Annotated in this window: 112 protein-coding genes and 2 tRNA genes (2 of these 114 only partly in view); 70 read left to right on the top strand and 44 right to left on the bottom strand. The window is 67.7% G+C overall.

Annotated features, from left to right (window positions below):
* The 8 genes in view from AC1DMS_RS23120 to fabG are tightly spaced (each overlapping or abutting the next) and all read left to right on the top strand, a layout consistent with a single transcriptional unit that may run on beyond the window.
* Positions 1-1,026: the 3' portion of an ApeI family dehydratase gene (locus AC1DMS_RS23120; RefSeq protein WP_012747778.1), read on the top strand. The gene continues 684 nt to the left of window position 1, outside the view; 1,026 of the gene's 1,710 nt are visible here — the last part of the coding sequence; its start codon lies off the left edge, out of view; it ends in the stop codon at positions 1,024-1,026.
* Positions 1,026-2,024: an acyl-CoA synthetase gene (locus AC1DMS_RS23115; protein WP_012747779.1), complete on the top strand. Its 999-nt coding sequence runs from the start codon at positions 1,026-1,028 to the stop codon at positions 2,022-2,024. The genes AC1DMS_RS23120 and AC1DMS_RS23115 overlap by 1 nt, the downstream gene beginning before the upstream one ends.
* A complete protein-coding gene (locus AC1DMS_RS23110; RefSeq protein WP_012747780.1) occupies positions 1,996-2,610 on the top strand; it encodes a LolA-related protein in 615 nt (204 codons plus the stop codon). The genes AC1DMS_RS23115 and AC1DMS_RS23110 overlap by 29 nt, the downstream gene beginning before the upstream one ends.
* Positions 2,607-5,015, top strand: a complete 2,409-nt coding sequence (locus AC1DMS_RS23105; RefSeq protein WP_012747781.1) for an MMPL family transporter — start codon at positions 2,607-2,609, stop codon at positions 5,013-5,015. Before AC1DMS_RS23110 ends, AC1DMS_RS23105 begins: the two co-directional genes overlap by 4 nt.
* Positions 5,015-5,857: a polysaccharide deacetylase family protein gene (locus AC1DMS_RS23100; protein ID WP_012747782.1), complete on the top strand. Its 843-nt coding sequence runs from the start codon at positions 5,015-5,017 to the stop codon at positions 5,855-5,857. Before AC1DMS_RS23105 ends, AC1DMS_RS23100 begins: the two co-directional genes overlap by 1 nt.
* Positions 5,854-6,636, top strand: a complete 783-nt coding sequence (locus AC1DMS_RS23095; RefSeq protein WP_012747783.1) for a class I SAM-dependent methyltransferase — start codon at positions 5,854-5,856, stop codon at positions 6,634-6,636. Before AC1DMS_RS23100 ends, AC1DMS_RS23095 begins: the two co-directional genes overlap by 4 nt.
* Positions 6,633-7,106 carry a hotdog family protein gene (locus tag AC1DMS_RS23090; protein WP_012747784.1) on the top strand — a complete coding sequence of 158 codons (474 nt, stop codon included), beginning with the start codon at positions 6,633-6,635 and terminating at the stop codon, positions 7,104-7,106. The genes AC1DMS_RS23095 and AC1DMS_RS23090 overlap by 4 nt, the downstream gene beginning before the upstream one ends.
* Positions 7,103-7,834, top strand: a complete 732-nt coding sequence (gene fabG, locus AC1DMS_RS23085; RefSeq protein ID WP_012747785.1) for a 3-oxoacyl-ACP reductase FabG — start codon at positions 7,103-7,105, stop codon at positions 7,832-7,834. The genes AC1DMS_RS23090 and fabG overlap by 4 nt, the downstream gene beginning before the upstream one ends.
* A gap of 465 nt (positions 7,835-8,299) precedes the next feature.
* Here the strand turns inward: fabG and AC1DMS_RS23080 are convergent, their stop codons facing one another.
* From AC1DMS_RS23080 to AC1DMS_RS23065, 4 genes are read right to left on the bottom strand one after another with little or no spacing between them, the layout of a single operon-like run.
* Positions 8,300-9,076, bottom strand: a complete 777-nt coding sequence (locus AC1DMS_RS23080) for a glycosyltransferase family 2 protein (protein ID WP_012747786.1) — start codon at positions 9,074-9,076, stop codon at positions 8,300-8,302.
* Positions 9,043-9,846, bottom strand: a complete 804-nt coding sequence (locus AC1DMS_RS23075; RefSeq protein WP_012747787.1) for a lysophospholipid acyltransferase family protein — start codon at positions 9,844-9,846, stop codon at positions 9,043-9,045. The genes AC1DMS_RS23080 and AC1DMS_RS23075 overlap by 34 nt, the downstream gene beginning before the upstream one ends.
* 30 nt (positions 9,847-9,876) lie before the next feature.
* Positions 9,877-10,908: a chorismate transformation FkbO/Hyg5 family protein gene (locus tag AC1DMS_RS23070; protein WP_012747788.1), complete on the bottom strand. Its 1,032-nt coding sequence runs from the start codon at positions 10,906-10,908 to the stop codon at positions 9,877-9,879.
* 2 nt (positions 10,909-10,910) lie between these two features.
* Positions 10,911-11,699, bottom strand: coding sequence for a class I SAM-dependent methyltransferase (locus tag AC1DMS_RS23065; RefSeq protein ID WP_012747789.1), 789 nt, complete (start codon positions 11,697-11,699; stop codon positions 10,911-10,913).
* A gap of 118 nt (positions 11,700-11,817) precedes the next feature.
* On the opposite strand from AC1DMS_RS23065, the gene AC1DMS_RS23060 reads away from it, so the two are divergent.
* Genes AC1DMS_RS23060 through rng form a run of 8 tightly spaced genes read left to right on the top strand, consistent with a single transcriptional unit; the run spans position 11,818 to position 18,687 of the window.
* A complete protein-coding gene (locus AC1DMS_RS23060; protein WP_012747790.1) occupies positions 11,818-12,543 on the top strand; it encodes a YebC/PmpR family DNA-binding transcriptional regulator in 726 nt (241 codons plus the stop codon).
* Between the two features lie 38 nt (positions 12,544-12,581).
* Complete coding sequence (gene purD / locus AC1DMS_RS23055) at positions 12,582-13,880, top strand: phosphoribosylamine--glycine ligase (RefSeq protein WP_012747791.1); 1,299 nt, start codon at positions 12,582-12,584, stop codon at positions 13,878-13,880.
* Positions 13,880-14,797 carry an oxygen-dependent coproporphyrinogen oxidase gene (hemF, locus tag AC1DMS_RS23050; protein WP_012747792.1) on the top strand — a complete coding sequence of 306 codons (918 nt, stop codon included), beginning with the start codon at positions 13,880-13,882 and terminating at the stop codon, positions 14,795-14,797. Before purD ends, hemF begins: the two co-directional genes overlap by 1 nt.
* Complete coding sequence (gene nadD, locus AC1DMS_RS23045; protein WP_012747793.1) at positions 14,794-15,423, top strand: nicotinate (nicotinamide) nucleotide adenylyltransferase; 630 nt, start codon at positions 14,794-14,796, stop codon at positions 15,421-15,423. Before hemF ends, nadD begins: the two co-directional genes overlap by 4 nt.
* The gene (gene rsfS, locus AC1DMS_RS23040; protein ID WP_012747794.1) at positions 15,423-16,088 is read left to right on the top strand and encodes a ribosome silencing factor; all 666 of its coding nucleotides are present in this window, start codon (positions 15,423-15,425) and stop codon (positions 16,086-16,088) included. Before nadD ends, rsfS begins: the two co-directional genes overlap by 1 nt.
* Entirely contained in the window at positions 16,085-16,552 is a 468-nt protein-coding gene (rlmH, locus tag AC1DMS_RS23035) for a 23S rRNA (pseudouridine(1915)-N(3))-methyltransferase RlmH (RefSeq protein WP_012747795.1), read from the top strand. The genes rsfS and rlmH overlap by 4 nt, the downstream gene beginning before the upstream one ends.
* A complete protein-coding gene (locus tag AC1DMS_RS23030) occupies positions 16,549-17,154 on the top strand; it encodes a Maf family protein (protein ID WP_012747796.1) in 606 nt (201 codons plus the stop codon). Before rlmH ends, AC1DMS_RS23030 begins: the two co-directional genes overlap by 4 nt.
* A gap of 6 nt (positions 17,155-17,160) precedes the next feature.
* Positions 17,161-18,687: a ribonuclease G gene (gene rng / locus AC1DMS_RS23025; RefSeq protein ID WP_012747797.1), complete on the top strand. Its 1,527-nt coding sequence runs from the start codon at positions 17,161-17,163 to the stop codon at positions 18,685-18,687.
* Between the two features lie 7 nt (positions 18,688-18,694).
* On the opposite strand, the gene msbA is transcribed toward rng, so the two are convergent.
* A complete protein-coding gene (gene msbA, locus AC1DMS_RS23020; protein WP_026284061.1) occupies positions 18,695-20,479 on the bottom strand; it encodes a lipid A export permease/ATP-binding protein MsbA in 1,785 nt (594 codons plus the stop codon).
* A 251-nt stretch (positions 20,480-20,730) separates the two neighbouring features.
* On the opposite strand from msbA, the gene tolB reads away from it, so the two are divergent.
* The 5 genes from tolB (at position 20,731) to AC1DMS_RS22995 (ending at position 24,249) form a co-directional block, all read left to right on the top strand.
* A complete protein-coding gene (gene tolB, locus AC1DMS_RS23015; RefSeq protein ID WP_012747799.1) occupies positions 20,731-21,957 on the top strand; it encodes a Tol-Pal system beta propeller repeat protein TolB in 1,227 nt (408 codons plus the stop codon).
* A 25-nt stretch (positions 21,958-21,982) separates the two neighbouring features.
* Positions 21,983-22,501, top strand: a complete 519-nt coding sequence (pal, locus tag AC1DMS_RS23010; RefSeq protein ID WP_012747800.1) for a peptidoglycan-associated lipoprotein Pal — start codon at positions 21,983-21,985, stop codon at positions 22,499-22,501.
* Positions 22,501-23,250 (top strand): tol-pal system protein YbgF, encoded by a 750-nt coding sequence (gene ybgF / locus AC1DMS_RS23005; RefSeq protein ID WP_012747801.1) that lies wholly within the window; start codon positions 22,501-22,503, stop codon positions 23,248-23,250. Before pal ends, ybgF begins: the two co-directional genes overlap by 1 nt.
* A gap of 67 nt (positions 23,251-23,317) precedes the next feature.
* Positions 23,318-24,112, top strand: a complete 795-nt coding sequence (locus AC1DMS_RS23000) for a tRNA threonylcarbamoyladenosine dehydratase (protein WP_012747802.1) — start codon at positions 23,318-23,320, stop codon at positions 24,110-24,112.
* A gap of 61 nt (positions 24,113-24,173) precedes the next feature.
* A tRNA-Lys gene (locus AC1DMS_RS22995) sits at positions 24,174-24,249 on the top strand.
* Positions 24,250-24,477: 228 nt separating this feature from the next.
* Here AC1DMS_RS22995 and AC1DMS_RS22990 read toward each other — a convergent pair.
* The 10 genes from AC1DMS_RS22990 to argA form a co-directional block, all read right to left on the bottom strand.
* Entirely contained in the window at positions 24,478-25,194 is a 717-nt protein-coding gene (locus AC1DMS_RS22990; RefSeq protein ID WP_026284060.1) for a helix-turn-helix domain-containing protein, read from the bottom strand.
* A 390-nt stretch (positions 25,195-25,584) separates the two neighbouring features.
* On the bottom strand, positions 25,585-26,088 hold the full coding sequence (locus AC1DMS_RS22985; protein ID WP_012747818.1) for a hypothetical protein: 504 nt from the start codon (positions 26,086-26,088) through the stop codon (positions 25,585-25,587).
* A 25-nt stretch (positions 26,089-26,113) separates the two neighbouring features.
* Positions 26,114-28,066, bottom strand: a complete 1,953-nt coding sequence (locus AC1DMS_RS22980; RefSeq protein WP_012747819.1) for an ABC-F family ATP-binding cassette domain-containing protein — start codon at positions 28,064-28,066, stop codon at positions 26,114-26,116.
* Between the two features lie 142 nt (positions 28,067-28,208).
* On the bottom strand, positions 28,209-29,090 hold the full coding sequence (prmB, locus tag AC1DMS_RS22975; RefSeq protein ID WP_012747820.1) for a 50S ribosomal protein L3 N(5)-glutamine methyltransferase: 882 nt from the start codon (positions 29,088-29,090) through the stop codon (positions 28,209-28,211).
* A 61-nt stretch (positions 29,091-29,151) separates the two neighbouring features.
* Positions 29,152-30,327, bottom strand: coding sequence for a succinyl-diaminopimelate desuccinylase (dapE, locus tag AC1DMS_RS22970; RefSeq protein ID WP_478181867.1), 1,176 nt, complete (start codon positions 30,325-30,327; stop codon positions 29,152-29,154).
* Between the two features lie 16 nt (positions 30,328-30,343).
* A complete protein-coding gene (locus AC1DMS_RS22965; protein WP_012747822.1) occupies positions 30,344-31,492 on the bottom strand; it encodes a PilT/PilU family type 4a pilus ATPase in 1,149 nt (382 codons plus the stop codon).
* Positions 31,493-31,526: 34 nt separating this feature from the next.
* Positions 31,527-32,360: a 2,3,4,5-tetrahydropyridine-2,6-dicarboxylate N-succinyltransferase gene (dapD, locus tag AC1DMS_RS22960; protein ID WP_012747823.1), complete on the bottom strand. Its 834-nt coding sequence runs from the start codon at positions 32,358-32,360 to the stop codon at positions 31,527-31,529.
* A 44-nt stretch (positions 32,361-32,404) separates the two neighbouring features.
* Positions 32,405-33,616, bottom strand: a complete 1,212-nt coding sequence (dapC, locus tag AC1DMS_RS22955; protein ID WP_478181866.1) for a succinyldiaminopimelate transaminase — start codon at positions 33,614-33,616, stop codon at positions 32,405-32,407.
* A gap of 74 nt (positions 33,617-33,690) precedes the next feature.
* Complete coding sequence (locus tag AC1DMS_RS22950; RefSeq protein ID WP_012747825.1) at positions 33,691-34,329, bottom strand: LysE family translocator; 639 nt, start codon at positions 34,327-34,329, stop codon at positions 33,691-33,693.
* 25 nt (positions 34,330-34,354) lie between these two features.
* Positions 34,355-35,701: an amino-acid N-acetyltransferase gene (gene argA, locus AC1DMS_RS22945; protein ID WP_012747826.1), complete on the bottom strand. Its 1,347-nt coding sequence runs from the start codon at positions 35,699-35,701 to the stop codon at positions 34,355-34,357.
* Positions 35,702-35,932: 231 nt separating this feature from the next.
* Between argA and hrpA the strand changes: the two genes are divergently transcribed.
* Complete coding sequence (gene hrpA, locus AC1DMS_RS22940; protein WP_230537837.1) at positions 35,933-39,721, top strand: ATP-dependent RNA helicase HrpA; 3,789 nt, start codon at positions 35,933-35,935, stop codon at positions 39,719-39,721.
* 69 nt (positions 39,722-39,790) lie between these two features.
* Here the strand turns inward: hrpA and AC1DMS_RS22935 are convergent, their stop codons facing one another.
* From AC1DMS_RS22935 to lptF, 6 genes are all read right to left on the bottom strand, one after another.
* On the bottom strand, positions 39,791-39,949 hold the full coding sequence (locus AC1DMS_RS22935) for a DUF3309 family protein (RefSeq protein WP_012747828.1): 159 nt from the start codon (positions 39,947-39,949) through the stop codon (positions 39,791-39,793).
* A 135-nt stretch (positions 39,950-40,084) separates the two neighbouring features.
* Positions 40,085-41,260, bottom strand: coding sequence for a pyridoxal phosphate-dependent aminotransferase (locus tag AC1DMS_RS22930; protein WP_012747829.1), 1,176 nt, complete (start codon positions 41,258-41,260; stop codon positions 40,085-40,087).
* Between the two features lie 38 nt (positions 41,261-41,298).
* Positions 41,299-42,240, bottom strand: a complete 942-nt coding sequence (locus tag AC1DMS_RS22925; RefSeq protein ID WP_012747830.1) for a CysB family HTH-type transcriptional regulator — start codon at positions 42,238-42,240, stop codon at positions 41,299-41,301.
* 63 nt (positions 42,241-42,303) lie between these two features.
* The gene (locus AC1DMS_RS22920; protein WP_012747831.1) at positions 42,304-42,678 is read right to left on the bottom strand and encodes a sirohydrochlorin chelatase; all 375 of its coding nucleotides are present in this window, start codon (positions 42,676-42,678) and stop codon (positions 42,304-42,306) included.
* 6 nt (positions 42,679-42,684) lie between these two features.
* Entirely contained in the window at positions 42,685-43,794 is a 1,110-nt protein-coding gene (gene lptG / locus AC1DMS_RS22915) for an LPS export ABC transporter permease LptG (RefSeq protein ID WP_012747832.1), read from the bottom strand.
* Positions 43,791-44,930 carry an LPS export ABC transporter permease LptF gene (lptF, locus tag AC1DMS_RS22910; protein ID WP_012747833.1) on the bottom strand — a complete coding sequence of 380 codons (1,140 nt, stop codon included), beginning with the start codon at positions 44,928-44,930 and terminating at the stop codon, positions 43,791-43,793. Before lptF ends, lptG begins: the two co-directional genes overlap by 4 nt.
* 21 nt (positions 44,931-44,951) lie before the next feature.
* Here lptF and AC1DMS_RS22905 point away from each other — a divergent pair, with 21 nt between their 5' ends.
* The 4 genes from AC1DMS_RS22905 (at position 44,952) to AC1DMS_RS22890 (ending at position 48,675) form a co-directional block, all read left to right on the top strand.
* Positions 44,952-46,487, top strand: coding sequence for a leucyl aminopeptidase (locus tag AC1DMS_RS22905; RefSeq protein WP_012747834.1), 1,536 nt, complete (start codon positions 44,952-44,954; stop codon positions 46,485-46,487).
* Positions 46,484-46,927: a DNA polymerase III subunit chi gene (locus AC1DMS_RS22900; RefSeq protein ID WP_012747835.1), complete on the top strand. Its 444-nt coding sequence runs from the start codon at positions 46,484-46,486 to the stop codon at positions 46,925-46,927. The genes AC1DMS_RS22905 and AC1DMS_RS22900 overlap by 4 nt, the downstream gene beginning before the upstream one ends.
* Positions 46,927-47,334 (top strand): hypothetical protein, encoded by a 408-nt coding sequence (locus AC1DMS_RS22895; protein ID WP_012747836.1) that lies wholly within the window; start codon positions 46,927-46,929, stop codon positions 47,332-47,334. Before AC1DMS_RS22900 ends, AC1DMS_RS22895 begins: the two co-directional genes overlap by 1 nt.
* A gap of 135 nt (positions 47,335-47,469) precedes the next feature.
* On the top strand, positions 47,470-48,675 hold the full coding sequence (locus AC1DMS_RS22890; protein WP_012747837.1) for a branched-chain amino acid ABC transporter substrate-binding protein: 1,206 nt from the start codon (positions 47,470-47,472) through the stop codon (positions 48,673-48,675).
* A 63-nt stretch (positions 48,676-48,738) separates the two neighbouring features.
* Here the strand turns inward: AC1DMS_RS22890 and AC1DMS_RS22885 are convergent, their stop codons facing one another.
* The 5 genes from AC1DMS_RS22885 to AC1DMS_RS22865 form a co-directional block, all read right to left on the bottom strand.
* Positions 48,739-49,131, bottom strand: coding sequence for a response regulator (locus tag AC1DMS_RS22885; protein ID WP_012747838.1), 393 nt, complete (start codon positions 49,129-49,131; stop codon positions 48,739-48,741).
* A gap of 99 nt (positions 49,132-49,230) precedes the next feature.
* The gene (locus AC1DMS_RS22880) at positions 49,231-49,587 is read right to left on the bottom strand and encodes a hypothetical protein (protein ID WP_012747839.1); all 357 of its coding nucleotides are present in this window, start codon (positions 49,585-49,587) and stop codon (positions 49,231-49,233) included.
* Positions 49,588-49,787: 200 nt separating this feature from the next.
* Positions 49,788-49,878 (bottom strand) — tRNA-Ser (locus AC1DMS_RS22875).
* Positions 49,879-49,902: 24 nt separating this feature from the next.
* Positions 49,903-50,832 carry an SPFH domain-containing protein gene (locus AC1DMS_RS22870; protein ID WP_012747840.1) on the bottom strand — a complete coding sequence of 310 codons (930 nt, stop codon included), beginning with the start codon at positions 50,830-50,832 and terminating at the stop codon, positions 49,903-49,905.
* Positions 50,833-50,860: 28 nt separating this feature from the next.
* Entirely contained in the window at positions 50,861-51,286 is a 426-nt protein-coding gene (locus AC1DMS_RS22865) for an NfeD family protein (RefSeq protein WP_012747841.1), read from the bottom strand.
* Between the two features lie 108 nt (positions 51,287-51,394).
* Between AC1DMS_RS22865 and AC1DMS_RS22860 the strand changes: the two genes are divergently transcribed.
* Entirely contained in the window at positions 51,395-53,698 is a 2,304-nt protein-coding gene (locus AC1DMS_RS22860; protein ID WP_012747842.1) for an arginine/lysine/ornithine decarboxylase, read from the top strand.
* 33 nt (positions 53,699-53,731) lie between these two features.
* Here AC1DMS_RS22860 and AC1DMS_RS22855 read toward each other — a convergent pair whose 3' ends face one another.
* Together AC1DMS_RS22855 and fabI are read right to left on the bottom strand one after the other, a co-directional pair.
* A complete protein-coding gene (locus AC1DMS_RS22855; protein ID WP_012747843.1) occupies positions 53,732-54,583 on the bottom strand; it encodes a DNA ligase in 852 nt (283 codons plus the stop codon).
* 33 nt (positions 54,584-54,616) lie between these two features.
* Positions 54,617-55,399: an enoyl-ACP reductase FabI gene (gene fabI / locus AC1DMS_RS22850; RefSeq protein ID WP_012747844.1), complete on the bottom strand. Its 783-nt coding sequence runs from the start codon at positions 55,397-55,399 to the stop codon at positions 54,617-54,619.
* A 37-nt stretch (positions 55,400-55,436) separates the two neighbouring features.
* Here fabI and AC1DMS_RS22845 point away from each other — a divergent pair, with 37 nt between their 5' ends.
* From AC1DMS_RS22845 to AC1DMS_RS22790, 12 genes are all read left to right on the top strand, one after another.
* Entirely contained in the window at positions 55,437-57,233 is a 1,797-nt protein-coding gene (locus AC1DMS_RS22845) for an extracellular solute-binding protein (protein WP_478181865.1), read from the top strand.
* A gap of 27 nt (positions 57,234-57,260) precedes the next feature.
* A complete protein-coding gene (locus AC1DMS_RS22840; protein ID WP_369662947.1) occupies positions 57,261-58,295 on the top strand; it encodes a microcin C ABC transporter permease YejB in 1,035 nt (344 codons plus the stop codon).
* Entirely contained in the window at positions 58,288-59,334 is a 1,047-nt protein-coding gene (locus tag AC1DMS_RS22835) for an ABC transporter permease (protein WP_062366987.1), read from the top strand. Before AC1DMS_RS22840 ends, AC1DMS_RS22835 begins: the two co-directional genes overlap by 8 nt.
* Positions 59,331-60,965, top strand: coding sequence for an ABC transporter ATP-binding protein (locus AC1DMS_RS22830; protein ID WP_478181864.1), 1,635 nt, complete (start codon positions 59,331-59,333; stop codon positions 60,963-60,965). Before AC1DMS_RS22835 ends, AC1DMS_RS22830 begins: the two co-directional genes overlap by 4 nt.
* 19 nt (positions 60,966-60,984) lie before the next feature.
* The gene (locus AC1DMS_RS22825) at positions 60,985-62,184 is read left to right on the top strand and encodes a YbfB/YjiJ family MFS transporter (RefSeq protein WP_478181863.1); all 1,200 of its coding nucleotides are present in this window, start codon (positions 60,985-60,987) and stop codon (positions 62,182-62,184) included.
* A 169-nt stretch (positions 62,185-62,353) separates the two neighbouring features.
* The gene (gene rimP / locus AC1DMS_RS22820) at positions 62,354-62,992 is read left to right on the top strand and encodes a ribosome maturation factor RimP (RefSeq protein ID WP_012747850.1); all 639 of its coding nucleotides are present in this window, start codon (positions 62,354-62,356) and stop codon (positions 62,990-62,992) included.
* A gap of 17 nt (positions 62,993-63,009) precedes the next feature.
* A complete protein-coding gene (gene nusA, locus AC1DMS_RS22815; RefSeq protein ID WP_012747851.1) occupies positions 63,010-64,494 on the top strand; it encodes a transcription termination factor NusA in 1,485 nt (494 codons plus the stop codon).
* 24 nt (positions 64,495-64,518) lie between these two features.
* Entirely contained in the window at positions 64,519-67,473 is a 2,955-nt protein-coding gene (gene infB, locus AC1DMS_RS22810) for a translation initiation factor IF-2 (protein ID WP_278876539.1), read from the top strand.
* A gap of 24 nt (positions 67,474-67,497) precedes the next feature.
* Positions 67,498-67,869, top strand: a complete 372-nt coding sequence (gene rbfA / locus AC1DMS_RS22805; RefSeq protein ID WP_012747853.1) for a 30S ribosome-binding factor RbfA — start codon at positions 67,498-67,500, stop codon at positions 67,867-67,869.
* A gap of 2 nt (positions 67,870-67,871) precedes the next feature.
* Complete coding sequence (gene truB, locus AC1DMS_RS22800) at positions 67,872-68,828, top strand: tRNA pseudouridine(55) synthase TruB (protein ID WP_478181862.1); 957 nt, start codon at positions 67,872-67,874, stop codon at positions 68,826-68,828.
* Positions 68,825-70,660, top strand: a complete 1,836-nt coding sequence (gene typA, locus AC1DMS_RS22795; RefSeq protein ID WP_012747855.1) for a translational GTPase TypA — start codon at positions 68,825-68,827, stop codon at positions 70,658-70,660. The genes truB and typA overlap by 4 nt, the downstream gene beginning before the upstream one ends.
* 19 nt (positions 70,661-70,679) lie before the next feature.
* Positions 70,680-71,603: a DMT family transporter gene (locus tag AC1DMS_RS22790; protein ID WP_478181868.1), complete on the top strand. Its 924-nt coding sequence runs from the start codon at positions 70,680-70,682 to the stop codon at positions 71,601-71,603.
* 82 nt (positions 71,604-71,685) lie between these two features.
* Here the strand turns inward: AC1DMS_RS22790 and AC1DMS_RS22785 are convergent, their stop codons facing one another.
* The 5 genes from AC1DMS_RS22785 to smpB form a co-directional block, all read right to left on the bottom strand.
* Entirely contained in the window at positions 71,686-72,081 is a 396-nt protein-coding gene (locus tag AC1DMS_RS22785) for a COG4315 family predicted lipoprotein (RefSeq protein ID WP_012747857.1), read from the bottom strand.
* A 72-nt stretch (positions 72,082-72,153) separates the two neighbouring features.
* On the bottom strand, positions 72,154-72,969 hold the full coding sequence (locus AC1DMS_RS22780) for an anti-sigma factor family protein (RefSeq protein WP_478181861.1): 816 nt from the start codon (positions 72,967-72,969) through the stop codon (positions 72,154-72,156).
* Positions 72,970-72,985: 16 nt separating this feature from the next.
* Positions 72,986-73,501: a sigma-70 family RNA polymerase sigma factor gene (locus tag AC1DMS_RS22775; protein WP_478181860.1), complete on the bottom strand. Its 516-nt coding sequence runs from the start codon at positions 73,499-73,501 to the stop codon at positions 72,986-72,988.
* Positions 73,502-73,525: 24 nt separating this feature from the next.
* Entirely contained in the window at positions 73,526-73,906 is a 381-nt protein-coding gene (locus AC1DMS_RS22770; protein ID WP_012747860.1) for a COG4315 family predicted lipoprotein, read from the bottom strand.
* A gap of 94 nt (positions 73,907-74,000) precedes the next feature.
* On the bottom strand, positions 74,001-74,477 hold the full coding sequence (smpB, locus tag AC1DMS_RS22765) for an SsrA-binding protein SmpB (protein ID WP_012747861.1): 477 nt from the start codon (positions 74,475-74,477) through the stop codon (positions 74,001-74,003).
* Positions 74,478-74,539: 62 nt separating this feature from the next.
* On the opposite strand from smpB, the gene AC1DMS_RS22760 reads away from it, so the two are divergent.
* Both AC1DMS_RS22760 and AC1DMS_RS22755 read left to right on the top strand, forming a co-directional pair.
* Positions 74,540-74,986 carry a type II toxin-antitoxin system RatA family toxin gene (locus AC1DMS_RS22760; RefSeq protein WP_012747862.1) on the top strand — a complete coding sequence of 149 codons (447 nt, stop codon included), beginning with the start codon at positions 74,540-74,542 and terminating at the stop codon, positions 74,984-74,986.
* Positions 74,986-75,321: an RnfH family protein gene (locus tag AC1DMS_RS22755; RefSeq protein WP_478181859.1), complete on the top strand. Its 336-nt coding sequence runs from the start codon at positions 74,986-74,988 to the stop codon at positions 75,319-75,321. Before AC1DMS_RS22760 ends, AC1DMS_RS22755 begins: the two co-directional genes overlap by 1 nt.
* Before the next feature lie 15 nt (positions 75,322-75,336).
* On the opposite strand, the gene AC1DMS_RS22750 is transcribed toward AC1DMS_RS22755, so the two are convergent.
* The gene (locus AC1DMS_RS22750; RefSeq protein ID WP_012747864.1) at positions 75,337-75,849 is read right to left on the bottom strand and encodes a DUF4124 domain-containing protein; all 513 of its coding nucleotides are present in this window, start codon (positions 75,847-75,849) and stop codon (positions 75,337-75,339) included.
* Between the two features lie 179 nt (positions 75,850-76,028).
* Here AC1DMS_RS22750 and guaB point away from each other — a divergent pair, with 179 nt between their 5' ends.
* From guaB to guaA, 4 genes are all read left to right on the top strand, one after another.
* Complete coding sequence (gene guaB / locus AC1DMS_RS22745) at positions 76,029-77,498, top strand: IMP dehydrogenase (RefSeq protein ID WP_012747865.1); 1,470 nt, start codon at positions 76,029-76,031, stop codon at positions 77,496-77,498.
* A gap of 88 nt (positions 77,499-77,586) precedes the next feature.
* Positions 77,587-77,835: a type II toxin-antitoxin system Phd/YefM family antitoxin gene (locus tag AC1DMS_RS22740; RefSeq protein WP_012747866.1), complete on the top strand. Its 249-nt coding sequence runs from the start codon at positions 77,587-77,589 to the stop codon at positions 77,833-77,835.
* Positions 77,836-77,846: 11 nt separating this feature from the next.
* Complete coding sequence (locus AC1DMS_RS22735; RefSeq protein WP_012747867.1) at positions 77,847-78,266, top strand: type II toxin-antitoxin system VapC family toxin; 420 nt, start codon at positions 77,847-77,849, stop codon at positions 78,264-78,266.
* 11 nt (positions 78,267-78,277) lie between these two features.
* Positions 78,278-79,897 (top strand): glutamine-hydrolyzing GMP synthase, encoded by a 1,620-nt coding sequence (gene guaA / locus AC1DMS_RS22730; RefSeq protein WP_012747868.1) that lies wholly within the window; start codon positions 78,278-78,280, stop codon positions 79,895-79,897.
* 119 nt (positions 79,898-80,016) lie between these two features.
* On the opposite strand, the gene AC1DMS_RS22725 is transcribed toward guaA, so the two are convergent.
* Positions 80,017-80,394 carry a winged helix-turn-helix transcriptional regulator gene (locus AC1DMS_RS22725; RefSeq protein ID WP_012747869.1) on the bottom strand — a complete coding sequence of 126 codons (378 nt, stop codon included), beginning with the start codon at positions 80,392-80,394 and terminating at the stop codon, positions 80,017-80,019.
* A gap of 110 nt (positions 80,395-80,504) precedes the next feature.
* On the opposite strand from AC1DMS_RS22725, the gene AC1DMS_RS22720 reads away from it, so the two are divergent.
* Both AC1DMS_RS22720 and AC1DMS_RS22715 read left to right on the top strand, forming a co-directional pair.
* Positions 80,505-81,239 (top strand): SDR family NAD(P)-dependent oxidoreductase, encoded by a 735-nt coding sequence (locus AC1DMS_RS22720; protein ID WP_478181858.1) that lies wholly within the window; start codon positions 80,505-80,507, stop codon positions 81,237-81,239.
* A gap of 23 nt (positions 81,240-81,262) precedes the next feature.
* On the top strand, positions 81,263-81,862 hold the full coding sequence (locus AC1DMS_RS22715; protein ID WP_478181857.1) for an NADPH-dependent F420 reductase: 600 nt from the start codon (positions 81,263-81,265) through the stop codon (positions 81,860-81,862).
* Positions 81,863-81,945: 83 nt separating this feature from the next.
* On the opposite strand, the gene AC1DMS_RS22710 is transcribed toward AC1DMS_RS22715, so the two are convergent.
* The 4 genes from AC1DMS_RS22710 to AC1DMS_RS22695 all read right to left on the bottom strand — a co-directional run bounded on the left by AC1DMS_RS22710 (position 81,946) and on the right by AC1DMS_RS22695 (position 84,889).
* Positions 81,946-82,842 (bottom strand): arginase family protein, encoded by an 897-nt coding sequence (locus AC1DMS_RS22710; protein WP_478181856.1) that lies wholly within the window; start codon positions 82,840-82,842, stop codon positions 81,946-81,948.
* A 28-nt stretch (positions 82,843-82,870) separates the two neighbouring features.
* On the bottom strand, positions 82,871-83,788 hold the full coding sequence (locus AC1DMS_RS22705) for an alpha/beta fold hydrolase (protein ID WP_478181855.1): 918 nt from the start codon (positions 83,786-83,788) through the stop codon (positions 82,871-82,873).
* A gap of 69 nt (positions 83,789-83,857) precedes the next feature.
* Entirely contained in the window at positions 83,858-84,409 is a 552-nt protein-coding gene (locus tag AC1DMS_RS22700; RefSeq protein ID WP_478181854.1) for an autotransporter, read from the bottom strand.
* Between the two features lie 90 nt (positions 84,410-84,499).
* Positions 84,500-84,889 carry a YybH family protein gene (locus tag AC1DMS_RS22695; RefSeq protein ID WP_478181853.1) on the bottom strand — a complete coding sequence of 130 codons (390 nt, stop codon included), beginning with the start codon at positions 84,887-84,889 and terminating at the stop codon, positions 84,500-84,502.
* A 26-nt stretch (positions 84,890-84,915) separates the two neighbouring features.
* Between AC1DMS_RS22695 and AC1DMS_RS22690 the strand changes: the two genes are divergently transcribed.
* Entirely contained in the window at positions 84,916-85,332 is a 417-nt protein-coding gene (locus tag AC1DMS_RS22690) for a winged helix-turn-helix transcriptional regulator (protein ID WP_478181852.1), read from the top strand.
* A gap of 33 nt (positions 85,333-85,365) precedes the next feature.
* Here the strand turns inward: AC1DMS_RS22690 and prpR are convergent, their stop codons facing one another.
* The gene (gene prpR, locus AC1DMS_RS22685) at positions 85,366-87,330 is read right to left on the bottom strand and encodes a propionate catabolism operon regulatory protein PrpR (protein WP_478181851.1); all 1,965 of its coding nucleotides are present in this window, start codon (positions 87,328-87,330) and stop codon (positions 85,366-85,368) included.
* A gap of 164 nt (positions 87,331-87,494) precedes the next feature.
* On the opposite strand from prpR, the gene AC1DMS_RS22680 reads away from it, so the two are divergent.
* The 5 genes from AC1DMS_RS22680 to AC1DMS_RS22660 are packed head-to-tail and all read left to right on the top strand — an operon-like array spanning position 87,495 to position 92,525.
* A complete protein-coding gene (locus AC1DMS_RS22680; protein WP_478181850.1) occupies positions 87,495-88,694 on the top strand; it encodes a CaiB/BaiF CoA transferase family protein in 1,200 nt (399 codons plus the stop codon).
* On the top strand, positions 88,691-89,599 hold the full coding sequence (locus AC1DMS_RS22675; protein ID WP_478181849.1) for a hydroxymethylglutaryl-CoA lyase: 909 nt from the start codon (positions 88,691-88,693) through the stop codon (positions 89,597-89,599). Before AC1DMS_RS22680 ends, AC1DMS_RS22675 begins: the two co-directional genes overlap by 4 nt.
* A gap of 29 nt (positions 89,600-89,628) precedes the next feature.
* Positions 89,629-90,621, top strand: a complete 993-nt coding sequence (locus AC1DMS_RS22670; RefSeq protein ID WP_478181848.1) for a tripartite tricarboxylate transporter substrate binding protein — start codon at positions 89,629-89,631, stop codon at positions 90,619-90,621.
* 6 nt (positions 90,622-90,627) lie between these two features.
* Positions 90,628-91,491 (top strand): isocitrate lyase/PEP mutase family protein, encoded by an 864-nt coding sequence (locus tag AC1DMS_RS22665; protein WP_478181847.1) that lies wholly within the window; start codon positions 90,628-90,630, stop codon positions 91,489-91,491.
* 35 nt (positions 91,492-91,526) lie between these two features.
* A complete protein-coding gene (locus AC1DMS_RS22660) occupies positions 91,527-92,525 on the top strand; it encodes a Bug family tripartite tricarboxylate transporter substrate binding protein (RefSeq protein WP_478181846.1) in 999 nt (332 codons plus the stop codon).
* Between the two features lie 43 nt (positions 92,526-92,568).
* Here AC1DMS_RS22660 and AC1DMS_RS22655 read toward each other — a convergent pair whose 3' ends face one another.
* Positions 92,569-93,537 carry a Bug family tripartite tricarboxylate transporter substrate binding protein gene (locus AC1DMS_RS22655; RefSeq protein ID WP_478181845.1) on the bottom strand — a complete coding sequence of 323 codons (969 nt, stop codon included), beginning with the start codon at positions 93,535-93,537 and terminating at the stop codon, positions 92,569-92,571.
* 158 nt (positions 93,538-93,695) lie between these two features.
* Positions 93,696-94,604, bottom strand: a complete 909-nt coding sequence (locus tag AC1DMS_RS22650; RefSeq protein ID WP_478181844.1) for a LysR family transcriptional regulator — start codon at positions 94,602-94,604, stop codon at positions 93,696-93,698.
* Between the two features lie 134 nt (positions 94,605-94,738).
* Between AC1DMS_RS22650 and AC1DMS_RS22645 the strand changes: the two genes are divergently transcribed.
* The 8 genes from AC1DMS_RS22645 (at position 94,739) to AC1DMS_RS22610 (ending at position 100,904) form a co-directional block, all read left to right on the top strand.
* Positions 94,739-95,647 carry a ferritin family protein gene (locus AC1DMS_RS22645; RefSeq protein WP_012747883.1) on the top strand — a complete coding sequence of 303 codons (909 nt, stop codon included), beginning with the start codon at positions 94,739-94,741 and terminating at the stop codon, positions 95,645-95,647.
* 7 nt (positions 95,648-95,654) lie between these two features.
* The gene (locus AC1DMS_RS22640; protein WP_012747884.1) at positions 95,655-96,044 is read left to right on the top strand and encodes a RidA family protein; all 390 of its coding nucleotides are present in this window, start codon (positions 95,655-95,657) and stop codon (positions 96,042-96,044) included.
* 6 nt (positions 96,045-96,050) lie between these two features.
* Positions 96,051-96,956 carry an alpha/beta hydrolase gene (locus tag AC1DMS_RS22635; protein ID WP_478181843.1) on the top strand — a complete coding sequence of 302 codons (906 nt, stop codon included), beginning with the start codon at positions 96,051-96,053 and terminating at the stop codon, positions 96,954-96,956.
* 153 nt (positions 96,957-97,109) lie between these two features.
* Positions 97,110-97,262, top strand: coding sequence for a hypothetical protein (locus AC1DMS_RS22630; protein WP_478181842.1), 153 nt, complete (start codon positions 97,110-97,112; stop codon positions 97,260-97,262).
* 11 nt (positions 97,263-97,273) lie between these two features.
* The gene (locus tag AC1DMS_RS22625; RefSeq protein ID WP_478181841.1) at positions 97,274-98,017 is read left to right on the top strand and encodes a metal ABC transporter ATP-binding protein; all 744 of its coding nucleotides are present in this window, start codon (positions 97,274-97,276) and stop codon (positions 98,015-98,017) included.
* Entirely contained in the window at positions 98,014-98,889 is an 876-nt protein-coding gene (locus tag AC1DMS_RS22620; RefSeq protein ID WP_478181840.1) for a metal ABC transporter permease, read from the top strand. Before AC1DMS_RS22625 ends, AC1DMS_RS22620 begins: the two co-directional genes overlap by 4 nt.
* A gap of 89 nt (positions 98,890-98,978) precedes the next feature.
* On the top strand, positions 98,979-99,884 hold the full coding sequence (locus AC1DMS_RS22615) for a metal ABC transporter substrate-binding protein (RefSeq protein WP_478181839.1): 906 nt from the start codon (positions 98,979-98,981) through the stop codon (positions 99,882-99,884).
* Positions 99,885-99,923: 39 nt separating this feature from the next.
* Positions 99,924-100,904 carry a CobW family GTP-binding protein gene (locus AC1DMS_RS22610; RefSeq protein ID WP_478181838.1) on the top strand — a complete coding sequence of 327 codons (981 nt, stop codon included), beginning with the start codon at positions 99,924-99,926 and terminating at the stop codon, positions 100,902-100,904.
* Between the two features lie 52 nt (positions 100,905-100,956).
* Here the strand turns inward: AC1DMS_RS22610 and AC1DMS_RS22605 are convergent, their stop codons facing one another.
* Positions 100,957-101,589 carry a dioxygenase family protein gene (locus tag AC1DMS_RS22605; RefSeq protein ID WP_461552098.1) on the bottom strand — a complete coding sequence of 211 codons (633 nt, stop codon included), beginning with the start codon at positions 101,587-101,589 and terminating at the stop codon, positions 100,957-100,959.
* A gap of 98 nt (positions 101,590-101,687) precedes the next feature.
* Between AC1DMS_RS22605 and thpR the strand changes: the two genes are divergently transcribed.
* Both thpR and AC1DMS_RS22595 read left to right on the top strand, forming a co-directional pair.
* Positions 101,688-102,308, top strand: coding sequence for an RNA 2',3'-cyclic phosphodiesterase (thpR, locus tag AC1DMS_RS22600; protein WP_012747890.1), 621 nt, complete (start codon positions 101,688-101,690; stop codon positions 102,306-102,308).
* 99 nt (positions 102,309-102,407) lie between these two features.
* Entirely contained in the window at positions 102,408-102,899 is a 492-nt protein-coding gene (locus AC1DMS_RS22595; protein ID WP_012747891.1) for a RidA family protein, read from the top strand.
* Here AC1DMS_RS22595 and AC1DMS_RS22590 read toward each other — a convergent pair.
* Positions 102,896-103,975: a DUF72 domain-containing protein gene (locus AC1DMS_RS22590; protein ID WP_012747892.1), complete on the bottom strand. Its 1,080-nt coding sequence runs from the start codon at positions 103,973-103,975 to the stop codon at positions 102,896-102,898. The two genes, AC1DMS_RS22595 and AC1DMS_RS22590, sit on opposite strands and share 4 nt — an antisense overlap.
* Positions 103,976-104,036: 61 nt before the next feature.
* On the opposite strand from AC1DMS_RS22590, the gene AC1DMS_RS22585 reads away from it, so the two are divergent.
* The 7 genes from AC1DMS_RS22585 to tadA form a co-directional block, all read left to right on the top strand.
* Complete coding sequence (locus AC1DMS_RS22585) at positions 104,037-105,536, top strand: sensor histidine kinase (protein WP_012747893.1); 1,500 nt, start codon at positions 104,037-104,039, stop codon at positions 105,534-105,536.
* Positions 105,533-106,174 (top strand): response regulator transcription factor, encoded by a 642-nt coding sequence (locus tag AC1DMS_RS22580; RefSeq protein WP_012747894.1) that lies wholly within the window; start codon positions 105,533-105,535, stop codon positions 106,172-106,174. Before AC1DMS_RS22585 ends, AC1DMS_RS22580 begins: the two co-directional genes overlap by 4 nt.
* Positions 106,175-106,311: 137 nt before the next feature.
* Positions 106,312-106,815, top strand: a complete 504-nt coding sequence (locus tag AC1DMS_RS22575) for a GlcG/HbpS family heme-binding protein (protein ID WP_012747895.1) — start codon at positions 106,312-106,314, stop codon at positions 106,813-106,815.
* Positions 106,815-107,513, top strand: coding sequence for an ankyrin repeat domain-containing protein (locus AC1DMS_RS22570; RefSeq protein WP_012747896.1), 699 nt, complete (start codon positions 106,815-106,817; stop codon positions 107,511-107,513). The genes AC1DMS_RS22575 and AC1DMS_RS22570 overlap by 1 nt, the downstream gene beginning before the upstream one ends.
* Before the next feature lie 45 nt (positions 107,514-107,558).
* Positions 107,559-108,203: an FMN-binding negative transcriptional regulator gene (locus tag AC1DMS_RS22565; RefSeq protein ID WP_012747897.1), complete on the top strand. Its 645-nt coding sequence runs from the start codon at positions 107,559-107,561 to the stop codon at positions 108,201-108,203.
* Between the two features lies 1 nt (position 108,204).
* A complete protein-coding gene (locus AC1DMS_RS22560; protein WP_012747898.1) occupies positions 108,205-108,408 on the top strand; it encodes a hypothetical protein in 204 nt (67 codons plus the stop codon).
* Positions 108,398-108,978, top strand: the 5' portion of a protein-coding gene (tadA, locus tag AC1DMS_RS22555; protein ID WP_012747899.1) for a tRNA adenosine(34) deaminase TadA. It continues 529 nt past the right edge of the window; only the first 581 of its 1,110 coding nucleotides appear in the window; the start codon lies at positions 108,398-108,400; its stop codon lies beyond the right edge, outside the window. Before AC1DMS_RS22560 ends, tadA begins: the two co-directional genes overlap by 11 nt.

Here is a 108,978-nt window from a genome sequence, read left to right as displayed (position 1 = left end):
GTGCCACGCCCCCGCGCACTGGTCACCACGCCTTTCCACCTGAAGACGCTGCTGCTCTCGGGCATCGAGCTGCCGCCGGTCGACCTGGTGCTTTCCGCCACCGCGCCGCTCTCGCCGCAGCTCGCGGCCCAGGCCGAGCAGGCGCTCGGCGGCGTGCTGATCGAGATCTACGGCAGCACCGAGTCCGGCCAGGTCGCCACCCGCCGCACCACGCAGAGCGAAGTCTGGGAGACCTTCGGAGATATCCGCGTGCACGCCCAGCCAGGGGAGGGCGACGGGGCCGAGCGCTTCATCTTCAGCGGCGACTTCCTGCCCGAGCCCACGCCCATGGCCGACGTGCTCGAACTGCTCGACGCACGGCGCTTCCGGCTGCTGGGCCGCGCCAACGACCTGATCCATGTCGCGGGCCGGCGCAGCTCGCTCGCGCACTTGAACTACCACCTCAACAGCATCGCGGGCGTCGAGGACGGCGCGTTCTGGCTGCCCGACGAAGTGGCCGACGGCGTGGTGCGTCCGGTGGCCTTCGTGGTCGCGCCCACGCTCTCGGCCGGCCAGATCATTGCCGCGCTGCGCCAGCGGCTGGAGCCGGTGTTCGTGCCGCGCCGCGTGGTGCAGGTGAAGGCCTTTCCGCGCGAAGGCACCGGCAAGCTCACGGCGCGCGCGCTGCGCGAATTCGCGCTCGCGCAGCTGGCAGAAGACGACACACCGGTGCAGCTGGCCCATGCGGTGCCGGTCGACCATCCGGCATTCGCGGGCCACTTCCCCGGCCAGCCGCTGCTGCCGGGAGCGCTGATACTGGCCGAGGTCATGGAAGCCGTGCAGCGCGTGCCCGCGCTGGCCGCCCGGCTGGGTGCCCATCCCACGCTCGCGGCCGCCAAGTTCCTGGCACCCGTGCGGCCGGGCAGCATGCTCTCCATCGAGCTGCAGCCCGAGTCCGGCGCCGCGCGCGGCGTGCGCTTCGACGTGCGCTGCGACGGCGTGCTGGCTGTCACCGGCCGCTGGGCCGCCGTGCCAGAGTCTGCGTGATGGATCACACCGACGCCGAGACGCGCGCCGTGAAAGACGCGGCGCAGGCAGGCCAGCGCGGCGACTGGGCGCACACCCCCGAGCGCAGCAACATGCTGGCGCTGCGCTTCATCTGCCTGATGGCACTGGTGTGCGGGCGCCGCATCACGCGCCTGCTGCTGCCGCCGATCAGCCTGTACTTCCTGCTGTTCGCACCCGCGCCGCGGCGCCACATCAAGCGCTACCTGTTCAGGGCCATCGGTCCGCATGCCGGCTGGCTCGACGGCTACCGCCTGCTGCATGCCTTTGCCTCGACGGTGCTCGACCGCGTGTACTTCCTGCGCGGGCGCATGGACCTGTTCGACGTGAGGGTCGAGGGCAACCAGGCGCTCGAAGCCGAGGCGCTGAAGGGGCGCGGCGCCTTCCTGCTCGGCGCGCACGTCGGCAGCTTCGAGGCCATGGGTGCCTGCAAGCACAACAGCCTGCACAAGCACGAGCTGCGGTTGGCGATGCTGATGTACCCCGACAACGCGCAGCGCATCACGGCCATCCTCAACGCCATCAGCCTGCCCGGGCTGCGGCCGCACGTGATTGCGCTGGGCCGCCCGCATTCGATGCTCGCGCTGCGCGACTGGCTCGACGGCGGCGGCCTGGGCGGCATGCTGGTCGACCGCACCCTGCCTGGCAGCGAGAACCAGCCCGCGCAGCAGCGCGGCAACAACATCGTGCTGCCGTTCCTCGGCCATCCGGCCAGCTTCGACGACGGCCCGTTCCGCCTGGCCGCGCTGCTGCGGCGCAAGGTGTTCTTCATGGCCGGCCTCTACGGCGGCGGGGCGCGCTACGATGTCCGGTTCGACCTGCTGGCCGACTTCAGCGAGCGGGCGCCCGACCCCGCCGAGCGGGAACGCCGCATCCGCGCGGCGGTCGAAGCCTACGTGGCGCGCCTGGATGCCCTGTGCCGCGCCTATCCCTACAACTGGTTCAACTTTCATGATTTCTGGCTCGAAGATTCGGTTTGACTGGCTTTGCAGGAGCCTGCTGCTGGCACTGGCCTTCTGCGCCGCGCCGGCGTGGGCCTTCGACCTGCCCGACCTGATGGTGCTGCTTGCCAAGCAGAAGAGCGGCGAGGCCCGCTTCACCGAGCAGCGTTTCGTGCACGGCCTCGAAGGCCCGCTCGATGCGCGCGGCACGCTGAGCTTCGATGCGCCCGACAAGCTGGTGCGGCGCACCTTGTCGCCGCGCGTGGAAACCATGGCGGTCGAAGGCAACACGCTGACGCTCTCGCGCGGCGGCCGCAATCGCACGCTGACGCTCGACAGCATGCCCGAGCTGCTCGGCCTGGTCGAAGCCATGCGCGGCACGCTGACCGGCGATGGCGCCACGCTGCAGCGCTATTTCCGCAGCACGGTGAGCGGTTCGGCCGCCAACTGGACGCTCGACCTCCTGCCGGCCGACAGCCGGCTCGCGGCGCAGGTGCGCAGCATCCGCATCAGCGGCCGTGCCGGCGAGGTGCTGGGCCTTGAAATGGAGTTCGTCGGCGGCGACCGCTCGGTGATGAGCATCACGCCCGAGCGCCCGGGTGCCGCTGGACGCACCACGCCGTGAAGGAGCGCGAGACCGGGGAGCGCGGCCCGCCGGGCTGGCAGCGCCGGGCGCTGGTGCTGCTGGTCTGGGCGCTGGTGCTGCTCGGCGGCGCGCTGCAGATCGCGCGCACGCAGTTCAGCGCCGACCTTTCCGCCTTCCTGCCCAAGAGCCCCGACGCGCGGCAGCAGGTGCTCATCGAGCAGCTGCAAAGCGGCGTGGCCTCGCGCACGCTGATGCTCGGCATCGAGGGCGGCGCGAGTGCCGAGCAGCGCGCGGCCGTATCGCGCGCCGTGGCCAAGTCCATGCGCGAGAGCCGGCTCTTCGACCTGATCCAGAACGGCGACACCGGCGACTGGAGCGAGGCCGGCACCTGGGTCTTCGCGCACCGCTACCAGCTTTCGCCGGGCGTCCGGCCCGAGCATTTCACCGCCGAAGGCCTGCGCGACGCGATCTACGAAACGCTGTCGATGCTCGGCACGCCGGCCGGCAACGCGATCAAGCCCTTGCTCGACCGCGATCCCACCGGCGAGACCCAGCGCATTGCCGTCGAGCTGACGCCGGCCAGCGCGCCGCGCAGCGAAGACGGCGTCTGGATGTCGCGCAGCGCGCCGCGGGCGCTCATGATCGTCACCACGCGCGCGGCGGGCAGCGATCTCGACGCCCAGGCGCAAACCATTGCAAGCGTGCACGCGGCCTTCGATGCCGCCACGCGCGGCATGGAAGAGGCCACCCGGCCGAAGCTGCTGCTGAGCGGCCCGCCCGTGTTCTCGGTGCTGAGCCGCGACAAGATCAAGACCGAAGCGATCCACCTCGCGATCGTGGGCGGCATCGTGATGGGCGGCCTGCTGCTGCTGGCCTTCGCGTCGCCGCGCGCGCTGGTCATCGCGTTCCTGCCCGTGGCCACCGGCGTGGTGGTGGGGACCGCGGCGGTCAGCGTGGTGTTCGGCTCGGTGCACGGCATGACGCTGGGCTTCGGCAGCACGCTGATCGGCGAGACCGTCGACTACGCCATCTACTACCTGATCCAGGCGCGCGGCGCGGCCGTGGCCGGCACCGGCTGGGCGCGCTGGCGCGATGTGCACTGGCCCACCGTGCGGCTCGGGCTGCTGACCTCGGTGTGCGGCTTCGCGGCGCTGGTGTTCTCGGGATTCCCGGGCCTGGCGCAGCTGGGCGTGTTCTCCATCGCAGGGCTCGTGGCCGCGGCGCTGGCCACGCGCTACGCATTGCCCATGCTCGCGCCCGATGGCGCCACCGGCATGGGCATGCGCCGCTACATGGCGCGCGCGGCCGGCGTGCTCGTGCGCGGCCTGCCGCACCTGCGCTGGATGCTTGCGGGGCTCGGCGTGGCTGCGCTGGTGCTGGTCATCTGGCAGGGCGGCCATCTGTGGCGCGCCGACCTCGGCGCCATGAGCCCGGTGCCCAAGTCGGCCCAGCAGCTCGACGAGATGCTGCGCGCCGACATCGGCACCGGCGACGGCGGCACGCTGGTGGTGGTGTACGGCGCCGATGAAGAAACCGCACTGCGCAACACCGAAGCCGCCACCGCGCGGCTCGAAGCCCTGGTCGACAAGGGCGAGCTCGGCGGCTTCGAGGCCGTGACGCGCGTGCTGCCGAGCATCGCGACGCAGTCGGCCCGGCTCGCGAGCCTGCCCGACGGCGAGACGCTGCGCAGCCGGCTGGCCGAAGCCACCCAAGGCTCGCCGCTGCCGGCCTCGCGCCTCGGCCCTTTCCTGGCCGATGTCGAAGCCGCGCGCAAGCTCGCGCCCGTGCGGCGCGCCGACCTGGCGGGCGGGCCGCTCGGCTCGGTCGTCAACACGCTCATGTACCAGCGCCCGGGCGGCGGCTGGTCGACGCTGGTGGTGCTGCACCCCGGGGCAAAGTTCGACGCGCGCCGGCTCGAAGCGGCGCTGGCGGGCGTGCCCGAGGTGCAGGTGGTCGACGTGGGCCGCGAACTCGCGGGGCTCTATCAGCGCTACCTGCACGAGGCCTTCGTGCAGGTGCTGCTCGGCGCGCTGGCGGTGGTGGTGCTGTTGGGCATCTACCTGCGCTCGGGCCGGCGGCTGCTCGCGGTGTGCCAGCCGCTGCTGTTCGCGGTGGTGCTCACGCTGGGCGGCATGGCCGTGCTCCAGGTGCCGCTGGGCATCCTGCACCTGGTGGGGCTGCTGCTGATCGTGGCGGTGGGCTCCAACTACGCGTTGTTCTTCGACCAGCTGCGCGTGGCCGGGCGGGCCGACGAGGACACGCTGGCGTCGCTGATGCTGGCCAACCTCACCACGGTGGTGTCTTTCGGGCTGATCGCGATCTCGGACATTCCGGCGCTGTCGTCGATCGGCCGCGTGGTGGCGCCGGGCGCCTTGCTGGCGCTGCTGCTGTCGGCCGCGTTTGCGCGCCGCGTGGCGCCCACGCCGCCCGCCGCGCGCGGCTGATGGGAAAATCCCGCGCCATGCCGTCCGCCTCTGCCGCTCCGTCCGAATCCTGGCCCTGGCCGCTTGCCATTCGCGCCAGCGCGGCCTGGCACGTGGCGGCCATTGGCGCCGGCGCGCTGGTGCCGGGCGCCATGCCCTGGGCCATCGGCGCCATCGTGCTGAACCATGCGCTGATCACCGGCGCGGGACTCACGCCGCGCAGCAGCCTGCTGGGCCCCAATGTCACGCGCCTGCCCGCGGCGGCCGCTGCCCGGCGCCAGGTGGCCATCACCATCGACGACGGGCCCGACCCCGAGGTCACGCCCCGCGTGCTCGACCTGCTCGACGCGCACGGCCAGCGCGCCACCTTCTTCTGCATTGCCGAGCGCGTGCTGGCCCACCCGGCGCTGGCGCGCGAGATCGTGGCGCGGGGCCACAGCATCCAGAACCACACGGCGCGGCACCGGCACAATTTTTCGTTCCTCGGGCCGCGCGGCTTTGCGAGCGAGATCGCGCGCGCGCAGGACATCCTGGCCGACACCACCGGCCAGCGCCCGACCTGCTTCCGCGCGCCGGCGGGCCTGCGCAATCCGTTCCTCGAGCCGGTGCTGCACCGGCTCGGCCTGTCGCTCGTGAGCTGGACGCGCCGCGGCTTCGACACGCGCGAAGGCGATCCCGCCAAGGTCATGGCGCGCCTGGACCGCAAGCTGCAGGCGCGCGACATCCTGCTCCTGCACGACGGCAACGCCGCGCGCACCCCTTTGGGAAACCCTGTATTGCTGGAGGTACTGCCCTTGCTTTTCGAACGCCTGCGCGCCGAGCGCCTGCACGCCGTCACCCTGCCGGAAGGCCTTGAACCATGAGCGCGGTGCTGCCTTCTTCGTCGTCGTCGTCTTCTTCCACCGATGCCGCCTGGCGCGAGCTGCATGAGGCCGCCACCGTTCCCTACAAGAAGGGCGGCAGCTTCGCCTGGCATTTCGCGCGCGGCAAGCTGGGGCGCGATCCGGTGTTCCGCGGGCTGCTCGAACGCGGGCTGATCGATGCAGCTCACCGGCGCGTGGTCGACATCGGCTGCGGGCAGGGGCTCTTCGCGAGCCTGCTCGCGTCGATGAGCCGCATGCAGGCGCACGGCCGCTGGCCCTCGTCGTGGAAGCCCACGCCGCCGGCCGCCGACTACACGGGCATCGAGCTGATGCCCAAGGACGTGGCGCGCGCCGAGGCTTCCATCGGGCACCTGCAGCCGGCGCCGCGGCTGGTCTGCGCCGACATGTGCTCGGTGCCGCTGCCCGAATGCGACCTGGTCGTGATCCTCGACGTGCTGCACTACGTGGGCATCGACGCGCAGGACGGCGTCCTGCGGCGGGTGCACGACGCGCTTCGGCGCGGCGGCAGTGCGAACGCCCGGCTGCTGCTGCGCGTGGGCGATGCATCGAGCAAGCGCGGCTTTGCCATCAGCCAGTGGGTCGACCGCACCGTGACGCGCGTCCGAGGCCACAAGGTGTCGCCCACCTGGGGCCGTCCGCTGTCCGACTGGGTGGCGGCGCTGCAGCGGCTGGACTTTCGCGTCCAGAGCATTCCGATGAGCAAGGGAACGCCCTTTGCCAACGTGCTGCTGGTGGCCGACCTGGAGCATCGGGCGTGACCACGGCGCCGCAGACGCTCGACCGCGCCGGCATTGCCAAGCGCATTCCGCACAGCGGCAGCATGTGCCTGCTCGACCGGCTCGAACGCTGGGACGCCGAGTCCATCCACTGCAGCACCCGCACGCATGCGCAGCCCGACAATCCCTTGCGAACGGCGGGCGGCCTGCTTGCACCCAATGCCATCGAATACGCGGCGCAAGCGATGGCGCTGCACGGCGGTTTGCTGGCTGCCGAGGGAAGCTCGCCGTCGGCCGGATTCCTGGCGAGTGCGCGCAGCGTGCGCCTGTCGGTGGCGCGGCTCGACGACATCGACGGTGCGCTGCAGGTGCAGGCGCGGCGCCTGTCGGGCGACACCCACCAGATCCTCTACGAATTCGCGGTGAGCGACAGTGGCGCCCGCGTGCTGGCCGAAGGCCGCGCGGTGGTGGTGCTGAACACGCCGCTGGCAACTGGAGCCCACGCACCATGACGCTCGAAGGAAAACGCGCACTCATCACCGGCGCCAGCGGTGCCCTGGGCGCTGCCATGGCCGAGCGCCTCGCGCGCGACGGCGCCACGGTGCTGCTGCACGCCAACTCGCGGCCCGAAGCGGTGGAGCAATTGGCAGCCACCATCGCGGCCGCGGGCGGCAAGGCCGAGTGCCACCTGTTCGACCTGCGCAGCGACGAGGCCTGCCGCGTGGCCTGCGAGCGCATGCTCGAAGGCGGGCCGGTCCAGATCGTGGTCAACAACGCGGGCGTGCATGACGACGCCGTGCTGCCCGGCATGCGTGCCGACCAGTGGCACAAGGTCATCGACATCTCGCTCAACGGATTCTTCCGCGTGACGCAGCCCTTGCTGCTGCCGATGATGCGCACGCGCTGGGGCCGCGTGCTCAATATCTCGTCGGTCTCGGCGCTGACCGGCAACCGCGGGCAGGTCAACTACGCCGCCGCCAAGGGTGCGCTCAACAGCGCGACCAAGGCGCTGTCGCTCGAAGTGGCCTCGCGCGGCGTGACGGTCAACGCCATTGCGCCCGGCATCATCGCCTCGCCCATGGCCGATGCCGCCTTCGACCCCGCCATGGTCAACCAGATGGTGCCGATGAAGCGCGCCGGAACGCCGCAGGAAGTGGCGGCGCTGGCTTCATTCCTCGCCAGTGACGAAGCGGCCTACATCACGGGGCAGGTGATTTCGATCAATGGCGGAATGATCTGAGTTTGGCTGCCGGGGCGCGGCGATGGGGGTTGAGCCGCTGGGCGGCCGACGTCACCGGCCGCTCCGCGGCTTCCCTGCGCTGCTCGCGTCAGGCGGGGTCTCGCAGAACTCGCTCCACTGCGTTTCGCTCAGACAGCTGCGAGCCCTGATCCGCCTGTCGCTGCGCTGCTCGGCGGTGCCTCAACGGCCACCCAGCGGCTCAACCCCCATCGCCGGGACAGCACCGCCGTTGGTTCTCCTCACTTCGAGGCCGCATTTGCGTCTTGCTCCCTCTCCCTCCGGGAGAGGGCTGGGGTGAGGGCAGCGGCATCAACGTCACGGCAAGTGCCCGGCAGGCGGTGCGGTGTGGACGGCCCCTCTGTGCCGCCGAAACGCGAGCACCGCAGGGCAGCCGCGAAGCGGCCGGCATAGTGGGGCCGACCGCGCCGCACCGCTTGCCGGGCACTCCCCAACAACGAGCAAACTCTATTTCTGAAACGGCGCAATCCCGCGCAGCTTGCGGAAAACCAGCCCCGGCAGCCGCACCACGAACTCGACCATCAACCGCGCGTGCATCCACGTCAGCAGCACGTTGTCGCGCCCATAGCGAAAGTGCGAGACCCCGCCTTCCTCGGCGCTCAGGTACTTCACCGGCGCGTCGATGTTCACGGGCTTGACGCCGCGCCAGGCCAGCCGCACGACGGCCTCGGTGTCGAAGTCGAAGCGCCGCATCCAGGGCTGTCGCGCCATCACAGCGATCAGGTCGGCCACCGGGTACACGCGGAATCCGTAGAGCGAATCGCCGACGCCGGCAAACAGGGTTTCGAGCTGGGTCCAGCCATTGGACACGCGCCGTCCGCGCACGCGCAACAGCGGGGCGGAGGCATCGAACACCGGGCGGCCCAGCACCATGGTCTCGGGCCGTGCCTGCGATGCCTTCATGAAGGCGGGAATCAGGTCGGCCGGATGCTGGCCATCCGAGTCCATGGTCAGCGCATGCGTGAAGCCGGCCTCGCGCGCCGCGCGCAGGCCGTGCAGCACGGCCGCGCCCTTGCCCTGGTTCTGCGGCAGCAGCCAGACCCGAAGGCCCGGGTCGCCGGCAGCCATCTGCTGCAGGCGCTCGCCGGTGCCGTCGGTGCTGCCGTCCACCACCACCCAGACCGGGCTCCACTGCGCGCGTGCCGCTTCGACCGTGGAGAACAGGCGTTCGCCCGTGTTGTAGCTGGGGATCAGGACAAGGTGTGTGCGCGAGGCGTCTGGCATGCGGGGGACGCGTCGGTTGCGCGCTGTTCCATGTGTTGGCGAAAGTATTGTTCGAGCTCCGATTGCAGCACGTGGCTGTCCTGCATGGGCGCGAAGCGCTGGCCCAGCCGGAGCCTGAAGACGATGGGCAGCGGCGGCACGCGCCACAGCGGCCAGCCCTTGCTGAGGTAGGGCGAGTCGGTCTCGATGAACACGGTCTGGATCGGGGCCTGCGCGAGCTTGGCGATCAGCGTCACGCCGGGGCCGAAGGGATTGAGCGGCGGCGTCACGGTGCGCGTGCCTTCCGGAAAGATCACCAGCTGGCCGCCATTGCGCAGGTCGGCCACCGCCAGGCGCACCATGGTGCGGGCCGACTCGTTGCTGATGTAGCGCGCCAGCCGTGCGCCCGCGCCCAGGAAGATGTTGCGCAGCAGGTCGGCCTTCATGATGCAGGCGCTGCGCGGCAGCCGCGCCACCAGCAGCAGCGCGTCGAGCATGGTGGGGTGGTTGGCCACGAAGATCACGCCCGGCTCGTTGCGCATCGGGTCCAGGCAGCTGGCGTCGATTCGCATCATCCCGGTCACCGAGGCCAGGCCCCAGAACATGCGGTAGGCGAAGGCGATGGTCAGGCGGCCCAGCGTGCGCGCGGGCGCCTCGGGCATCACCGGGTAGAGCAGCATCGCGACGAGGTTCCAGGCCAGCGAAATCAGCCCCAGGAACAGCAGCAGCGCGTAGAGCATCAACGCAAGCGGAATGGCCGTGAGAATGCGCAGCACGCGGGTCATCGACATGGGGTCGCCGGTCCGATCGATCGCGCCGGGTCAGGCCCGCAGGCGACCCGGTGCGACGGCGTGGGCTTCGATCTCGACCAGCAGGTCGCTGCGGCAGATGTCCGCTTCCAGGTAGACCGCGTGGCGGATCATCGGCGCGTCGGCGCCGAGCGCGCTCTCGAGCACGCCGCGCACCTTGTCGGTATCCCCCGGATGCCGCACGTAGACCACGCAGTCGAGCATGGAGAGCGCGAAGCTGGCCGTGGCCTGGCCGTTGGCGGCCGCGATCACGGCTTCGAGGTTGCGCAGCGTTTCGCGCGTCTGCTCCAGCACGTCGCCATGGTGCACGGTTTCATGGCCCACGATGCTCGCGGTGCCCGATATGAAAAGCGCCACCTCGCCATTGCCGATCTCGGCCAGCGCGGCGCGCGAGAAGGTGGGCGAGCGCGGGCCGTAGGTTTCGGGGTAGCGGTAGGCCGAGACCTGGCGCGGGTTCTCGACCGGCATGGGCGCGGTCTGGCCGGCCAGGAAGCGGATCGACAGCGCACCCTGGTGGATGCCCAGCGCACATGCCGCGGGCGCGCCCTCGAAGGCGGCGCGGCCAGCCTCGAAAAATGCTTCCTGGCGCCCGAGGTTGAACTGGCGGTAGCGCTCCAGCCCGCCGCCGTCGGCATTGATCTGCGGCAGGTAGTTCCAGATGCGCAGCAGGTGCGGCGTGCCGGCCTGGTCGAGGGTCTTGAACAGGTCGCGGTAGGCGCGGTGCGAGAGCTCGGCAAGATCCTGCTTCTCGACCGATTCGTCGAGGTCGATGGCGCCGAGCAGCCAGTGTCCGTCGCTGCGCCAGCGGGCGATGCCGGTGGTGCTCGATGCCACCCGCCCACCGCTCACGTGCCACACGTCCGCCATGGCGCCTTGCTCGGAAAGAACGCGTGCATTGACGGTCGGCATCCATGCCAGTTCATGCGGCGTGCCGTAGCCGAGCGCCGCGAAAGGCGCGCGGCCGTCGGCGGCCAGCGCAAGGCTGGCGGGCAGCGAAAGGCGCTCGACGCGCAAGGAGGAGGTGTTTTCGCCCTGGACTTGCACGGTCAGCCGGCCTCGACGGTGTTTTCTGGTTTGCGCGCCATGTATTCGGAGAACACGCCGAGGCTCGCGTGGCGGCGCACGTCGGTGAAGCCCGCGGCGCGCAGTGCCTCGAGCACGCGCTCGGGCGGAATGCAGGCCTCGATGGTGTCCCAGTAATAGCGCCACAACTCGGAGGTGTTGCTGCGGCGGCCGACCACGCGCGCGATCAGCGGCACCACGGCGCGCATGTAGGCCTTGAGCAGCGCGGTGGCGATGCGGCCGTTCGGCTTGGTGATCTCGAGCACCACCAGGCGCCCGCCCGGGCGCAGCACGCGGTGGAACTCGCCGAAGGCGGCCGCCACGTCGCTGATGTGGCGCATGGCGTAACCCATGCTCACGAAATCGCAGCTGGCATCCGGGCGGGGCAGCGCTTCCGCCACGCCCTGGACCAGCTCGACGCCGGGCAGGTCGACCTGTTCCATCATGCCCACGCTGGGATCGACGCCCACGAGCCGGCCCGCCGGCCCGATGATCCTGAGCGCCTCGCGGGCGACCAGCCCGGTGCCGATGCCGACGTCGAGCACCTGCGCGCCCGCAGCGAGCCCGGCCTGCGAGAGGGCGGCGCGGCGGTACGACGGGCCGGTGCCGAAGGCCAGCACGCTTTCGATGCGGTCGTAGTCGGCGGCGGTGCTGTCGAAGATGCGCCGCAGGAACGCCTGGTGCTCCGCCTCGTTCCTGTAGTACAGCGGCAATGGGGTGTGCGGCGGCAGGATGGTCGGATTCCCGGGCCCGACGGAAGGCGATGGCGTCATCGAAGGATTATCACCAAAAGACCTTGCCGCTTTGGCGCTGGCGCGCCGGCCGTTGTGCGCGCCGGACAGTAAACTCGGAGCTTGCTTTTGAAAACACAAGACAGCGAGATAGAAAGCCATGGCCGGACACAGCAAATGGGCGAACATTCAGCACCGCAAGGGCCGCCAGGACGAGAAGCGCGGCAAGCTCTGGACCCGCGCCATCCGTGAAATCACCGTGGCTGCCCGCGCCGGCGGGGGCGACCTCAGCGCCAACCCGCGGCTGCGGCTGGCGGTCGAGAAGGCCAAGGCGGTCAACCTGCCGATCGACACCGTCAAGCGCAACATCGACAAGGCCACCGGCAACCTCGAAGGCGTCAATTACGAAGAAATTCGTTACGAAGGGTACGGCATCGGCGGCGCGGCGATCATCGTCGACACCATGACCGACAACCGCGTGCGCACCGTGGCGGAAGTACGCCACGCCTTCTCCAAGCACGGCGGCAACATGGGCACCGAAGGCTCGGTGGCCTTCCAGTTCAAGCACTGCGGCCAGATCATCTTCGCCCCTGGCACCAATGAAGACAAGGTGATGGAAGCCGCGCTCGAAGCCGGCGCCGAGGATGTGGTCACCGATGACGACGGCGCCATCGAGGTGATCACCGCCGTCGCCGACTTCGAAGCCGTCAAGAATGCGCTCGAAGCCGCCGGCCTCAAGCCCGAGGTGGCCGAGGTCACCATGCGCGCCGAAAACACGATCGAACTGACCGGCGAGGACGCAGCCAGGATGCAGAAGCTGCTCGATGTGCTCGAAGACCTGGACGACGTCCAGGAGGTCTATCACAACGCCGCGCTCTCCGAATGAATGAACATTGATCCACAGCGAATGAAGAAGGCCCACGAATGAAGGTACTGGTAATTGGAGGAGGGGGCCGGGAGCACGCACTGGCGTGGCGGCTGGCGCAGGCCAGCCGGGTCAGCCGCGTGTACGTGGCGCCGGGCAACGGCGGCACCGTGAGCGACGAGCGCTACGACTGCATCGACATCACCGAGCCCGCCGCGCTGCGCGAGTGGGCTGCCAAGGAAAAGATCGCGCTCACCGTCGTCGGGCCCGAGGCGCCGCTGGCAGCGGGCGTGGTCGACGAATTCCGCGCGCACGGCCTGCGCATCTTCGGCCCCACGCAGGCCGCCGCGCAGCTCGAGAGCTCCAAGGCCTTCTCCAAGGCCTTCATGAAGCGCCACAAGATTCCCACGGCCGAGTACGAGGCCTTCACCGATGCCGCGGCGGCGCACGCCTACATCGACGCCAAGGGCGCGCCGATCGTCGTCAAGGCCGACGGCCTGGCCGCCGGCAAGGGCGTGGTAGTGGCCATGACCGCGCAGGAGGCGCACGAGGCGGTCGACTTCATGCTGGTCGACAACAAGTTCGGCGTCTCGCACAACGACGGCGGCGCGCGCGTCGTCATCGAGGAATTCCTGCAGGGCGAGGAAGCCAGCTTCATCGTGCTGTGCGACGGCAAGAACGTGACCGCGCTGGCCACCAGCCAGGACCACAAGCGCCTGCTCGACAACGACGAAGGCCCCAACACCGGCGGCATGGGCGCCTACTCGCCCGCGCCCGTGGTCACGGCCGAGGTGCATGCGCGCGCAATGCGCGAAATCATCCTGCCGACCATCCGCGGCATGGAAAAGGACGGCATCCCGTACACCGGCTTCCTCTACGCCGGCCTCATGATCGACGCCACCGGCCATCCCAAGACGCTCGAGTTCAACTGCCGCATGGGCGACCCCGAGACGCAGCCGATCATGATGCGGCTCAAGTCCGACCTGTTCGAGGTGTTCTGGCATGCCACCGACGGCACGCTCGACCAGGTCGAGCTGCAGTGGGACCGGCGCGTGGCGTTGGGCGTGGTGATGGCGGCGCACGGCTATCCGCTCTCGCCGCGCAAGGGCGACCGCATCACCGGCATTCCGCCCGAGGCGCCCGATGCCGTGGTGTTCCACGCGGGCACCACCCAGCAGGACGGCGAGCTCAAGACCAGCGGCGGCCGCGTGCTGTGCGTGACCGTGCTGGCCGACAGCGTGAAGCTCGCGCAGCAGCGGGCCTACGAGGTTGCCGCGCGCATCGGCTTCGACGGCGCGCAATACCGCAAGGACATCGGACACCGCGCGGTCCACGCGCGCAACACCCCGCACGCCTGATGCAACAGACCAACCCGGCAGCGGTCGGCGACTACCTGCGCAAGCTGCAGCAGGAGATCGTCGCGGCCGTCGAGGCGGCCGATGGCGGTACCTGCGTGCGCGATGCCTGGCAAAAGGAGCCTGGCGAGGCGCTGCAGGGCAGCGGCCTCACCTGCATTCTGGAAGGCGGCGCGCTGTTCGAGCGCGCGGGCTGCGGCTTCTCGCAGGTGCGCGGCCCCAGGCTGCCGCCTTCGGCCACGCAGAACCGGCCCGAGCTCGCCGGCGCGCCCTTCGAGGCCATGGGCGTTTCGCTGGTGTTCCATCCGCGCAATCCCTACGTGCCCATCGTCCACATGAACGTGCGCATGCTGGCCGCGCTGCCCGAGGGCAAGGACCCGGTGTGCTGGTTCGGCGGCGGCATGGACCTCACGCCCTGCTATGGCTTCGAGGATGACGCGGTTCACTTCCACACCGTGTGCCGCGATGCGCTGGCCCCTTTCGGCGACGACAAGTACCCGCGCTTCAAGACCTGGTGCGACGAGTATTTCTTCCTCAAGCACCGCAACGAGCAGCGCGGCATCGGCGGCATCTTCTTCGACGACTTCGCCGAGGGCGGATTCGACAACGGCTTTGCCTTGCTGCGCTCGGTGGGCAATGCCTTCCTGCCGGCCTACCTGCCCATCATCGAGCGGCGCCGCGCCATGCCCTGGGGCGAGCGCGAGCGGGCGTTCCAGCTGTACCGGCGCGGGCGCTACGTGGAGTTCAACCTCGTGTGGGACCGCGGCACGCACTTCGGGCTGCAGTCGGGCGGGCGCACCGAATCGATCCTGCTGTCGATGCCGCCGCTGGCCAGCTGGGCCTACCAGCAGCAGCCGGAGCCGGGCAGCCCCGAAGCCGCGCTGTACAGCGACTTCATCGTGCGGCGCGACTGGTTGTGAATCCTTCCGGCACGGCCCCGCGCATCGGCATCTTCGGCGGCGCCTTCGACCCGCCGCACAACGCCCATGTCGCGCTGGCCGAGGCCGCATTGGCGCAGCTCGACCTCGCCGAACTGCACGTTGTTCCCACGGGCCAGGCCTGGCACAAGAGCAGGGCGCTGACGCCGAAGGAAGATCGCCTGGCAATGGCCCGCCTGGCTTTCGGCGGATTGAAGGGCACGGTCGTCATCGACAGCCGCGAAGTGTTGCGCGACGGCCCCACCTACACGCTCGACACCCTGCATGAATTGCAGCGGGAACAGCCCGGCGCCCAGCTGGTTCTCATCATGGGTGCCGACCAGGCCGGCGCATTGCCGACATGGCACGGCTGGCAGGCTATACTCGGCATTGCTATTGTTTCTGTAGCGTATCGCGCATTATCGACGGGCGGCACTGCTCGTTTTGATCCGAAGATGCTGCCCGGCCTGCCGGCTGGCGCGCGTTTCGAGGCGCTCGAATTGCCGGCCATGGACACCAGCGCCACCGACATCCGGCGGCGTGCGGCGCTTGGCGAGGACATTTCCTCGCTGGTTCCGTCCGCCGTTGCACGCTATATTGACCAACACCACCTTTACCGCCCTGCCTGATGACCACTGAAGCCGCCGCCAAGAAAGACACCCAGAAACTCCAGCGAGCCATCATCGATGGTCTCGAAGACGTCAAGGCGCAGGACATCCAGGTTTTCGACACCGAGCATCTCTCGCCGCTGTTCGAGCGCGTGATCGTGGCTTCGGGCACCTCCAACCGGCAGACCAAGGCGCTGGCCGCCAGCGTGCGCGATGCCGTGCGCGAAGCCGGCTTCGGCAAGCCGCGCATCGAGGGCGAGGACAACGGCGAGTGGATCATCGTGGACTGCGGCGCCGCCGTCGCGCACATCATGCAGCCGGCCATCCGCCAGTACTACCACCTCGAGGAGATCTGGGGCGACAAGCCGGTGCGCGCCAAGCTCGGCGGCACCAAGCCGGCCCTTGCCACCGCCTCCAAGGTGATCGAGGAGAAGAAGCCGGTCGCGGCCAAGATGCCCAACCTGCGCCGCGCGAGCGCGGCCAAGACCGCCATCCGCGCGGCCGAGCAGGAAGCCAAGGCCGAGAAGGCCGGCCGAAGCCCGGCAAAGAAGACTGCCGCCAAGAAGGCGCCCGCGCGGAAGACCACCACGGCGCGCGTGCCGGTCAAGGTGGTCGGCAAGCCCGCCGCCAAGAAGCCAGCCGCAAAGAAGGCGCCTGCCAAGAAGGCGCCTGCCCGCCGCGCATGAAGCTGCTGGTGGTCGCCGTCGGGCAGCGCATGCCCGACTGGGCGCAGACTGCCTGGGACGACTACGCCAAGCGCTTCCCGCCCGAGCTCAAGCTCGAACTGCGCGCCGTCAAGACCGAACCCCGCGGCTCCAAGTCGCTCGAGACGCTCTATGCGGCCGAGCGCGAACGCATCGAGGGTGCCATTGCCAAGGGCATGCGCATCGTCGTGCTCGACGAGCGCGGCACCGCACTCACCACCAAGGCGCTGGCCGCGCGCCTGCAGGCCTGGCAAGGCGAGGGCGACGACGTGGCCCTGGTGATCGGCGGCCCCGACGGGCTCGACCCCGCCTTCAAGGCCGCAGCCCACGAACGCATCCGCCTGTCCGACCTGACCCTGCCGCATGCGATGGCGCGCGTGCTGCTCGTGGAGCAGCTGTACCGGGCCTGGTCGGTCAACGCGGGCCATCCGTACCACCGGGAATGAGCACCGGCTTCATCTATCTTGCATCGCAGAGCCCGCGCCGCGCCCAACTGCTCGGCCAGTTCGGCGTCCGTCACGAACTGCTGCTGGCCGGTGCCGACGAAGACGCCGAATCGCTCGAAGCGGTGCTGCCCGGTGAATCGCCGACCGCCTACGTGCAGCGCGTGACGGGCCTGAAGCTCGATGCGGCGGTCGCGCGGCGCCAGCGCCTCGGACTCGCCGATGCACCGGTGCTTTGCGCCGACACCACCGTGGCCCTCGGCCGCACCATCCTCGGCAAGCCCGAGGATGCACGCGATGCCGAGCGCATGCTCGCGCTCTTGTCGGGTGCCACGCACCGCGTGCTGACGGCCGTGGCGCTGCAGCATGGCCGCCGGCGCCATGCGGCGCTCAGCGTGTCACGCGTGCGCTTCGCCGACATGACCCGCAAGCAGATCGCGCGCTATGCCGCCAGCGGCGAGCCGCTCGGCAAGGCCGGCGCCTATGCGATCCAGGGTGCGGCGGCCGCATACATCGAGCACATCAGCGGGTCCTATTCGGGCATCATGGGACTCCCGATGTTCGAGACCGCGCAGCTTCTTCGCCGCGCCGGTTTCATTATTTAAGACCTCATGCAAGACATCCTGATCAACTGGTCCCCGCAGGAGACCCGTGTGGCGCTGGTCGAGCACGGCGCGGTGCAAGAGCTGCACGTCGAACGCACGCTGGAGCGCGGGCTGGTCGGCAACATCTACCTTGGCAAGGTGTCGCGCGTGCTGCCGGGCATGCAGTCGGCCTTCATCGACGTCGGCCTCGAGCGCACGGCCTTCCTGCACGTGGCCGACATCGTGGCGCCGTTCACGCCGGGCTCGCGGCCCAGTGCACCGGCCCCCGAGCGCGACCACCGCAACGGCGGGCCGATGGTGCCCATCGAGAAGCAGGTGTTCGAAGGCCAGTCGCTGCTGGTGCAGGTGATCAAGGACCCGATCGGCACCAAGGGCGCGCGGCTCTCCACGCAGATCAGCATTGCCGGCCGGCTGCTGGTGTTCTTGCCGCAGGACAACCACATCGGCGTTTCGCAGAAGATCCCTTCGGACCAGCGCGAATCCTTGCGCACGCGCATGCTCGCGCTGATCGAGGCCGCAGCCGCGGCCGACAGCGGCGGCGTGGTGCCTGCCAACACCGGTGGCTTCATCCTGCGCACCAACGGCGAAGATTCGTCCGACGCCGAGCTGGCAGAAGACATCGCCTACCTGCGCAAGACCTGGTCGCGCATCCGCGAGGCGTCAAGCAAAATGCCGCCGATGTCGCTGCTGCACCAGGACCTGAGCCTGCTGCAGCGCGTGCTGCGCGACATGACCAGCGAGGACACGCAGACCATCCGCATCGATTCGCGCGAGCAGTTCGAGGCGCTGCTCAAGTTCGGGCTCGAATACATGCCGCAGGCGGCCGGCAAGCTGCAGCACTACAAGGGCGAGCGGCCGATCTTCGACCTGTATTCGGTCGACGAGGAAATCGCCAAGGCGCTGGGCCGGCGCGTCGAACTCAAGTCGGGCGGCTACCTCGTGGTCGACCAGACCGAGGCGCTCACCACGGTGGACGTGAACACCGGCGGCTTCGTGGGCGCGCGCAATTTCGACGACACCATCTTCAAGACCAACCTCGAGGCGGCGCAGGCCATCGCGCGCCAGCTGCGGCTACGCAACCTGGGCGGCATCATCATCGTCGACTTCATCGACATGGGGCGCGACGACCATCGCGAGCAGGTGCTGGCCGAGTTCCGCAAGCAGCTCGCGCGCGACCGCGTCAAGACCACGGCGGGCGGTTTCTCGCAGCTCGGCCTGGTCGAGATGACGCGCAAGCGCACGCGCGAATCGCTGGCCCACATGCTGTGCGAGCCCTGCGCGGCCTGCGGCGGGCAGGGCATCGTGAAGACGGCGCGCAGCGTGGCCTACGACGCCATGCGCGAGATCCTGCGCGAAGCGCGGCAGTTCACGCCGCGCGAGTTCCGCATCGTGTCGTCGCCGCAGGTGATCGAGCTGTTCCTCGACGAGGAAAGCCAGCATCTCGCGGGGCTGAGCGACTTCATCGGCAAGCCGATCTCGCTGCAGTCCGAGCCCGCGATCGGGCAGGGCCAGTACGACATCGTGCTGCTCTGAAGGCTCGTCAGAGCGTCGGGTCCTGGCCCGGCGTCGCGCTGCGCACCGCCAGCGTCTGCAGCCGGGCATAGAGGCCGTCCAGCGCCATCAGCTGCGCGTGGCTGCCTTGCTCGGCGATGCGGCCCTGCTCCATCACGATGATGCGGTCGGCATGCTGGATGGTCGAGAGCCGGTGGGCGACGATCAGCGTGGTGCGGTTCTGCATCAGGCGCTGCAGGGCGTCCTGCACCAGCCGTTCCGATTCGGTGTCGAGGGCCGAGGTGGCCTCGTCGAGCAGCAGGATGGGCGCGTTCTTGTAGAGCGCGCGTGCAATGGCCAGGCGCTGGCGCTGGCCGCCGGAAAGCTGCGTGGCGTTGTGGCCGAGCACCGTGTCGATGCCCTGCGGCAGGCTTTCGACGTGGGAGGCGAGGTTGGCGGCTTCTATGCACTGCTGCACGCGAGCGCGATCGACGGCGGCGCCCAGCGCCACGTTGGCGGCCAGCGTGTCGTTGAGCATCACCACGTCCTGGCTCACCATCGCGAACTGCGCGCGCAGGCTCTTGAGCTCCCATTCGCTGGTGTCGTGCCCGTCGAGCAGCACCTGGCCGCCGCTCGGCAGCACGAAGCGCGGCAGCAGGTTGACCAGCGTGGTCTTGCCGGATCCCGAAGGCCCGACGAAGGCCACCACCTGACCCGGCTCGATCATCAGGTTCACGCCGTCGAGCGCGCGGGCCTCGTCCTCGCCGCGGTAGCTGACCCTGGCCTCGCGCAGTTCGATGCGGCCTTGCGCATGGTCGATGGCGAAGCTGCCCTGCGGCTCTGGCGCCACTTCGTCGATCAGCACCAGGCCGCGTTCGAGCGCTGCAAGGCCGCGCGTGATGGGCGCGGCCATGTCCGCCAGCCGGCGGATCGGCGCGATCAGCATCAGCATGGCCGTGATGTAGGCAACGAAGCCGCCCACGGTCAGGCCCTGTTCGCCGCTCTGCCAGAGCGCGATCATCACCACCACCGACAGTGCAAGCGCGGCCATCATCTGCGTGAGCGGCGTGGTGGCGGCCTGCGCAATGGTCGATTTCACGGCCAGGCGGTTCAGGCGCTGGCTCAGCTGTTCGAAGCGCTCGCCCTGCGCCGCCTCGGCCCCGTGCAGCCGCACCATGCGGTGCGCGAGCACGTTCTCTTCCACCACATAGGCGAGTTCGTCGGTGGCCTGCTGGCCCTGCTGGGTCAGGCGGTACAGGCGCTTGGAGAACACCTTCATGATCCACGAGATGCTCGGCACCAGGAAGGCGACGATGAGCGTGAGCTTCCAGTTCAGATAGACCAGGTAGGCGAGCAGCGCCACCAGCGTGAAGCCGTCGCGCGAGAGCCCGAGCAGGGCCTGCACCAGCAGCATGGAGCCGGTCTGCACCTCGTACACCACGGTGTTGGAAAGCGCGCTGGCCGACTGGCGCGAGAACAGCGCCAGCTCGGCCGCCAGCAGGCGCTGGAACAGCACGCGGCGCAGCCGCTGCATGCCTTCGTTGGCGATGCGCGAGAGCGCATATTGGGAAATGAACTGCGCGATGCCACGCACCGCGAACAGCAGCAGCACGGCCGCCGGCACGATCCACAGCGCGAGCTGGCCGCGGTTGAAGCCGCGGTCGAGCAGCGGCTTCAGCAGGGCCGCCATCAAGGGCTCGGTGACGGCCGCCAGCAGGGCGCCGATGAGCCCGACGGCCCACCAGTGGCGCGAGCCGCCGAACCAGGTCATGAGTCGCGCCAGCCGGCGTGTCAGGGGAGGGCGTGCGGTCTCACTGCCGGGGGATGCTTGCATGGCGGCGGATTCTACGGGGCCCACCGCAGGGCCCTTGGAGGGCCGCGCTGTAGGACCACATCGCCCGATACACGTTTTGTGACGGCACGATCGAACCAGTGTGTAACATGTGGCCCGTCGCACCGGGTAGAACTTTTTGACCCGAAACATCTCCGAACCGCATGAACAAGCCGTTGCCAGTTTCCATTCCAACTCCTTCTTCATCGTTTTTTGCACGCCGCGCCTTGATTGCGGCTCTTGCTGCAACTCCCATGCTGCCCGCGCTCGCCCAGTTCCGGGTCGAGGTGTCGGGCGTCGGACTCACGCAGCTGCCCATTGCGCTGGTTCCCTTCAAGGGGCAGGACGCCTCGCCGCAGAAGATCTCCGAGATCGTGCAGGCCGACCTGGAGCGCAGCGGCCAGTTCCGCGGCGTCGATGCCTCGGGCCAGGCGCTGGACGAAGCCTCGCGCCCCGACCTCGCGCTGTGGCGCCAGCGCACGGCCGATTCGCTCGTGGTGGGCAGCGTCACGCGCCTGGCCGACGGCCGCTTCGACGTGCGCTTCCGCCTGTGGGACGTGGTGCGCGGACAGGACCTCGGCGGCCAGAGCTACACCGTGCCGCAAGGCGATCTTCGGCTCGCCTCGCACCGCATTGCCGACTACGTCTATGAAAAGCTGACCGGCGACAAGGGCATCTTCTCGACCCGCATCGCCTACGTGACCAAGGGCGGCAGCCGCTATTCGCTGTGGGTGGCGGATGCCGACGGCGAGAACGCGCAGGCCGCGCTCGCCAGCCCCGAACCCATCATCTCGCCGGTCTGGTCGTCCAACGGGCAACAGCTGGCGTACGTGTCCTTCGAGTCGCGCAAGCCGGTGGTGTACGTGCACAACGTGGCGAGCGGGCAGCGCCGCCTCTTGGCCAACTTCCGCGGTTCCAACAGCGCGCCGGCATGGGCGCCCGATGGCGGCTCGCTGGCCGTCACGCTCAGCCGCGACGGCGGCTCCCAGCTCTACACGATCCCGGCGAGCGGCGGCGAGCCGCGCCGCCTGACCCAGAGCGCCAGCATCGACACCGAGCCCGTCTACTCGGCCGACGGCAGCACGATCTACTTCGTGAGCGACCGAGGCGGTGCGCCGCAGATCTACAAGATGAGCGCCAGCGGCGGCGCGCCGACGCGCGTCACCTTCAGCGGCACCTACAACATTTCTCCTTCTGTCAGCGGCGATGGCCGGTGGTTGGCCTACATCTCCCGCGTTGGCGGCGCCTTCAAACTCCATGTGATGGAGTTGGCCACCGGCAATGTCTCGGCCATCACCGACACCTCGGCAGACGAGAGCCCGAGTTTTGCCCCCAACAGCAAGCTGATCGTCTACGCAACGCACCTGCAAGGCCGCGAAGCGCTCATGACGACCACGCTGGATGGAAAAATAAAGGCACGTCTGGCGGGACAGGGCGGAGACATAAGAGAACCGGACTGGGGTCCGTTTCAAAAGCAATGACCAAGGTTTATTTGAGGAGTACCCAATGTTGAAACGTACGATTTATTCGCTGGCCATCGTGGCTCTGATTGCCGGCTGCTCGTCGGGCACCAAGCTCAACGACACCCCGGTGACCGACCGCTCCGGCACCGCCGGCGGCCAGCAGGGCAGCGCGAGCGCCGTGGCGCCCGTCACCATCGATCCCAATGCCGGTACCGCTCAAGGGCCGGTCGGTATCGAACGGATCGTCTATTTCGACTACGACAGCTATACGGTCAAGCCCGAGTTCCAGTCCCTGATCGACGGCCACGCCCGTTTCCTCAAGGCCAACCCGCAGCGCCGCGTTTCCATCGAAGGCCACACCGACGACCGTGGCGGCCGCGAGTACAACCTTGCACTCGGCCAGAAGCGCTCCGAGGCCGTCCGCCGCGCGCTGACGCTCTTGGGCGTGAGCGACGCCCAGATCGAAGCCGTGAGCTTCGGCAAGGAAAAGCCCGCGGTCCAGGGCTCGGGCGAAGAAGCCTGGGCACAGAACCGCCGCGCTGAAATCCGCTACACCCGGTGATGCAACACGCCCTGTTGCGAGGCGCGGCGCTGGCTGCCGCCTTGCTTTGCGTTTCGGCCGGCTCGCAGGCCGCGTTGTTCGAGGATGACGAGGCACGCCGCGCCATCCTCGACCTGCGCCAGCGGGTGGAGGCCATGCGCCAGCAGACCGACCAGCGGCTGACCGACGAAAACGGCCAGCTGCGCCGCAGCCTGCTCGACCTGCAGAACCAGATCGAGCAGATGCGGGGCGATCTCGCGCGCATGACCGGCCAGAACGAGCAGCTGCAGCGCACGGTCAGCGAGATGCAGTCGCGCCAGGCCACCATCGACGACCGGCTCAAGCAGAACGAGCCGACGAAGGTTTCGGTCGACGGCCGCGAGTTCACCGCCGATCCCAAGGAAAAGGCCGACTTCGACGCCGCGCTCGGCATCTTCCGTGCGGGCCAGTTCGCGCAGGCGCAAACCGCGTTTGCCGAATTCGTCAAGCGCTACCCGCAAAGCGGCTACAACGCCTCGGCGCTGTTCTGGCTCGGCAATGCGCAGTACGCCACGCGCAACTACAACGAGGCCATCGCGAACTTCCGCTCCATGCTGTCGCTTGCGCCCGACCACGCCAAGGCTCCCGAGGCCGTGCTGTCGATCGCCAACTGCCAGATCGAGCTGAAGGACACGCGCGCCGCGCGCCGCACGCTGGAAGACCTGACCAAGGCCTATCCGCAATCCGAAGCCGCCCAGGCTGGCCGCGAGCGTCTCTCGCGCCTGCGCTAGCAACGGCGAAGCCCTCCGCTTGAGCGCAGCCATCCTTCCCGATGCGTCGATCGCTGCCGCAGGTGTCGTGACCGACACCGCGGCGCCCGACTTCGCGCGCCGCTTCGGCGGCCTCGAGCGGCTGTACGGCGTGGCCGGTGCCGCGCGCATCCGCAACGCCCACGTGCTCGTCGCCGGCATCGGCGGCGTGGGCTCGTGGGCGGTCGAGGCGCTGGCGCGCAGCGGCGTCGGGCGGCTCACGCTGATCGATCTCGACCACGTCTCGGAGTCGAACATCAACCGGCAGATCCACGCGCTCGATGCGACCGTGGGTCAGGCCAAGGTCGAGGCCATGCGCGACCGCATTGCGCAGATCAATCCCGGCTGCCAGGTGCTCGCGCTCGATGAGTTCGTCGAGCCGGGCAACTGGATGGCATTGCTCGATGCGGCGCAGGCGGCCAACGGGCCCGCGACGGCCGTGATAGACGCCTGCGACCAGGTCAAGGCCAAGCTCGCGATGGCCGCGTGGGCGCGCGCGTCGCGCAGCGCTTTCGTGACCGTGGGCGCGGCCGGCGGCAAGCGGCAGGCGCACAAGGTCGACATCGACGATCTCGCGCTCGTCACGCACGACCCGCTGCTGGCCCAGCTTCGCCAGCGCCTTCGCAAGGAGCATGGCGCTCCGCGCGAGGGCCGCAAGATCGGCGTGGCCTGCGTCTTCAGCCGCGAGAGCGTCGCACCGCCCGATGCCTCCTGCGCCATCGAAGAAGGCGACGGTTCGCTCAACTGCCATGGCTATGGTTCGGTGGTGAGCGTGACCGCGACATTCGGCCAATGTGCAGCAGGTTGGGTTCTCGACAAGATTGCGAGCAACGCCACGCTATAATCTTTGGCTTTGCCGGATTCAACACCGGTTAAGAAAAACCGAAAAAGAAGAAATTGGTTCCGGGACGTTAGCTCAGTTGGTAGAGCAGCGGACTTTTAATCCGTTGGTCACTGGTTCGAATCCAGTACGTCCTACCAGACCCCTCCAAGAAGCCGCTCCACCGAGCGGCTTTTTTATTGCCCGCGGATCGCAGATCGCGTCAGCCAAAAAAACAGCCCGCGCGAGGGCGGGCTGGAAGATGGCCTGCTGGAGGAGGGAGGATCAGAGGATTGCAGGCCACAGGAGAGCCTTCACTATGTTCCCCCAACCTGCACGCAACCTGACCTCGGCGCGTGCCTTGAACGCGCGCGCCATGCAAGGCTCGGTCAGTCCTCGTCTTCCCACTTGCCCACCACGGTGCCGAGCACCGTGAAGGCGCTTCGGATCGGCTCGTGCTTCGGATTCAGCGGCAGCAGCCAGCGGCGGCCGTCTTCCTGCTTGAAGACCTTGAAGGTGACTTCGTTGCTCGCGTCGAGCCTGGCGATGATGCGCTCGCCGTCTTCGGGCGTCGTGCGCTGCGTGTCGACGAAGATGATCGACTCCGCGGGATAGCTCTTCAGGTGGCCGCTCGGTGCGGTCATGCTGTCGCCGCGCACGCGCAGCGCGTAGGTGTTGCCGGGGCTGTGATGCGCAACGCAGGGAAGCCAGCGCTCGGCCTGGATCGTTCCTTGCGCGGCGCCCTTCCATGAGGCGACCTGCGTCCACGCGATCAGGGGCACGGTGCCGGGCGTGCCGGGATTGAAGGAGGGGCCCGACGGCGGCGTGCGCGTGACCCGGTAGGCACCCGGAGGTTCGCTGGCGTTGTCGCGCGCCGTGCCTGGCTGGGGTGGGTCCCATGGCGCGGGGCCATCGCCGGTGTCGAGCCAGTTGGGGTCGACGCGGTAGGTGCGTGCCAGCGCGAGCAGGGCCATCGAGCGGCCGGTGTCGCCGCGTTCTATTTTCGAGATGTTGGATTGCTTGACGCCTGAAGCCGCTTCGGCTTGCTTCTGAGTCATTCCGGCGTATTTGCGCGCTGCCAATGCGCGCGCTGCAATAGTCTCCATGGGCGCCGATTTAAGCGCAGGCGAATATTCACTTTGGACTCTAGAATAGTTGAAAGGGAGTATTTGCCATGAAACCACGCAAGTTGGTGCTGGCGCCCAAAGCCGTGAGGCCGAAGCACAAACAAGCCAATCGAAGCGAAGAGCGAAGCCATCGCGCATGCGATGCGGCGCCGCGCTCAGCCCGTATTCACCTGTTGAGCTGAGCTGTGCGCAGGCTCCTGCCGCCGGGCCTGTGGCTGGACCGCGCGCTGTGCGTGCTGTTGGCGCTGCTGTCCGCCGCGGCTCTTTTCCATGGGTTTCGTTCGCAGGACGATGGCCTGGCCGGCCTGGGGATCGCGGGCCTCGTTGCCGCGGGGTGGATCGGGACCGCGCTGTTCGACGACAGCGCCTTCAGGCGGGCGCGTGCGGTCCGGGAGGCGGTAAAGAAAGCGTCGCGCTCACGCGCACGCAATCCTTGATGTGCTGCTCGCCGAGAGCGCGCAAGGCAGCGTAGCCGAGCGCAGCGGAGACGATCTGCCCGGCAATCGGCACGTACTTGGCGGCCTGCTTGGCCGTGAGCTTCACGCCCGCGTGCCGCGCGAGCTTGATCAGCAGGTCGCGCGTGACGAGCCGGCCGACCAGCAGCGCACCAACGGTCGTGGCGGCCTTCTGGATGCGTTCGCGCTGGTGCGGCGCGAGCTTTTCGACCTGGGTGACGGACAGGCCGAACTCGGCGCTGATCTGCGGCACCAGGCGCGAGAGCAGGGCCGCATCGGCCGCCCAGTCGATGCCCGGCAGGGGCACGGCGCTGGCGGCCGCGGCCATCAGCGCCTTGCGGCCGATCAGGCGGCGGCTGCGGTGGATGGCCGCGATCAGCTTTTCGTCACCACGGGCCAGTTCGATGGCGGACGGCATGCAGGGCGTCTCCTTGGCAGAGAGCTCAGGCCGCGAGCGCCTCGAGCTGGTCCGACAGGGCCAGCCAGCGCTCTTCGAGTCGGCCGATTTCGTCGTTGAGGGCTTTCAGCCGCTTGCCCGCCTCGGCAATCTCGGCTGGCGGCAACGGCTGCGCCAGGCGCGCCTCGAGCGCGGTGCGCTCGGTGCCGGCCGCAACCAGCCGTTCGTCGATCTGCGCGATCTCGCGCTTGATCGGCTTGGCTTGGTCGCTGCGCTGCTGGCGGTCCTGGGCGTCCTGCCTGGGCGCCGGGGCGGCCGCGCTGGCGGCTTCGCGCACGGCCACCTTGGCTTCCTCGCGCAGCCGCTTGGCTTCGTCGAGCAGGTAGCGCTGGTAGTCGTCGAGGTCGCCGTCGAAATCGGCGACCACGCCGCGGCCCACGAGCCAGAACTCGTCGCACACCGAGCGCAGCAGCGCGCGGTCGTGGCTCACCAGCATCAGCGTGCCTTCGAACTCGTTGAGCGCCACGGCCAGCGCCTCGCGGGTGGCCAGGTCCAGGTGGTTGGTGGGTTCGTCCAGCAGCAGCAGGTTGGGCCGCTGCCAGACCATCATCGCGAGCACCAGGCGCGCCTTCTCGCCGCCGCTCATGGTGCCCACAGGCTGCTTCACCATGTCGCCGCTGAAGTTGAAGCTGCCAAGAAAGCCGCGCAGCGCCTGCTCGCCGGTGCTTTCCTTGACGGCGCTGCCCAGTTCGCGCGCCATGCGCACCATGTGCTCGAGCGGGTTGTCCTGCGGGCGCAGCACGTCGAGTTCCTGCTGCGCGAAGTAGCCGATGTTGAGGCCCTTGCCTTCGGTGACCTGGCCGGCCAGCGCGCCCATTTCGCGCGCAATGGTCTTCACCAGCGTCGACTTGCCCTGGCCGTTGGCGCCCAGGATGCCGATGCGCTGGCCTGCGAGCACCGAGCGGCTGACGCCGCGCAGGATGGTCTTGGGCTCTTCGCCCTCGATCTCATAGCCGAAGCTCGCGTTGCTGATCGAGAGCATCGGGTTGGGGATGTTGCCCGGCTCCTTGAACTCGAAGGTGAAGTCGGCCTCGGCCAGCAGCGGCGCGACCTTTTCCATGCGCTCCAGCGCCTTGACCCGGCTTTGCGCCTGCTTGGCCTTGCTGGCCTTGGCCTTGAAGCGGTCGATGAACTTCTGCAGGTGGGCGATCTTGTCCTGCTGCTTGGAGAAGGCCACCTGCTGCTGCTCCATCTGCAGCGCGCGCATGTCCTCGAACTTGCTGTAGTTGCCGCCATAGCGCGTGAGCTGGGCGTTGGCGATGTGCAGCGTGACGTCGGTCACGGCGTCGAGGAACTCGCGGTCGTGGCTGATGACGATCATGGTGCCGGCGTACTTCTGCAGCCAGGCTTCGAGCCAGACGAGCGCGTCCAGGTCCAGGTGGTTGGTGGGTTCGTCGAGCAGCAGCAGGTCGCTCGGGCACATCAGCGCGCGGGCCAGCTGCAGGCGCATGCGCCAGCCGCCCGAGAAGCTGTTGACGGGCTCGTCGAGCTCGTGCGACTTGAAGCCCAGCCCGAGCACCAGCGCCTGTGCACGCGGCACGGCGTCGTGCTCGCCGGCGTCGGCCAGGTCGGTGTAGGCGTGGGCCAGTTCCATGCCGATGTCGGCGTCGTCGGGATTGGCTTCGTAGGCGGCCTCGATGGCAGCCAGCGAGGCGCGCAGTTCGGCCAGCCGGGTGTCGCCGCCCACCACGAAGTCGGTGGCCGACTCCTCGGTTTCGGGCATGTCCTGCGCCACCTGCGCCATGCGCCATTGCTTGGGCACGTAGAAGTCGCCGCCGTCCTCGTGCAGCGAGCCGTTGAAGAGCGCGAACAGGGTCGACTTGCCGGCGCCGTTGCGTCCGACGAGGCCGACCTTCTCACCGGGATTGATGGTGACGGTGGCGCCGTCGAGCAGAACCTTGGCGCTGCGGCGAAGAATGACGTTTTTGAGAGTAATCATGAAATAGGAACCGTAGGGGCGATTATCCCGCCCGGCCCGTGGCGGCCTGGCGCGAAGGGGCAAATGGGGAGGACACCACCCAAAAAAGGAGGGCCGCAGCCGTGCTGCGGGAAAGCGGCGGAAAAGGAGCGGGCGGGCGCAGCTAACGCACGCCGGCGCCGGCCAGCAGCGCGGCTCGGGTCGCGAGCAGGACCTGGTCCTCGCCCGCGGAGGTTTCCAGCCACACGACTTCGAGCTGCGGGAAGGCGGCCTCGAAGTATTCGCGCTCGTTGCCGATCTCCAGCACCAGCACGGCCTCTTCGCTCATGCGCGAAGGCGCGTCGGCGAACAGCTGGCGCACGAAGTCCATGCCGTCGGCGCCGCCGGCCAGCGCCAGTTCGGGCTCGGCGCGGTATTCGGCGGGCAGGGCGGCCATGCTCGCGCTGTTCACGTAGGGCGGGTTGCACAGCACCAGGTCGTAGGGACCGGGCAGGCTGGCGAGGCCGTCGGATTCGACCAGCCGGATGCGCGCATCGAGCTGGTGCCGCGTGACGTTGATGGCAGCCACCTCGAGCGCCTCGGCCGACAGGTCGGCGGCATCGACCGTGATGTCCGGATAGGTCATGGCCGCGAGCACTGCCAGGCTGCCGTTGCCCGTGCACAGGTCGAGCACGCGCTGCGTGTGCTCGCCGAGCCAGTAGTCGATGCTGCCGTCGGCGATCAGCTCGGCGACGAAGCTGCGCGGCACGATGGCGCGCTCGTCCACGTAGAAGGGCACGCCCTGCAGCCACGCCTCCTTGGTGAGATAGGCGGCGGGCTTGCGCGTGGCGATGCGTTCGTCGAGCAGCGCCGCGACCTTGCCGGCATCGGCCGGCGAGACGGCCTTGTCGGCCACCGCGTCGATGTCGTCCAGCGGCAGCTTCAGGCGCCACAGCACCAGCCAGGCGGCTTCGTCGAAGGCGTTGGCGGTGCCGTGGCCGAAGGCGACCCCGGCCTCTTCCAGCCGCTTGGCGCCGGCCTCGATCAGCTCGATGACAGTGCTCATTGGATGACCTCCGCGCTTCGCGCTGCGGTGCGAGCTTGCTTGGGGCGGCCCGGCGCGGCGCTCATTGGATGAGCGACGCTTCGAGGCGCTCCAGCGTGCGCTTGTAGATGTTCTTCAGCGTCTCGATCTCGGCCACGTCAATGTGCTCGTCGATCTTGTGGATGCTGGCATTGACCGGGCCGAGCTCGACCACCTGCTTGCAGATCTTGGCGATGAAGCGCGCATCGCTGGTGCCGCCGCTGGTCGAGAGCTCGGTGGCGATGCCGGTTTCGTCGGCAATGGCCGCCTGCACCGCGCTGACGAGTTCGCCCGGCGTCGTGAGAAAAGGCAGGCCGCCGAGGGTCCAGGCCAGCGTGCAGTCCACGCCGTGCGCATCGAGCACCGCATGCACGCGCTTTTGCAGCGACTCGGGCGTCGATTCGGTCGAGAAGCGGAAATTGAAGTCGATGACCGCACTGCCCGGAATCACGTTGCTCGCGCCGGTGCCCGCATGAAAGTTGCTGATCTGCCAGCTGGTGGGCTGGAAGTACGCATTGCCCGCGTCCCAGCCGCCCGCGGCGTTGATGGCCACCAGCTCCGCCAGTGCGGGCGCCACGGCATGCACCGGGTTCTTCGCGAGGTGCGGGTAGGCGATGTGGCCCTGCACGCCATGGACCGTGAGCTTGCCGCTCATGGTGCCGCGGCGGCCGTTCTTGATCATGTCGCCGCAGCGCTCGACGGCCGTGGGTTCGCCGACGATGCAGTAGTCGATGGTTTCGCCACGCGCGGCCAGCGCGTTGCAGACGATGACCGTGCCATCGACGCCCGGGCCTTCCTCGTCGCTGGTGAGCAGGAGCGCGAGCGTGAGCCTGGGATCGGGCGTGGCCGCAAGGAATTCCTCGATGGAGACCACGAAGGCCGCGACCGATGTCTTCATGTCGCATGCGCCGCGGCCATAGAGCTTGCCGCCGCGGTGGGTGGGCGTGAACGGATGGCTGGTCCACTGCTCGACCGGCCCCGTGGGCACCACGTCGGTGTGGCCTGCGAACACCAGCGTCTTCGTCGGCGCGGTGCCGGCCGGACGGCGCACCGCCCACAGGTTGGTCACGCGAAAATCGGCCGGGCCGCTTTCGATGGTTTCGAGCGTGAAGCCCAGCCGTGCCAGCCGTTCGCCGAGGATCTGTTGGCAGCCCGCATCGTCGGGGGTGACCGAGGGGCGCGAGATGAGTTGTTCGGCGAGCTGGAGGGTACGGGACATCGGGGAAAGGCCGGGTTCAGAACTTCACGTCGAGCGTGATGTCAGTGAAGGTGGGTTCGTCGACCTGGTCCGTCAGGTTGCGGTCTTCGGTCTTCTGCTTGGGCGCGGCGCGGTTCTGCAGCCGCCACATTAGGTTGGTGGGCGAGTCGGCCTGGGCCAGGCCTTCCTCTCGCGTCACGCGCTCTTCGGTGACGAGGCGGGCAATGTCTTCCTCGAAGGTCTGCGAGCCTTCGGCCATCGATTGCTCCATGGCTTCCTTGACGGCGGAGAAGTCGCCCTTTTCGATCAGCTCGGCCACCAGGGCCGTGTTGAGCATGACCTCGAGCGCCGGCACGCGGCCGCCGGTGGGCGTGCGCAGCAGCCGCTGCGACACGATGGCGCGCAGCGCCGAGCCCAGGTCGCCCAGCAGCGTGGGGCGCACTTCGACCGGGAAGAAGCTCAGGATGCGGTTGAGCGCGCGGTAGCTGTTGTTGGCATGCAGCGTGGCCACGCACAGGTGGCCCGACTGCGCATAGGCAATGGCGGCCGTCATGGTTTCGCGGTCGCGGATCTCGCCGATCTGGATCACGTCGGGCGCCTGGCGCAGCGCATTCTTGAGCGCAACCTGCAGCGACTCGGTGTCGCTGCCCACGTCGCGCTGGTTCACCAGCGACTTCTTGTTGGTATAGGTGAACTCGATGGGTTCTTCCACCGTGAGGATGTGGCCCGTGGCGTGCTCGTTGCGGTAGTCGAGCATCGAGGCCAGCGTGGTGGTCTTGCCGGCGCCGGTCGCGCCCACCATCAGGATCAGCCCGCGCTTTTCCATGATGAGCGTCTTGAGGATGTCAGGCAGGTTCAGGTCGGCAAAGCTCGGAATGGTCGAGGCGATGTGCCGCACCACCACCGCATAGCTGCCGCGCTGGCGCATGGCGCTGATGCGGTAGTTGCCGGCGCCCTCGAGCATCACGGCCATGTTGAGTTCGCCGGTTCGCTCCAGCTCCTGGATGCGGGCTTCGGGCACCACCTCGGCCAGCAGCGCGAGCGGCGCGGTGGCCGGCAGCACCTGGGCGTTGATCGGCACGCAGGTGCCGTTGAGGCGGATCAGCACCGGGGAGTGCGCCGAGAGGTAGATGTCGGAGGCCTTGCGCTCGGCCATCAAACGAAGAATCCGCTCCATCATGTTCATCGGTCGCTCTCCTCGGGTGCTGTTGTTTTCTCGATCAGTCGCGCAGCAGGTCGTTCAGGCTGGTCTTGGAACGCGTTTGCGCATCGACCGTCTTGACGATGATCGCCGCGTAGGTGCTGTATTCCTGGCCCGACTTGGTCTTCTTGGGCAGGTTGCCGCTGATCACGACGCTGCCGGACGGCACGCGGCCGAAGGACGTCTCTCCGGTGTCGCGGTTGAAGATGGGCGTGCTCTGGCCGATGTACACACCCATGCCGAGCACCGAGTTTTCCTCGATCACCACGCCCTCGACCACTTCGGAGCGCGCACCGATGAAGCAGTTGTCCTCGATGATGGTCGGGCCGGCCTGCAGCGGCTCGAGCACGCCGCCGATGCCGACGCCGCCCGACAGGTGCACGTTGGCACCGATCTGCGCGCAGGAACCCACGGTGGCCCAGGTGTCGACCATGGTGCCTTCGCCCACGTAGGCGCCGATGTTCACGTAGGAAGGCATCAGGATCGCGCCCTTGGCGATGTAGCTGCCGCGGCGGGCCACGGCCGGCGGCACGATGCGAACGCCCGATTCCTTCAGCTCGTTTGCCGACAGGTGCGAGAACTTGGTGGGCACCTTGTCGTAGAAGCCCAGCGAGCCGGCCTGCATCTGCTCGTTGTCCTTCAGGCGGAACGACAGCAGCACGGCCTTCTTGATCCACTGGTGCACGGTCCACTGGCCCACGCTTTCGCGCGTGGCAACGCGCAGCTTGCCGTTGTTGAGCTCGGAAATCACGTGCTCGACGGCATCGCGCACTTCGGCAGGGGCGGCGCTGGACGAGATGTTGGCGCGGTCTTCCCACGCGGCGTCGATGATTTGTTGCAGTTGCTGGGTCATGGAGAAAGTCTCGTGTGAAAAATGGGTGCGGGCGGAAAAGCGGATCAGCGGCGGGCGTCCCTGCAGAAGCGGACGATGCGCTGGGCGGCCTCCACGCATTCGGTTGTTTCGGCGACCAGTGCCATGCGGATGCGGCCGCGGCCAGGGTTGGCGCCGTGGGCGGTCTCTCGCGCCAGATAGCTCCCCGGCAGAACCGTCACATTGTATTGAGCGTAGAGCGCGCGGGCGAAGGCTTCGTCGTCGCCAGCCCACACTTGGGGAATGCCGGCCCAGAGATAGAAACTGGCGTCGGGCAGGCGCACGTCGAGCACGGGTTCGAGCAGCGGTGTGACGGCCGCGAACTTGGCGCGGTACTGGGCGCGGTTGTCCACCACATGGGACTCGTCGCCCCAGGCCGCGATGCTGGCCGCGGCCACGGCGCCGCTCATGGCGCTGCCGTGGTAGGTGCGGTAGAGCAGGAACTTCTTGATGATGGCCGCGTCGCCCGCCACGAAGCCGCTGCGCAGGCCGGGCACGTTGCTGCGCTTGGACAGCGAGGTCAGCGCAATCAGGTTCCGGAAATCGGGCCGCCCGAGCTTCGCCGAGGCCTCGAGTCCGCTGAGCGGCGGCTCGTCGCGGAAATAGATCTCGCTGTAGCACTCGTCGGCGGCAATCACGAAGCCGTGGCGGTCGGACAGGTCGAAGAGCCTTTTCCATTCGTCCAGCGACATCACCGCACCCGTCGGGTTGCCCGGCGAGCAGACGAACACCAACTGCGTGCGGGCCCAGACGGCCTCGGGCACGCTGTCCCAGGCCACGGCGAAATTGCGCGCGGGCACGCTGGCCACGTAGTACGGCTCGGCGCCCGAAAGCAGGGCCGCGCCCTCGTAGATCTGATAGAACGGATTGGGCGACATCACCACCGGCTGTGGCGAGGCGGCGGGGTCGACCACGGTCTGCGCCAGCGAGAACAGGGCTTCCCGCGAACCATTGACAGGCAGCACCTGCGTGGCCGGGTCGAGGGCGAGGCCGTAGCGGGTTTTCAGCCAGTCGGTGAAGGCGGTGCGCAGGGTCAGGTCGCCCGCCGTCGCGGGGTAGGCGGCCAGCGCACCGAGGCTGGCGCTCAAAGCGTCCTTGATGAAGCCTGGCGTGGCATGCTTGGGTTCGCCGATGCCCAGGCTGATGGCCGGGAACTCGGGGTTGGGCGTGACGCCCGCGAACAGTTGCTTCAGCCGCTCGAAGGGATAGGGTTGCAACCGGGAAAGCAGGGGATTCATGCCCGGGATTATCGGTGACAGGTGTTACCGTTCCTGCCGAAGCGGCTACTGGCAGCCATGACGGCCGGCAGGCGTCAGGCCGCGCTGCGCCGGTAGAAGGCGAGCGAGCCCGCCAGTGCCAGCAGCATGCCGCCGCAGGCGCGGTCGATCCAGCGCGTGGCCGATGCCGTCAGCACCCGGATCGCGCGGGCGCCGACGAAGGCGTAGGCCAGCATCACCAGCGTGTCGAGGCCCGCGAAGATCAAGGCAATGATCAGGTACTGCGGCGCCTGCGCAGCCGCCGGATCGATGAACTGCGGCAGGAGCGCCGAGCAGAAGATGTAGCCCTTGGGATTGGTCACCGCCACCAGGAAGGACTTGAAGAAGATGCGCCGGCTCTCGCCCGCCGTCACCGTGGCGGCGGCGTCCGCATCCGGCAGCTTGAAGCCGCCCTTGGAGCGCAGCATGCGCAGCCCGAGCCAGGCCAGGTAGGCGGCGCCCACCCACTTGAGCATCGAGAACCAGAACTCCGACGCCGCGAGCAGCGCACCCAGGCCAAGCGCGACGGCGCCCACCAGCACGAAGTCCGACAGCACCGCGCCGAGCATGCCCGGCAGCGCCCGGCGCACGCCGTGGCGGGAGCCGTTGCTCAGCGCCAGCAGCACCGTGGGGCCGGGCGTGGCAATGGCGGTGAAGGCGACCAGGGTGAACAGCAGGGCGGTGGCGAGCGTCATGGCGGCGGGCGTCCTTCTTCCAGCTTCAGATTTTCTTGACCAGCACCTGGCTCTTGCGGTCCCAGTTGTATTTGCGCTTGCGGGCTTCGGGCAGCCAGTCGGGGTTGACCTGCTGGAAGCCGCGCTTGAGGAACCAGTGCATGGTGCGCGTGGTGAGCACGAAGATGCTTTCCAGGCCCATGGCCTTGGCGCGGTGCTCGATGCGCTTGAGGATGCGTTCGCCGTCGCCCTGCGACTGCGACTGGGGCGAGACGGTCAGCGCGGCCATCTCGGCGGTCTTGGCCTCGGGGTAGGGGTAGAGCGCCGCGCAGCCGAAGATCACGCCGTCGTGTTCGATGACCGTGTAGTGGCCCACGTCGCGCTCGATCTCGGTGCGGTCGCGCTTGACCAGCGTGCCGTCGCGCTCGAAGGGCTCGATCAGCTGCAGGATGCCGCCGATGTCGTCGACCGTGGCTTCGCGCAGGCTCTCGAGCTTCTCGTCGATCACCATGGTGCCGACGCCGTCGTGCACGTACACCTCGAGCAGCAGCGCGCCGTCCAGCGCAAAGGGCAGGATGTGGTTGCGCTCCACGCCGCCCTTGCAGGCCTTCACGCAGTGCTGCAGGTAGAAGGCGGTGTCGGTGGGCTTTTGCGGCGGCGGCAGCGAGGCCAGCAGCTTCTCGGCGGCGGCGAGCGGCAGCTCGGTGTCGATGGGGTTGTCTTCGCTCTCGGGCAATTCGCTGTCGATGCGGATGCCAGGGATCTCGGTCAGGAAGATCAGCTTGTCGGCCTGGATCGAGATGGCCACGCTGGTGGCGACTTCTTCCATCGTCAGGTTGAAGGCCTCGCCCGTGGGCGAGAAGCCGAAGGGCGACATCAGCACCATGGCGCCGAAGTCGAGCGTGCGGCGGATGCCCACGGCGTCGACCTTGCGCACCAGGCCCGAATGCTTGAAGTCCACGCCGTCGACCACCCCGACGGGGCGCGCGGTGATGAAGTTGCCCGAGATCACGCGCACCGTCGATCCGGCCATCGGCGTGTTCGGCAGGCCCTGGCTGAAGGCGGCCTCGATCTCGTAGCGCAGCTGGCCGGCGGCTTCCTGCGCCGAATCCAGCGCCACCTCGTCGGTGATGCGGATGCCGTGCGAGTAGCGCGCCTCGTGCCCCTTGGCCGCGAGCTGCTCGTTGACCTGCGGGCGGAAGCCGTGCACCAGCACGATCTTGACGCCCATGCTCTGGATCAGCGCCAGGTCCTGTGCAATGTTCTGCAGCTTGCCCGCCGCGATCGCCTCGCCTGCCAGCGCGACCACGAAGGTCTTGCCGCGGTGCGTGTGGATGTAGGGCGCGACCGAGCGGAACCAGGGCACGAAGGTGAAGTTGAAAACGGTGGACATGGAGCGTGATTGTGCATTCTTGGAGGGCGGTTCGCGCGGGGCGGCCTATCGCCCGCAGCGCCCGGGCGGCGCCGCAAGGCGTGCAACAGCCTCGGCGCGCGCCGATAATGTGCGGTTTGCCTGCCGCGCCTTCCCGAACAGTTTTTTCCCTTGACGACCACGACACCTTCCGCCCCCTTGCGCATCGACTTTCCCGAATCGCTTCCGGTCTCCGGCCGGCGCGATGAAATCATGGCCGCCATCGCGGCGCACCAGGTGGTGATCGTCTGCGGCGAAACGGGCTCGGGCAAGACCACCCAGTTGCCGAAGATCGCGCTGGCGCTCGGCCGCGGCAAGCTCAATGCGCCGCCGGGCCAGGGCCGGCTCATCGGCCACACGCAGCCGCGGCGCATTGCCGCCAGCTCGGTGGCCAAGCGCATCGCCGAAGAGCTGAAGACGCCGCTGGGCGACGTGGTCGGCTTCAAGGTGCGCTTCCAGGACCGGCTGAGCCGCGACGCGTCGGTCAAGCTCATGACCGACGGCATCCTGCTGGCCGAGACGCAGACCGATCCGCTGCTCAAGGCCTACGACACGCTGATCATCGACGAGGCGCACGAGCGCTCGCTCAACATCGACTTCCTGCTCGGCTACCTGCGCGAGATCCTTCCGCGCCGGCCCGACCTGAAGGTGATCGTGACCTCGGCCACCATCGACGCCGAACGCTTCGCGCAGCATTTCGCCTCGGCAAAAGGCCCGGCGCCGACGATCATGGTGTCCGGGCGCACCTTCCCGGTCGAGCAGCGCTACCGGCCCTTCGAGGAGTCGCGCGAGCACGACCTGAACGACGCCATTGCCGACGGCGTCGACGAGCTCTGGCGCGATCCGCACAACGCCGGCGACATCCTGGTCTTCCTGCCCGGCGAGCGCGAGATCCGCGAGGCCGCCGACCACCTGCGCCGCCACCTGAGCCACCAGCCGCTGCTGCGCAACGCCGAGGTGCTGCCGCTGTTCGCGCGGCTGTCGGGCCCCGAGCAGGACCGCATCTTCGACAGCCATTCGGGCCGGCGCATCGTGCTGGCCACCAACGTGGCGGAAACCTCGCTCACCGTGCCGGGAATCCGCTACGTGATCGACACCGGCACGGCGCGCGTGAAGCGCTACAGCTTCCGCAGCAAGGTCGAGCAGCTGCTGGTCGAGCCGATCAGCCAGGCAGCGGCCAACCAGCGCGCCGGCCGCTGCGGCCGCGTGGCCAACGGCATCTGCATCCGGCTCTACGACGAGAAGGATTTCGAAGGCCGGCCGCGCTTCACCGACCCGGAAATCCTGCGCTCGTCTCTCGCGGGCGTGATCCTGCGCATGAAGTCGCTGCGGCTGGGCGACGTGGCGCGCTTTCCGTTTCTCGAGGCGCCCTCGCCGCGCGCGATTGCCGACGGCTACCAGCTGCTCAACGAGCTCGGCGCGGTCGACGACGCCAACGAACTCACGGCCACGGGCGCCGAGCTCGCCAGGCTGCCGCTCGATCCGCGCGTGGGCCGGATGATTCTTGAAGCCCGCACGCGCGGCGCGCTCGAAGAGGTGCTGGTCATCGCGTCGGCGCTCAGCGTGCAGGACGTGCGCGACCGGCCGATGGACGCGCAGCAGCAGGCCGACCAGGCGCATTCCAAGTTCGACGACGAGAAGAGCGAGTTCAGCGGCTACCTGCGGCTGTGGAAATGGATCGCCGATGCGCGCGGCGGCCATGGAGACACCCACAAGCTCAGCAACAGGCAGTACGAGCAGCTGCTGCGCCAGAACTTCATCAACATCCGCCGCGTGCGCGAATGGCGCGACATCCATTCGCAGCTGCTCACGGTGGTCACCGAGCACAAGTGGCGCATCAACGCCGAGCCGGCCGGCTACGAGCCGCTGCACCTGTCGATGCTCGCGGGCCTGCTTGGCAACGTCGGCTGGAAGCTGGAAGACGACGAGGCCTACCTGGGTGCGCGCGGCATCAAGTTCTACAAGCATCCGGGCGCGCACCTGAAGAAGAAGCCCGGCCGCTGGATCGTCGCGGCCGAGCTGGTCGAGACCACGCGGCTCTTCGGCCGCGGCATTGCCAACATCGAGCCGCAGTGGCTCGAACAGGTGGCCGGCCACCTGCTGAAGAAGCAGCTGCTCGATCCGCATTGGGAGAAGAAGGGCGCGCAGGTTTCGGCGCTGGAGCGCGCAACGCTCTACGGCCTCGTGGTGTACAGCGGGCGCCGCGTCGACTTCACGAAGGTGGACCCGGTGGCGGCGCGCGAGATCTTCATCCGCGAAGCGCTGGTCGGCGGGCAGTGGGAGAGCAAGTTTCCGTTCCTCGCGGCCAACCGCAAGCTGGTGCGCGAGGTCGAAGGGCTGGAGCACAAGGCGCGCCGGCAGGACGTGCTGGTCGACGACGAGCTGATCTTCGCCTTCTACGACGCGCAGCTGCCCGCCGACGTGGCCAGCGGCATCAGCTTCGAGAACTGGTACCGCCATGCCTCCAGGGAGCAGCCGCGCCTGCTCTTCCTCACGCGCGAGGAACTGATGCGCCACCAGGCCGCGGGCATCACCACGCAGTCCTTTCCGCCCACGCTGCGGCTGGGCGGCGTCGACTGCGCGGCAAGCTACCTGCACGCGCCTGGCGACGCCAAGGACGGCCTCACGGTCAGCGTGCCGCTCTTCGTGCTCAACCAGGTGAGCGAAGAGCGCTGCGAATGGTTGGTGACCGGCATGCTCAAGGACAAGATCCAGGCGCTGCTCAAGAGCCTGCCGCAGCGGCCGCGCTCGCGGCTGGTGCCGCTGCCCGAGTCGGCCGCCAGGCTGGCGGAAGAGCTTTCGGCGCCCGAAGTGTTCGGCCACGGCTCGCTGACCGATGTGCTGCTCAAGCGCGTGCGCGACACCACGAGCATCGACGTCAAGCGTGCCGACTTCAAGCTCGACATGCTGCCGCCGCATCTGTTCATGAACCTGCGCATCGTGGACGAGCACGGTCGCCAGCTTGGCATGGGGCGCAACCTGGGTGCGCTCAAGGCGGAGCTGGGCGCGCAGGCGCGCGGCGCTTTTCAGGCGCTGGCCGGCCTCAACGTCAAGGCGTCGGCGGACCGCAAGCCGGCCGACGCAGCCGAGGGACACGGGCAGGCCAAGGGCAACGCCGCTGCGCCGGCACCCGCCGCGCCCAGCCTGCCTGCCGGCCAGCGCTACACCAACTGGAGCTTCGGCGAACTGCCCGAGCTGATGGAAGTGCGGCGCGGATCGCAGTCGCTGATCGGATTTCCGGCGCTGCGCGACGAGGGCGATGCCGTCACCATCGAGGTGTTCGACGAGCCCGCCGTGGCGGCCGCCAAGCACCGCGCCGGGCTGCGCCGCCTGTTCGCGCTGCAGCTGAAGGATGCGCTCAAGTACCTCGAGAAGAACATCCCCGACCTGCAGAAGATGGCCGTGGCCTACATGCCGCTGGGTACCTCGGAGGAGCTGCGCGCGCAGATCATCGACGTGGCGATCGACCGGGCCTTCCTGCAGGAGCCGCTGCCGACCGACGAGTTCGCCTTCAAGCGCCGCCTCGAAGAGGGCCGCGGCCGGCTCACGCTGATCGCCAACGAGGTGGCGCGGCTGGCCTCGGCCATCCTGGCCGAGTACGCGGCCGCCGCGCGCAAGATCAAGGACACCAAGCTCCAGCCCGAGGCCGTGCAGGACGCCGCGCAGCAGCTGCAGCGCCTGGTCGGCAAGCGCTTCATCGCGGACGCGCCGTGGACGCAGCTGCAGCATTTCGCGCGCTATCTCAAGGCCATCGTGCTGCGGCTCGACAAGCTGCGCAGCGACCCCGCGCGCGATGCCGCCAAGCTGGCCGAGCTGCGGCCGCAGGAGCAGCGCTACTGGCGGCTGGTGGCCGAGCGCAAGGGCGTGGTGGACGAGCGCATGCTGGAGTTCCGCTGGCTGCTCGAGGAGCTGCGCGTGAGCTTCTTCGCGCAGGAGCTGCGCACGCCGCAGCCGGTCAGCATCAAGCGGCTGGACAAGGCCTGGGCCCAGCTGCAGGCCTGATCGGCGACCGGCAAAAAAGAAGCCCGCTTCTCGCGGGCTCCTTTCAGGTGCATGAAGGGCCGGGCAGCGTCATATGCGGCCCATGAGCACCAGGATGATGACGATCAGCACGACCAGGCCCAGCCCGCCGCTGGGCCAGTAGCCCCAGCTCCGGCTGTAGCCCCAGCTCGGCAGCGCACCGATCAGAAGCAATATCAGGATGATCAGCAGAATGAACGAGAGGGACATGCGTTTCTCCTGGACCTTGTTGTTACGAGCATTCATGCTCGGTGCCAGGAGACCGGGCCCGCGCCGGATAGCCGCTTCTTCGGCGGTCAGGGCTTTCCTACCGGGGCCGTCGGCATTCAAGCCGCGCGAGCCGGGTCAAAGCCGTGCGAGCCGATCCATGGCCGCGAGCAGCGTCTCGTCCTTCTTGGCGAAGCAGAAGCGGACCACGCGCTGGTCGAAGCCGTTGCCGTAGAAGGCCGACAGCGGAATCGCCGCCACGCCGATCTCGCGCGTGAGCCACAGGCAGAACTCGGCTTCGGACAGGTCGCTCACCGCCGAGATGTCGACGCACTGGAAATAGCTGCCCTCGCTGCGCAGCAGCCTGAAGCGGGTCTTCTGGGCCAGGCCGGCCGCGAACAGGTCGCGCTTGCGCTGGTAGAAGGCGGGCAGCTCGAGGTAGGGCCCGGGCTCGGCCATGTACTGCGCGAGCGCATGCTGCATCGGCGTGTTGACGGTGAACACGTTGAACTGGTGCACCTTGCGGAACTCGGCCATCAGCGGCGCGGGCGCGGCCACGAAGCCGACCTTCCACCCGGTGACGTGGTAGGTCTTGCCGAAGCTGCTCACGATGAAGCTGCGCGCCGCCAGGCCCGGGAAGCGCGCCACGCTTTCATGCTGCGCACCGTCGTAGACCATGTGCTCGTAGACCTCGTCGGCAATCACGAGGACGTCGGTCGGTGCCAGCAGTTCCTCGAGCTTGCGCATCTCGGCGGCGGTCCAGACCGTGGCGCTCGGGTTGTGCGGCGTGTTGACGATGATCGCCCGCGTACGCGGCGTGATCGCCGCGGCGATCTTGTCGAAGTCGGGGCGGAAGGTGCCGGGCACCAGCGGCACGCGCACCACGCGGCCGCCGGCCAGCTCGATGTTGGGCACGTAGCTGTCGTAGCAGGGCTCCAGGACGATCACCTCGTCGCCCGAGCGCACCACCGCAAGGATGGCGGTGATGATCGCCTGCGTGGCGCCGGCGGTGACGGTGATCTCGTCGGCGGCGCTGTAGTCGTGGCCGTAGAGCGCCGAGATCTTGCGCGCGATGGCCTCGCGCAATGCCGGTATGCCGGGCATCGGCGGGTACTGGTTGTGGCCCGCGGCCATGGCGGCCGTGACGTCTTCGAGCAGCTTCGGGTCGCAGTTGAAATCGGGGAAGCCCTGGCCGAGGTTCACCGCGTTCTTCTCTGCCGCGAGCGCGGACATCACGGTGAAGATGGTGGTGCCCACGGCGGGCAGCTTGGTGGCGATCTCCGGGGTGCGGGGGGAGGAGGAAAGGGCGCTCATGGTGGTGCTCGGAATCGGATTCGGAATCGGGGTCTGGATCAAAGTTCGTAGTCTTGCTGGTGGCCGCTCAGGGCCTTGGCAATCAGATTGCGGTCGAGACGGTCGGACAGCAGCTCGGCAAACTTGAAGACGAAGTTGCGCAGGTAGGCGCTGCGCTTGAAGGCCACGCGCGCGATGTTCTGGCCGAACACATGGCCCATGGGGCGCACCACGAGATCGGCGTTCGATTCGTCGCGCACCGCCATCTCGGCCACGATGCCCACGCCAAGGCCCAGGCGCACGTAGGTCTTGATCACGTCGGAGTCGATCGCTTCGAGCGCGATGCGCGGCGTGAGCTTCTTCTGCGCAAAGGCATGGTCGATGCGCGTGCGGCCGGTGAACGACGGGTGGTAGGTGATGATGGGCTCGTGCGCCAGGTCTTCGAGCGAGATGCGCTCCTTGGCCGCCAGCGGATGGTCCTTGGGCAGCACCAGCACGTGCTGCCATTCGTAGCAGGGCAGGGTCACGAGCTCGGTGTAGTCCGAGAGCGACTCGGTGGCAATGCCCACTTCGGCGATCTCGTCGATCACCATGCGCGCCACCTGGTCGGGCGAGCCCTGGTGCAGGCTCACGTTGACCTTGGGGTAGGCCTCGCGCAGCTTGGCCACCGGCACCGGCAGCACGTAGCGCGCCTGGGTGTGGGTGGTGGCGATCGAGAGCGTGCCGCTGTCCTGCGCGCTGAACTGCTCGCCGATGCGCTTGAGGTTGCCGACTTCGCGCATGATCAATTCGATGCTCGCGATCACGTGCTGGCCCGGCTCGGTGACCCGCTTCAGGCGCTTGCCATGGCGCGCGAAGATCTCGACGCCGAGCTCTTCCTCGAGCTCGATGATCGCCTTGGACACGCCCGGCTGCGAGGTGTGCAGCGCCTTCGCCGCCTCCGTCAGGTTCAGGTTGCGCCGCACGGCTTCCTGAACAAACTTGAACTGGTGCAGATTCATATCAAATTCCGTCTTATTGCGGAATTCATTATGCCTTCGGAGTCTATGGAAATTGCTGCAAGTTCAAGATTTGCTTGCAATTCTGGCCAGCAGATCGACCAGCTCGGGCTCTTCGCCAACGATGCCGGCCAGCTGGAAGTCGACCTGCGGCCAGGTCTGGCGCAGCGCATCCACCTGCAGCGGCAGGTCTTCGCGGGCATGCTTGCCCATGCCGAGGAAGAGCGGAACCACCCGAAGTCTCCTGGCGCCGCTGGCAATCAGGGCCGCGGCCGCGGTGCGCAGGTCGGGCGCCGCAAGCTCCATGTAGGCGCAGGCCACGCGGGCCTGCGGGTCGAGCGCCGTCACGCGTGCGGCCACCGCCTCGATGGGCTCGCGCCAGCGTTCGTCGCGCGAACCATGGGCCAGCAGCACGATGCCCCTTGCATTCCCCGTGGCCATCTTTCGCTACCTTCGAAGCACCAGCCAGCTGAAGGCAGCCAGCGACATCACCGAATAGATGAGCCCGGGCGCCGCCGCCGTCAGCCATGGCGACCAGTTGCTCAGGTTGCCGAGATAGCCGAAGACGTTGTTCAGCAGGAAGAAGCTGATGCCGATCATCACGCCGCCGAACACGTAGGTGGTGATGCCGGCCTGGCGGAAGTGCAGGTAGGCGAAGGGCAGGGCGAGCACCACCATCACCAGGCATGAGAGCGGGTAGAAGACCTTGCGCCAGAACTGGATCTCGTAGCGCTGCGCGGTCTGGCCGTTGGCCTCCAGGTGCCGGATGTAGTCGAACAGGTCCAGCGTGCCCATTCGGTCGGGCCGCAGCAGCGCCACCGACACCATTTCGCTGGTCAGCGTGGTCGGCCAGTCGAGCTGCGGCACCTTGGTGGTCACGATGCGGGCCTTTTCTGCCGAGATGCGCGTTTCGTAGTCCTGCAGTTCGACGTCCGACAGCTGCCAGTGGTCGTCGAAGATGCGTGCCGAGGACGCGACGAGCTGCTTGCGCACATAGCCGTTGGCGTCGAACTCGAAGATGCGCGCATTCTTGAGCGAACCGTCGCGCGCGATGGACAGCACGTTGACGGCATAGGACACGTTCTCGCGCTTTTCCTTGAGCCATGCGCCCGTGTTGCCGACCAGCGAGTAGGAGCCCTGGTAGCGCGACTTGAGCAGCTGGCCGGTGCGCTCGGACGCCGGTGCGATGTAGTCGCCGATGGCAAAGGTCAGGAAGACGAAGCCCACGCCCAGCAGCAGCAGGGTGCGCAGCGCGCGCCACGGCCCCAGGCCGCTGGTGCGAAGAATGGTGTATTCCGAGCTTTGCGCAAGGCGCGCCATCACGAAGATGCAGCCGATCAGCACCGTGATCGGAAGCAGTTCGTAAAGGTGGCTCGGAATCAGCAGGGTCACGTAGATCAGTGCCTGCGCAGGGCCGTAGGCAAGGCTTTCGGGCCGGCCGATCGACTGCAGCTCGTCGACGAAGTCGAAGAAGAAGAACAGGCTCAGGAAGCCGAGGGTCACGAAAGCCACGGCCTTCAGTGCCTCGACATAGATCAGGCGTCGGATTGTTTTCACGAGGTCGGGTCGATTTTCGAGGGCGGCGAAGGCGGCAGGCCGCCGGCCATGACGTGCTCGGTCCTGCGCCTGCGGCCCCAGTTGTTGTTGCGCAGGAGCAGCCATGCCACGCCGATCAGCAGGACGCCGCCGTGCAGCAGCAGCATGAACGAGCCCATGCTGAAGCGCCCGGAGCTGATCCAGCTCTGGCCCAGGTTGAGCATGTTGTAGTAGACGACGAAGGCGAACAGCGCGAACAGCAGGTTGCCGCTTCGCCCCACGCGCGGGTTGACGCTCGACACCGTCAGCGCCAGCAGCACGAAATTGATGGCCGCCAGCAGCATGCCGATGCGCCAGGCCAGCTCGCCGTGGCTGGCGTCGCCGGGCTCGCGCAGCAGTTGGAGCGTGGGCTTGGCGCGCGCCGGCGTGTTGTCCGCGGAGAAGTCGGAGGTGCCGCCGGCCCGGGTGCCATAGGTCTCGAATTCGCTGATCTTGAGCCCCGCGGTGGGCAGCAGCGGCCGCTCCAGCCGCTGCCCGTTGCTCAGCATCAGGAAGCGGTTGTTGCCGACGTTCTCGATGCGTCCGCTGCGCGCCGAGGTCGTGATCTGCAGGCCGCGCTCGACCGCCCAGATGAACACGTTGGTGGCCGTGGCGCCATCCGGCGTGTCCTTGTCGATGAAGAAGACCCGCATGCGCCCGGACGATTCGCGGAATTCGCCCGGCGTGACCCGCTCGATGTCGCTGCGCCCTTCATATTGCGCCCGCATGCCGATGGTCTGCGAGTTGGCCCACGGCCAGCCCAGCAGCGCCATCACCGCGATCAGCACCAGCACCGGCCAGGCGAAGCGGAACAGCGGCTCGACGAAATCGGCCAGGCCCCGTCCGCTGGAAAACCAGATCACCATCTCGCTGTCGCGGTACATGCGCGACAAGGTGCCGACAATGGCGATGAACAGGCTCAGGCTCAGGATGGTCGGCATGTAGCCGAGCACCGTGTACGCCATCACGAGGAACACTTCGGACGGGTTCACGCTGCCCTTGGAGGCGAGCCCGAGCGTGCGGATGAGCATCATGGTCATCACGATGGTGACCAGGACCACGAGGGTCGCTCCGAAGCTGCGCGACAGCTCCTTGCGTAGGGAAGAATGGAATAACATCGTTCGAGGAAAAAAAGGATTATGGACTTTCAGCTCAAGACCCTCACCGTCGCCCGCGCCGCGGCCGAAAAATCCGACGTGCTGATCGTGCTCGTCGGCAGCGCCCCCCTCACGGCCAAGGACCCCCTGTCCGCGCTGATCGCCAGCGCCCGCAAGGCGGGCGACCTGCCCGACAAGGCCGGCAAGCTGCTCGCGCTCTACCACCCCGACGAGGTGGTGGCCTCGCGCGTGGTGCTGGCCGCCATCGGCGACGGCAAGCCCGCCTCGGTGCGCAGCGGCGTCATTGCGGCGGTCAATGCGGCCAAGGCCTACGGGCCCAAGCGGGTCGTCATGGCCTTCGCGCAAGAGGCCGACGGCGCTGCCGTGGGCAGCGCGGTGGCCGCCGCCGCCGACGCCAGCTACGTCTACACCACCACCAAGGCCAAGACCTCGAACGGCGAGAACGGGCGCACCATCCGCCACCTGACGCTCGGCGTGGCCGACGCGGCAGCGGTGGGCACGGCCTTCGACGAAGCCCGTGCCACCGTCGCCGGCATCGAGCTCGCCAAGGAGTGGGGCAACCGCCCCGGCAACTACTGCACGCCCACGCTGCTGGCCGAGGCCGCCAAGGAGCTCGGCAAGCTGCCCCGCGTCAAATGCGAGGTGCTGGGTCCCAAGGAAGTGCAAAAACTCGGCATGGGCTCGTTCGCGGCCGTGGCGCAAGGCTCGGCCGAACCGCTGCGTTTCATCGTGCTGCGCTACCAGGGCGGGCCCAAGGACCAGGCGCCCGTGGTGCTGGTCGGCAAGGGCATCACCTTCGACACCGGCGGCGTCTCGCTCAAGCCGGCGGCCGAAATGGACGAAATGAAGTTCGACATGTGCGGCGCGGCCAGCGTGCTGGGCACCTTCCGCGCGCTTGGCGAGATCCAGCCGGCCATCAACGTGGTGGGCCTCGTGCCCTCGTGCGAGAACATGAACGACGGCCGCGCGATCAAGCCCGGCGACGTGGTGACCAGCATGAGCGGCCAGACCATCGAAGTGCTCAACACCGATGCCGAAGGCCGCCTCATCCTGTGCGACGCGCTCACCTATGCCAAGCGCTTCGAGCCCGCGGCCGTGATCGACATCGCCACGCTCACCGGCGCCTGCGTGGTGGCGCTGGGCGGCGTGCGCAGCGGCCTGTTCACCAGCGACGATTCGCTGGCCGAGGCGCTCCAGGCGGCCGGCGAGCAGTCGCAGGACCGCTGCTGGCGGCTGCCGCTGGACGACGAATACGCCGAAGGCCTGAAGAGCAACTTTGCCGACGTCGCCAACGTGGCCGGCCGAGCCGGCGGCGCCATCACCGCGGCCAAGTTCCTGCAGCGCTTTGCCGGCGATTTCACCTGGGCCCACCTGGACATCGCAGGCACGGCCTGGAAGAGCGGGGCGGCCAAGGGCTCGACCGGCCGGCCGGTGGGCCTGCTGGTCTCCTATCTGATGGAACGCGCGCGCAGCGGCGCGGCCCAGGCGGTATCGCCCAAGAAGGCGGCGCGCAAGGAGCCCGGCGCGGCCGCGCGCAAGGCCCGGTCCGCGCAGTGACGGAAATCGGCTTTCATTTCAATCTGCCGGACAAGGCGAACTACGCCTGCCGGCTGGTGCGCAAGGCCGTGAGCGTGCGCGGCTTGCGGGTGGTCGTGGTGGGCGAGCCGCAGATGCTGGAGGCGGTCGATGCGGCGCTCTGGCAGCTCTCGCCCTGCGACTTCATCGCGCATTGCCGCGGCGATGCGCAGCCCCACCTGGTGGCGCGCTCGCCGGTCATTCTTTGCGCCGAGGGCGCGGACGCCGCGGGGCTCGCGCACCGCGAGATGCTGGTCAATCTCGGGCCCACGGTGCCCGTCGGCTTCGAGCGCTTCGAGCGCCTGGTCGACATCGTGAGCAACGAGACCGACGATCGGCAGATCGGCCGCTCGCGCTGGCGCCACTATGCCGACCGGGGCTATTCGATCCAGCCGCACGACTTTGCAAGGAGCGCCTCCTGATGGCCAGCACGCTGCGCACGCCGCCCCGGTTCGTTCCCACGCTGACCACGGTGCTCGACCTCCCCGCCGAGCCGCCTGCCGCCGAGGCGGCAACGCCCGCCAGCGCGCCGCCACCACCGGCGGTCGACCCCGCCGAAGCCGTGGCATTGCCTCCGGCCGAGCAGCGTTCCGAGGCCGAAATCGTCCGCCTCGAAGAGCAGCTTCTGCACCGCGTGCTGCAGCGCGTCGACCTGTCTTTGGAAGAGCGCCTGAGCGACACGGTCTCGGCCGCCGTGCAGCAGCAGCTCGATGCGATGGTGCCCCGGCTGCGGGAGGAAATCGAGGCCGTGCTGCGTGCCTTGGTGATCGAAGCCATGGCCGCCGAGCTCTCTGAAAACACAGGGTCTACGCCAGCTTCCGGCGCATAAAGCTTCAGCTAAACTGCGCGCCAGGTCGATGGGGCGGGAGGGTGCCGCTGGTCTGCGGCGCGAAACTTGCGAGGTCTTCGCGCCCGGATCACACGACCGGTTTTTGGTTTATTCATCAATGTTCTGGAGGTTCTCATGCAATTGAAATGGACTGCGGTCGCACTGGCTGCTCTCACGCTTGTGGCTTGCGGCAAGAAAGAAGAAGCTGCTGCGCCCGCCGCTCCGGCGCCCACGGCAGCGGCCCCCGCACCTGCAGCGCCTCCGGCAGATGCATTGATCGTCAAGATCGGCCACGTCGGCCCCACCAGCGGTGCCATTGCCCACCTGGGCAAGGACAACGAGCTCGGCGCCAAGATGGCCATCGAAGACCTCAATGCCAAGGGCCTGAAGATCGGCGACAAGGTTGCCAAGTTCGAACTGCTGGCAGAAGACGACGCCGGCGATCCGAAGCAAGGCACCGCAGTGGCCCAGAAGCTGGTCGACAGCAAGGTCAACGGCATCGTCGGCCACCTGAACTCGGGCACGACCATTCCTGCTTCCAAGCTCTACAGCGACGCCGGCATTCCGCAGGTCTCGCCGTCGGCAACCAACCCCAAGTACACGCGCCAGGGCTTCAAGACCACGTTCCGCGTGGTGGCCGACGACACCCAGCTCGGCGGCACGCTCGGCAAGTACGCCGTCGAAACGCTCAAGGGCAAGAACATTGCCGTGATCGACGACCGCACGGCCTACGGCCAGGGCGTTGCCGAAGAGTTCGAGAAGGCGGCCAAGGCTGCCGGCGGGACCATCGTGGGCCACGAATTCACCACCGACAAGTCGACCGACTTCAACGCCATCCTGACCAAGCTCAAGTCCGCCAAGCCTGACGTGCTGTTCTTCGGCGGCATGGACGCCGTCGGCGGCCCGATGCTCAAGCAGGTCAAGCAGCTCGGCCTGAACGTCAAGTTCATGGGCGGCGACGGCCTGTGCACCGGCGAACTGCCCAAGCTGGCTGGCGACGCCATCGGCGAAGAGATGGTGGTCTGCGCCGAGGCCGGCGGTGTCGACGGCGACTTCAAGCAGCCGCTGGAAGACTTCAAGGCCAGGTTCAAGACCAAGAACGGCGTGGACGTGCAGATCTACGCACCGTACGTCTACGACGCGGTCAACGTGCTGGCCGAAGCCATGGTCAAGGCCGGTTCCGCCGACCCTGAAAAGTACCTGCCCGAAGTCGGCAAGGTGCAATACAAGGGCGTGACCGGCCCGATCGCCTTCGACGAAAAGGGCGACATCAAGAACGGCGCGCTGACGCTCTTCACCTACAAGGGTGGCGTGCGTACGCAGATCGCCGTGGTTCGCTGATCCAGGCGCGCAAAAGAGAAAAGGGCCTTCGGGCCCTTTTTTTGTGCCTGCCGGCCGTGCTTTTCAGGCCAGGCTTGCGAAGCCCGAGGGCCGGTCGGTGTTGCAGTATTCGATGAAGGCGTCGAGATCGCGCGACTTGTCGAACACCGCATCGGCACCCAGCGCTTCGCAGCGTGCGCGGATGTCGGCGGTGACGTAGTTGCTCAGCACCACGACGCGCTGGCCCGGACCGCGCGCCTTGCAGCCCGAGAGCACGCCCAGGCCGGAGCCTTCCTTCAGGAACAGGTCGACGATGAGCAGTTGCCAGTCATGGGGATGAACGGCGAGCCAGGCGAGCGCATCCGTTTCGGTTTCGGCAAAGCCGACGACCTGGCCGTTGACCAGATCTTCGAGGGCCGGGACCAGGTTGTCCCTGATGGTCTTGTTGTCCTCGACGAGGAACGTGATGAGGGCCATGCCGTGGTTTCGTTCTGAGAACCAATAGCGTAGCGTGCCGGACGCGGCCGCAGCGTAGGAGAAGGGATACGGACAGCGCGTTCTGGCGCGGCGCTGCGCTCAGTGCTGGTTGTCGGAGCGGATCCTTGCCTTGAGCTCTTCGGCCAGCGCCTGGCTTTCATCGCGCTCGGCCGTTACCTCGCGGCGCTTCTCGATTTCTTCGCTCAATGCCGCGTTGACCTCGGCCAGCTTCTCGGCCGACTTGGCGAGCTTCTGCTCGAGCTGGCCCGTCTGCTCGATGGCCTGCGCCACCTCGCCAACCTGCACTTCGTCCGGCAGCTCCTGTTCGAGCACCGTGTTCACGACGGCGAGATTGTCCGAGGCCCGCTGCACATCGGCGGCCACTTCTTCGCTCTTCTTGAGCGTCTTGTCGAGCGACGTCTTGCCACGCGGCACGGTGGGGGGCTGTGCAGCCATCGAGGCTCCTCCTTTTGCAGGCTTGAAAGTAAGACCTTTGGATGGTAGCGCCAGACGAAGCGGGCCGGGCCAATCTCCGAGTTGCGCCAAGGCAACGCGCTTTCCCAACAAAAAACCCATCAAGCGTTTCTGCATTGATGGGTTTGATGCGGGTCAACATGCTGACGGGCTGGAAACCCGCATGAAACCCATGACTTCTCTGGCGGAGCAGGCGGGATTCGAACCCGCGGAGGGCTATTAACCCTCACACGCTTTCCAGGCGTGCGACTTAAACCGCTCATCCACCGCTCCTGAGCCCTCGATTGTAGCAGTCGCTCAGGCCGGATTCTGCGGCTTGCCGGCCTGGACCATGCGCATCGCGGAGGCGATGAGGGCGGCGGTTTCGGTCATGTTGCTGGGCACGATCAGCGTGGTCTTGGAATCGGCCGCGACCTTGCCGTAGGCGTCGACCGCGCGCTCGGCCACCTTGAGCTGCACGGCCTGTTCGCCGCCGGGCTGGCGGATGGCGGCAGCCACGCGTTCGATGGCGTCGGCCGTGGCGGTGGCCACGGCCGTGATGGCGGCGGCCTCGCCCTGGGCATTGTTGATCTGGGCCTGCTTCTCGCCTTCGGAGCGGGCGATGAAGGCCTCGCGCTCGCCGGTGGCGATGTTGATCTGCTCCTGGCGGCGGCCTTCGGAGGCGGCGATGAGGGCGCGCTTGCCGCGCTCGGCGGTGATCTGCGCCTGCATGGCCAGCAGGATTTCCTTGGGCGGGGTCAGGTCCTTGATCTCGTAGCGCAGCACCTTCACGCCCCAGTTGAGCGCCGCCTCGTCGATGGCCGCGACCACCTGCGCGTTGATGACGTCGCGCTCCTCGAAGGTCTTGTCGAGTTCGAGCTTGCCGATCACGCTGCGCAGCGACGTTTGCGCCAGCTGCGTCACGGCCACGATGTAGTTCGACGAGCCGTAGCTCGCGCGCATCGGGTCGGTCACCTGGAAGTACAGGATGCCGTCGACCTGCAGCTGGGTGTTGTCGCGCGTGATGCAGATCTGGCTGGGCACGTCGAGCGGGATTTCCTTCAGGCTGTGCTTGTAGGCGACCCGGTCGATGAACGGGATCAGGAAGTTGGGGCCGGGCGTCATGGTGCCGTGGTACTTGCCCAGGCGCTCGCGCACCCAGGCGTTCTGCTGCGGCACGAACTTGACCGACTGGCTGATGAAGATGATCGCAATGACCAGGATGATGATGGGGACCGAAAATTCCATGGTTTTCTCCTCTAGGGTTCTGTTCTGATCAGGTCTTGTCGACCACGAGGCGGCTGCCGACCACCTCGACCACGCGGTGCTCGCCGGTGGCGGGGGCCTGGCCCGCACGCGGAATCACGGTCCACTGGGCGCCGCGGTAGCGAACGGTGGCGGTGCCGTCGGGGTTCCAGGCCTCGACGTGGATGATCTCGCCGATGTCCAGATTGACATCGCGGTTCGATGCCGTGGGCGCGGCGGCCGGACGCCGGCGCTGGACCGCATACCAGACCAGGACCGCCCCCACGCCGACGACCGCCGCCACGACCAGTTGCGAAACGGTGCCGGCACCCAGGTGCGCCGCAATGGCCGCCGCCGCAAAGCCGGTGGCCAGCAGCAACAGGTAGACCGTGCCGGACAGCAATTCCAGCACGATGGCGGCTCCCGCTATCAGCCACCAGATGGTGGAATTCGCCATGACTTCTCCTCTTTGGTGAATGCACGACATTCTGTGTCAAAACCTGACTCAATCCTTCATCCGAATTCCGTACACTTCGCGCCTCATTGCCTGTCCGGAGCCCTGCTCATGAAATTTCGCTTCCCCATCGTCATCATCGACGAGGACTTCCGCTCCGAAAACACTTCGGGCCTCGGCATTCGCGCGCTCGCGCAGGCCATCGAGACGGAGGGCTTCGAGGTGCTGGGCGTCACGAGCTACGGGGACCTGAGCCAGTTCGCGCAGCAGCAAAGCCGCGCCAGCGCCTTCATCCTGTCGATCGACGACGAGGAATTCACGGTCGGCCCCGACCTCGACCCCGCGGTGCTGAGCCTGCGCAACTTCATCGGCGAGGTGCGGCGCAAGAACGCCGACGTGCCGATCTACATCTACGGCGAAACCAAGACCTCGCGCCACATTCCCAACGACATCCTGCGCGAGCTGCACGGCTTCATCCACATGTTCGAGGACACGCCGGAGTTCGTGGCGCGCCACATCATCCGCGAGGCCAAGAGCTACCTCGAAGGCGTGCAGCCGCCGTTCTTCAAGGCGCTGATCGACTACGCCGAAGACGGCTCGTACTCGTGGCACTGCCCGGGCCATTCGGGCGGCGTGGCGTTCCTGAAGAGCCCCGTGGGCCAGATGTTCCACCAGTTCTTCGGCGAGAACATGCTGCGCGCCGACGTCTGCAACGCGGTGGAAGAACTCGGCCAGCTGCTCGACCACACCGGCCCGGTGGCGGCCAGCGAGCGCAATGCGGCGCGCATCTTCAACGCCGACCATTGCTTCTTCGTGACCAACGGCACCAGCACCAGCAACAAGATGGTCTGGCACCACACGGTGGCGCCCGACGACGTGGTGGTGGTCGACCGCAACTGCCACAAGTCGATCCTGCACGCGATCATCATGACCGGCGCGATCCCGGTGTTCATGAAGCCCACGCGCAACCACTTCGGCATCATCGGACCGATTCCGAAGAGCGAGTTCGAGCAGAGCGCCATCAAGGCCAAGATCAAGGCCAACCCGCTCTTGGCCGACGTGGACCCCAACAAGGTCAAGCCGCGCGTGATGACGCTCACGCAGTCGACCTACGACGGCGTGATCTACAACACCGAGACCATCAAGAACATGCTCGACGGCTACGTCGACACGCTGCACTTCGACGAGGCCTGGCTGCCGCATGCGGCCTTCCACCCGTTCTATGGCGCCTACCACGCGATGGGCAAGCGCCGCGTGCGGCCGAAGGAGTCGCTCGTGTTTGCCACGCAGTCGACCCACAAGCTGCTCGCGGGCATCAGCCAGGCCAGCCACGTGCTGGTGCAGGACTCGCAGAACCGTGCGCTCGACCGCGACCTGTTCAACGAGGCCTACCTGATGCACTCGTCGACCAGCCCGCAGTACGCGATCATCGCGAGCTGCGACGTGGCCGCCGCCATGATGGAGCCGCCCGGCGGCACTGCGCTGGTGGAAGAAAGCATCCTGGAGGCGCTCGACTTCCGCCGCGCCATGCGCAAGGTGGAAGACGAATTCGGCAAGGACGAGTGGTGGTTCAAGGTCTGGGGCCCCGAGAAGCTCGTCGACGAAGGCATCGGCCGCGCCGAAGACTGGATCATGACGGGCGAGAAGAACGGCAAGCAGAGCAAGAGCAAGAAGTCGCCGCGCAACTGGCACGGCTTCGGCGAGCTGGCCGACGGCTTCAACATGCTCGACCCGATCAAGTCGACCATCGTGACCCCGGGCCTCGACCTCGAAGGCAACTTTGCCGACACCGGCATTCCCGCGAGCGTGGTGACCAAGTTCCTGGCCGAGCATGGCGTGATCGTGGAGAAGACCGGCCTGTACAGCTTCTTCATCATGTTCACCATCGGCATCACCAAGGGCCGCTGGAACACGCTGCTCACGGCGCTGCAGCAGTTCAAGGACGACTACGCGCGCAACCAGCCGATGTGGCGCATCCTGCCGGAGTTCTGCCAGCAGCATCCCGGCTACGAGCGCCTGGGCCTGCGCGACCTGTGCCAGCACATCCACCAGCTCTACGCACGCTACGACGTGGCGCGCCTGACGACCGAGATGTACCTGAGCGACCTCACGCCGGCCATGAAGCCGAGCGACGCCTTCGCCCACATTGCGCACCGCAAGACCGAGCGCGTGGAGATCGACGAACTCGAAGGCCGCATCACCACGAGCCTGATCACGCCGTACCCGCCGGGCATTCCGCTCCTGATTCCGGGCGAGGTCTTCAACAAGAAGATCGTCGACTACCTCCGGTTCTCGCGCGAGTTCAACTCGCAGTGCCCGGGCTTCGAGACCGACATCCACGGCCTGGTGGCGCGCATCGACGAAACCGGCAAGAAGCGCTACTACGCGGACTGCGTGGCCGCGCCGAAGAAGTAGGCGGCAAGAAGCGGGGAGGGCGCGCGCCGCGCTTCAGGAGGGCCGGTCGCTGCGCACCCGCATGAAGCGCGCGAACCTGGGCAAGCCGCCCGGGTTGGTGCCGTTGTAGCGGTAGGTCACCCAGCTGCCGATGGCGGGCGGGTTCTCGCGCTCGGCATCGGTCAGGCCGCTGCCGAGCTTGAAGCGCTTGCCCTCGGGAGTTTCGACCAGCAGCGCGCCCAACCGGCCGCTGTGCCGGCCCTTGCCGGGCATGTGGCCGACCACGCGGGCCTCGGCGTCGTCGTGGGTCTTGACCTTGAGCAGGTCGCTGTTGCGCTCGGCGCGGTAGAGCGATCCGCCCCGGTGCAGCATCAGGCCCTCGCCGCCCATCTTCACGGTCTTGGCGAGCAGGGCCTGCAGATCCGCATGGGTGGTTGCGCGCTCCTGCGGCACGGGCACCACCCACGGCGCATCGGTGATCGGCAGCAGCTTGCGCAAGACGGCCAGCCGCGCCGTGAAATCGCCGCCCTGGGCCGGGAGGTCGAACACCATGAAGCGCATGCTGTGCCAGGCGGTGTCGTTGGGCGTCTGGCTGCGCACGGTGGAAACCGCATGCGCGAACTGGCCCCTGCCGGCCCACAGCTCGCCGTCGAGCGGCTGCTTGGGCAACGGCGCGATGAACCAGGCGGGCGCCACCACCGGTTCGCCGCCGCGCGTCCACAGCTGCTTGCCGTCCCAGTAGCCGCGCACGCCGTCGAATTTTTCGCTGACCCAGTAGTCGTCCAGCGACATGCCGGGGCGGTAGACCTCGGCCAGCATCAAGGCCGGCGCGGCCTCGCGCGCGGCGGCCCCGCGGGCCGCCAGCGCGCCGAGGCCGGCGAGCAGGAGGGAACGTCTGTTCAGCAAGAGGCCGCTGCCGATCGATTACTCGGCCGAGGATTACTCGGCCATGCCCGCCACGACGTTGCTGAAGCCGCCGTCCACATAGGTGATCTCGGCGGTGACGCCGCTGGCCAGGTCGCTCAGCAGGAAGGCAGCCACGTTGCCGACTTCCTCGATGGTCACGTTGCGGCGAATGGGCGAGGCGTCGGCCACGGCGGACAGCATCTTGCCGAAGCCCTTGATGCCGCTGGCCGCCAGCGTCTTGATCGGCCCGGCGCTGATGCCGTTGACCCGCATGCCCTTGGGGCCGAGCGAAGCCGCGGTGTAGCGCACCGAGGCCTCGAGCGAGGCCTTGGCCAGGCCCATGGTGTTGTAGTTGGGCAGCGCGCGCTCGGCGCCGAGGTAGGTCAGCGTGAGAAGCGCCGACTTGTCGTTGAGGTAGGGCAGGGCCGCCTTGGCCATGGCCGGGAAGCTATAGGCGCTGATGTCGTGCGCAATCTTGAAGCCTTCGCGCGACAAGCCTTCGAGGAAGTCGCCCGCAATGGCCTCGCGCGGCGCAAAGCCGATGCTGTGCACGAACCCGTCGAACCTGGGCCACGCCTGCGCCAGATCGGCAAAGAGCTTGTCGATCTGCGCGTCGTCGCCCACGTCGCAGTCAAAAATAAGCTTGGAGCCGAAGTCCGCGGCGAATTCGGTGATACGGTCCTTGAATCGCTCGCCGACGTAGCTGAAAGCAAGCTCGGCGCCTTGTTCGTGACAGGCCTTGGCTATGCCGTAGGCAATGGAGCGATTGCTCAACACGCCGGTGATCAACAGTTTTTTGCCGGAAAGAAAGCCCATGAAGTTGCCTCGTGAAAATCTTGGGCAGAATTCTCGCATGCGGGTTTGGCTGCTTCTTTTTCTGGCGCTCTCGGCGGCTCCTTCATGGGCCGCCCATGCCTACGCGCAGTTCGGCGACATCAAGTACCCGCCCGGCTTCACCCACTTCAGCTACGTCAATCCGAACGCGCCCAAGGGCGGCGAGATCCGGATGGTGCCGCCCACGCGGCCCACCAACTTCGACAAGCTCAACCCCTTCACGCTCAAGGGCACGGCGCCTTCGGGCATCGGCTCGCTGATGTTCGAGAGCCTGATGACGGGCAATTCCGAAGAGCCGACCACGGTCTATGGCCTGCTCGCCGAAGACGTCGAGGTGGCACCCGACCGCCTCTCGGCCACCTTCCGCCTGAACCCCAAGGCGCGCTTCAACGACGGCTCGCCGGTGCTGGCGGCCGACGTGGTGCATTCGTTCAACACCCTGACCGGCCCGCAGGCCGCGCCGCAGTACCGCACCATCTACGCCGAAGTGAAGAAGGCGACGGCCACCAGCGAGCGCGTCGTGCGCTTCGACTTCGCGAGTCCGAACCGCGAGCTGCCGCTGGTGATTGGCGGCATGGCGGTCTTCAGCCGCCAATGGGGCGGGGGCAAGCCGTTCGACCAGATCGTCACCGAGATGCCGATCGGCTCCGGCCCCTACAAGCCGGCCAGCGACCGCCTGGGCCGCGACATCACCTACGTGCGCCGCGCCGACTACTGGGGCGCCGACCTGCCGGTGCGCAAGGGGCTGTACAACTTCGATCGCATCACCTTCCGGGTCTACCTGGACGAAACCGCGCGCTTCGAGGGCCTGAAGGCCGGCGAGTTCGACTTCATGCGCGAATTCACCTCGCGCAACTGGGCGCGCCAGTACAAGGGCAGGCAGTTCGACAGCGGCGAGATCGTCAAGCGCGCCTTCGAGAACCACAACCCCGGCGATTTCCAGGGCTATGTGTTCAACATCCGCAAGGACAAGTTCAAGGACGTGCGCGTGCGCCAGGCCATTGGTTTGGCCATGGATTTCGAGTGGCTCAACCGCCAGCTGTTCTACGGCCTCTACACGCGGGTGCAGGGCTACTTTCCGAACAGCGAGTTCCACGCCGAGGGCCTGCCCAAGCCCGACGAACTTGCGCTGATGGAGCCGCTGCGCAGCAAGCTCAAGCCCGAGGTGTTCGGCCCGGCCCCGCAGCCGCCGAGCACGGCGCCGCCCAACAGCCTGCGCGAGAACCTGCGCAAGGCGAGGGCGCTGCTGGAGGAGGCCGGCTGGACCTACCGCGACGGCGCGCTGCGCAACGCGAAGAACGAGGCCTTCACGATCGAGTTCCTCAATGACCAGCCCGGGCTGATCCGCGTCGTGACACCGCTGCAGACGGCGCTGCGCAAGCTCGGCATCGAGATGACCTTCCGCACGGTCGATTTCTCGCTCTCGCAGCAGCGCATGCAGAACTTCGACTTCGAGATGACCTCGCTGCGCCTGCCCGGCAACAGCGCGCCGGGCGGCGAGCTGCTCGAGCTGTTCGGCTCCAAGGCGGCCGACACGACGGGCTCGTCCAATATCTGGGGCATTGCCGATCCGGCGGTCGACGCAGTGGTCGGCAAGGTGCTGGCGGCCACCACGCGGCCCGAGCTGGCCACGGCCATGCGCGTGCTCGACCGGGTGCTCTCCAGTGGCTACTACTCGATCCCGCAGTACTACGGCAACGCCTTCCTCGTCGGCTACCGGCCGGCGCCGTTCGTGCTGCCGCCGACCATTCCGCCGTACTACGATGCCGGCGACTGGGCGCTCACCACGTGGTGGGCTTCGCCCATCAACAAATGACGCGGCCGCACCGGACATGAACACCGAATGACCAGCTACATCCTCAAGCGCCTGCTGCTGATGATCCCCACGCTGCTGGGCGTGCTCGTCATCACCTTCGGCGTGATCCAGTTCGTGCCGGGCGGCCCGGTCGAGCAGATGGTGGCGCAGCTGCAGGGGCGCGATTCGGGCGGCGAGCGGGCCGCGGCCAGCGGCGCCGGCTACCGCGGCCGCCAGGGCCTCGACCCGCAGCGCGTCGAGGACATCCGCAAGCTCTACGGCTTCGACAAGCCCGCCCACGAGCGCCTGTGGACCATGCTGAAGTCGTTCGCACGCTTCGACCTGGGCACCAGCTTCTACCAGCGCAAGGACGTCTGGCAGCTCATCAAGGAGAAGATGCCGGTGTCGATCAGCCTCGGCCTCTGGACCTTCTTCATCAGCTACCTGATCGCGGTGCCGCTCGGCGTGGCCAAGGCGGTGAGGGCCGGCACGCGCTTCGACTTCATCACCACGCTGATCGTGCTGGTCGGCTATGCCATTCCGGGCTTCGTGCTGGGGGTGGCGCTGCTCGTGATCTTCGGCGGGCAGCTGCAGTGGTTTCCGCTGCGCGGCCTCACGTCGCCCAACTGGGAGAGCATGAACTGGGGCGCGCGCATCGTCGACTACCTGTGGCACATCGCGCTGCCGGTGACGTCGATGGTGCTCGGCAGCTTTGCCGTCACCGCCATGCTCACGAAGAATTCCTTCCTCGAGGAAATCCGCAAGCAGTACGTGCTGACCGCGCGCGCCAAGGGGCTGTCGCAGCGGCAGGTGCTCTGGAAGCATGTGTTCCGCAATGCGCTGATCCCGATCATCACCGGCTTTCCGTCGGCCTTCATCGGCGCGTTCTTCACCGGCTCGCTGCTGATCGAGACGCTGTTCACACTCGACGGCCTGGGCCTGCTGAGCTACGAGAGCGTGATCCGCCGCGACTATCCCGTGGTGCTGGGCACGCTCTACCTGTTCACGCTGATCGGCCTGGTCACCAAGCTGATTTCCGACCTCTGCTACGTCTGGGTCGATCCGAGGGTCAAGTTTGACTAGCGCCGCCGTTGTCGTTTCCGCGAGCCCGGGCCGCCGCGCCTGGCGCCGCTTCCGCCGCAATCCGCTGGGGTTCTGGAGCCTGGTCATCTTCTCGACGCTGGTGGTGCTGAGCCTGTTCGCCGAGCTGCTGTCCACCGAGAAGCCGCTGGTCGTGCGCTACGCCGGGCAGACCTACTTCCCGGTGCTGCGCGACTATTCCGAGAAAACCTTCGGCGGAGACTTCGAAACGCCCGCCGACTACCTCGATCCCTTCATCCAGAAGCGCATCACCGAGGGCGCCAACTGGGCGCTCTATGCACCCAACCGCTACGGTCCGCGCACGCTGAACTACTTTGCTTCCCAGCCCAATCCCGCGGCGCCGTCGGGCGAGAACTTCTTCGGCACCGACGACCGCGGCCGCGACCTGCTCGCGCAGCTGATCTACGGCTTTCGCGTGAGCGTGCTGTTCGGCCTGGCGCTGACCGTCATCGGCACGGTGCTGGGCGTGGCGGCGGGGGCGGTGCAGGGCTACTTCGCGGGCAAGATCGACCTCGCGTTCCAGCGCTTCATCGAGATCTGGGCCTCGATGCCCGAGCTCTACCTGCTGATCATCTTCAGCGCCATCTTCGCGCCCAGCGTGGCGCTGCTGCTGATCCTGCTGAGCCTGTTCGGCTGGATGGGCCTGGCCGACTACGTGCGCGCCGAGTTCCTGCGCAACCGCCAGATGGACTACGTGCGCGCCGCTCGGGCGCTGGGCGTGGGCAACCTGCAGATCATGTGGCGCCACATCCTGCCCAACAGCATGGTGCCGGTCGTCACCTTCCTGCCGTTTCGCATGAGCGCGGCCATCCTGGCGCTCACTTCGCTCGATTTCCTGGGCCTGGGCGTGCCGCCGGGCACGCCGTCGCTCGGCGAACTGCTGAGCCAGGGCAAGGCCAACATCGACGCCTGGTGGATCTCGCTGTCGACTTTCGGCGTGCTGGTCGTGACGCTGATGCTGCTCACCTTCATGGGCGACGCGCTGCGCGATGCCCTCGATCCGCGGAAGGCCGACAAGTGAGCCAAATCAAGCATCTCCAGCCGCTGCTGGACGTGAAAGAGCTGCGCGTGGCCTTCGGCGGCAAGGAGGTGGTGCACGGCATCGACTTCCGCATCGCCGCGGGCGAGAAGCTCGCGCTGGTCGGCGAATCGGGTTCGGGCAAGACCGTGACGGCGCTGTCGCTGCTGCGCCTGGCGCAGAACGCCGAGGTGGCCGGCGCCGCGACCTTGTTCGGCTCCGCAGATGCGCCAAGCGGGCGCGACCTGCTCTCGATTCCGGAGCGTGAGCTGCGCGGCATCCGCGGCAAGGAGATCGCGATGATCTTCCAGGAGCCGATGACCGCCCTCAACGCGCTCTACACCGTGGGCGACCAGATCGCCGAGGTGCTCGAACTGCACGAGGGCCTGTCGGCGCGCGCGGCCCAGGCGGCCGCCGTGCAGTTGCTGGCCGACACCGGCATTCCGGAGCCGGCGCGGCGGGCGCGGGCGTTTCCGCACCAGCTTTCAGGCGGCCAGCGCCAGCGCGCGATGATCGCCATGGCGCTGGCCTGCAAGCCGCGCCTGCTGTTGGCCGACGAGCCGACCACCGCGCTCGACGTCACGGTGCGCGCGCAGATCCTCGAGCTGCTCGCCGATCTGCAGCGCAAGCATGGCATGGCCGTGCTGCTCATCACGCACGACCTCAACCTGGTGCGCCGCTTCGCCGACCGGATTGCCGTGATGGAAGACGGCCACGTGGTGGAGCAGGGCGCCGTGGCGGCCGTGTTCGAGGCGCCGCAGCACGCCTACACCCGCAAGCTGATCGACAGCCACCCGCAGCGCGATGTCATCGCCGTGCCCGCGGGTGCCGGCGCGCGGCCGGTGCTCGAGGCCACGGGCCTGCGTGTGAGCTACCCCGTGCCGCGGCCCGGTTTTGCCGGCTGGTTCCGCAAGGGCGAATTCATTGCGGTGCAGAACGCGGATTTCCGCATCGCACCGGGCGAAACGCTGGGCGTGGTCGGCGAGTCCGGATCGGGCAAGTCCACGCTGGCGCTGGCCGCCCTCGGGCTGCTGAAGCACCAGGGCGCGCTCAAGGTGGACGGCAAGGGCTGGGCGGTGGACCGGAGTTCCGACCTGGCCTTGCGCCGGGTCATGCAGGTGGTTTTCCAGGACCCGTTCTCCTCGCTCTCGCCGCGCATGACGGTCGAGCAGATCGTGGGCGAGGGGCTGCGCGTGCACGCGCCTGAGCTCGACACGGCGCAGCGCCGCGCGCGGGCGCTGGCGGCGCTGGCCGACGTGGGCCTGGGCGAGGCGCAGTTTCCCTCGCTGCTCGACCGCTATCCGCACGAGTTCTCGGGCGGACAGCGCCAGCGGCTCGCGATCGCGCGCGCGCTCATCGTCGACCCGCAGCTGCTGGTGCTCGACGAGCCCACCAGCGCGCTCGACGTGACCATCCAGAAGCAGGTGCTGGGCCTGCTGCAGCGCCTGCAGCGGGAGCGCGGCCTGAGCTACCTGCTGATCACGCACGACGTGGAGGTGATCCGCGCCATGGCGCACCAGGTCATCGTGATGAAGGACGGCGCCATCCTCGAAGCCGGCGCCGTGGAGCGCGTGCTCGACGCGCCCGAGCACCCCTACACCAAGAAACTGGTGGCCGCCGCGCTGCTGGAATAGAACAACGGAATTGCAAGAAATGTCGGATATCGGACGGGACAGGCGCGGTGCCTGGCGCGCGGCACTGGCGTGCATGGTGACCTTGGCCGTTGCCATGGGCCTGGGGCGCTTTGCCTTCACGCCCATGCTGCCGATCATGCTGCACGAGGGAAAGCTCCAACTCGAGGCCGGCGGCGTGCTGGCTTCGCTCAATTACCTTGGTTACTTTCTGGGCGCGGTCAGTTGCGCGGCCATCGGCATCCAGGCCAAGACCATGGTGCGCGGCGGCCTGGTGGCCACGGCCGCGCTGCTGGTGGGCATGGGGGTGCTGCACAGTTTCACGAGCTGGGGCATCCTGCGCACCGCGGCCGGCGTGATGAGCGCCTGGGTCTTCGTCTTTGCGTCCGGCTGGGGCCTGCGGCGGCTCGCCGAGGCCCATTCCCCGGCGCTGGCCGGCGTGATCTACACCGGCCCCGGCATCGGCATCGCGATGACCGGCCTGCTCGGCGGCGCCCTGGGGCGCTGGGGTTCCGAGGCGGGATGGATCGGCCTGGGCCTGCTGGCGGTGGTGCTGGTGGCGCTGATCTGGCGCGTGTTCGATGATGGCGAACTGCCCTCGGGGCAAGGCTCCGCGGGCGCGCCTTCCGCCCAGGCCGGTGCGGCCGCGTCGCCTTCCGCGCGCAGCGACGCCGTCTGGCTGGTCGCGCTCTATGGGCTGGCCGGCTTCGGCTACATCATCACCGCCACCTTCCTGCCGGTGATCGCGCGCCAGGCACTGCCGGGCTCGCCATGGCCCGACTTCTTCTGGCCGCTGTTCGGGCTGGCGATCATCCCCGGCGCGCTGATCGGCGCCCGCGCGCCCGTGCACTGGGACAACCGGCTGCTGCTGGCCGCAGCCTATGCGCTGCAGGCGCTGGGCGTGGTGCTGTCGGTGGCGTGGCCCACCATCACCGGCTTTGCGCTCGGCAGCCTGCTGCTGGGCATGCCTTTCACGGCCATCACGCTTTTTGCGATGCGGGATGCGCGCCGGCTGCGCGGCAATGCCGCAGCCGGGCTGATCGGCTATGCGACCGCTTCCTATGGCGTCGGGCAGATCATCGGCCCGCTGTTTGCGGCGCCGCTGGCCCAGCGGACCGGGTCTTTCGAGCTCCCGCTGCTGGTGGCGGCCGCCGCATTGGCGCTCGGTTCGGTGCTGTTTGCCGTCGTCTGGTCAAAATCCCGGCGCAAAGTGGCGCTTTGAGCAGCCCAAGCCACTTCATTTATCACGGGAATAGCATATAATTCGAGGCTCACGACCAAACGGGCGGGTACCAACCGCCCGTTTTTTTTGGTCTATGCAATTTCGATGCGTGACACCCGTGGCGGGCGGGTGGCACGCATAAGCATTTTTACAAGGCAAATTCAAACACGTGGCATTGCAGCAGACAGTGGAACAAACCGTTGCCGGTCTCGGCTACGACCTGGTCGAGATCGAACGCTCGGCCGGGGGATTGCTGCGCGTGACAATTGATTTGCCCTGGACTGCCCCCACATCGGAAGCTGTGGCTGCAGGCATTCCCGAACCCTTTGTGACGGTCGAGGATTGCGAGAAGGTCACGCGCCAGTTGCAGTTTGCGCTCGAGGTCGACGGTGTCGATTACAAGCGGCTCGAGGTTTCCTCGCCGGGTATTGACCGTCCGCTTCGCAATGAGCAGGATTTCGAGCGTTTCGTGGGCGAGGTGATCGACATCACGCTCAAGGCGCCCATGGGTGCCGCGGCGGCGGGGCAGGTGTCTGCCACCCGCAAGAAGTTTCGCGGCACGCTGGAGCGCGTGGCGGGGGCCGACGGGGCCCCGGGCTGGCAAATCGTCTGGAGCGATGCGCCGGAGCCAAAACCGGGTCAAAAAGTCAGCAAGAAGCGCGCGCCTGCAAAGTTGCATGCGCTGGGTTTCGTGCTGGATGAGCTGCGCGATGCGCGGCTCGCGCCAATTGTGGATTTCAAGGGCCGCAAGGCCAAAACCCAACCGGGTTTTTCGGATATTGACGACGGAACCAACGTTCCGGACTGACTAGAGGAGTGGGTGGCATGAATCGCGAAATGTTGATGTTGGTGGATGCGATCTCGCGCGAGAAGAACGTCGAGCGCGACGTGGTTTTCGGCGCGGTCGAATCCGCGCTGGCGCAAGCCACCAAGAAGCTCCACCAGGGCGACGTGGACATCCGCGTCTCGGTCGACCGCGACAGCGGCGACTACGAAACCTTCCGCCGCTGGCACGTCGTCCCCGACGAAGCCGGCCTGCAGCTGCCCGACCAGGAAATCCTCCTGTTCGAAGCCAAGGAAGAAATGCCCGACATCGAGGTCGGCGAGTACATCGAGGAAGCGGTGGACTCGGTGCCGATCGGCCGCATCGGCGCCATGGCGGCCAAGCAGGTCATCCTGCAGAAGATCCGCGACGCCGAGCGCGAGATGCTGCTCAACGACTTCATGTCGCGCGGCGACAAGATCTTCGTGGGTACCGTCAAGCGCCTGGACAAGGGCGACATCATCGTGGAGGCCGGCCGCGTCGAAGGGCGCCTGCGCCGCAGCGAGATGATCGCCAAGGAAAACCTGCGCAACGGCGACCGCGTGCGGGCCATGATCATGGAAGTCGACCTGACGCTGCGCGGCGCGCCGATCATCCTTTCGCGCTCGGCGCCCGAGTTCATGATCGAGCTGTTCCGCCAGGAAGTGCCCGAGATCGAACAGGGCTTGCTCGAAATCAAGAGCTGCGCCCGCGACCCCGGTTCGCGCGCCAAGATCGCCGTGCTCTCGCACGACAAGCGTGTCGACCCGATCGGCACCTGCGTCGGCGTGCGCGGCACCCGCGTCAATGCCGTGACCAACGAGCTCGCCGGCGAGCGCGTGGACATCGTGCTGTGGAGCGAAGACCCGGCCCAGTTCGTGATCGGCGCCCTGGCTCCGGCCAACGTGTCGTCGATCGTGGTCGATGAAGAAAAGCACGCCATGGACGTGGTGGTCGACGAGGAAAACCTCGCCATCGCGATCGGCCGCGGCGGCCAGAATGTGAGGCTCGCCTCCGATCTGACCGGCTGGAAGATCAACATCATGGACGCCAATGAATCGGCCCAGAAGCAGGCGAGCGAAACCGACGCCAGCCGCAAGCTGTTCATGGAAAAGCTCGACGTCGACGAGGAAATCGCCGACATCCTGATCTCCGAGGGCTTCAACAGCCTCGAGGAAGTCGCCTATGTGCCGATCTCCGAAATGCTGGAGATCGAAGCCTTCGACGAAGACACCATCAACGAGCTTCGTTCGCGCGCCAAGGATGCGCTGTTGACCATGGAAATCGCCAAGGAAGAGGGCGTCGAGACCGTCTCGCAGAATCTGCGCGACCTCGAAGGCCTCGACCCCGAGCTGATTCCCAAGCTGGCCGAGGCGGGTGTGCACACCCGCGACGACCTCGCCGACCTCGCGGTCGATGAACTCACCGAGATCACCGGCCACAGCGCCGATGACGCCAAAGCCCTCATCTTGAAAGCCCGCGAACATTGGTTCGCCGGCCAAGAGTGATGGTCATGGAGGCACGAAACCAATATGTCCAGTACCACTGTCGCCGAGTTCGCGAACGAGCTCAAGAAGACTCCCGAAACCTTGCTTGACCAGCTCAAGAGCGCAGGCGTGCCCAAGGCGGCACCCACCGATGCACTCACCGAGGCTGACAAGCAGCGCCTGCTCGGCTTTCTCAAAGCCAGCCATGGCACCGCCGAGCCCGAGCGCAAGAAGATCACGCTGACGAAAAAGTCGACCAGCGAGATCAAGCAGGCCGACGCCACCGGCCGCGCCCGCACCATCCAGGTCGAGGTGCGCAAGAAGCGCACCTTCATCCAGCGCGACGACGGCCACCCGGCCACGCCCGAAGCGCAACCGGTGGCCGAAGCGCCCGCCGCGGCACCTGCCGCACCCCGCATCGACGAAGCCGAACTGGCCCGCCGCGAGGAAGAGGCGCGCCGCCAGGCCGAGCTGATCCGCCGCCAGGAAGAAGAACTGGCCGAGAAGCGCCGCCTGCGCGAAGAAGCCGAAGCCCGCGAACGCGAACAGGCCGAGAAGGCCGAGCGTGCAGAGCAGGCCGAGCAGGAAGCTGCGCGCATCGCTGCAGAGAAGAAGGCCGCTGACGCAGCCGCGGCCGCGCCCGCCAAGGAAGCGGCCAAGCCGGCCGCAGCGCCTGTTGCAGCCGCTGCAGCCGCCGCCGAACAGCAGGCCGCCGACACCAAGCTGGCTGCCCAGACCGCCGCCACGCAAGCCAAGGAAGACGCCAAGGCCAAGGCCGCCGCCGAATCGAAGGCCCGTGCCGACGAGGAAGCCGCCCGCGCCAAGGACCTGGACGAGCGCCGCCGCAAGGCCCTGGCCGAAGCCGAAGCCATCCGCGCCATGATGAACGCACCGGCGCGCGTGCTGGTGCCGCACAAGGCGCCCGAGAAGCCGCAGCCCGAAAAGGCCGCGGTCAAGGGCACGCTGCACAAGCCGGCCGCGCCCGCAGCGCGCCCCGGCGCGCCGGCCGCACCGGGTGCTGCCGCAGCCCCTGGCGCCGCCGGTGCCGGCAAGGAAGTCAAGTCGGCCAAGCTCTCCTCGAGCTGGGCGGGCGATCCTGCCAAGAAGAAGGAAATCAAGACCCGCGGCGATGCCAGCGGCGGTGTCGGCCGCGGCAACTGGCGCGGAGGCCCGCGCGGCCGCCGTGGCAGCAATGACCGCGGAGGCCACGAAGAGCACGTGCAGGCCGCACCGGTGGAGGCGCGCATTCTCGAAGTGCACGTGCCCGAAACCATCACGGTGGCCGAGCTCGCGCACAAGATGGCCGTCAAGGCACAGGAAGTCATCAAGCAATTGATGAAGCTGGGCCAGATGGCGACCATCAACCAGTCGCTGGACCAGGACACCGCCATGATCCTGGTGGAGGAAATGGGCCACAACGCGGTCGTTGCCGCGCTGGACGACCCCGAAGCCTTCACCGACGAGGACGTGTCGGCGCAAACCGCCGAAGCCCTGCCGCGCGCACCGGTCGTGACCGTCATGGGCCACGTCGACCACGGCAAGACCTCGCTGCTCGACTACATCCGCCGCGCCAAGGTTGCAGCGGGCGAAGCCGGCGGCATCACGCAGCACATCGGTGCCTACCATGTGCAGACCGAACGCGGCATGGTGTCCTTCCTCGACACCCCGGGCCACGAGGCCTTCACGGCCATGCGTGCCCGCGGTGCACAGGCCACCGACATCGTCATCCTCGTGGTGGCGGCCGACGACGGCGTCATGCCGCAGACCAAGGAAGCCATCAAGCACGCGAAGGCTGCGGGTGTGCCGATCGTGGTTGCCATCAACAAGATCGACAAGCCCGATGCCAGCCCGGACCGCGTGAAGCAGGAACTGGTGGCCGAAGAGGTGGTGCCCGAAGAGTACGGCGGCGACGTGCCGTTCGTGCCGGTGTCCGCCAAGACGGGCCAGGGCATCGACGACCTGCTCGAGCAGGTGCTGCTGCAGGCCGAAGTGCTGGAACTCAAGGCGCCGGTGGATGCCGCCGCCAAGGGCCTGGTCATCGAAGCGCAGCTCGACAAGGGCCGCGGCCCGGTCGCGACCGTGCTGGTGCAGTCCGGCACGCTCAAGACCGGCGACGTGGTGCTGGCGGGTTCGACCTATGGCCGCGTGCGCGCCATGCTCGACGAAGACGGCAGGACCATCAAGTCGGCCGGCCCGTCGATCCCGGTCGAGATCCAGGGCCTGACCGAAGTGCCGCAGGCGGGCGACGAGTTCATGGTGATGAGCGACGAGCGCCGTGCGCGCGAAATCGCCACCTACCGTGCCGGCAAGTTCCGCAACACCAAGCTGGCGAAGGCCCAGGCCGCGAACCTGCAGAACATGTTCACCGACCTCTCGGCCGGCGAAGTGCAGACGCTGCGCATCATCATCAAGGCCGACGTGCAGGGCTCGCAGGAAGCGCTGGCCCAGTCGCTGCTCAAGCTGGCGACCGACGAGGTCAAGGTGCAGATCGTGTACGCCGGCGTGGGCGGCATCAGCGAAAGCGACATCAACCTGGCGATCGCCTCCAAGGCCATCGTGATTGGCTTCAACGTGCGTGCCGATGCCGGCGCGCGCAAGCTGGCCGAAGGCAATGGCGTGCAGCTGAACTACTACAGCATCATTTACGACGCCGTGGACGAGATCAAGGTCGCGATGTCGGGCATGCTGGCACCTGAGCGCCGCGAGGAAATCATCGGCTCGGCCGAGATCCGCACGGTGTTCGTGGCCTCGAAGATCGGTACGGTCGCGGGTTCCTACATCACCTCGGGCTCGGTCAACCGCAGTGCGCATTTCCGCCTGCTGCGCGACAACGTGGTGATCTACACCGGCGAAGTCGACTCGATCAAGCGCATGAAGGACGACGTCCGCGAAGTGCGCGAAGGCTTCGAGTGCGGTATCAAGCTCAAGAACTACAACGACATCAAAGAGGGCGATCAGCTCGAGTTCTTTGAAATCAAGGAGATCGCCCGTACGCTGTAACAAGCGTTCGATGCGACCGTATCCATGCCCAAGAGAAAAGCCGCCGCCCCCAACCGCGCGTTCAAGGTTGCCGACCAGATCCAGCGCGATCTGACGGAGCTGATCGCGCGCGAGTTGAAGGACCCGCGCGTGGGCATGGTCACGATCCAGGCGGTCGAGGTCACGCCCGACTATGCGCACGCGAAGATCTACTTCAGCATGCTCACGGGCGACGTGACCGAGACCACCGAGGCGCTGAACCAGGCCGCGGGGTTCCTGCGCAACGGCCTGTTTAAGCGCCTGCACATCCACACCGTGCCGACGCTGCACTTCCTGTTCGACCGCACCACCGAGCGTGCGGCCGACATGAATGCGCTCATCGCGCAGGCCGTCGCTTCGCGTTCGAAAGACGACTAGCGATGAATGCGCCACGCACAAGGGTGCAGCGGCGCCCTGTGCATGGGGTGTTGTTGCTCGACAAGCCGCTGGGACTCTCCAGCAACCAGGCCTTGCAGAAGGCCAAGTGGTTGCTGCGCGCCGAAAAAGCGGGCCACACCGGCACGCTCGATCCGCTGGCCACCGGCGTGCTGCCGCTGTGCTTTGGCGCGGCCACCAAGTTCAGCCAGCTGCACCTCGATGCCGACAAGACCTACGAGGCCACGGCTCGCCTTGGCATCAAGACCTCCACCGGCGACGCCGAGGGCGAGGTGATTGCCGAGCGCCCGGTGCATGTCACGCCTGAAGACCTCGCCCGCGTCGAAGTGCAGTTCACCGGCCCGATCCGGCAGGTTCCGCCGATGCACAGCGCGCTCAAGAAGGACGGCAAGGCGCTGTACGAGTACGCGCGCGAAGGCATCGAGATCGAGCGGGCGCCGCGCGACGTCGTCATTCACAAGCTCGCGCTGACGCAGCTGGACGGCTCCCGCATCCGCATCGTTGCGTGCGTGAGCAAGGGCACCTACATTCGCACGCTGGGCGAGGATATCGGCGAGGCACTGGGCTGCGGCGCGCACCTCACGTCGCTGCGCCGCACGGCCACGGGCGGGTTCGGCGAGGCGGAGTGCGTCACGATCGAGGCGCTCGAAGCCATGGCCGAAGACGAGCGCCTGGCACGCCTGTTGCCTGCCGAAGCACTGGTCGAGGGCCACAGCCGCGTCACGCTCGCCGCCGAAGATGCGGCACGTTTTCTTTCAGGCCTGCGCCGCCGTGGCGGCTGGGCCGATGCCGAAGCGGTGGCCGTGTTCGGCACCGACCCGCAGGCGTTCCTGGGCACCGCCCATGTGAGCGCCGGCGAACTGATCCCGGGGCGCTTGCTGAACCCCATCGAAATCCAGCAAATTCTTTTGAACGCACAACAGACCGAAGCGACACCATGAGTACCAAGCAAATCCGCAATATCGCCATCATTGCCCACGTCGACCATGGCAAGACCACGATGGTCGACCAGCTGCTGCGGCAGTCGGGCACCTTTGCCGAGCACGAGAAAGTGGTCGACACGGTGATGGACAACAACGCCATCGAAAAGGAACGTGGCATCACGATCCTGGCCAAGAACTGCGCCGTGACCTGGGAAGGCACGCACATCAACATCGTCGACACCCCCGGCCACGCGGACTTCGGCGGCGAAGTGGAGCGCGCGCTGTCGATGGTCGATGGCGTGGTGCTGCTGATCGACGCGCAGGAAGGCCCGATGCCGCAGACGCGCTTCGTGACCAAGAAGGCGCTGGCCCTGGGCCTGAAGCCGATCTTGGTCGTGAACAAGGTCGACAAGCCGGGCGCCAACCCCGACAAGGTGGTGAACGCCGCCTTCGACCTGTTCGACAAGCTCGGCGCCACCGACGAACAGCTCGACTTCCCTGTGGTGTACGCCTCGGGCATCAATGGCTGGTCGTCGCTCGAAGAGGGTGCGCCCGGCGAGCAGTGGGGCCCCGACATGTCGGCGCTGTTCAACACCATCCTGAAGCATGTGCCGGCGCAGAAGGGCGATCCGGACGCACCGCTGCAGCTGCAGATATCGGCGCTCGACTTCTCAACCTTCGTCGGCCGCATCGGCGTGGGCCGCATCAGCCAGGGCACGCTCAAGCCCATGATGGACGTGCTGGTGATGGAAGGTCCGGACGGCAAGACCGTCAAGGGCCGCGTCAACCAGGTGCTGACCTTCCAGGGCCTGGACCGCGTGCAGGCCACCGAAGCCGGCCCGGGCGAGATCGTGCTGATCAACGGCATTGCCGACATCGGCATCGGCGTGACCGTGACCGACCCGGCCAATCCGTCGCCGCTGCCCATGCTCAAGGTCGACGAACCGACCCTGACCATGAACTTCTGCGTCAACACCAGCCCGCTGGCCGGCCGCGAAGGCAAGTTCGTCACCAGCCGCCAGATCTGGGACCGCCTGCAGAAGGAACTGCAGCACAACGTGGCGCTGCGCGTGAACGAAACCGACGAGGAAGGCATCTTCGAGGTGATGGGCCGCGGCGAACTGCACCTGACCATCCTGTTGGAAAACATGCGCCGCGAAGGCTATGAAATGGCCGTGTCCAAGCCGCGCGTGGTGTTCCGCACCGTCAACGGCGAGAAGCACGAGCCGATCGAGCTGGTGACGGCCGACATCGAAGAGCAGCACCAGGGCGGCGTGATGCAGGCTCTCGGCGAGCGCAAGGGCGAGCTGGTCAACATGGAACCGGACGGCCGCGGCCGCGTGCGCCTGGAGTACCGCATTCCGGCGCGCGGCCTGATCGGCTTCACCAACGAATTCCTGAACCTGACGCGCGGCTCGGGCCTCATCAGCAACATCTTCGACAGCTACGAGCCGCACAAGGGCGAGATCGGCAGCCGCAAGAACGGCGTGCTGATTTCCATGGACGACGGTGAAATCTTCACCTACGCCCTGGGCAAGCTGGACGACCGCGGCCGCATGTTCGTGAAGGCGAACGATCCGGTGTACGAAGGCATGATCGTGGGCATCCACAGCCGCGACAACGATCTGGTGGTGAACGCCACGCGCACCAAGCAGCTGACCAACTTCCGTGTCTCGGGCAAGGAAGACGCGATCAAGATCACGCCGCCGATCGAACTCACGCTGGAATACGGCGTGGAATTCATCGAGGACGACGAGCTGGTCGAGATCACGCCCAAGAGCGTGCGACTGCGCAAGCGTTTCCTCAAGGAAAACGAGCGCAAGCGCGCCAGCCGCGAAATGGCGAGCTGATCGCCATCCAGCCGTGCTGCTGCGCCTGACCCACGGCGGGGCCGTGTGGCTGATGGTTGCCGTGACCCTGATGTGGGCCACGGCGGGCGTTGTCACGCGGCACCTGGCGCAGGCCCACAGTTTCGAGATCACCTTCTGGCGCAGCTTCTTCACGATGCTTGCGCTGCTGGTGATCTTGCCGCTTTGGCGGGGCCGGGCGGTGTTCTCGCAGATCCGCTCGGGCGGGCGCGAGCTCTGGATCTCGGGCGTCTGCTGGACCGTGATGTTCACGGCCTTCATGGTGGCGCTCACGCTGGCTTCGACGGCCAGCGTGCTGGTCACGATGTCGCTGGGCCCATTGCTCACCGCGCTGGCCGCGCGCCTCTTCATCGGCCACCGCCTGCCCGTGCGGACCTGGGTGGCCATCGTGGTGGCGGGCCTCGGCATCGCGTGGATGTACGGTACGCAACTGATGCAGGGCGGAGCGGCGGGCGGATCGCTGCTCGGAACGCTGGTGGCGCTGTGCGTGCCGCTCGCGGGCGCCACCAACTGGACGGTGGTCCAGCATGCGCGCGCCAAGGGACATGACATCGACCTGGTTCCCGCGGTGCTGATCGGCGCGGCGCTGAGCGCGCTGCTCACGCTGCCTTTTGCCTTGCCGTTCCAGGCCAATGCGCACGATCTCGGCCTGCTCGCTTTCCTCGGTGTTTTCCAGCTGGCCATTCCCTGCGTGCTGGCGGTCCTGTGCGCGCAGGTGCTCAAGGCGCCCGAGGTGGCGCTGCTCGCGCTGCTCGAGGTGATCTTCGGCATTGCACTGGCCTGGATCGGCGCGGGCGAGGAGCCGGCTGCGAGCGTGCTGACCGGCGGCGCGCTGGTCATCGGTGCGCTGGTTTTCAACGAGCTGCTGGCGCTGCGCGAGCGCCGCGCCACCGTGGCCGACGACGCGCTTCCCACCGCCCACTGAGCCGCTTGCGCGAGCCAAAAAAGAAAAGGCCCCGACATCTGCCGGGGCCTTCGAGTTGGAGCGCGATCAGGCGATCACGGAATCAGGGGCGGGCCACCTTCCAGGCGCCGTTCAGGACGCCGTCGCCGGTCTTGTCGCCCGGCTTGCTGTCCTTGGTCCAGTAATAGAGCGGCCAGCCCTTGTAGGCCCACTGCCTCTTGCCGTCTTCGCGCACGATGATGGTGTAGCCACCCATCGGCTTGGCCGTTTCGGCCACCGGCAGCGGCGGCCAGTTGGCGGCGCACTGGGCGTTGCAGGCGGAGGTGCCTGCACCGGCCGTGTCGCGGGCGAAGGTGTACAGCGTCATGCCATTCGGGCCGACCAGCACGCCATCGGCGGTGCGGGTGGGGGTGTCGGGGGCGCTGGCGGTCTTGTTGGACATGCCGCCGCAGCCGGCGAGCAATGCCGCCGCGAGGATCGAGGCGCTGAGCAATTTCATGCAGTTTCTCCTTCAGTTGAAAAATCGCGAAAACAAGGCAGTGGTTGCGCGACACGGCAGTTTATGCCGGCCTCACGACAAATCGCGGTAGGCGAGCGTCGCGAGTTTCAGCAAAACTTCACGCGGTAGCTTGCCGGCAACGGCATAGCCGAAGCCCTGGTCGATCCAATAGAAGCTGGGCACCGGTCCTTCGGACGCGAAACGGAAGGCTGTTTCGCGCGATGCGGCGGTGCCGGCGGCGGCCTGGCTGTCGAGGGTGCCGATGTAGAGCGTGATGCGTTCGCCGACGGCGTCCTCGAACATGAACTGGGCGCGCGCGCCGCTTTCCCCGGGCAAGAGGCGGCCGCCGACGAGCGTGTAGCCCATGGCAGTCAGGTCCGGCACCTTGAGCGGCCTGTCCAGGCGCTTGGACAGCCACTGCACGAGGTGCTGCTGCTCGCTGGCAGCCACCTCGACCGGGTGCCTTTTTTCCGGCGCATAGACGGCGTGGGCAATGGACGCGTCGTGCACGAATTCGCGCATCGCAGGCGCCCTGGCCAACTGGGCCGAAGCGGCGCGCTGCATCGACCACTGGGCATTGCCGAGCCAGCCGGCGGCAAAGGCGACCAGCACGCCGGCCGCCATGCCGCCCCATCGCATCCAATGGCCTCGCCGGGCCTGGCTGCGATCGAGCGCGTTCATCAGGGGCGCGGGCACGGGCTCTACCAGCAGCTCTCCATGCAGCCGGCGCAGTGCGTCGCGCTGGGTGCGCCAGGCCGCCACCCGCGCCGCAAGGGCCGGATCGTGCGCGACGGCGTCCTCGACCTCGGCGTGGCGTTCCGGTGCCAACTGGCCATCGATGAGCGCATGCAACTCGTCGTCGGTGGGGGGCGGGGCAGGGCGATTCATGATGGAGCGGCAGGTTTCACTTGAGGCGGCGCAGTCCGGGGCGATGCGGCGCAGCGGCGCCGTCCATCAGCTCCTGCAGCCGGACGCGGGCGCGCGACAGGCGCGACATCACGGTGCCGGCGGGGATGCCGAGCACCTTGGCCACCTCGGCATAGGAAAGGTCTTCGAGCGTGACGAGCAGCAGCACGGCGCGCTGCTCTTCGGGCAGCTGCATCAGGCAGCGCTGCAGGTCCAGGCCCATGCCGGGGTCGCGGCCCGGATCGGCGGCGCCATGCAGCTCCTGCGCCGCGTCCTCCAGCGGCACCACGCTGTGCGGCGGCGGCGTGCGCCGCAGCTGGCTCGCAAAGATGTTGTGCATGACCGCGAACAGCCAGGCGCGCAGGTCGCTGCCCACCACCCAGAGCCGCCACTTGCTGCAGGCCCGCTCGAGCGTGTCCTGCACCAGGTCGTCGGCCGCCCAGGCGTTGCCCGTGAGCGCGCGCGCATAGCGGCGCAGGCTCGGGATCTGGTCGGCCAGCAGGCGGGCGTCCATGGGGAGCGGGAGCGCGCGCGAGGATCAGGGCTTGGCGGTTTTCCAGGCGCCGCCGACGCCGTCGCCGGTCTTGTCGCCCGGCTTGCTGTCCTTGGACCAGTAGTAGAGCGGCCAGCCCTTGGCGGCCCATTGCTTCTTGCCGTCGTCGCGCGTGACGATGGTGAAGTCGCCGGAGGGTTTGTCGCTGTCGGTGGCCATGAAGGGTGGCCAATTGGCCGCGCAGCCGCCGTTGCAGGCCGACTTGCCGCTGCCGGCCGTGTCCTTGTCGAAGGTGTAGAGCGTCATGCCGTTGGGGCCGACCAGCGCACCGTCGGCGGCCTTGGGCTGTGCGAACGAGGGAAGCGCGAGCAGGCCGGAAAGCAGCGCGGCGGCAAGGCCGGCGCAGGAAAGGCGAAGAGGCGACATGGAAGACTCCTGGAAGTTGGTGGCACCGACGATCCGATGACACCGCACAAACGCCTGCAAGCGGCGTTTTATTCCATGCTGCGCAAAAAAAGAACTAGCGGCTGCGGCTCTTCATCGCGCGCTCGACCTCGCGCTTGCCTTCGCGGTCCTTGATGGTGTCGCGCTTGTCGTGCTCGGCCTTGCCCTTGGCGAGCGCAATTTCGCATTTCACCTTGCCGGCCTTCCAGTGCAGGTTGAGCGGCACCAGCGTGTAGCCCTTTTGTTCGACCTTGCCGACCAGGCGGCGGATCTCTTCCTTGTGCAGCAGCAGCTTCTTGGTGCGGATGGAGTCAGGGTTGACGTGGGTCGAGGCGCTCTTGAGCGGGTTGATCTGCAGGCCCACGACAAAGAGCTCGCCGTCGCGGATCACCACGTAGCCGTCGGTCAGCTGGACCTTGCCTTCGCGCAGGGACTTGACCTCCCAGCCTTCGAGCACGATGCCGGCCTCGAAGCGTTCTTCGAAGAAATAGTTGTACGCGGCCTTCTTGTTGTCGGCAATGCGGGAGGAGGTATCTTGTTTCTTGGTGGCCATGGCTCGGAAAGGTGGGGGCGCATGGCTTCAATACAATCCGTCGCGCACGCTGTCCCGATTCTATGAAAACCGTCAACAAGTCCGTCCTCATCTGGTACAGCGCCGAGGAGATGTACGCGCTCGTCACCGACGTGGAGAAATATCCGCAGTTCCTGCCCTGGTGCGACAAGTCCAGGGTCATCGAGGAAGACGAGGCCGGCATGACCGCCGAAGTGGGCCTGGCCTTTGCCGGCCTTCACCAGAGTTTCACCACCCGCAACACCCACGTACCGGGGCGCGAGGTGCACCTCAAGCTGGTCGATGGACCCTTCTCCAACCTCGACGGCCTCTGGAAATTCGTGCCCGTGGGCGAGCCCGGCGAGCGCGCCTGCCGCGTCGAGCTGCACATGAGCTACGGCTTCAGCAACTTTGCTTTGCAGGCGCTGGTGGGGCCGGTGTTCGACACCGTGGCCTCCAGCCTGGTCGAAGCCTTCGTCAAGCGCGCCGAGCAGGTCTACGGCACGTCCTGATGATCGAAGTCACGCTCTGCTGCTCGCCCGCGCCGCGCGAGGTGTTCGAGCAGGTGCTGCAACTGGGGCCCCAAGCCACCGTGGCCGATGCCGTGAAGGCCAGCGAACTCGCGCAGCGCTTCCCGCAGCTCGATTGGCGCGAGGCCATGACGCCGGGAATCTGGGGCAGGGAAGTCGGCTGGGAGCAGCCGCTCGAGGACGGCGACCGGGTCGAACTGTGCCGGCCCTTGGCGGTCGATCCGAAGGTGGCGCGCCGTGAGCGCTTCCAGCGCCAGGGCGCGCGCGGCACCGGTCTTTTCGCGAACCGCCGCAAGGGCGGCAAGGCCGGCTACTGAACCGGCGCGGGCTGCTTATTTGCAGTCGCTTTCGATGATCGACTGAAGACGCTTCTGCTCGGCGGCCCGGGCCGCGTCGTCCATGATTTCGCGTTCGCCCTTGGCGTTGATCTTGGCCACGCGGATGCCGCTGTCGAAGGTGGCCTTGCCCTGGCGCGCGCGGTCGCAGTTGTCGGCCTTGGCCTTGGCGTTCTTCTCTGCCTCGGCGGCCTGCTTGGCCTTTTCCTCGGCCTGCGCCTTCTTGGTCTTTTCCTCGAGCTCCTTGTCGACGCCCGCGGGCTTGGGCGCGGCCGCGGCCTTGGGTGCCGCAGCGTCGGGCGCATCGGCGTCGGCAGCGGCCGGCGCCGAGCCGCCTCGGGGCGGCGGAGAACCCGCGCGGCGCAGGATGTTCTTTTCCGGCACGTCCGTCGGCGGCGGCTGGTCGCTGAAGACCTTCTTGCCGCTCTTGTCGATCCATTGCCATTGCGCGCTGGCCGAGAGCGGCAGCAGGCAAACACATCCCAGTACGAGCCAATGCGCGAATTTCATGCGGCGAGTTTAGCCTTCCTTACGTTTTGCAACATGAGAGCGCCCGGCTTTCGTTGCCGGCGAGTTGGGATTTGGCTACGTTTTCGCCGCCTTGCCGGCCCGGCGGGGCTTGGCTGAAGCCCCTGGCAGGGCGGGTAAGTACCGACGGTCGCTACAATCCGTCTTTTGGAGCTTCACCCATGCGCCTTCTCGGCAAAGCGCTCACCTTCGACGACGTGTTGTTGGTGCCAGCGTTCTCCCAGGTCCTGCCTAAGGACACCTCCCTCGCCACCCGTTTCTCCCGCAACATCACGCTGAATCTGCCGCTGGTCTCCGCCGCGATGGATACGGTGACCGAAGCACGCCTCGCGATCGCGATCGCGCAGGAAGGCGGCATCGGCATCGTGCACAAGAACTTCACCGCCGCCGAGCAGGCCGCGCAGGTGGCCAAGGTGAAGCGCTACGAATCGGGCGTGCTGCGCGATCCCGTGGTGATCACCCCCACGCACACCGTGCTGCAGGTCATGCAACTGTCCGACGAACTCGGCATCTCGGGCTTCCCGGTGCTCGACGGCGGCAAGGTGGTGGGCATCGTGACCGGGCGCGACCTGCGCTTCGAGAACCGCTACGACGTGCCGGTGAGCGAGATCATGACGCCGCGCGACAAGCTCATCACCGTGCCCGACGGCACCACGCTGGCCGAGGCCAAGGCGCTGCTCAACAAGCACAAGCTCGAACGCCTGCTCGTCATCAACAGCGCATGGGAGCTCAAGGGCCTGATCACCGTCAAGGACATCACCAAGCAGACCAGCTTTCCCAACGCCGCGCGCGACCCGAGCGGCCGCCTGCGCGTGGGTGCGGCGGTCGGCGTGGGCGCGGGCACCGAGGAGCGCGTCGAGGCGCTGGTGAAGGCCGGCGTCGACGCCATCGTGGTCGACACCGCGCATGGCCACAGCGCCGGCGTGATCGAGCGCGTGCGCTGGGTCAAGAAGAACTATCCGCAGGTCGACGTGATCGGCGGCAACATCGCCACCGGCGATGCGGCACGCGCGCTGGCCGATGCCGGCGCCGACGCGGTCAAGGTCGGCATCGGCCCCGGATCGATCTGCACCACGCGCATCGTCGCGGGCGTGGGCGTGCCGCAGATCATGGCGGTCGACAGCGTGGCCACCGCGCTGCAGGGCACCGGCATTCCGCTGATCGCCGATGGCGGCATCCGCTATTCGGGCGACATTGCCAAGGCCATTGCCGCGGGCGCGAGCACCGTGATGATGGGCGGCATGTTCGCAGGCACCGAAGAGGCACCCGGCGAGATCGTGCTGTTCCAGGGCCGCAGCTACAAGAGCTACCGCGGCATGGGCTCCATTGGCGCCATGCAGCAGGGCAGCGCCGACCGCTACTTCCAGGAATCGACCACCGGCAATCCCAACGCCGACAAACTGGTGCCCGAGGGCATCGAAGGCCGCGTGCCGTACAAGGGCTCGATGGTGTCGATCGTCTACCAGATGTCGGGCGGCTTGCGCGCGAGCATGGGCTACTGCGGCTGCGCCACCATCGAAGAGATGAAGAACAAGGCCGAGTTCGTCGAGATCACCACGGCCGGCATCCGCGAAAGCCACGTGCACGACGTGCAGATCACGAAAGAAGCGCCGAACTACCGGGCTGAATAAGTGATGAACAAGCCCAATCTGGCCAGACCTTGAAAGTCAGGCCAGATTGGCATTAGAATTCAGGCCAGATTCAAATTTTCTGGCCCAAATGCAATCCATCGGCATCGCTGAAGCCAAGAACAACTTCTCGGCCCTGATCGACCTGGTCGAAAAGGGCGAGGAGGTTCGCATCACCCGCCACGGCAAGGAGGTGGTGCGCATGCTGCCGGTGCGGCGCAAGCCGGTCATCACCGACGAGCAGATCGAGCGCGAACTCGGCCAGATCGACGCGCTGCACGCCACCATCCAGCCCGGCCACCCGGTGCGGGCACTGCTCGACGAAGGGCGCCAATCGTGACAGCCTTCGTCATGGACGCCTCCGTAACCGCCGCCTGGCTCTTGCCCGACCAGGCCAGCGAACACACCCGCAAGCTCTACGCCGCCATCCGCCGCGACGAGGTGGAGCCGCAGGCGCCCAACGCCTGGCAGTGGGAGTGCGCCAACATCCTTGCCAACGGCGTGCGCAGCGGCCGCATTCCGGCGTCCGCGGTCGAAGGACTGTGGAGCGTGCTCGACGCCATCCGCCACCGCGTCGAGCTGCACGAACTCGCACCCGCGCAGCACAAGGCGGTGCTGGCCGTGGCCATCGACGCCGGGGTGTCGCTCTACGACGCGGGCTACCTCTGGCTCGCGCGCTCGCTCAATCTCCCGCTCGCCACCTTCGACGAGCAACTCCTCCAGGCCGCGCCCAAGGCGGGCGTCAAGCTGTTCGACATTTCAACGCTCTGAGTCCTTTCGCCATGCAACACGACAAGATCCTCATCCTCGATTTCGGCTCGCAAGTCACGCAGCTCATCGCGCGCCGCGTGCGCGAGGCGCATGTGCTGAGCGAAGTGCATCCCTGCGACGTCAGCGACGAATGGGTGCGCGAATACGCAGCCGACGGCCACCTGAAGGGCGTGATCCTCTCGGGCAGCCACGCGAGCGTGTACGAGGAAACCACTGACAAGTGCCCGCAGGCCGTGTTCGATCTCGGCATTCCCGTCCTCGGCATCTGCTACGGCATGCAGACCATGGCGCACCAGCTCGGCGGCAAGGTCGAGGGCGGCCACAAGCGCGAGTTCGGCTTTGCGTCCGTGCGCGCGCATGGCCACACCGCGCTGTTGAAAGACATCGCCGACTTCACCACGCCCGAAGGCCACGGCATGCTCAACGTGTGGATGAGCCATGGCGACAAGGTCACCGAGCTGCCGCCCGGCTTCAAGCTCATGGCCAGCACCGACAGCTGCCCCATCGCCGGCATGGCCGACGAGGCGCGCCGCTACTACGCGCTGCAGTTCCACCCCGAAGTCACGCATACGGTGCAGGGCAAGGCGATCCTCGAGCGCTTCGTGCTCGGCATCTGCGAGGCGAAGCCCGACTGGGTCATGCGCGACCACATCGCCGAGGCCGTGGCCAAGATCCGCGAGCAGGTAGGCGACGAAGAAGTCATCCTCGGCCTCTCGGGCGGCGTCGATTCGAGCGTGGCGGCCGCACTCATTCATCGCGCCATCGGCGACCAGCTGACCTGCGTGTTCGTCGACCATGGCCTCTTGCGCTTGAACGAAGGCGACATGGTCATGGAGATGTTCGAGGGCAAGCTGCACGCGAAGGTGATCCGCGTCGATGCGAGCGAGCTGTTCCTCGGCAAGCTGGCGGGCGTGAGCGACCCCGAAGCCAAGCGCAAGATCATCGGCGGAGAGTTTGTCACTGTATTCAAGCAGGAGGCCGCCAAGCTCAAGGCGGGCGACGGAGGACACAAGGGCGCCACCTTCCTCGCGCAGGGCACCATCTACCCCGACGTCATCGAATCGGGCGGCGCCAAGAGCAAGAAGGCCGTCACCATCAAGAGCCACCACAACGTGGGCGGCCTGCCCGAGCAGCTCGGCCTCAAGCTGCTCGAGCCGCTGCGCGACCTGTTCAAGGACGAGGTGCGCGAACTCGGCGTGGCACTCGGCCTGCCGCCCGAAATGGTGTACCGCCATCCGTTCCCGGGCCCCGGCCTGGGCGTGCGCATCCTCGGCGAAGTGAAGAAGGAATACGCCGACCTGCTGCGCCGCGCCGACGCGATCTTCATCGAGGAGCTGCGTAACTTCAAGGACGATGCCACCGGCAAGAGCTGGTACGACCTCACGAGCCAGGCTTTCACCGTGTTCCTGCCCGTGAAGAGCGTGGGCGTGATGGGCGACGGCCGCACCTACGACTACGTCGTCGCGCTGCGCGCCGTGCAGACCAGCGACTTCATGACCGCCGACTGGGCCGAGCTGCCGTACGCGCTGCTCAAGAAGGTGTCGGGGCGCATCATCAATGAAGTGCGCGGGATCAATCGCGTGACCTACGACGTGTCGAGCAAACCGCCGGCGACGATCGAGTGGGAGTGAAGAACGATGCCGCGTCCGGCCGCTGCCGCGCAGCCTGACACTCTGATCGGAAGAATTCGACCAGCCGCCCTCCCGCGAATGCGGAGGGTCTTCCGACTCAGCGGCTCTTCTCCATCCCGCTAGGACAAAGTTTCGCGCTTGGCGAAGATGCTTGCCACTTCCGCCATGTGCTCGGTTCCCCAGGTGCACAGCGGAACGATCGCTTCGGCCAGGCTGCGGCCCAGCGGGGTCAGCGCGTAGTCCACGCGCGGCGGCACCTCCTTGTAGTCGGTCCGCGCCAGCACGCGATCGGCCTCCAGATCCTTCAGATGCTGGATCAGGACCTTGTCGCTGACGCCTTCGATCAAGCGCTTGAGTTCGCCGTAGCGCCTCGGGCCGTCGCGCAGGAAAAATAGGATCAACGGTTTCCACTTGCCCGAGATGATGCGCAGCGTGGCGTCGAGCCCGCAGGAGAAGCCACCGGTACCGCAGGTTGGATGAGAAGAAGGCGTCGTCATTTTTTCATACTTACCAAAAAGTGCATACTTGTCCTTAGGTTATCAGAACTCCATACTTGTTCTCAAGCAGTTCCCTGCTTCCGTGCAACTTCAACTATGGATCCCATGACATGACCAGACTGAATGGAAAGACCGCCGTGATCACCGGCGGCGCCACCGGCATCGGCCGCGCCGCGGCAAAGCGCTTCATCGAGGAGGGCGCCTTCGTCTTCATCTTCGGCCGCCGGCAGGAAGCGCTCGACGCCGCCGTGGCCGAACTCGGGCCCAATGCCCGCGCCGTGAAGGGCTCGGTGTCGGATGAGGCCGACCTCGACCGGCTCTATGCGGCGGTGAAGGCCGAGCGCGGAACCCTCGACATCGTCTTTGCCAATGCCGGGGCGGGAAGCCCGCTTGCGCTCGGCAAGATCACCGCCGAGCACATCGACGAAACCTTCGACACCAATGTGAAGGGCACGATCTTCACGGTCCAGAAGGCGCTGCCGCTGATGAGCAAGGGCGGCTCGATCATCCTGACCGGTTCGAGCGCCGGCACCACGGGTGCCCCGGCATTCGGTGCCTACAGCGCGAGCAAGGCGGCGGTGCGCAACCTCGCGCGATCCTGGGCGGAGGACCTGAAGGGCACCGGCATCCGGGTCAACGTGCTGTCGCCCGGGCCGACGGCGACCGAACTCGCGAAGGAAGCGGTAGGCGAGGAGGGCATGAAGGTCTTCGCATCTATGAATCCGCTCCAGCGCATGGCCGATCCGGCGGAGATCGGCGCGGCGGCTGCCTTTCTCGCGTCGCAGGACAGCAGCTTCATGACCGCCAGCGAGGTCGCGGTCGACGGCGGCCTGGCGCAGATCTGACGCCAAAACCAAAAGGAAAATCCATGAGCTACGCAATCATCGGCTTCGGCAGCATCGGCCAGGCCCTGGCCAAGGCGTTTGCCCGAAGCGGCATCGAGGTATCCGTTGCAACCACGCGCGACCCGGAAAGCTTTGCATCCGCCGCGGCCGCGATCGGGCCCGAGGTCATTCCCAAAACACTGGCGGAAGCAGTCAAGGCGGACATCGTCTTTCTGGCTGTCCGGTTCGAGTCGCACCGGGATGTCGCGAAGGCGCTGCCCAGCTGGCAAGGGAAGACCATCGTCGACGTGACCAATGCCTACGGCGTGTCCCCCGAGGAGCTGGGAGGACAGCCTTCTTCCAAGGCCGTCGCGCAGGCTTTCTCTGGTGGACGGCTGGTCAAGGGTTTCAACCATCTGGCCGCCGCAGTCCTTGAACAAGATCCGGACGTACATGGCGGCAGGAGAGTCGTGTTCCTGGCGAGCGACGATGACGGCGCCGCAGCGGAGATCGGTGCGCTTGCGAACGATCTCGGTTTCTCTCCGATCAAGCTTGGCGGGCTTTCGGAAGGTGGACTGCTTGTGCAGGCGCGCGGAAATAGCTGGGGTCAGCTGATCTTCAAGGACTTGGTCAAGTTCGATTGATGATGAATCGGGATCGCAAATTTCGGTGCGATCCTGCCTCGTGGATAAGGGGCGGCCACGATTCGCCGGGAGGCCCCGCCCCCTCACGCAGGCGCGGCCGTCCCCAGCGCCTCGGCCAGCACCGCAGCAAGGCCGCTGCCGGCGCTGCTGTCCCCGTCGAGGCGCGGGTTGTAGATGGTGACCTCCATGCCGACGGCCTTTCCGCTCGCCAGGATGAGCCGGAGCGCGGTCGACAGTTCGTCCCATGACAGCCCGCCCGGTACGCGGAAATCGACCGCCGGCATGAGGGCATCGTCGAGGCAGTCGGCGTCCAGGTGGATGAAGAAGCCGTCTAGCTCGGGCCGCGTCAGGTGGTCGATGGCTGCACGGGTTGCGGCTTCGACACCCAGGCGGCGGATGGCGGGGAGATCGCAGGCCATGAGCTCCGCCGGCAAAGGCTGGCTGCCGAATTGGGCCTGGTCTTCGTGGTCGCGGAATGCAAAGGCGACGGTGTCCTCGGGCCGCACCAGCGGACGGCGGCCTTCCAGGTCGGTCAGAAGCGCCGGCCCGTGGCCGGTGACGAAGGCCAGGTCCATGGAGGCGCCTTCGCCGTTGGGTTCGGCTTCGGGCTGGAAGAAATCGGCGTTGCCGTCGATGAAGAACAGGCCATAGCGGCCACGCCGGCGCAGCGCGAGCATCGAGCCCAGCACGATCGTGCAGTCGCCGCCGAGCACTATCGGGAATTCGCCCGCGTCCAGCACCTTCTCCACTGCATCGGCGAGCTTGGGCGACCATGACGCGATCGCATCGGCGTTCAGCACCAGGGTGGATGGATCGGGCTTCGGGTCTTTCGGCGGAACCGCCAGTCGCCCGGCACGGCGCGCGTGGATGCGGTCGGCGAGTCCGAGTTCCAGCAGCCGGCTGGGCAGTCGCTCCACGCCGTCGGTCGACAGGCCGAGCGTGGAGGGCGCTTCAAGAATGGCATAGCGTCGGGTCGGCATCAGGTGCTCCACGGCAAGACGGGTTCTTTCATTGGACGCCTCGCATTTCGTGAAGTGGACGAAGGGCCGGCGGCGCGAGGTGCCGCTGCAAAAAGTCCTGCACGGCCGCAGCCACCTCGCCAGGGTGCGTTTCGAGAAGCCAGTGGCCGCCGTCGAAGTATTCGATCGTGGCGTCCGGCAGGTCGTGGCGAAAGGCCTCCGCCTGCGCTGGCCGGTAGTACTGGTCGCCTCGTCCCCAGAGGATCAGGGTCGGAAGGCGAGCGCGGCGCAGGTGCGCCTGGATCGCAGGGTAGAACGCGACGTTGCTCCCATAGTCGCGATGAAGATCGAGCAGCGCATCGGCCACGCCCGGCCGCCGGATGTGGTCGCACGCCAGGCGGATGACCGCGGGATCGATGCGCTCGGCGATGTGCGCGGGAAGCTGCTCGACGAACTCGCGGCGGATGCCGTCTTCGTTGAGAAGCGAAGCGCGCATCCTCTCGCGGTTGGCGTCCGAGGGATCGCGCCAATAGGCTTCGGCGGACGACCATGCATCGGTACGGCCCGCATCGAAATAAGCCTCGCTGTTCTGGATGACGAGAGCCGCCGGCCGCAGGGCCGCGCTTGCCAGCAGCCGGAATCCGGCCTGCGCTCCATAGTCGTGAAGGTAGAGGGCGCGAGGCTCGATGCCCATGGCCCGGACAAAGCCTTCGATCACCTCGGCAAGATGAGCGAAGGTGTAGGCGAAATGGCGGCGGTCCGGGACGGCGCTGAATCCAAAGCCCGGCAAGTCGGGTGCGACGAGCCGCCATCGATCGGCCAGTGTCCACAAGAGATGGCGGAACTGCACGGAAGACGACGGAAATCCATGGAGCAGAAGAAGCGCCGGCGCATCCGGCGGCCCCGCCTCGCGATAGAAGATCTGCGTGCCGCCGATGCTGATGTATCGGTGCCTTGGCGAAGACATGGCGCCATGTTCCACCTCCTGCAGACCGCAGCCAAGCTCTTGACCCTGCGGACATTGGGGACCTGCTGATCAGGGCGCGATGGCGCGCGCCTCGGCCAGATACCGGTCGTTGTCGAACACGCCGGGCCGATCCCCCGCGAAGCGCCACATCTGCCTCTTCGTGTGCAGCAGATTGCCAAGGTACACGTGCAATGCGCCCGAACGCGCCATGCCCGGGTTCGCCACCGCGTGCACGGTATCGGGAGGCAGGTGAACCACCTCGGGTGCGATGGCTTCGCGCCGCTCCGGAACCTGCAGCCGGCCGTCGGACTGCGGGTAGATGAAGTTCGTCTCTCTGCCGCGATAGATGCCGATGAGGGCATCCATCAAGTGGTTGTGAGGCGGGTACTGCAGGCCCGGCGTGAGGGTGATGTGATAGATCGTCAGCGTGTCGTTCGCGCACAGCAGGACTTCATCGTCGCTTGCCTCGTGGACCAGCTCGCCGAGCGAATGGAAGCGGGCGGTGATGTCGCGCAGCACCGCGGCGACGCGATCGAAGCGATCGGCCTTTGCGGCGGCGTCGACGATCTCGTCGATCGCGGTCTGAAGGGTCGAACTGACGAGTGGGTGTGAAGTCATCATGATGCCGGATCGGTGGATCTGCGGCAGGATAGATCAGGTATGCAGGGCCAGTCCACTGCCGGCCAGAGGCAGCGGCGGCGTGTTGCATGGTCAGCCCTCGACACGCGGCAAGCTCGCACCTGCCGCATGGTCGATGACGTAGAGCCACGAACCATCCGCCTGCCGGCGCACGACCTCGGCCGAACTGCCGGCGAGGATCGTCGTTCCCTCCGGCGAGGCCAGGCGGTAGTCGGCGCGCAGCAGCGCAAGGCCGTCCACTTCCACGCAGAAGTTGTTGCGGGACACCATGACGCCCGGAATCTCCAGCAGCTTGCCGAGTTCGGCGGCGATGGCGGGTTTTCCCCTGCAGGTCGGGGTGGAAGCATCGGTACGCAGGGCGGCATCCGGTTCGTACAGCGACAGCAGGTTGTCGATATGGCGGCTGTTGAACGCGCGGGCAAAAGCTTCGTTCATTGAAGCAGGGGTGGTGACCTTGAACATGGTGGATGGACGCTCTCTGAAATACGATGGCGCTCATCACAGCATGCGGATCCAGCACTCACCAAATGGATAGAACTGCAGAGAACCCGGCGGCTCCGGCCGGCATCGACACACCTGCGCCCAAGCACGCGAGCGAATGCCCCGTCGAAGAATGGCTGGCCTTCCTGGGCCACCGCTGGAACGCGCTGATCCTCTGGCATCTGCAGACCGGTCCCAAGCGCCATGGCGAACTGGTCGGGCGCCTGGCCGGGATCACGCCCAAGGTGCTGACCGAACGCCTGGATGGCCTGGAGCAACGCGGCCTGGTTTCGCGCGAGCTGTTGGCGAGTTTTCCTCGCGGGGTTCTCTACACGCTGTCGGCGCGTGGGCGGTCGCGGGTCCTGGTGCTGGATCGGTTGGAGATGTGGGCCAAGGCTGGCTTTGGCCTCAGCTCCATGAAATAACCTTTTCGTGGTGAAGTTCAGGGGAGCGCGGCATCAGGTGCCCGGCGCACCGGCGCCGCGTTCGCGCATCCAGCGCCAAAGCGTCGAGCGGCTCACGCCGAGTTGCCGGGCCGCAGCCTGGCGGTTGCCGCCTTGCGCCTGCAGCGCCGCGGCCACGCGTGCAGCGCTCAGCCCAGTGTCGCCGGCCACCTCGCTTGCGGTGGCATCGGCGAAAAGCTCCGGCAGGTCGTGCCGCAGTTCGTCGTAGCGAACGTCCTCGAGGCGGTCGAACTGCATGAGGAACACCGCGATGCGCTCGCCGAGGTTTTCCAGCTCGCGGATGTTGCCGGGCCAGTCGTAGGCGCGCAGGCGCGGCAGCAGCGGCGCCAGCGCGCGCACCGGGTCCAGCCGCGTGCCCAGCCGCTGCAGGCAGCGATCGACCTGCGCTTCGGCCAGCGGCGCGATGTCTTCGCGGCGCTCGCGCAAGGGCGGCAGCGGCAGGCGCAGCGTGTTGAGGCGGTAGAACAGGTCTTGCCGGAAGCGGCGCTCGGCAATCATGTCGTTCAGCGGCTGGTGCGTGGCGGCGATCACGCGCACATCGACCGGAATGGCGGCCGTCGCGCCGAGCCGCGTGATCTCGCGCTCCTGCAGCACGCGCAGCAGTCGCGTCTGCAGCTGCAGCGGCATGTCGCCGATCTCGTCGAGAAAGAGGGTGCCCGTGTGCGCCGCCTCGAACAGGCCGCGCTTGCCGCCGCGGCGTGAGCCGGTGAAGGCGCCTTCCTCGTAGCCGAACAGCTCGCTTTCCAGCAGGGCTTCCGGAAAGGCCGCGCAGTTGACGGCGACGAAGGGCCGCCCCGCGCGCACGCTCTCGTTGTGGATGGACTGCGCGAACAGCTCCTTGCCGACGCCGCTCTCGCCGGCGATCAGCACCGTGAGGTCGGTACGCGCAAAACGCCGTGCGGTCTGCACCGCGCGCAAGAAGGCCGGGCTCTGGCCGATGAGGTTGGCGAAGCGGTGGCGCGCCGCGCTCTGGCGCCGGCCCTGCTGGATGCGCAGGCTGGTGTCGGCTTCCTGGATGGTGCGAGCGTCGTAGAGCGTGAGGGCGGCACCGACGATCTCGCCGTGTTCTCGGATCGGCGTGCGGTTGACCACCCAGTCGCGCTGCGCAAAGCGCTGCACCACGGCGCGCTCGACCTGCCCGCTGTCGAGCGTGGGCTGCAGCGACAGCTCGGGTTCGATCGCCTCCAGCGACTGGCCGATGAGCCGCGCGTGCGGCGGGCCGAGCAGTTGCTGCATCGGCGGGTTGACCGCGATCACGCGGTTGTCGCGGTTCACCGCCAGCACCGCCTCCTGCAGGTTGTGCAGCACGCCGTTGAGCTGCTCGTAGCGGCCGGCTTCGAGCCGCGCGACGCGCGCGAGTTCGAGTGCATCTTCGAAGCCCTTGCGCACGCTGCCCAGCGAGTAGGCGAGCAGCCCGTGCAGGCCGGCCTGCTCCGCGAGCTCGACGACCAGGCTGGAACCGACGATCACCTCGAAGCCCTCGCGGCGCAGCTGCTCGAAGCGCTGGCGCGCGTCGTCGGGCGTCTGATAGGCGTGCTGCACCACCTCGATGTTGAGCAGGTCCTTCACCTCGTCGAGTTCGGGGATGGTCTGGCCGTACATGACGACGCCGACGCGGCTGGACATGCGCCGCGCCTTGATGAGCGCCTGCAGCAGGTCGAAGCCGCTCAGCTGGATGGTGGCGACAGGCGCTTGCAGTCCGGCGCGCAGGATGCTCGCGTTCGAGCCCGCGCTCACGAAGGCATCGACCAGGCCGCGCTCGAGGCGGTCGCGCGCGATGGCGAGCGCGTCGCCGAAGGTGCCGTCGACCACCTCGATCTCGGCGCGGCCGGTGTATTCCGCCACCACCGGCATCGCGAATCCGCGGATCTGCCGGTAGCTCAGGAAGCACAGGCGTGGCAGCTCGCCGCTGCGTACGGGAGCCGGGAAGAAGTGGGAGGAGGGGCGATCGCCGGGCATGTCGCATTGAAACATATCGATGTTTCATTGGCGTCGCATTGCAACGCAAGGAGGTGATCGGAAAAACGACAACCCCTTTCAAATCAATCACTTGCACGCGTCTCGAACGCTGGCACGGCCCCTGCGATAGCTGGGCATTCGCCAACCTTTCGGAGACATTGAACGTGGCACTCGAACACATCACCGTGCTGGACCTGACGCACATGCTGTCCGGCCCCTACGGCACCATGCTGCTGGCCGACCTCGGCGCGCGCACCATCAAGGTCGAGCCGCCCGGCAGCGGCGAAGGCACGCGCCGGCTGCTGGAGAACGACCCGCACTATTCGCGCGACGGCATGGGGGCGTACTACCTCACGCTCAACCGCAACAAGGAGAGCGTGTGCGTCGACCTCAAGACGCCAGCCGGCAAGGCGGTGTTTCTCGATCTCGTGCGCAAGGCCGACGTGGTGTTCGACAACTTCAGCGTCGGCGTGACCGGGCGGCTCGGTATCGACTACGCCTCGCTTGCCAAGGTGAACCCGCGCATCGTCACCTGCTCGGTCACCGGCTTCGGCCAGACCGGCCCGCAGACGCAGCGCCCGGCCTTCGACCAGGTGGTGCAGGCGATGGGCGGCGGCATGTCGATCACCGGCACGCCCGAGACGGGCCCGACGCGCAGCGGCATCCCCATTGGCGACCTCGGCGGCGGCATGTTCGGCGCGATGGGCGTACTGGCCGCGCTGGTGGAGCGCGACCGGACCGGCGTGGGCCAGCATGTCGACATTTCGATGCTCGACGCGCAGATCTCGCTGCTCAACTACATGGCGACGATGCATCTGCTGTCGGGCCACGTGCCCGAAGGCATCGGCAACGGGCACTTCGTGCATGTGCCGTACAACAGCTACCCGACAGCCGATGGCCACGTGATCATCGCGTGCATCGGCGACCCGTTCTTCGACCGCTTCGTCGAGTTCATCGACCTGCCGGCGCTGCGCAAGCCCGAATACCGCCAGCAGCCGGTGCGCTTCGCGGCCAAGGCCGAGATCGACGCGGTGGTCGGCGAAGCGATGCGCAAGCAGCCGACCGCCCATTGGCTCGAGCGTCTGCGCGAGGCGCGCATTCCGTGCGGCCCGGTCAACAACTTCGAGCAGGCGCTGAGCGATGCACAGGTGCTGGCGCGCGACATGGTGGTCGAGGTGCCGCTGAAGACCGGCGAACGCGTGCGCATGCCGGGCAACCCGATCAAGCTGTCGGCAGCCGACAAGGGCAGGGCGTTCACCTGTCCGCCGGCGCTCGGTGAAAACACGCGCCAGGTGCTGGTCGACCTCGTCGGCTACGCACCCGACAAGCTCGAAGCGCTGCGTGCCGAAGGGGCGATTGCATGAGCGCGAAGGAAGCGATTCACATCACCGACGTCGCGCCGCGCGACGGCTTGCAGAACCAGGCGATCCGTGTCGGCACCGAGGGCAAGCTGCGCCTGATCGGCCTGCTGGCCGAGGCCGGCCTGCGCAGCATCGAGGCGGCCAGTTTTGTCTCGCCGAAGGCCGTGCCGCAGATGGCCGACGCCGGCGAACTCCTGCCGCAGGTGCAGGCGCGCTTTGCGGCGCTGCGCACCTCGGTGCTGGTGCCCAACCTCAAGGGGCTGGAGCGCGCGCACGCGGCCGGCGCGAAGGAGATCGCCGTCGTGCTTTCGGCCACCGAGACCATGAACCGCAAGAACATCAACATGGGCCTGGACCAGGCGACCGAGGTGAGCGAGCAGACGATCGCCGCCGCGCGCGCGCTGGGCATGCGCACGCGCGCCTACGTGGCCGTGGCCTTCGACTGTCCCTTCGAGGGCGAGACGCCACTCGACGAGGTGCTGCGCCTGTCGGCCCGCATGCACGCCGCCGCGGCCGACGAGATCGTCATCGCCGACACCATCGGCTCGGCCTCGCCGGGCCAGGTGAAGGAGCGCATGGCGGCGCTGCGCGGCGTGGTGCCGATCGAGCGCCTCGCGGTGCACCTGCACGACACGCGCGGCATGGGCGTGGCCAATGCATGGGCGGCGCTCGAAGCCGGCGTGCGCCGCTTCGATGCGAGCGTCGGCGGCATCGGCGGCTGCCCGTTCGCGCCCGGCGCTGCAGGCAACGTGGCGACGGAAGACCTTGTGCTCATGGCCGAGCGCAGCGGCTTTGCCACCGGCATCTCGCTCGCCGGCCTGCTCGCAGCGGTGGACTTCGCGCAGGACGAACTGCAGCGGCCGCTCGGCGGCCGCGCCATCACCTGGCTGCGCCGCCAGCGCGACTAGGACACACAAGACAACACCAGGAGACTTGCATGAACCCGACCTTCAACCTTCCTCATCCCAACCGCCGCCAGATGCTCGCCGGCCTCGCCTCATTCGCCGCCGTCGGCACGGGCGGCATCGCCTTCGCGGAAGGCGCCAGGTACCCGAGCAAGGCCGTCACGCTCGTGGTGCCGTATTCCGCCGGCGGCGGCACCGACATCGTGGGCCGCCTGATGGCGCAGCGCCTGTCGGAGTTGTGGGGCCAGTCGGTGGTGGTCGACAACCGCACCGGCGCCAACGGCGTGATCGGCTCCAGCACCGTGGCGCGCGCGGCGCCCGATGGCCACACGCTGCTGCTGGTGGTGGGCTCGCACGCGGTCAACCCGGTGCTGATGAAGTCGCTGCCCTACGACACCGACAAAGCCTTCACGCCCATCACCAACATCGCGAACTCGCCTTCGGTGCTGGTGGTGCAGGCCAACGGCCCCTACAAGACGCTGGCCGACCTGCTGGCCGCGGCACGCAAGGAAGAGCTGGGCTGCGGCTACTCGGAAGGGCAGACGCGCCTGACCGGCGAACTGATCCGCCAGGTCGGCAACCTCAAGCTGACCGGCGTGCCCTACAAGGGCGGCGCGCCGATCATGGTCGACATCATCGGCGGCCACCTCCCGATGGGCGTGACCAGCGTGCTCACTGCGCTGCCGCACGTGCGCTCGGGCGCGCTGCGCGTGGTGGGTGTCGCGGCGGATCGCCGCATGCCGCTGTTCCCCGATGCGATGACCTTCAAGGAAGCGGGCTTGAACGGTGTCGAGTCGCTGAGCTGGTATGGCCTGTTCGGCCCGGCCGGCCTGCCGGCCCCGATCGTTGCGCAGATCAACCAGGACCTGAAGAAGGTCGCGGCCGACCCCGTGGTGCAAAAGCAGATGCACGACCAGGGCGCCGACATCACGCTCACGCCACCGGCCGAGTTCCGCACCTTCCTGGCGAGCGAGACGAAGAAGTGGTCGCTCGTCGCGCAGCGCGGCGGCATCACGGCGGAGTAAGCGGGCATGGCGAACCCCATCCTCCGACAGAAGCTCGACCGCGGCGAGTTCATCGTCGCGCCGGGCCTGCACGACATGATTGCCGCCACGGTGGCGAACAAGGTCGGCTTCGACATCGTCTACGGCACGGGCTACTGGCTCACCGCATCGAGCCTGGGCCTGCCCGACGCGGGCATTGCCACCTACACGCAGATGCTCGACCGCATGGCGACCCTGGTGCGCACGAGCCAGGGCGCCGTCATCGCCGATGCCGACACCGGCTACGGCGGGCTGCTGAACGTGCACCACACGGTGCGCGGCTACGAGGCGGCCGGCGTCACGGCCATCCAGCTCGAGGACCAGGAGTTTCCGAAAAAGTGCGGCCACACGCCCAACAAGCGCTGCGTGCCCATGCAGGACATGGTCGAGAAGATCAAGGTGGCCGCCGAGGCGCCCGACGACAAGGACAACTTCCTCATCATCGCCCGCACCGATGCACGCGCATCGCTCGGCGTCGACGAGGCGATGCGCCGCCTGGAGGCGTATGCCGAGGCCGGGGCCGACATCCTGTTCTTCGAGGCACCGCAGTCCGAAGAAGAGATGCGCAAGGCCTGCACCGCATTCGACAAGCCGATGCTGGCCAACATGGCCGATGGCGGCACGACGCCGATCCTGCCCGCGAAGGTGTTGGAGGAGATCGGCTTTGCGCTGGCCATCTACCCCTCGCTCACCAGCCTGTCGGCCGCAGCCGCGATGGAGCGCGCGTTGAGCCACCTCAAGGACAGCGGCCTGAGCCAGGCGCCCGAGGTGCCGCTGTTCGACTTCAACGAGTTCTGCGGTCTCATCGGCTTTCAAGAAGTGTGGGATTTCGACAAGCGCTGGGCGCGCTGAAGATTCAATCAACAAAAGGACGGAGACAAAAACCCATGACGAACACCTACAACGCTTGGCGCCGCCGCTTGCTGGCGCTGGCAATAGCCACTACCAGTGCGCTCGCCATCGCAGCAATGCCGGCGCACGCTCAGCAGGACTACCCGAACAAGCCGATTCGCCTCGTGGTGCCTTTCACACCCGGCGGCGTGACCGACACCGGCGCGCGCGTCGTGGCCGAGCGCCTCGGGGCCCGGCTGGGCCAGCAGGTGGTGGTCGACAACCGGCCCGGCGCGTCCGGCAACATCGGCACGCAGATGGTCGCGGCCGCGCCGCCCGACGGCTACACGCTGGTGCTGGGCTTCGACGGCACGCTGGTCATCAACCCGCACGTGTTCGCGAAGGTCCCGTTCGACACAGTGAAAGACTTCGTGCCCGTCAGCAAGATCGGCGATGCGGTGCTCGTCATCGTCACGCACCCTTCGGTGCCCGCGAAGACCTTGCCCGAGCTGATCGCGTATTCGAAGAGCAACCCGGACGGCTTGTCCTACGGCAGTTCTGGCACGGGTGGCACGCCCCACGTCGCCGCTGAAATGCTCAAGGTGAAGACCGGCGCCAACTTCGTCCATGTGCCCTACAAGGGCGGCGGCCAGGCCATGACCGACGTGGTCGGCGGCCAGCTGCCGATGCTCTACACCGCGGTGGCGGGCGCGCTGCCCTTCATCGAAAGAGGTCAGGTGCGCGCCATCGCGATTTCGAGCGCGCAGCGGCTGCCATCGCTCCCCGACGTGCCCACCGTCGGCGAAACCGTGCCGGGCTTCGAAGCGAGTTCCTGGATCGGCATCCTCGCGCCCGCCAAGACCCCCACGCCCATCATCGACCGCATTCAGCGCGAGTTGCACGCAGTGGTGAACGAGCCTGCGGTCAAGGAGCGCCTGGCCAAGCTCGGCATCACGTCGGTGGGCAATACGTCGGCGGAGTTCGGGCAACAGATCCAGGCGGATTTGAAGAAGTACGCGGATGTAGTGAGGGCGGCCGGGATCAAGATTGATTGAGGCGGGGCATCCGGTCAGGGCATGGGCAGCAGCGCTCCAACGCTCAAGGTGCGAGGCCAGCTGATTTCACGATGGCTGCGTATTTGCTGACTTCCGCTGCCGCGTAGCTGGCGAACGCTGCGGCGTTCCGGGTATCCGGCTCCGTGCCGATTTCCCTCAGGCGCTGCACCATGGCGGGAGCCCGCAGGACATCGGTCATCGCCTCGGACAGCTGCTTGAGTACAGGCTGCGGGACCTTGGCGGGTGCAAATATGCCGAACCAGGCGCTGACCTCGAAATCCGGCAAGCCACTCTCCGCCACTGTGGGCACGTCGGGTAGCAACGGACTGCGATGCAGGCTTGTCACGGCCAGCGCCTTGACCTTCTGGGCCTTGAGGTTGGGCAGGGCGGTGGTCTGAAGGTCGAACATCACGGGGACATGCCCGGCCAGCACGTCCGCAAGCGCTGGCGCACTGCCGCGGTACGGCACGTGCAGCAGCTGGACACGCGCGGCGTTCGCTAGCATCTCGCCCGCCAGGTGGTTGGATGTTCCGGGGCCGGCCGACGCAAAGCTGATCGTGCCGGGGCGGCTCCTGCCGGCTGCGATCAGTTCCGCCACATTGCTGTAGGGAACGGCGGGATGGGCCACCAGCACGAAGGGAATCGATGCCAGTGCGCTGACGACTGCAAAGCCCTTGATCGGGTCGTAGCCCACCTTGCTCATGGCCGGATTGATCGCCTGGGAACTGACGGTGCCCATGAGCAAGGTGTAGCCGTCGGGCTTGGCGTCTGCGACGAAACGTGCGCCGATGGCGGTGCCGGCGCCGGCCTTGTTCTCCACGATCACGGGCTGTCCGAGGCGCGCCGCCAGCTGCTCTCCGACAGTGCGCGCGAGGATGTCGGCCGAGCCTCCCGGCGGATACGGAACAACGAGCGTGATCGGGCGGGCAGGGTAGGTCTGTGCGAGCGACGGCACAGCGAAGACGACTGCGGCCAACAGCACCGGGGTGGCGAGCAGCTTCATGAGTTTCATCGTGGACTCCAGTTGGCAGATGCGGGACGAAACCGGCGGCGCTCCCCGGCGCCTTTTGCCGACATGATGCAAACGGCTCGTCATAACGTCCAATACGGACTGCGTACCGAATCCATACATGAATCGAATCACCATTCGTCCGGCCGCCGCGATCGGATTCAGGTGCTGCGCGCGTGCGCCACGGCCTTGCTTGCCACTGCCAGGAAGGAATGGATGACTGGGTTGTCGTTGGTGCGGCTGTAGGCGAAAGCCAGCTGGTAGGTGGGTGGTGCCCGCGTTTCGGCCACGTCAAGGAAAGCCACATCCTTCATGGCCAGCATGCGCATGGAGGCCGGCACCAGGGCGATGCCCAGGCCGCCGGCGACCAGTGTCAGCACGGCCTGCATCTGGGAGGCTTCCTGGACGACCCTGGGCGAGAAGCCCGCGGCCTTGCAGGCGCTGAGCAGCGCCGCCACGAAGCCCGCGCCCTCGGCCGCTGGAAAAGCGATGAAGGACTCTGCCGCAAGGGCCTTGATCTTCACGGAGCGCTGTTTTGCGAGGGCATGGCTGCGAGGCACGGCAATGACGAAACCCTGTGCCTGGAGATCGACAAAGGCAAGGTCCGGCACGTCCTGCAGCGGGCCGACCACCAGGGCCAGGTCGACCTCGGCGCGCCGCAGCGCCTCCACCTGCCGGGTGGTGGTCTCCGCGGTCACATGCAGGTGGACCGTCGGATAGTCGCGCTGGAACCGCTTGAAGATGTCCGGCAGAAGATCGAGCGCGGCACTCGGCACGAAGGACAGGCTGAGCGAGCCTTCCGCGCCCTGGGCGGCACGCCGCGCGCGTTCCGTGGCCGCATGGGCCTGCGTCAGCAGGCGCTGCGCATCCTTCAGGAATACCTTGCCTGCCGGCGTCAGGCGCACATGGTGCCGGCTGCGGTCTATCAGCAGCGTGCCCACCTGCAGTTCCAGGTTGCGTATGGCCACGCTCAGTGGCGGCTGTGACATGTGCAGCTTCTCCGCCGCACGGCCGAAGTTGAGCTCTTCCGCCACCACCACGAACTGACGCAACTGCCTGAACTCGATCATCTGGAGAGCCTCGTGAACGTTGAGTCGATATACACAGTTCGGATCACGACTCCATTTAAACAGTATTGGATGTATCAAGAGCGCGCGCCTAGCATGAGCGGCATCCCCCATTGCCGAATGAAGGAACCACGCCCATGCAGCCGTCCCTGCTCGAAGAAATTCCCGCCGTCCCCAACCCCTATCCGGTCGTGTCGAAGATCGAGTACCCGGAGGTCTGGCGCCTCTGCACCCAGGCACGCGACTTGGCCTGGAACCCGATCGCCGACATTGACTATTCCGATCTCCAGAAGGCCGATCTGCCGCCGGAAGTGCGCAAGGCCGGCGCCGAATGGTGGAGCCTGCGTGCCTGGATGGAGCACGGCGCCACGCCCTATGGCGCAGAGCGCCTGCGCGAAGCGATCTTTCAACACCAGCCCTTCGAGGTGAAGCAGCACATCACCAACTTCATCGCCGAGGAATTCCGGCATCACGAGGCCAGCTTCCGCATCGCCGACGCGCTCGCCGAATACGAGCCCATGCCGCGTTCGGACTACTTCAAGGACATCATCCCGCGCTTCCACGACGAATCGGACGAGAAGGCCATGAGCTTCTTTGCCGGTCTCTCGGTCAACACGCTGTTCGAGCAGCTGTCCGGCGACCTGCTGCAGGCGCGCTACGAGAACGCCCGGTTCGACTCGATCCGCGAGGTCTGCCGGCTGATCCTGCGCGACGAGGCCCGCCACATCCAGTTCGGCCGCATCATCATGCGGCGCTTCTTCAGCGAGTTGCCCTCGGAGGAAAAGCGCCTCATCGGCCTGAAGGTCGCAAAGAAGCTGCGCGGCAGCCTGCTCAACGGTGTCTATGCCGTCGTCAACCTGCCGGACGCCGAGCGCGCACGCTCCGGCCGCAACCGGGCGCTGGCGGCTGACCATGGCCTTGGCGCGACGCATCCCGATGAAGAGATCGGCATCATCCGCATGGGCGTGAACAAGATCCGCGAGGACATCGGCGTGTACGGCGTCGAGATCCCGGCCATTCCGGAAATCGACAGCGTCGTGCACTGAGACTGCCATGCATCAACGCATCGTTCCCGACAATGTCGCAGCGCCCGCGGGTGCCTACAGCCACGGCATCACCACCCACGGCCCAGGAACCTGCCTGCACGTCGCGGGCCAGATCGGCGTGACCCCGCAGGGCCGTCTGCTGGAGGGCTTCGAGGCCCAGGCAGACCAGGCCTGGAAGAACCTGGTGGCGGTGCTGCAGGCGGCCGGCATGGACGCATCGCACCTGGTCAAGGTGACGACCTACCTCACCCGTGCCGCGGACCTGCCTCGGCTCAATGCGATCCGCAGCGTGTACCTTGGATCGGCGCGGCCGGCCTCGACCCTGATGGTGGTCGCGGCGCTGGCACACCCGGACTGGTGTTTCGAGGTCGAAGCCACGGCCTTCCGGCAGGACTGACCGGCCATGCGCGCGATCCCCCGGCCCGCCGGCATGGACGAACTGCTGCGCGAGGTCGGCCCGGTGTGGCAGCAGGACATCCGCGGCGCGGGCGACCGGGTCAAGGCCGCCTACCTGCCTGTGCTGATGGCGGCGCCGCACGGCGGCGTCGACGTCACGCGTGAACTTTTCTACGGGCCTCACGCCCGCCAGCGGCTGGACGTCTATCGTCCGGCCGTCGCGCGCGACGCGCCCGTGGTGGTCTTCGTGCACGGCGGCGCTTTCGTGCGTGGCACCAAGGACATCAACGATGCCATGTACGCCAACGTGCTGACCTGGTTCGCTCGCCAGGGTTGCGTGGGTGTCAACGTGGAGTACCGGCTGGCACCGGAGGCGCCGCATCCGCAAGGCGCCCTGGACGTTGCCGCGGCCTGCGCCTGGGTGTCCGCGCACATCGGCGGCTTCGGTGGCGATCCGCGCAGCATCTGCCTGATCGGCCACTCCGCCGGCGGCACCCACGCGGCGACCTTCGCCTGCGATCCGGCGCTCGCCCATCTGCGGCGCGACGTGTGCTGTCTGGTACTCGTGTCCGCGCGGCTGCAGGCCGACAGCCTGCCGGAGAACCCCAACGCGGCCGGCGTGCGGGCGTATTTCGGCGAGGACGCAAGCCGCTATCCGTCCCTCTCGCCCATGGCGCATGCGGCGCACCTCGCAATGCCCGTGTTCGTCGTCAATGCGCAATACGAGAATCCGCTGCTCGACGTCTATGCGACCGAGTTTGCCTATCGCGTGGCGGAGGCGCGCCGTGTCGCGCCGCGCCACATGACGGTCGCGGACCACAACCACGTCTCCGTCATGGCGCATTTCAACAGCGGGGAGCAGCTGCTGGGCGAGCAGATCCTCGACTTCTTCGCGGGCTCTTGTCGCCGGTAGGGAAGGCGTCAAGCATTCGCGCGAGCTCCTGCGAGTTTTCCCGCGGGGTTCTCTACACGCTGTCGGCGCATGGGCGGTCGCCGGTATCGGTGCTGGATCGAGAACCTGCTTTCATTATTGCGAATGCATTCGCAATTGCAATATAGTCGGGGCATGAAACACCCAGCCCGCCAAACTGAAGCCGCGCCCCATGCCTGGCCGGAAAGCCCGCCGAGCCTGCTGATGGCCAGCGCATGGGTGCGTGTGGCGGGCGCGCTGATGCTTGCCGCGGCACTGTGGCTGGCTGTCGGCTGGGCGCTGAAATGAGCGGCGCGCCGATGCCCCCTCCCGCCATCCGGTTGAGCAACCTCACGGTGGCCTATCGCAGCCACCCGGCTGTGCACCACCTGTCGGGGGAGTTCACGCCGGGCTCGCTCACCGCCATCGTCGGGCCGAACGGTGCGGGCAAGACCAGCCTGCTTGCCGCGATCATGGGACGCATCCGGCCGGCCGAGGGCGGGGTCTCCTTCGACGGTGCCTCGCGCGACCGCATCGCGTGGCTGCCGCAGCAGGCCGAGATCGACCGGAGCTTTCCGATCCGGGTGTTCGACCTGGTGGCGCTCGGGCACTGGGGACGGCTCGGCTGCTTCAAGGGCATCGCCGCGCGGCAGCGCGATGCCGTGGGGGCGGCGCTCGAGGCCGTTGGCCTTGGCGGCTTCCAGCGCCGCGGCATCGCCGAGCTGTCGGCGGGGCAGTTTCAGCGCGTGCTCTTTGCGCGCGTGCTGCTGCAGGACGCACCGGTGATCCTGCTGGACGAACCTTTCAATGCGATCGATGCGCGCACCACTGCCGACCTGCTGGCCGTGGTCGCGCGCTGGCATGCGGAGGCGCGCACCGTGATTGCCGTGCTGCACGACCTCGAGCAGGTGCGCCTTCATTTCGACCGCACCCTGCTCATGGCAAGGCGCTGCGTGGCTTGGGGGCCGACGGCCGAAGTGCTGCATGCCGAGAACCTGTTCCGCGCGCGCCAGATGGCCGAGGCGTGGGACGAGGATGCGCCTGTCTGCAAGGAAGCTGCATGACCGCAGGTGCCTTGCTGGTCCAGCCCTTCGTGGAGTACGGCTTCATGCGCCGCGCGCTGGTGGCCACGCTGGCGCTCGGCCTGGGCAGTGCGCCGATCGGCACCTTGCTGGTGTTGCGGCGCATGAGCCTGATGGGCGATGCGATGGGGCACGCGCTGCTGCCGGGCGCGGCGCTCGGCTTTCTGTTTGCCGGCTTCTCGCTGGCCGCGATGAGCGTGGGCGGATTCTTCGCAGCGCTCGCGGTGGCGCTGGCGGCGGGTTTCGTCACGCGCGTCACGTCGCAGCGCGAAGACGCGAGCTTTGCGGCCTTCTACCTGATCGCACTCGCGCTGGGCGTGCTGCTGGTGTCGACCCACGGCAGCAGCGTCGACCTGATGCACATGCTTTTCGGCACCATCCTTGCGGTGGACGACGCGGCGCTGCTGCTGATGGCCGGCGTCGCTAGCCTGACCCTCGTTGTGCTGGCCGTGATCTACCGGCCGCTGCTCGTGGAATGCCTCGACCCGGGCTTCCTGCGCAATGTGGGCGGGCCCGGTTCGCTGGTGCATGGCGTCTTTCTGGTTCTTACGGTTGCCAACCTGGTGGCGGGCTTCCAGGCGCTGGGCACGCTGATGGCGGTCGGCTTGATGATGCTGCCGGCCACCGCGGCGCGCTTCTGGGCCGCCGAAGTCTGGAGCCTTGCGCTGGTTGCAGCCGGCATGGCGGTGCTGTCCGGCTTTGCCGGGCTGCTGCTGTCCTTCCATGCGCAGTGGCCCTCGGGCCCCGCGATCGTGCTGGTGGCGGGCGCGGCCTACCTGCTGTCGCTCGTGTTCGGACCGCACGGCGGACTGCTCGCCCGGCTCCTGCGCCCACGTTCTCATCGAAATGCCTGACATGAACCCCCACGCTCATCACTTCGTGTATTCGCTGCCCCCCGAGGGGGCGCAGGCCTCCCTTGGGGCGGCCCAGCGGGAGACCTGACATGAACTTTCCATCGAATCCCGCGCGCCGCCGCTTCTTCGCCGCGTCGCTCGTTGCGCTGCCGCTGCCAGTGCTTGCGCAATCCGCCGCACCACGGCCGCTGCGCGTCGTCGCGAGCTTCTCGATCCTTGCCGACATGGCGCGCGAGATCGGCGGCAGCGCCGTCGAGGTTGCGGCCCTGGTCGGCCCGGACTCCGACGCGCACGTCTTCCAGCCGAGCCCGGCCGATGCGCGGCGCATTGCCAATGCAGAACTGGTCGTCGTCAACGGACTGGCGTTCGAAGGCTGGATGGACCGCCTGGTGCGTTCATCCGGCTACCGCGGTCCCGTCGCCGTGGCCAGCGATGGCGTGCCGGTGCGCCGCATGGGCCGTGCGCCCGATCCGCACGCATGGCAGGACCTTGCGAACGCGCAGCGCTATGCCGCGAACCTGCGCGATGCGATGGCGCGGGCACGGCCGGCATTCGCGGCCGAGATCGGCCGGCGCTGCGCGAGCTACATCGAGCGGCTCCAGGCGCTCGACCGCGAGATTCGCGCACGTTTCGACGCGATGCCGCGCGAGCATCGCCGCGTGATCAGTTCGCACGATGCGTTCGGCTATTTCGGCGCGGCCTACGGCATCGAGTTTCTTGCGCCGCAGGGCATGAACACCGACAGCGAGGCCTCCGCCGCCTCGGTCGCGCGCCTGATCGGCCAGATCCGGCGCGAGGACGTGCGCGCGGTGTTCGTCGAGAACATTTCCGATCCGCGCCTGGTGCAGCGCATTGCACGCGAGGGCGGGGTCATCGTGGGCGGCCGGCTCTATTCCGACGCGCTGTCGGCGCCGGGGACCGAGGCGGACACCTACCTGAAGCTGTTCGCGCACAACGCCACAACCATTGCCTCGGCGCTCTCGGCCAAGCGCTGAGCCTGCCGAGCGCCCGATCAATCTTTACGCAGACCACCCATGAGCCTCATTCCCGTCACCATCCTCACCGGCTTCCTCGGCAGCGGCAAGACCACGCTGCTGAACCGTATCCTGAAGGAGCAGCACGGCCACAAGATTGCCGTGATCGAAAACGAGTTCGGCGAAGCCGGCATCGACAACGAACTGCTGGTGCAGGAAGAGGGCGAGCAGATCATCGAGATGAACAACGGCTGCATCTGCTGCACCGTGCGCGGCGATCTGGTGCGCATCCTCGGCGAGCTGGCGGCGCGCCGCAAGACCGGCAGCGCGAGCTTCGAGCGCGTGATCATCGAGACCACCGGGCTGGCCGACCCGGCGCCCGTGGCGCAGACCTTCTTCGTCGATGAAGAGATCAGCCAGACCTACCTGCTCGATGCGATCGTGACGCTGGTCGACGCCAAGCATGCGATGGCGCAGCTCGACGAACACCATGAAGCCCAGGAGCAGGTGGGTTTTGCGGACCGCATCCTGCTTTCGAAGACCGACCTGGTGCCGGTCGACGAGGTGAAGGCGCTCGAGCAGCGCCTGCTGCGCATGAATGCGCGCGCGCCGATCACCGCAGCGCATTTCGGCCAGGCGCCGATCGACCAGCTGCTCGACATCCGCGGGTTCAACCTCAACGCGATCCTGGAGATAGAACCCGACTTCCTGACCGATGACGATCACGAGCACGATGACGATGTATCGAGCTTCGTGTTTCGCGCCGAACGGCCCTTCGATGCGGCGCGGCTGGAGGACTTTTTCGGCGCCATCCTGCGCATCTACGGCACCCACCTGATGCGCTACAAGGGCGTGATCGCAGTGTCCGGGCTGGACACCCGCGTGGTGCTGCAGGGCGTCCACATGCTGATGGGCACCGAGGCCGGCGCCAGCTGGAAAGAGGGCGAGCCGCGCCACAGCCGCATCGTCTTCATCGGCAAGCAGCTGCCCAGGGATGTGCTGGTGCAGGGACTCGAACAATGCCTGGCGCCGGCGCCGTAAGCCGTCCTTGCAGGCCGGACCTGATTCCCCGCGCGTCCGTGGTTGAGCGCCTTCAGGCCGCAACGGCAATCGGAAAGCGCGCCTGCAGGCCATCCGGCCCGCGCTCGAAGGGCACTGTGACGGCCTCCCTCGCGGCCTGCGGAAGATTGCGCCAGAGGTAGTCGCGCGCATTGCCCGGATCGCCGGCCACGTAGAGCTGCGTAGTCAGCAGCTCGCGCGTGCCGAGCTTCACCTTGACGTGGATGTGCGGCGTGCGGCCGCTGTAGGGCACCGGGCGGATGGTGCGGAAGCGGTAGCTGCCGTCTTCGCCGACCGTGACGCGGCCGAAGCCCTGGAAGGCGGCGTCGGCGCGGTCGCCGTCGCCGGGGTGGTGGTAGTGGCCGTTCTGATCGCACTGCCAGATCTCGACCTGCGCGCCGCGCAGCGGCCTGCCGCTCAGGTCGGTCACCGTGCCGTCGACCCAGGCCGGCTGGCCGCTGCGGTAGTCCAGCGTGCCGTTGCGCAGCAGATCGCCATCGGAATCCTGCGGCAGGCGCACGGGGTAGAAGGGTCCCTCGGTCTGCGAAGGGGTGGCGAGCCGGCTTGCCGCCGGCTGTGCGCGGGCGCCCAGCCAGAGCGCGGGCATGACAACGAGCGCTGCGGCGACGGTGCGCCGGGGAAGGCCGGGTGCTGGTGGGGCGTTCATGGCAAGTCAGAGCCGTGCAGCATGCGCCGAGTTCCGGGTGCGGGTCAACCGACGGTCTCCGGCCGTGTTTGAATGCACCGGTGAATCCGATATCTCCCATGCCCGAACAACTGCTGCTCCCAGGCATCGATCCCGCGCCGCCGCCGTTGCGCCGCCCGCGCCGCACCGTATCACCCAAGGAGCGCCTGCCGCGCTCGCTGTTCTTCGCGATCTTTCCGCGCCCCGAAGATGCCGCGTCGATTGCCGCGCTGGCGGCCCGCCTGAAGGACCGGCACGCGCTCAAAGGCAAGCTGACCGAGGCGCATCGCCTGCACGTCACGCTGCATCACCTCGGGCATTTTCCGGCAGTGCCGCGCGAAAAGGTGCAAGCCGCCCTGCAGGCCGCGGCCGCCGTGGCGCCGCCGTCGTTCGAGGTGGTGTTCGACGAGGCCATGCGCTTCGAGCAGAGCAAGGCCTTCGTGCTGTGCGGCGGCGGCAGCGGCACCTCGGCGCTTGCGGCATTCAGGCAGCGGCTGGGCGAGGCACTGGCGGATGCGGGCTTCAAGCCCGAGCGCGGCTTCACGCCTCACATGACGCTGGCCTACACGCCGCGCAGGATCGAGCCGCATCTGGTCGAGCCGGTCCGGTGGATGGCCGACTCGTTCTCGCTGATCGAAAGCCACGTCGGCGAAGGCATCCATGAGGTGCTGGGGCGGTGGCCTTCGGACCGGGCGGCCTGACGCGTTGCGCATCGTCTGTTGTGCATCGCGCCTGTGCGATCTGTATCTGTTCTTCGACGATCGGATGGCGACAATGAGGCTTCATCGAATGGAAGCCAAATGACTGCGCAGACCCGAGACCAGATTGCCGACCGTATCGCCGCCGAGCTGGGCCACAGCTTCGAGGGCGAGCTCGTCGCCGGCGGCAACTACATCCCCGTCGTGCGCGACGGCCGCACGCTCTACACCAGCGGCCAGGTGCCGCGCGTGGGCACCACGGTGGTCGTCACCGGCCGCGTGGGCGACCAGGTGCCGCTCGGCAAGGCCCGCGAGGCCGCGCAGATCTGCGCCTTGCGCTGCCTCGCGCTGCTGCGCCGCGAACTGGGCTCGCTCGAGGGCATCGAGAAGGTGCTGCGCGTTGGCGTCTTCGTGCAGTGCACGGCCGAATTCACGCAGCAGAGCGAAGTGGCCGATGCGGCCTCCGAGCTGCTGCACCGCGTGTTCGGCGAGGCCGGCGTACATGTGCGCACGGCCGTCGGCGTCTATGCGCTGCCGAAGAATGCGAGCGTGGAGCTGGAGATGACGGTGGCGGCCAAGGACAACGCAGGTTAGCGCTTTGGCAGCCCGGCAATGTCCCGCGCAAGCGAGGCGATCGTCAGCGGCGCGCAGCCTTCGGCGTTGTTGCTCACCGTGACGTAGGCCAGCTGGCCCGCGCCGGTGGTGCCCGCGATCACGCGGGCCAGGGCCTCGCGCGTCTCGGGGTCGGGATCGACGATCCTGTCGAACGGGCCGTAGAGCTTTTCCGCATCTTCATAGCCGAAGCGGCCGTGGCGGCGGTGCAGGTTCCAGCGGCACACCAGCGGCCCGGGCCAGAGCGCACGCAGCATCGGCAGCTGGTCTTCGATCGGCGGCATCTTGGCGTGCAGGCCCATGCAGAAGGTGGCGCCCACGCTGCGCAGCATGTCGGCGAAGGCGGGGCAGAGCAACTGCGGGTCGCGCACTTCGACCGCGATCACGGCATCGGGCGCCGTTGGCTTCAGGCCGGGCAAGGCCTCGAGCATCTCGCCGATGCGCGCGAGCAGCGCGGGCTGGTCGGCCAGCAGTTGCGCGGGAATCGGGCTCAACTGGAACACCAGCGCGCCGATGCGGTGGCCGAGGCCTTCGAGCGCCGGCTGCACGAACTCCTGGATCGCGATCTCGCTGTTCAGGAACACCGGGTTGGCCTGCGTGCCGCGGCCGCTTTCGTCGCGCACGGTGGCGTCGGTCACGAGGCTCGGCGCCTTCACCACGAAGCGGAAATCGTCCTGCACCATGGCCGCGTAGCGCGCGTACTGGCTGGCGGTGAGCGCGCGGTAGAAGTTGCGGTCCAGGCTCACGGTGCGAAAAAGCGGATGCCGGGCGAGGGCGGAGAGGCCGCTTTTCGACAGCACCGTTTCGGCGTAGTCGCCATCCCAGACGAGGTTGGCCCAGCCGGGGTAGCTCCACGATGAAGTGCCGAGCCGCAGGCCGGGAGGGAGCGCCGCGGCCAGTTCGACGAGCGCCGGGTCGGCGGGCGCCGGTGCCACGGTGGCGCCGCGCGGCTTCTTCTTCGCGGGCGGCTCGGCCTCGGCCTCCGGCGGCACGGTCGGGGGCGCCTCGGGCGGGCGCGGAAGATCGGGGAAAAGGGAGTCCTGCACTTCATCAGCCATGTTGGGGCCGCATTCTCGGCCAACATCGGGAGGCTGCGCCGCGACGGGCACAATCCGCGCCATGAAACAGTGGTTGCGCACGCAGGGTGGCTGGTGGCTGGCATGGCTGGCCCTCACGGCCGTGGGCGCGGTGTGGCTCGCGCGCGCCGAACTCGCGCAGCTGCAGCAGGATTTCGAGACCGACGCGCGCATCGCGCACCGGCTCATGAGCCAGCAGGTGGTGCAGTACGACGCGGTGCTGGCCACGCTCGCGCTGCTCGAACCCGGCGACGGCGCGGACCGCCCGGAGCAGCGCCTGCCATCGGTCTATCCGTCGATCCTGCGCGTGCAGCGGCGCGAACGCGACCAGGCCTGGCCCGACGAGAAGCAGGCCGGCACCTTGGCCGCTGCGGAAGCGCGCTCGCGCAGCGAGCGCCGCGCCGAACTGGCGGGGCTGGACCTCGCGCAGGGCCGCTACGAGCTCGTGATGGGCGCGACGCCCGTCAGCTACGCGCTCGAGATCGACCTGGCCGGCTCGGTGCCGTGGCGCGACTGGCCGATGGACCCGAAGCAAAGCCCGGTGCGCGTGAGCCTGCAGCGCGGCGCGCAGCAGTTCGTGCTGCAGCCGGGGCGGACGGCGCAATCGGACGCGGGCGGCTGGCGCTTCAGCCTCACCAAGCCCCTGGCCTCGCCGAGCCAGCCTTTCGACCTGGTGGCCGAGCGCCATGTGGGCTGGGGTGAACTGCCGTGGCGCGGCATCGCCGGCTGGGGCGTGGCGGCGGCGCTGCTGCTGGCCGGCCTGTGGACCGCGCAGCGCCAGCGCATCGCGCGGCGCCGGGCCGAGGAGCTGCTGCGTCTCGGCCAGGTGGCGCGGCTCAATGCCCTGGGCGAGCTTTCGGCAGGGCTGGCGCACGAACTGAACCAGCCGCTCACGGCCGTGCTGGCCAATGCGCAGGCCGCGCGCCGGCTGCTCGACGAAGATCCGCCCGACCTGGCGACGGCGCGCAATGCCATGGGCCAGGCCGTGGAGCAGGCGCGCCGCGCGGCCGGCGTGGTCGGCCGGCTGCGCCGCGTCATCGAACGCCCTGAAGCCGGCGGCGACGTGAAGCCGCTGGTGCTGCAGGAGGTGGTGCGCAGCGCCATGCACCTGCTGGCACCCGAGTTCGCGCAGCGCGGCGTGGCGGCGCAGTTCGACGCCTCCGCGCAGGCACCGGTGCGCGTGCAGGCCGAGGCGGTGGCGCTCGAGCAGATCGTGCACAACCTGCTGATGAACGCCTTGCAGGCGCTCGACCTCGTGCCCGCGTCCGAACGCCGCCTTTCCGTTTCGGTCGGCCGCAATGGGCAGGAGGGCGTGCTGACCGTGACCGACAACGGACGCGGCATTGCACCCGAGGCCATGCCGCGCCTCTTCGAGCCTTTCTTCAGCACGCGCGAGGGCGGCCTGGGCCTTGGCCTGAGCCTCAGCGAAACGCTGGCGAGCGGCATGGGCGGCAGCCTCTCCGCGGCCAATGCGGCGCCGCGCGGCGCGCGCTTCACGCTGCTGCTGCCGTTGGTGGCGGCGTCCACGGAGCGCATGGCATGAACACCGCCTCTGGCACCCACCAGCCGCAATCGCCGCTGATCCACCTCATCGACGACGACCAGGCGGTGCGCGACAGCCTGTCGCTCCTGATCGGCACGGTCGGCCTGCGGGTGCAGGGCTGGGCCGATCCGCAGGCCTTCATCGACGGCTTCGACCGCGCGAGCGTCGGCGCCATCGTGCTCGACGTGCGCATGCCCGGCATCAGCGGCCTCACGGTGCTCGACCGGCTCATGGCGCAGGGCGTCGACCAGCCGGTGATCATGCTCACCGGCCACGGCACGGTCGAGATGTGCCGCCGCGCCTTCAAGGCCGGCGCGGCCGAGTTCCTGGAGAAACCGGTGGACGACGAGCAGTTGCTCGAGGCCCTGCAGCAGGCGGTGCGCCAGCATGTGCGCTCGCGCGAACGCTCGCAGGCCGACAACGCGGCGCGCGAGCGCGTGGCGCAGCTGTCGGAGCGCGAGCGCGAAGTGCTTGCCTTCATCGTGCAGGGCCTCACCAACAAGGAGATCGCGCGCACGCTCGCGCTGTCGCCGCGAACGGTCGAGACGCACCGCGCCAACCTGTTCGCCAAGCTCGACTGCGATTCGCTCGCGCAGTTGATCCGGCGCTACGCGGTGCTGGTCGCGGGGCAAGACTGAAAGCGGGCGCTCCGTAGAACTACGGAGCACCGGGCGTAGCCGTACGAATGGCCTTGGCGGACGGTGTTTCCTACAGTGGCGCAGCCGCCGGCAGACAGCCGGTGCCATCACCCTGCATCCACTGGAGAAAACGAAAAATGCGTTCCAACCTTCGCCTCGGCGCTCTCGCCATCCTGCTTGCCGCATCGGCCGCCCAGGCCCAGACGCCTGCACCCGCGGTGCGCACCGAGAAGAACATCTCGCTCGCGCTGGCCAACCAGATCGCGGCCGAAGCCGTGGCCGCCTGCGCCGCCAACGGCTACAACGTGGCCGCCACCGTGGTCGACCGCGCCGGCACCGTGCGCGCCGTGCAGCGCGCCGACAACGCCGGCCCGCACACGCTGGCTTCGAGCGAGCGCAAGGCATGGACCTCGGCATCGGCCAAGAGCGCGACGCAGGCCATGATGGAAGGCGCGCAGAAGAACCCCGGCGCCGCCAACCTGGTGTACCTGCCGGGCTTCCTGCTGCTGGGCGGCGGCGTGCCGGTGAAGTCGGGCAACGAAGTGATCGGCGCCGTGGGCGTCGGCGGTGCGCCGGGCGGCCACCTGGACGACCAGTGCGCCAACGCGGCCATCGAGAAGGTCAAGGGCCAGCTGGGCTGATGATGAAGCACGGCATCGGGTCCGGGCTGCTGGCGGTTGCGCTTGGACTGGGCGCATCGGCCGGCGTGTCGGCCCAGGTGCCGCCGCAGGCTGCCGAGCTGCTGGCCTATGAAGGACTGCACCGGGCGGCCTGGCAGGGCGACCTGGTCAAGCTGAAGGGCTTGATCGCCTCGGGCGCCAATCTGGATGCGCGCGATGCGCGGGGCCGCACGCCCTTGCACGTCGCCACCCATGCACGGCAGCGCGAGGCGGTGAAGCTGCTTGCCAAGGCCGGCGCGAACCTCGACCTGCTCGACGACGACCGCTACGACGCCGTCACCATCGCCGCGGTGGCCGACGATGCCGCGACGCTTGCGCTGCTGCTGTCGCTCGGCGCGAAGGCCGGGCAGGTGACCAGCCGCTACGACGGCACCGCGCTCATTGCCGCGGCGCACCTGGGCCATGACGAAGTGGTGCGCCAGCTGATCGCGGCCGGCGCGCCGCTCGACCACGTCAACAACCTGCATTGGACCGCGGTGATCGAATCGATCGTGCTGGGCGACGGCGGCCCGCGCCACCAGCGCACGCTGGCCGCGCTGGTCGACGCCGGCGCCAGCCTTGCGCTGGCCGACCGGCAGGGCAACACGCCGCTGCAGCTGGCGCGGGCCCGCGGCTACACGGCCATGGTGAAGCTGCTGGAAGCGCCGCGCGCAAGATAGGACGGCTCGGGGACAATCGGAGCCTCACCACGAGGAAATTGCCCCATGTACATGCCGCCGCAATTCAACGCCAAGGACCCGGCCATCGCGCTGGAGCTGATGCGTGCACATCCCTTCGCCAGCCTGATCTCGAGCGACGACGAGGGCCTGCCTTACGTCACGCACCTGCCGCTGGTGGCCGAGCAGCAGGAGGGCGGCCAGCTGGTGCTGCTGGGCCACTGCGCCAAGCCCAATCCGCACTGGCGCCATCTGCAGGCGCGGCCGCAGGCGGTGGCCACCTTTCTCGGTCCGCATGCCTACCTGTCGCCCTCGGTCTATCCGGACCTCGCGCGCGTGCCGACCTGGAACTACCTGGTGGTGCACTGCACGGTCGAGGCCCGGCTGATCGAGGAGCCCGTGGCCAAGGACGCGCTGCTCAAGAAGCTCATCGGCGAGCACGAGCCCGGCTATGCGCAGCAATGGCGCGACCTGGGCGAGGAGTTCCAGCTCAAGATGCTGGCCGGCATCGTCGGGTTCGAGCTGCGCGTGAGCGCACTGCAATGCAAGGTCAAGCTGAACCAGCACCGGCGCGAATCGCACGCTGCGATGCATGCCGTCTACAGCGCCGGCACGCCCGACGAGAAGGCGCTGGCCGTGTGGATGGAACGCCTGGGCATGACGGCCGAGGCACCGGTGGCGGAAGGAAGCTGAGATGCGCATGTTCGGACTGGTCGGCCTGCTGCTGGCACTCGTGATCGCCGGGGTGGTGGCGAAGAAGCAGCTCACCAGCATGGCCGCGCCCGCATCCGGCGAGGCGCCCGCCGATCCCCGCACGCAGGTCCAGCAGGTGCAAATGCAGGTCAAGGAAGCGCTCGACGCCGCGGCGCAGGCGCGCAAGATGCCGGATGACAACTGAGCCCGCTGCCAAGCCCATGGACGATGCGCACTGGATGGCGCTCGCGCTGGCCGAGGCGCGCCTGGCGGCCGAGGCGGGCGAGGTGCCGGTCGGCGCGGTGCTGGTCAGGAACGGGCAGTTCGTGGCCAGCGGGCGCAACACGCCGGTCGCGCAGCACGACCCGAGCGCCCATGCCGAGATCAACGCACTGCGCGCCGGCGCCGCCGCGCTCGGCAACTACCGGCTCGACGGCTGCGAGCTGTTCGTCACGCTCGAGCCCTGCGCCATGTGCGCGGGCGCCATGCTGCATGCGCGGCTCGCGCGCGTGGTGTTCGGTGCGGCCGACCCCAAGACCGGCGCGGCCGGCTCGGTGCTCGACCTCTTTGCCGAACCCCGGCTCAACCATCGCACCCAGGTGCAGGGCGGCGTGCTGGCCGCGGAGTGCAGCGCACTGCTGCAAGGCTTCTTCCAGCTGCGCCGCGATGCGGCGCGCGAGCAGGCCCAGCCCCTGCGCGACGATGCGCTGCGCACACCGCCCGAGCGCTTCGATGCGCTCGCCGGCTACGCCTTCGAACCGCGCTACGTCCACGA

Source organism: Variovorax sp. 05T418 (genome assembly GCF_056396385.1).
This window is presented reverse-complemented; position numbering and strand designations above follow the sequence as displayed.

Excerpts from the sequence above, each read along its gene's own strand:
- pal (WP_012747800.1), top strand. The coding sequence starts at position 21,983 with ATGTTGAAACGTACGATTTATTCGCTGGCCATCGTGGCTCTGATTGCC.
- AC1DMS_RS22645 (WP_012747883.1), top strand. The coding sequence starts at position 94,739 with ATGCAGCCGTCCCTGCTCGAAGAAATTCCCGCCGTCCCCAACCCCTAT.
- dapC (WP_478181866.1), bottom strand. The coding sequence starts at position 33,616 with ATGAATCCCCTGCTTTCCCGGTTGCAACCCTATCCCTTCGAGCGGCTG.
- AC1DMS_RS22710 (WP_478181856.1), bottom strand. The coding sequence starts at position 82,842 with ATGCCGACCCGACGCTATGCCATTCTTGAAGCGCCCTCCACGCTCGGC.
- guaB (WP_012747865.1), top strand. The coding sequence starts at position 76,029 with ATGCGCCTTCTCGGCAAAGCGCTCACCTTCGACGACGTGTTGTTGGTG.
- AC1DMS_RS22770 (WP_012747860.1), bottom strand. The coding sequence starts at position 73,906 with ATGTCGCCTCTTCGCCTTTCCTGCGCCGGCCTTGCCGCCGCGCTGCTT.
- AC1DMS_RS22925 (WP_012747830.1), bottom strand. The coding sequence starts at position 42,240 with ATGAATCTGCACCAGTTCAAGTTTGTTCAGGAAGCCGTGCGGCGCAAC.
- AC1DMS_RS22935 (WP_012747828.1), bottom strand. The coding sequence starts at position 39,949 with ATGTCCCTCTCGTTCATTCTGCTGATCATCCTGATATTGCTTCTGATC.
- AC1DMS_RS23110 (WP_012747780.1), top strand. The coding sequence starts at position 1,996 with ATGATTTCTGGCTCGAAGATTCGGTTTGACTGGCTTTGCAGGAGCCTG.
- AC1DMS_RS22860 (WP_012747842.1), top strand. The coding sequence starts at position 51,395 with ATGAAATTTCGCTTCCCCATCGTCATCATCGACGAGGACTTCCGCTCC.
- AC1DMS_RS22575 (WP_012747895.1), top strand. The coding sequence starts at position 106,312 with ATGCGTTCCAACCTTCGCCTCGGCGCTCTCGCCATCCTGCTTGCCGCA.
- dapD (WP_012747823.1), bottom strand. The coding sequence starts at position 32,360 with ATGACCCAGCAACTGCAACAAATCATCGACGCCGCGTGGGAAGACCGC.
- AC1DMS_RS22700 (WP_478181854.1), bottom strand. The coding sequence starts at position 84,409 with ATGATGACTTCACACCCACTCGTCAGTTCGACCCTTCAGACCGCGATC.
- dapE (WP_478181867.1), bottom strand. The coding sequence starts at position 30,327 with ATGTCCCGTACCCTCCAGCTCGCCGAACAACTCATCTCGCGCCCCTCG.
- AC1DMS_RS23100 (WP_012747782.1), top strand. The coding sequence starts at position 5,015 with ATGGGAAAATCCCGCGCCATGCCGTCCGCCTCTGCCGCTCCGTCCGAA.
- AC1DMS_RS22675 (WP_478181849.1), top strand. The coding sequence starts at position 88,691 with ATGAGCGCGAAGGAAGCGATTCACATCACCGACGTCGCGCCGCGCGAC.
- AC1DMS_RS22655 (WP_478181845.1), bottom strand. The coding sequence starts at position 93,537 with ATGAAACTCATGAAGCTGCTCGCCACCCCGGTGCTGTTGGCCGCAGTC.
- AC1DMS_RS22890 (WP_012747837.1), top strand. The coding sequence starts at position 47,470 with ATGCAATTGAAATGGACTGCGGTCGCACTGGCTGCTCTCACGCTTGTG.
- AC1DMS_RS22845 (WP_478181865.1), top strand. The coding sequence starts at position 55,437 with ATGCGGGTTTGGCTGCTTCTTTTTCTGGCGCTCTCGGCGGCTCCTTCA.
- AC1DMS_RS22665 (WP_478181847.1), top strand. The coding sequence starts at position 90,628 with ATGGCGAACCCCATCCTCCGACAGAAGCTCGACCGCGGCGAGTTCATC.
- AC1DMS_RS23060 (WP_012747790.1), top strand. The coding sequence starts at position 11,818 with ATGGCCGGACACAGCAAATGGGCGAACATTCAGCACCGCAAGGGCCGC.
- AC1DMS_RS22560 (WP_012747898.1), top strand. The coding sequence starts at position 108,205 with ATGCGCATGTTCGGACTGGTCGGCCTGCTGCTGGCACTCGTGATCGCC.
- AC1DMS_RS22920 (WP_012747831.1), bottom strand. The coding sequence starts at position 42,678 with ATGGCCACGGGGAATGCAAGGGGCATCGTGCTGCTGGCCCATGGTTCG.
- msbA (WP_026284061.1), bottom strand. The coding sequence starts at position 20,479 with ATGCAAGCATCCCCCGGCAGTGAGACCGCACGCCCTCCCCTGACACGC.
- AC1DMS_RS23080 (WP_012747786.1), bottom strand. The coding sequence starts at position 9,076 with ATGCCAGACGCCTCGCGCACACACCTTGTCCTGATCCCCAGCTACAAC.
- thpR (WP_012747890.1), top strand. The coding sequence starts at position 101,688 with ATGCCCGAACAACTGCTGCTCCCAGGCATCGATCCCGCGCCGCCGCCG.
- AC1DMS_RS22880 (WP_012747839.1), bottom strand. The coding sequence starts at position 49,587 with ATGGCTGCACAGCCCCCCACCGTGCCGCGTGGCAAGACGTCGCTCGAC.
- AC1DMS_RS22635 (WP_478181843.1), top strand. The coding sequence starts at position 96,051 with ATGCGCGCGATCCCCCGGCCCGCCGGCATGGACGAACTGCTGCGCGAG.
- AC1DMS_RS22615 (WP_478181839.1), top strand. The coding sequence starts at position 98,979 with ATGAACTTTCCATCGAATCCCGCGCGCCGCCGCTTCTTCGCCGCGTCG.
- AC1DMS_RS22620 (WP_478181840.1), top strand. The coding sequence starts at position 98,014 with ATGACCGCAGGTGCCTTGCTGGTCCAGCCCTTCGTGGAGTACGGCTTC.
- AC1DMS_RS22610 (WP_478181838.1), top strand. The coding sequence starts at position 99,924 with ATGAGCCTCATTCCCGTCACCATCCTCACCGGCTTCCTCGGCAGCGGC.
- AC1DMS_RS22585 (WP_012747893.1), top strand. The coding sequence starts at position 104,037 with ATGAAACAGTGGTTGCGCACGCAGGGTGGCTGGTGGCTGGCATGGCTG.
- AC1DMS_RS22950 (WP_012747825.1), bottom strand. The coding sequence starts at position 34,329 with ATGACGCTCGCCACCGCCCTGCTGTTCACCCTGGTCGCCTTCACCGCC.
- AC1DMS_RS22990 (WP_026284060.1), bottom strand. The coding sequence starts at position 25,194 with ATGGAGACTATTGCAGCGCGCGCATTGGCAGCGCGCAAATACGCCGGA.
- AC1DMS_RS22670 (WP_478181848.1), top strand. The coding sequence starts at position 89,629 with ATGAACCCGACCTTCAACCTTCCTCATCCCAACCGCCGCCAGATGCTC.
- nusA (WP_012747851.1), top strand. The coding sequence starts at position 63,010 with ATGAATCGCGAAATGTTGATGTTGGTGGATGCGATCTCGCGCGAGAAG.
- AC1DMS_RS22775 (WP_478181860.1), bottom strand. The coding sequence starts at position 73,501 with ATGGACGCCCGCCTGCTGGCCGACCAGATCCCGAGCCTGCGCCGCTAT.
- AC1DMS_RS22640 (WP_012747884.1), top strand. The coding sequence starts at position 95,655 with ATGCATCAACGCATCGTTCCCGACAATGTCGCAGCGCCCGCGGGTGCC.
- hrpA (WP_230537837.1), top strand. The coding sequence starts at position 35,933 with ATGGCCGCCATCGCGGCGCACCAGGTGGTGATCGTCTGCGGCGAAACG.
- AC1DMS_RS22570 (WP_012747896.1), top strand. The coding sequence starts at position 106,815 with ATGATGAAGCACGGCATCGGGTCCGGGCTGCTGGCGGTTGCGCTTGGA.
- AC1DMS_RS23115 (WP_012747779.1), top strand. The coding sequence starts at position 1,026 with ATGGATCACACCGACGCCGAGACGCGCGCCGTGAAAGACGCGGCGCAG.
- AC1DMS_RS22725 (WP_012747869.1), bottom strand. The coding sequence starts at position 80,394 with ATGACGACGCCTTCTTCTCATCCAACCTGCGGTACCGGTGGCTTCTCC.
- AC1DMS_RS22740 (WP_012747866.1), top strand. The coding sequence starts at position 77,587 with ATGCAATCCATCGGCATCGCTGAAGCCAAGAACAACTTCTCGGCCCTG.
- fabG (WP_012747785.1), top strand. The coding sequence starts at position 7,103 with ATGACGCTCGAAGGAAAACGCGCACTCATCACCGGCGCCAGCGGTGCC.
- AC1DMS_RS23095 (WP_012747783.1), top strand. The coding sequence starts at position 5,854 with ATGAGCGCGGTGCTGCCTTCTTCGTCGTCGTCGTCTTCTTCCACCGAT.
- truB (WP_478181862.1), top strand. The coding sequence starts at position 67,872 with ATGAATGCGCCACGCACAAGGGTGCAGCGGCGCCCTGTGCATGGGGTG.
- rng (WP_012747797.1), top strand. The coding sequence starts at position 17,161 with ATGCAAGACATCCTGATCAACTGGTCCCCGCAGGAGACCCGTGTGGCG.
- AC1DMS_RS22905 (WP_012747834.1), top strand. The coding sequence starts at position 44,952 with ATGGACTTTCAGCTCAAGACCCTCACCGTCGCCCGCGCCGCGGCCGAA.
- AC1DMS_RS22695 (WP_478181853.1), bottom strand. The coding sequence starts at position 84,889 with ATGTTCAAGGTCACCACCCCTGCTTCAATGAACGAAGCTTTTGCCCGC.
- smpB (WP_012747861.1), bottom strand. The coding sequence starts at position 74,477 with ATGGCCACCAAGAAACAAGATACCTCCTCCCGCATTGCCGACAACAAG.
- AC1DMS_RS22785 (WP_012747857.1), bottom strand. The coding sequence starts at position 72,081 with ATGAAATTGCTCAGCGCCTCGATCCTCGCGGCGGCATTGCTCGCCGGC.
- AC1DMS_RS22690 (WP_478181852.1), top strand. The coding sequence starts at position 84,916 with ATGGCGCTCATCACAGCATGCGGATCCAGCACTCACCAAATGGATAGA.
- hemF (WP_012747792.1), top strand. The coding sequence starts at position 13,880 with ATGCAACAGACCAACCCGGCAGCGGTCGGCGACTACCTGCGCAAGCTG.
- guaA (WP_012747868.1), top strand. The coding sequence starts at position 78,278 with ATGCAACACGACAAGATCCTCATCCTCGATTTCGGCTCGCAAGTCACG.
- rsfS (WP_012747794.1), top strand. The coding sequence starts at position 15,423 with ATGACCACTGAAGCCGCCGCCAAGAAAGACACCCAGAAACTCCAGCGA.
- ybgF (WP_012747801.1), top strand. The coding sequence starts at position 22,501 with ATGCAACACGCCCTGTTGCGAGGCGCGGCGCTGGCTGCCGCCTTGCTT.
- AC1DMS_RS22930 (WP_012747829.1), bottom strand. The coding sequence starts at position 41,260 with ATGAGCGCCCTTTCCTCCTCCCCCCGCACCCCGGAGATCGCCACCAAG.
- AC1DMS_RS22660 (WP_478181846.1), top strand. The coding sequence starts at position 91,527 with ATGACGAACACCTACAACGCTTGGCGCCGCCGCTTGCTGGCGCTGGCA.
- AC1DMS_RS22865 (WP_012747841.1), bottom strand. The coding sequence starts at position 51,286 with ATGGCGAATTCCACCATCTGGTGGCTGATAGCGGGAGCCGCCATCGTG.
- fabI (WP_012747844.1), bottom strand. The coding sequence starts at position 55,399 with ATGGGCTTTCTTTCCGGCAAAAAACTGTTGATCACCGGCGTGTTGAGC.
- AC1DMS_RS23065 (WP_012747789.1), bottom strand. The coding sequence starts at position 11,699 with ATGACGCCATCGCCTTCCGTCGGGCCCGGGAATCCGACCATCCTGCCG.
- AC1DMS_RS22885 (WP_012747838.1), bottom strand. The coding sequence starts at position 49,131 with ATGGCCCTCATCACGTTCCTCGTCGAGGACAACAAGACCATCAGGGAC.
- AC1DMS_RS22580 (WP_012747894.1), top strand. The coding sequence starts at position 105,533 with ATGAACACCGCCTCTGGCACCCACCAGCCGCAATCGCCGCTGATCCAC.
- lptF (WP_012747833.1), bottom strand. The coding sequence starts at position 44,930 with ATGTTATTCCATTCTTCCCTACGCAAGGAGCTGTCGCGCAGCTTCGGA.
- AC1DMS_RS22565 (WP_012747897.1), top strand. The coding sequence starts at position 107,559 with ATGTACATGCCGCCGCAATTCAACGCCAAGGACCCGGCCATCGCGCTG.
- AC1DMS_RS22985 (WP_012747818.1), bottom strand. The coding sequence starts at position 26,088 with ATGCCGTCCGCCATCGAACTGGCCCGTGGTGACGAAAAGCTGATCGCG.
- AC1DMS_RS22650 (WP_478181844.1), bottom strand. The coding sequence starts at position 94,604 with ATGATCGAGTTCAGGCAGTTGCGTCAGTTCGTGGTGGTGGCGGAAGAG.
- AC1DMS_RS22705 (WP_478181855.1), bottom strand. The coding sequence starts at position 83,788 with ATGTCTTCGCCAAGGCACCGATACATCAGCATCGGCGGCACGCAGATC.
- prpR (WP_478181851.1), bottom strand. The coding sequence starts at position 87,330 with ATGCCCGGCGATCGCCCCTCCTCCCACTTCTTCCCGGCTCCCGTACGC.
- AC1DMS_RS22755 (WP_478181859.1), top strand. The coding sequence starts at position 74,986 with ATGATCGAAGTCACGCTCTGCTGCTCGCCCGCGCCGCGCGAGGTGTTC.
- AC1DMS_RS22980 (WP_012747819.1), bottom strand. The coding sequence starts at position 28,066 with ATGATTACTCTCAAAAACGTCATTCTTCGCCGCAGCGCCAAGGTTCTG.
- AC1DMS_RS22965 (WP_012747822.1), bottom strand. The coding sequence starts at position 31,492 with ATGAACATGATGGAGCGGATTCTTCGTTTGATGGCCGAGCGCAAGGCC.
- AC1DMS_RS23030 (WP_012747796.1), top strand. The coding sequence starts at position 16,549 with ATGAGCACCGGCTTCATCTATCTTGCATCGCAGAGCCCGCGCCGCGCC.
- typA (WP_012747855.1), top strand. The coding sequence starts at position 68,825 with ATGAGTACCAAGCAAATCCGCAATATCGCCATCATTGCCCACGTCGAC.
- rlmH (WP_012747795.1), top strand. The coding sequence starts at position 16,085 with ATGAAGCTGCTGGTGGTCGCCGTCGGGCAGCGCATGCCCGACTGGGCG.
- AC1DMS_RS23075 (WP_012747787.1), bottom strand. The coding sequence starts at position 9,846 with ATGTCGATGACCCGCGTGCTGCGCATTCTCACGGCCATTCCGCTTGCG.
- AC1DMS_RS22605 (WP_461552098.1), bottom strand. The coding sequence starts at position 101,589 with ATGAACGCCCCACCAGCACCCGGCCTTCCCCGGCGCACCGTCGCCGCA.
- prmB (WP_012747820.1), bottom strand. The coding sequence starts at position 29,090 with ATGAGCACTGTCATCGAGCTGATCGAGGCCGGCGCCAAGCGGCTGGAA.
- AC1DMS_RS22825 (WP_478181863.1), top strand. The coding sequence starts at position 60,985 with ATGTCGGATATCGGACGGGACAGGCGCGGTGCCTGGCGCGCGGCACTG.
- infB (WP_278876539.1), top strand. The coding sequence starts at position 64,519 with ATGTCCAGTACCACTGTCGCCGAGTTCGCGAACGAGCTCAAGAAGACT.
- purD (WP_012747791.1), top strand. The coding sequence starts at position 12,582 with ATGAAGGTACTGGTAATTGGAGGAGGGGGCCGGGAGCACGCACTGGCG.
- rbfA (WP_012747853.1), top strand. The coding sequence starts at position 67,498 with ATGCCCAAGAGAAAAGCCGCCGCCCCCAACCGCGCGTTCAAGGTTGCC.
- AC1DMS_RS22870 (WP_012747840.1), bottom strand. The coding sequence starts at position 50,832 with ATGGAATTTTCGGTCCCCATCATCATCCTGGTCATTGCGATCATCTTC.
- AC1DMS_RS22735 (WP_012747867.1), top strand. The coding sequence starts at position 77,847 with ATGGACGCCTCCGTAACCGCCGCCTGGCTCTTGCCCGACCAGGCCAGC.
- AC1DMS_RS22595 (WP_012747891.1), top strand. The coding sequence starts at position 102,408 with ATGACTGCGCAGACCCGAGACCAGATTGCCGACCGTATCGCCGCCGAG.
- AC1DMS_RS22720 (WP_478181858.1), top strand. The coding sequence starts at position 80,505 with ATGACCAGACTGAATGGAAAGACCGCCGTGATCACCGGCGGCGCCACC.
- argA (WP_012747826.1), bottom strand. The coding sequence starts at position 35,701 with ATGTCCACCGTTTTCAACTTCACCTTCGTGCCCTGGTTCCGCTCGGTC.
- AC1DMS_RS22630 (WP_478181842.1), top strand. The coding sequence starts at position 97,110 with ATGAAACACCCAGCCCGCCAAACTGAAGCCGCGCCCCATGCCTGGCCG.
- AC1DMS_RS22715 (WP_478181857.1), top strand. The coding sequence starts at position 81,263 with ATGAGCTACGCAATCATCGGCTTCGGCAGCATCGGCCAGGCCCTGGCC.
- AC1DMS_RS22840 (WP_369662947.1), top strand. The coding sequence starts at position 57,261 with ATGACCAGCTACATCCTCAAGCGCCTGCTGCTGATGATCCCCACGCTG.
- AC1DMS_RS22750 (WP_012747864.1), bottom strand. The coding sequence starts at position 75,849 with ATGAAATTCGCGCATTGGCTCGTACTGGGATGTGTTTGCCTGCTGCCG.
- AC1DMS_RS22625 (WP_478181841.1), top strand. The coding sequence starts at position 97,274 with ATGCCCCCTCCCGCCATCCGGTTGAGCAACCTCACGGTGGCCTATCGC.
- tolB (WP_012747799.1), top strand. The coding sequence starts at position 20,731 with ATGCTGCCCGCGCTCGCCCAGTTCCGGGTCGAGGTGTCGGGCGTCGGA.
- AC1DMS_RS22780 (WP_478181861.1), bottom strand. The coding sequence starts at position 72,969 with ATGAATCGCCCTGCCCCGCCCCCCACCGACGACGAGTTGCATGCGCTC.
- AC1DMS_RS22895 (WP_012747836.1), top strand. The coding sequence starts at position 46,927 with ATGGCCAGCACGCTGCGCACGCCGCCCCGGTTCGTTCCCACGCTGACC.
- AC1DMS_RS22760 (WP_012747862.1), top strand. The coding sequence starts at position 74,540 with ATGAAAACCGTCAACAAGTCCGTCCTCATCTGGTACAGCGCCGAGGAG.
- AC1DMS_RS22590 (WP_012747892.1), bottom strand. The coding sequence starts at position 103,975 with ATGGCTGATGAAGTGCAGGACTCCCTTTTCCCCGATCTTCCGCGCCCG.